This window comes from Sphaerotilus natans (assembly GCF_900156335.1).
Lineage (GTDB): Bacteria > Pseudomonadota > Gammaproteobacteria > Burkholderiales > Burkholderiaceae_C > Sphaerotilus > Sphaerotilus natans.
Genome location: NZ_FTMZ01000014.1, coordinates 1 through 111538, shown reverse-complemented (window position 1 = coordinate 111538; position 111538 = coordinate 1). Strand labels below are relative to the sequence as shown.

Genomic DNA, 111538 nt, shown 5'->3' with positions numbered 1-111538 from the left:
CACCAGCATCGGATTGGGCAGGCTCAGCGGCTCGCGGAAGGAGAACTCGAAGTCGGCGGCCGTCAGCACCGGCGCGAGCTTCTCCATGCGCGCCAGCGCCTTGACGCGGCTCTGCGCCTGCTTGGCCTTGGTCGCCTTGGCCTTGAAGCGGTCGATGAAGCGCTGCAGCTGCGCCACCTTTTCCTGCTGGCGGCTGTAGGCGGCCTGCTGCTGGAGCATGCGCTCGGCGCGCATCGACTCGAAGGTGGTGTAGTTGCCGCCGTAGCGGGTCACGCGGGCCTCGTCCAGGTGCAGCGTCACCTTCGTGACCGTGTCGAGGAACTCGCGGTCGTGGCTGATGACCAGCATCGTGCCCTCGAAGCGCAGCAGCCAGGCCTCCAGCCAGACCAGCGCGTCCAGGTCCAGGTGGTTGGTGGGTTCGTCGAGCAGCAGCAGGTCGCCCGGGCACATCAGCGCGCGCGCGAGCTGCAGCCGCATGCGCCAGCCGCCCGAGAAGCTGTTGACCGGCAGGTCCAGCTGGCTGACCCGAAAGCCCAGGCCCAGCAGCAGCGCCTGCGCGCGCGAGCGCGCGTCGAAGGCGCCGACCTCGGCCAGACGGGCGTGCGCCTCGCCGATGGCGTGGCCGTCGCCGCTGGCCTCGGCCTGGGCCAGCGCCTCGCGCGCGGCCATCAGCGGCGCGTCGCCCTCGAGCACGAAGGCGGTGGCGCCGGTCTCGGTCTCGGGCATGTTCTGCGCGACCTCGGCGATGCGCCAGCGCGGCGGCATCTCGATGTCGCCGGCGTCCGGGTGCAGCCGGTCGGTCAGCAGCGCGAACAGCGAGGACTTGCCCGCGCCGTTGCGCCCGACCAGCGAGGCCTTCTCGCCGGGCTGGAGCGTGAACGAGGTGTCGTCGAGCACGAGCTTCGTGCCACGGCGCAGCGTGATGTTCTTGAACTGGAGCATGGGAAAGTCAGGTTCAGCGCTGATCGGCGACGAGCTTCAGCGCCGAGAGCGTGTCGGCCAGGTCGATGACCGCCATCGCGTAGTAGGCCGACCAGTTGTAGCGGGTGATGGTCCAGAAGTTGCCGGTGCCGGCGACGAAGGAGGGCGGCTCGACGCCGTTGCGCAGCTCCACCAGCGCGAGCTGACCGGTGAACTGCTGTCCTGCCGGGCTGAGCGTGGCGCCGCGCGCGGCCAGGTCCGCCGCCTTGAAGCTGGGCAGGATGTCGGGCGCCAGCAGCGCCTCGCGGTCCGGACCCTCGGGCGGCGGCAGCACGTCGAAATGGGTCGGCAGATCGCGCTGCCAGCCGTGCACCGACAGGAAGTTCGCCACGCTGCCGACCACGTCGGCGACGCTGCGGTGCAGGTCGACGCGGCCGTCCTCGTCGAAGTCGACCGCGAACTTCAGCCAGGAGCTGGGCATGAACTGCGGCATGCCCAGCGCGCCGGCGTAGGAGCCGCGGATCGTCATCACGTTGATCCGGTCGCGCGCGGCCAGCACGAACAGGGCTTCGAGCTCGTCGCGGAAGAAGGCCGAGCGGTCGCTGCGCCCGCGCGGAAAATCGAAGGCCAGCGTTGAGAGCGCGTCGATCGCGCGAAAGCCGCCGGTCTGGCGGCCGTAGATCGTCTCCACGCCGATGATCGACACGATCACCGCGGCCGGCACGCCCCAGCGCGCCTCGGCCGCCGCCAGCACCGCCTCGTTGTCGCGCCAGAACTTCACGCCCTCGCGCACCCGCAGCGTGTCGAGAAAGCGCGAGCGGTAGACCTTCCAGTTCTTCGCCGCCGGGCTGGCCGCCGGCATGATCAGCCGCGCGACCTGCGGCTGGTAGCGGGCATCGGCCAGCGCGGTGGCCACCACCTCGTCGTCGAGCTGGGGGTGGCGGCTGACGAGCTGGCGCACGAAGGCAGAGACATCCTCGCGGCCCTCGTAGCCGGGCGGCGGCGAAGGCACGGTCTGGGCGGTGGCCAGGACCGGGGCGACCGCCAGGGCGGCAGCCGCGGTGGCGAGCCGCGCCGTCAGGCGGCGGCGCATCGGGTTCGGGGTTGCTGACATGGCGTGATTGTCGCCGCTGGCGCTAAGCTGCGCCGTGCACCCACCTGAGGAGACCCCGATGAACAACAGCCACGACAGCCTGTCCGATCCGATCCTGCTGAGCCAGCGCGATGCGCACGGCGTCGTCACGCTGACCTTGAACCGCCCCGAGGCCTTCAACGCGCTGTCGGAGGCGATGCTGGCGGCGCTGCAGTCCGAGCTCGACGCGCTGGCCGGCGACGAGACGCTGCGTGCGGTCGTGCTGGCCGCCTCCGGCCGGGCCTTCTGCGCCGGCCACGACCTGAAGGAGATGCGCGCCGAGCCCGCGCTGGACTACTACCGCGACCTGTTCGGCCGCTGCGGCCGGGTCATGACGACGATCCAGCGCCTGCCCGTGCCGGTGATCGCCAAGGTCCAGGGCGTGGCCACCGCCGCCGGCTGCCAGCTGGTGGCGGCCTGTGACCTGGCGGTGGCCGTCGAGCGCGCGCGCTTTGCGGTCAGCGGCGTCAACCTGGGCCTGTTCTGCGCCACGCCCGGCGTGGCGCTGTCGCGCAACGTGCCGCGCAAGCAGGCCTTCGAGATGCTGGTCACCGGCGAGTTCATCTCCGCCGAGGAGGCGCGCCAGCGCGGCCTGGTCAACCGCGTGGTGCCGGCCGAGGCGCTGGACGCCGAGGTCGCCCGGCTGGTCGACAGCATCCTGGCCAAGCCGCGCACCGCCATCGCGATGGGCAAGGCGCTGTTCTACCGCCAGCTCGAGATGGGCCAGGAGGCCGCCTACCAGAGCGCGGTGCAGACCATGGCCTGCAACATGATGGACGACAGCGCGCTCGAGGGCGTGCAGGCCTTCATCGACAAGCGCGATCCGGCCTGGAAGACCGCTGGCTGATGAGCATCGCGCCAGCGATGCAACCCCCTGCCGATGAGTGCCCGCTGGCTACACTGCCCGGATGACCTCCCCGACCCCCAAGCGCCGCCTGCCGATCGGCATCCAGACCTTCGCCAAGCTGCGTGAGGACAACTGCTACTACGTGGACAAGACGGGCTTGGCGATCGACCTGATCGAATCGGGCTCTGCGTTTTTCCTCAGCCGGCCGCGCCGCTTCGGCAAGAGCCTGCTGGTGGACACGCTCAAGGAGCTGTTCGAGGGGAATCAGGCGCTGTTCACGGGGCTGGCGGCCGAGACGCGCTGGGACTGGACGCGCCGGCATCCGGTGATCTGCATCAGCTTCTCGGACGGCGTGCTGCAGAGCCGGGCGTCGCTGGACCAGCGCATCGGCGAGATCCTGCACGAGGCGGCGCAGGATCTGGGCGTCGAGCCGGGTGCCGCGGAGTCGATCGCGGGCCGTTTCAGCGAGCTGATCCGCCGGGCGCATGAGCGGCATGGAGAACGGGCCGTGGTGCTGATCGACGAGTACGACAAGCCGATCCTGGACAACATCGACCAGCCGGAGACGGCGCGGGCGATGCGCGAGGGGCTGAAGAACCTGTATTCGGTGCTGAAAGGGGCTGATGCGCACCTGAAGTTTGTCTTCCTGACCGGCGTGTCGAAGTTCAGCAAGGTCAGCCTGTTCTCGGGCCTGAACCACCTCACCGACATCACGCTCGATCCCGAGTACAGCGCGCTGTGCGGCTACACCGACGAGGATCTGGACACCGTGTTCGCGCCCGAGCTGCCGGGGCTGGACCGCGACGAGATCCGCCGCTGGTACAACGGCTACAACTGGCTGGGCGAGTCGGTCTACAACCCGTTCGACGTGCTGCTGCTGTTCCGCAAGCGGCGCTTCAAGCCGTACTGGTTCGAGACGGGCACACCGACCTTCCTGGTGAAACTGCTGACCGAGCGGCGGCAGTTCACGCCCGATCTGGGACGGCTGGTGGCGCCGGAGACGCTGCTGTCGACCTTCGACGTGGACACGATCCCGACCGAGGCGCTGATGTTCCAGGCGGGGTACCTGACGATTGCCTCGGAGCACGCCCGGCCGGGTCGGACCGACTTCCAGTTGAAGTACCCGAACCAGGAGGTGCAGGCCAGCCTGAACGACGTGCTGCTGCAGTCGCTCTCAGGCGACCTGTCCGCCCCGGGGCCGCAGATCAGCCGGCTGTGGGATCTGCTGGAAGCCGGCGATCCGTTGCCGCTGAAGGCGCTGTTCCACGCCTTCTTCGCGTCGATCCCGAACGACTGGTACCGCAACAGCCCGATCGCGCAGTTCGAGGGCTACTGGGCGAGCATTTTCTACAGCCATTTCGCCGCGCTGGGCCTGGACATCCGCGTCGAGGACACGACGAACAAGGGCCGCATCGACATGACGGTGCTGGCGTGCGGCGCGGTGTGGATCTTCGAGTTCAAGGTCGTGGAGCTGGTGCCGGAGGGGCGCGCCATCGCGCAGATCCGCGCCAAGGGCTACGCCGAGAAATACCGCGACCGGGGCGAGCCGGTGCACCTGATCGGCGTCGAGTTCAGCCGCGCGGAGCGCAATCTGGTGGCTTTTGATGTGGAGACCTTGTCCTGACATGGCGTGAACGGCTGGATCCGGTGCCGCCGCCTCGCACTGGGTCTTGCGCTGCGGTACGCATCAAGTCCTGGGCACGGACGGCCGAAACAACCGGTCGTCCCGTCCTCAGGAGTCCACGATGGCGACCGAGACCGATCTCGTCCACTGCATCTACGCCAGCTCGGCCACGCATCCCTTCTCGTTCGACCAGCTGGTGGAGCTGCTGGCGGTGGCGCGGCGCAACAACGCCGCGCTGGGCGTGACCGGCATGCTGCTGCATGACCGGGGCAGCTTCTTCCAGGTGCTGGAGGGCGAGGCGGCCACGGTCGACGCGCTGTACATGCGCATCGCCGCCGATCCCTGCCATGCGGAGATCGTGCGCATCATTCACGAGCCGGTCGCGCGACGCAGCTTCGGCCAGTGGTCGATGGGCTTCGTGCAGGTCGACGACGAGCTGCTGCGCAGCGTCGAGGGTGCCAACGACTTCTTCCGCGGCGGCACCGCGCTGAGCGCGATCGACAGCGGCCGCGCGCGCAAGCTGCTGCAGGCCTTCGGCGCCGGCCGCTGGCGCCGGCGCGATGGCTCCGCCTGAGGCCGGTCATGGACCGCTCGGCCTTCTCCTTCGCGTTCCAGCCGATCGTGCATGCGCCGAGCGGCCGCGTCTGGTCGCACGAGGCGCTGATCCGCGGTCCGGCGGGCGAGCCGGCCGGGCAGGTGCTGTCGGGGCTGGACGAGCCGGCGCTGTACCGGCTCGATGCGAACGGCCGCGGCCGCGCGATCGACCTGGCGGTGCGGCTCGGGCTGCAGGGGCGGCTCAACCTCAATTTCCTTCCACGCAGCCTGGGTGAGGACGACGAGGTGCTCGAGGCGATGTTCCTCGCCGCGCAGCGCCACGGTCTGCCGCTGGAACGGCTGGTGCTGGAGGTGACCGAGAGCGAGGCGATCGGCGATCTGGCTGGCTTCGCGCAGCGCATGCGCCGCATCAGGGCGCTGGGCCTGCAGCTGGCGATCGACGACTTCGGCGCCGGCCACTGCGGGCTGAACCTGCTGGCGGAGTTCCAGCCCGACCTGCTCAAGCTCGACATGGCGCTGCTGCGCGGCATTGAGCGCAGCGGGCCGCGACAGGCCATCGTGCGTGCGGTGCTCGGCGCCTGCCTCGACCTGGGCATCGATGCGGTCGCCGAGGGCGTCGAGACGCTCGAGGAATACCGCTGGCTGGCTGGCGAGGGCGTGGAGCTGTTCCAGGGCTACCTGTTCGGCCGCCCCGGCTTCGAGGCGCTGCCCGCGCCCCGTCTGCTTCACATGCCGGCGTAGTTCGGGCCGCCGCCGCCTTCCGGCGTGACCCAGACGATGTTCTGCGTCGGGTCCTTGATGTCGCAGGTCTTGCAGTGCACGCAGTTCTGCGCGTTGATGACGAGCTTGTCATGGCCGTTGTCGGTCTTGACGAACTCGTACACGCCGGCCGGGCAGTAGCGCGTCTCCGGCCCGGCGTAGACAGCCAGGTTGGTCTCGACCGGCACGCGCGCGTCCTTCAGCGTCAGGTGCGCGGGCTGGTGTTCCTCATGGTTGGTGTTGGAGACGAACACCGAGCTGAGGCGGTCGAAGCTGATGACGCCGTCCGGCTTCGGATATTCGATCTTCTCGCACTGGGCGGCCGGCAGCAGGCGCGCATGGTCCGGTTCGGTGCGGTGGATCGTCCACGGCGGGGCTTCCATGCCGAACTTCGGCAGCAGCCAGTGCTCGATGCCGGTCATCAGCGAGCCGACCCACACGCCCTTCTTGAACCACTGCTTGAAGTTGCGCGAGCGGTCGAGCTCCTTGTGCAGCCAGCTGGCCTCGAAGGCCTCCGGGTAGGCGGAGAGCTCGTCGCCCTGGCGGCCGGCGGCCAGCGCGTCGAAGGCGGCCTCGGCGGCCATCATGCCGGTCTTGATCGCGGCGTGGCTGCCCTTGATGCGCGCGGCGTTCAGGTAGCCGGCGTCGCAGCCGACCAGCGCGCCGCCCGGAAACACCGTCTTGGGCAGGCTCAGCAGGCCGCCGGCGGTGATGGCGCGTGCACCGTAGCTCAGGCGCTTGCCGCCCTCGAGGTACTGGCGGATCGACGGATGCGTCTTCCAGCGCTGCATTTCCTCGAAGGGGCTCAGCCACGGGTTCTTGTAGTCCAGGCCGACGACGAAGCCCAGCGTGACCTTGTTGTCCTCCAGGTGGTAGAGGAAGCCGCCGCCGTAGGTGTCGGGCTGCATCGGCCAGCCGGCGGTGTGCACCACCAAGCCCGGCTTGTGCCTGGCCGGATCGATCTCCCACAGCTCCTTGATGCCGATGCCGTAGCTCTGCGGATCCCGGCCCTCGTCGAGCTGGAAGCGGGCGATCAGCTGCTTGCCCAGATGGCCACGCGCACCCTCGGCGAACAGCGTGTACTTGCCGTGAAGCTCCATGCCGATCTGGAAGGCGTCGCTGGGCTCGCCGTCCTTGCCCACGCCCTGGTTGCCGGTGGCGATGCCCTTGACGCTGCCGTCGTCGTTGTAGAGCACTTCCGCCGCGGCAAAGCCGGGGAAGATCTCCACGCCCAGGCCTTCGGCCTGCTCGGCCATCCAGCGCACCACGCTGCCCAGGCTGATGACATAGTTGCCGGCGTTGTGGAAGCAGTCCGGCACCAGCGCGTCAGGCGTCTTGGTCGCACCGGTCTCGCTCAGGAACAGCACCTCGTCGGCGGTGACCGGCTGGTTCAGCGGCGCGCCGCGCTCCTTCCAGTCCGGGAACAGCTCGTTCATCGCGATCGGGTCCATGACCGCGCCCGAGAGGATGTGTGCGCCCGGCTCCGAGCCCTTCTCGATGACCACCACCGAGAGTTCCTGCCCTTTGGCGTTGGCCAGCTGCTTGAGACGGATGGCGGCAGCCAGTCCGGCCGGGCCGGCGCCGACGATGACGACGTCATATTCCATCGCGTCGCGCGGGCCGTACTGGGCGAGGATCTCCTGGGGAGTCATGGGGTTGTCCTGTGTTGTTGGAGCGGCGTGAATTCTAACGGCCCGGCCACGAAAAAAGAACGATCGTTCTTTTTAGTGGCGATGCGGATGCACCACAGCGCGGCGCGGCGCGGGCGTCGCGAGATGCCCCTGTGCACGCGGCTTTTTCCGTGCACCTGGTACCGGGCGATATTTCTATTCTTCCGACATCAGGCGCAGTCAGTGCAAACCCGGAGGAGTCCGGTCGATCGGCGAGCGCCCAGGCAACAGGAATAGTGTCATGCTGGGACTGCTGGTTTCCGAACTGGTCGGGATGGTCGAGGCGCGCCATGGTGCGGTCATGGCCGATGTGCTGATGTTCGCGACCGATGTGCCGGCGCGTGATCCGGTCCAGCCGCTCGACGGCTATCCGGCCGAGCAGCTCGAGGTGCTGATCGACGCGCTGGCGAGGCGCACCGGCGAGGCGCCGCGCCCGCTGGTCCGGTCCTTTGCCTCGCGGCTGGTGCGGCGCATCCAGCATGTGCATCCGACGATCTACGAGCGTCACTCGGACCTGCTGGAGCCCTTGCTGCTGCCGGCCGAGGACCTGTCGCTGGCGCCGGTGCGGCCTGCCAGCGATCTGGCCCGCCGCGAGATCGAGATCCTGTTCGGCGATCGCCGGGAGGTGCAGCGCCTGGTCGACGGACTGCAGCAGGACATCGCCCGCTATGCGCCGCAGTGCCCGGCGGGTGCGGGGCGCCATGCTATCGTCAGCGACCCCCCGAAGCGCAAGTTTCGGCAGATTCCCACCTGACCAGGAGCATGTCATGAGCTATTCGATCGACCTGTCCGGCCGTGTCGCGCTGATCACCGGCGCGTCCAGTGGCCTGGGCGCCCAGTTCGCCCGCGTGCTGTCGCAGGCCGGTGCCGCGGTGGTGCTGGGCGGCCGCCGCTCCGACCGGCTCAAGGAGCTGCGTGCAGAGATCGAAGGTCAGGGCGGCGACGCCCATGTCGTCGAGCTCGATGTCACCGATCTCGACAGCATCAAGTCGGCGGTGGCGCATGCGGAGACCGAGGTCGGGGTGCTCGACATCCTGATCAACAACTCCGGCGTCAGCGCGACCCAGAAGATCCTCGACGTCACGCCCGACGACTTCGACTTCATCTTCGACACCAATGTGCGCGGGGCCTTCTTCGTGGCGCAGGAGGTCGGCCGGCGCATGGTGGCGCGAGCCCGCGGCGCCGCGCCCGGCACCTACACCGGCGGGCGCATCGTCAACATCGCGTCGATGGCCGGCCTGCGCGTGCTCAGCCAGATCGGGCCCTACGCGATGAGCAAGGCCGCGGTCATCCACATGACCCGCGCGATGGCGCTGGAGTGGGGCAAGTTCGGCATCAACGTCAACGCGATCTGCCCGGGCTACATCGACACCGAAATCAACCACCACCACTGGGATACCGAGGCCGGCCACAAGCTGGTCAACATGCTGCCGCGCAAGCGCTTGGGCAAGCCCGAGGACCTCGACCTGGTGCTGCTGATGCTGTGTGCCAACGAGAGCCACTTCGTCAACGGCGCCATCGTCCAGGCCGACGACGGCTTCGGTCTGTGAACCCGGAGGCGACCCGATGATCCGACGCACGCTGACCGCGCTGGAAGCCCGCATCGTCGCGGTGCTGGTCGAGAAGGAATCGACCGTGCCCGACACCTATCCGCTGTCGCTCAACGCGCTGTGCGCGGGCTGCAGCCAGAAGACCGCCCGCGATCCGGTCATGAGCGTGACCGAGCCGCAGGCCCTGGCCGCGATCGAGGAGCTCAAGGCGCTGAGCCTGGTCGTGGAGATCAGCGGCACGCGCACCGTCAAGTTCGAGCACAACCTGGGCCGCGCGCTGGGCGTGCCGGGCGCGGCGGTGGCGCTGCTGGCCACGCTGATGCTGCGCGGGCCGCAGACCGCCGCCGAGCTGCGCCTGCACAGCGAGCGGCTGCACCGCTTCGCCGACGTGTCCTCGGTCGAGGGCTTCCTCGACGAGCTGGCGGGCAAGGCCGAGCCGATGGTGCGCAAGCTGCCGCGTGCGCCGGGCGCGCGCGAGTCGCGCTGGGTGCACCTGCTGTGCGGCGAGGTGCAGATCGAGGCCGCTGGCGCCGAGCCGGGCGCGACGGCCGCCGCCGCGGCCGACGCCGGCCTGGCCGAGGAGGTCGCGGTGCTGCGCGCCGAGGTGGCCGAGCTGCGCGCGCGTCTGGACCGCCTGGCCGCCGCGCTGGGCACCGAGGTCTGACGCACGACAGCGCATGAGCGGGCTCGAGACGGCGCTGCTGGCGCTGGGGCTGGCGCAGTCCGGCCTGCTGGTCTGGCTGCTGCTGCGCCCGGCGCCGCCGGCCGCGGCGGATCCGCAGCTGGAGGCCCGTCTGGCCGAGCGGCTGCAGGAGCTGAGCGACGCGGTGATCGACGCCGGCCACGCGCACAGCGAGCGCGTCGAGCGCGAGCTGCGCACCGAGGTCCAGGCCAGCGCGCGCGGCCTGCGCCAGGAGTCGAACGCGCAGCTCGCGCAGCTGCAGCGCCTGCTGATGACCCAGTCGGGCGAGGCGCTGCGCACCCAGGACGAGCACCTGCACCGCCTGGCCGAGGCCAGCGAGCGCCGGCTGCAGGCGCTGCAGCAGACGGTGGAGCAGCAGCTCGACCAGATGCGCGCCACCGTGGACGACCGGCTGCAGTCGACGCTGGAGACGCGCCTGGGCGAGAGCTTCCGGCAGGTGGCCGAGCGGCTCGAGCAGGTCCACCGCGGCCTGGGCGAGATGCAGACGCTGGCGCAGGGCGTGGGCGACCTGCGCCGGGTGCTGGGCAACGTCAAGACGCGCGGCATTCTCGGCGAGGTGCAGCTGGCGGCGCTGCTGGAGCAGGTCTTCACACCGCAGCAGTACGCCACCAACGTCGCGACCGTGCCGGGCAGCCGCGAGCGCGTCGAGTTTGCCATCCGCCTGCCCGGGCGCGGCGCGCTGCCGGGCGAGGCGCCGGTCTGGCTGCCGATCGATGCCAAGTTCCCGCGCGAGGACTTCGAGCGGCTGCTCGACGCGCAGGACCGCGCCGACCGCGATGCGGCCGAGTCCGCCGCGCGCGCGCTGGAGGCGCGCATCCGCGACGAGGCGCGCACCATCGCCACCAAATACCTGGCGCCGCCGCACACTACCGACTTCGCGGTGCTGTTCGTGCCGACGGAAGGGCTCTACGCCGAGCTGCTGCGCCGCCCCGGCCTCTTTGAGCGGCTGCAGCGCGAGCACCATGTGACGCTGGCCGGGCCCACCACGCTGCTGGCGATGCTCGGCAGCCTGCAGATGGGATTCCGCACGCTGGCGCTGGAGCAGCGCTCGACCGAGGTCTGGAAGATCCTCGGCGGCGTCAAGACCGAGTTCGCCCGCTTCGGCGAGGTGCTCGAGAAGACGCGGCGCAAGCTGCAGGAGGCCAGCTCCAGCATCGAGTCGGCCGAGGTGCGCACCCGCGCGATGGCGCGTCAGCTGCGCTCGGTCGAGGGGCTGGAGGCGCCGCCCGAGGCGCCGGGTCTGCCCGGCGACTGACGCGCCGGGTCGATCGCGTCGCGCAGGTCGGTGGCGACCGGGCAGGGCGCGCCGGTGATCCAGGACGCCAGCACCTCGCCGGCCAGCGCCGCGCTGGCCAGCCCGCGCGAGCCCAGGCCGGCGAGCAGGTAGAGCCCCCCGTGTTCGTCATGCAGCCGTGGGCGCAGCCGCAGCGCATCCAGGCGCTGGCGCCCGGTCGCGGCGGCCGCCTGCAGCGCGGCCTCGTCCACCGGCGGCCCGGCCAGCGGCAGCCGGTCCGGCGTGACCGCGCGCCAGCCGACCCGGCCGGTCAGACCCTCCAGGTCGCCCGGATCGTGAGGCGTGAGGCTCGGCTCGATCAGCCCCAGGCGCTGTGCGCGCTGCAGATTGTGGTGGTGGTCGGCCGCGCGCACCTGCGGGTCGGGGTCGTCATGCTGGGTGGTCGCGCCGGTCAGCACCCGGCCGTCGGGCAGCGCGAGCGCGTAGCCCTGGCCGGAGAGCGGGCGCAGCGCCTCGGGCGCCACCCGCAGCCCCGGCCAGCCCGCGGGCAGCACCGTGGTCTGGCCACGCACCGACGCCAGCGACAGCCGGGCGCGCTCCGCCAGCAGCGCCGGGCTGCCCAGCGCCGCCGCGACCACCAGCACCGGCGCGGCCGCCAGCACCCGGCCGTGCGCATCCAGCGCCTGCCACAGGCCGCCGTCGCGCCGCAGCCGCTGCACCGCCAGCCCGCCGCGGAAGGTCGCGCCCTGCAGCATGTGGCGGCTCCAGTCGGCCGGCGAGAGCCAGCCGCCCGAGCCGAACTGCCAGCCGCCGGGGCCACCGTGGGGCAGGCCGCTGAAGGCGGCGGCCGCCGTGCCGTCCTGCCAGTCGATCCAGTCGGCGGGCAGACCGACGGCGGCGAGCTGCGCGCGGGCTCGATCGTCGTCCAGCCGCGGCTCCAGTCGCAGGAAGCCGTCGAGCCGGCCGGCGACCTGGCCGCTGGCCAGCGCCGGTGCGGCCAGCCGTGCGGTGCGCAGCGCGGCAGTGCGGAACCAGCGCGCGTGCAGGCTGTCGGGCGCGTTGAAGATGCCGTGCATCAGCCCGCCGGGATTGCCCGAGGTCTCGGCCGCCGGCGTGGCCTGACGGTCGATCACCTCCACCTGCCAGCCCTGGCGCAGCAGGCCGTGCGCCGCCGCCGCCCCGGCCAGACCCGCGCCGATCACCAGCGCCTGGCGCGGCCCGGCGTGCGGCGGGCGCCACGCGGCCGGGCGCGGCGGCACGAAGCGCGGCGCGTGCCGCGCCACCGTGATGTCGCGCTTGCCGCCGAAGCCGGGCGCGTGCTCGACCTCGAAGCCGATCGAGGTCAGCCCGTCGCGCACCGTGCGCGCCGCGCTCCAGGTCGCGGCGGTGGCGCCGGGCGCGACCAGGCGGGCCAGCCGGCGGAACAGCTCGGCGCTCCACAGCTCGGCATTGCGCGCGGGCGCGAAGCCGTCCAGGTAGAGCGCATCGGCCTCGGCCTGCAGCCCGGGCAGCGTCTGCAGCGCGTCGCCGAAGACCAGCAGCAGCTGCACCCGGCCCGCCTCGAAGTCGAGCGCGTGCAGGTCGGGCGTCAGCGCCGGCCACTGCGCGATCAGCTCGGCCGCCAGCGCCGCCTCCTCGCTGGCGCGGTGGACCCGCTGCAGATCCTCGCGCCGCAGCGGATGCTTCTCCAGCGAGATGAACACCAGCCGCTCGCAGCGCTGCGGATCCGCCCGCCAGGCCGCCCAGGTGGCGAGGAAGTTGTTGCCCAGGCCGAAGCCGGTCTCCAGGATCACGAAGCGCTCGCGGCCCTGCCAGCGCTCGGGCAGGCCGTTGCCGGCCAGGAAGACATGGCGCGCCTGCGCGAAGGCGCCGGCGGCGGTGTGGTAGACGTCGCCGTAGTCGGGCGCGCAGGGCGTGCCGTCGGGCCGGAGATCGACGCGGGCGGGGGAGATCGGGGCAGGGGCGTTCATCGGGGCGGCATTGTCGGGGATCGCGGTGCGGCCCGGACGGGCAGGGCACACTTGCGGCTTTTGCCTTTGGCTCCTGCATCCCGACATGACATCGAACCGCTCTCCGAACCGTTTGTTCTCCCGCTCCCTGCTGATGCTGGCCGGCGCCGGCACGCTGGCCCTGACGCTGGCCGGCTGCTCGGCCGAGCCGGCCGACACCCACCCCGATCAGCCGGTGACGAAGCGACGCGAGATCTTCAAGTCCTTCACCCGCAGCTTCGAGCCGATCGGTCAGGTCGCGCGCGACCGCAAGCCCTACCAGGCGGCCGAATTCCTGGCGCAGGCGCAGGCCCTGCAGAAGCTGGCCGATCAGCCCTGGGCGCTGTTCCCGGCCGACAGCAACTACCCGCCGACCCGGGCGCTGTCGGCGGTCTGGGACAAGCCGGCCGAGTTCGCCCAGGCCAGCGCCGACTACCGGCAGAAGGTCGATGCGCTGGTGGCCGCGGCCCAGGGCTCCGACCTGGATCGCATCAAGGCGGCGGTCAGCCAGGTCGAGGGCAGCTGCCGCAGCTGCCACGACGCGTTCCGCAAGCCGTGAGGCGGCGCTCTCTGGGACAATCTGTCCCATGAGCGACCTCCAGAACATTTCCTCCACCTCCGCCTCCGCTGCGCCGAAGATCGGCTTTGTCAGCCTGGGCTGCCCGAATGCGTCGGTATCTATACCGCGCACAGCGGAATGAAAAAGCCCGCTCGAGGCGGGCTGATTCGGGGATGGATCACTTTCATCGACCGCTAACGGCCATGGCTCCAGCCAGATCGGGTGCGGCCTCGGCCAACGTCTCGGCTGTGTTGATGGTCTCGAGCCAGCCCTGCGCCTCCCAGTAGCGCTCCAGCGCGCCGCGCAGCACAGCAGCGCATTCCCAGGCCACCTCATCACCGGCTGCGATGATCTGGCCCTGCTCGTCGACGATCGCCAGCCGGGCCGGCTTGCCGGCGACAGTCGCCTGCAGCGGTTTGGTGATCGTCGCCGAGAGACGGATTCCGCGGTCGATCATCATCGGCGCCCCCCGCGCAGCATCTCCGGCAGCCGGCCGGTCTGCATGGCCTCCGTCGAGACCTGCGCGCACAGCGTGGCGACCTCGGCCGGCGTGATGCTGGCCACTGCGGTCAGCACGTCGGCCGCGTGCAGAAGCTGCTCGCGATCGGCGTCGGTCAGCACCGGCCGGCCGTCGGGCGTTCGGGTGTTGATGAGGTGCTGCAGGTGGTCGAGGATCGGGTCGGTCTCGGCCACGCCGGTCCCGGTGATGCGCGCCATCATGGCGCCCGTGATGACCGCCTCGCACCAGTCCTGCAGCGCTGCGGCGCAGGTGTCGGGGTTGTCGAGTGCGTGCACGATCTGCTCGTACGTCATGTCCAGCTCCTCGACGATCGAGCGCTTCAGGAGCGGCGTGCCGAAGATGATCTGGTGCGGATGGCGGCCGTGCACGAGGGCCGCTGCGGCTGCTGTGGTGTGGGTGGTCTTCATGCTGCACCGCCTTCCTGCTTTTGGCACTGCTCGGCCGATCGTCCCGGGCACTGGCTGTCTGCGCAGCCGTCCGGGCCGCAGCGGCAGGGGCGCGCCGGCTCGATCTGCGGCGACTCATCAGCCAGCCGGCTCGCCCCGCGCGACTGGCACGCATCGCCGCAAGCTCCACAGCCAGCCAGGCCATTCGCTGCGAGCACTGCGGCCTCGACGGCTCGGGCAATGCGCGTCGATGTGGTGCCGTCACGTCGAGTGGCTGCCCCAGGCGACGCCTCTCGCACGATGTCGCGGATCTGCTCATCCGCCAGCGTCACAGCTGGCCGCGCCCGGGCCATTTCGAGGACATCCTCGAGATGGTCTGCGGGCCGCGGCGTGCCAGCATAGAGCTTCGTGCGGACGGGCAGCGAGCCGTAATCGCCCATGACGCACCGGCCGTTCTTGGCCTGGCTGCAGCCGCAGGCGCGGATCTCCAGCGCCGGCTCGGCCGCTGGTTCCAGCTTCGCGAGGCAGTCGCGCTTATGCAGCATGTCGACGCCAAGCTCAGCGGCCGCGAGCACGGTCACATGCCCGTTTGCCTCTTTGCGCATGACTGTCGCATGTAGGCGGCCATCAGTGATGCAAGCGCCAATGACCATCGGCTCTGCCAGCCGCGCGGCCAGCGCGTCGCGCTCGCGGATCACCCGCTCGGTCATTTCAGCGATGCTCTCGTTCGGCCCCGCCCCGCCAAGCTCTCGCGTGCGGATGATCCAACTTACTTCTTTGCGCGTGCGGTCAGAGATCGCGCGTTGCCGCTTTTGCAGGCGCTGCAGCTCTGCTGAGGCATGTGCGCATGCTGCTGATGCTGCGATGTAGTCGTCGGCGATTGCCCGGTCACCGGCCGACAACCCGGCCTCCGGGACGGAGTGACACTTGATGAAGGCCGCGCGGTCCTCTTTGAGCAGCTTGCGCGCCAGCGTCAGGCCGGCGGCGATAGGGGTGATGTCGGGCATCTCACACCCCCTTCAACGGCTGTTTCGCCTGCGCCAGCACATCGGCGGCGAAACGCAGATCGGCATTCACTTCATCGCTGGCGCAGGTGCTTGCCTGCAAATGGCCATGCCAAGCCAAGCGGTCCATCGCCTCGATCAACATGACGGTGCGGCACTCTGTCTCGTGCAGCTTGAGCTTCAGCTCCTCCACGATCCGCTCATGCTCAACACGGTCAACCAGGTCAAGCAGCACGCCGCCGAACAGGCCGACTGCTGTCTCTGCTCTGCTGCGGTCGATGTACAGCGACAGCTCTCGGTCGCGATGGATCGGGTGACGCACTGCGTGCGCGATTGATGGGATCGGCTGGTTCATGTTCATGCCTCCTTGACCTCGAATTCACTCAGCGTCTTGCCCGCCTCAAGCTCGGCGCGGATCCACTTCGGCTGCAGGCCGCGGCCCGACCAGGTCTCGCCTGTCTTTGGGTGGCGGTACCGCACACCCGGCCCGCTCTGGCGCCGCCGCGCGGCCGATTCAGCCTGCCGCTGGGCCTCCGTGAGGCTCGATGCCGCCGCTTCGCGCGCCGCGTAGTACGCATCCCAGAAGTCCCGCGCCAGCTCGTCGAGCTGCCAGGGCAGCACGTCGCGGGGATGGGGGTTCTCGACACCGCACAGCGTGAGCAGTTCCAGCGGCAGATGATCCGGTGGCAGACGGGGCTGCTCACTGCCGAGCCGTGTGCCAAGAGCGATGACCTGGTCACGCAAGTCTGGTGCTGGTGCTGGTGCTGGTACTGGTGCTGGTGCTGGTGCTGGTGCTGGTGCTGGTGCTGGTGCTGGTGCTGGTGCTGGTGCTGGTGCTGGTGCTGGTGCTGGCGGCGCGTCCTGCTGCTCTGCAGTGGCCGGCGCCTCGAACAGGTCTTGCGTGGCGGGGTCGCGATCTGCCACAGCGTCAGCATGCTGCTCGTCCTCGACCGGCACGCCCGCCGGCAGCAGCGCGATCAGGTCTTCCTGAGAGGCCACCTCGGCGCGGTAGTCCTGGCAGACATGGCGCAGGGCCTGGGCTGCACTGCCGGCCCGAACCAGCCGGGTGCCGGAGGGATGCCGCACGACGTAGACGCGGCGCTGTCCTGCAGAGCGGCTCATGCGTCGGCCCCTTCGGCAGCAGTCGCAGCCGCCTCAAGCTGTTCCAGGGCCGTCATCGCCTGCTTGTGCAGATCGGTGGCCTGCTCATCGGACACGATGGGTACCGGCACGAACAGGATGCCCGCGCTCGCCATCGCGTGAGCGGCCTCGAGGGCGGCGCGCAGCTTCACGGGGGATGCTCGCTGCGGCCGGATGGTGGAGATGGCGGGATTCACTCTGCGTCTCGCTGGTGTCTGGGGATGCTGACCGTCTCGATCAGCGTCACCGCGTTGAGGGGGATGTGCACGCGGCCACCGCGTGCGGTCGGCATGCCGGCGGTCAGGGCGTAGACGATCACCGGATCGCCCCGCCGCAGGCCCGCGGCCTTGGCCTTCGCGGCGACCCGGTCGGTCTCGGTGGGCTCCAGGTCAGGGCGGGTCGGGCTCCAGATCGCGGCCCATACGGCATGCTGCTCGCCTTGGTCCACGACCACATGCACCGAGGGCCGGCCGTCTGTCGTCTGCCGGTACACCGCATCGCCCTGCAGCCTGCCGACCACGCGCAGGCCCTGCCGCGGCACGAGAGAGATGCTTGGCGTCATCCGCGCCGGTCCGGTGGCGCGCGTCAGCAGGCGGGCCTTCGCCTGGTCAAGCAGGTGCTGGGCGATGGCGTCCATGTCACATCTCGCCGAACAGGATGCGGGCCGGGATGTTGCGCTCGCTGACCAGCTTGTCCAGTTGGTCGATCAGGTCGTTGGCTGCCGCCTCGGCGATTCGGTGGGGGCGCACCAGCTCGAACCAGAAGACGACCTTGCCCTCCTTGGCGCGGTAGCGCAGCTTGGCCTCGATCTGGTAGCGGTCGCAGCCCCAGTAGACCGGGATGCCGATGGCGAAGCGGTTGAACACCTCGAGCTGCGAGACCGTGCCGGTGTCGCTGTCGGCGACGTAGTTCAGGCGCACGCCACCGTCCTGCAGGCGCACCGCCGACTTGATCGACATCTCCTGGCGGATCTCGAAGTCAGTCGCGAGCTTCAGCATGTCGGCGCCGGTCGGCAGGCCGGGCACGCTGGCGATGTCAGGCAGCTGGTCCTCGATCCAGGCTGCGAAGTCGCCCTGGGCGCGGGCCTTGCCGTTCGCGTCCGACCAGGTCTTCCACTCGACCGAGTGCCGCGGCGTGTACTCGGCGGTGTGGCGGCGCCAGTGCGGCACTTCCCGCGAATGGTCATCGATGACCGCACGCAGGCTCAGGGCCGCTGTCATCGGGTCCAGCTTGACCCAGACCACGGTTGAGCCGAACTCGGCATGGGTCTCCAAGTAGTCCACGAAGCTCGCCAGGGTCTGGAAGGTGGCCTTGCCGCGCTTGGCGCGCGGCACCATCAGCAGCTCTTCCGTGTCGCGCGTCTGCAGATTCCAGCCATCGGGCACCGCGAATACCCGGCGCTCATCGCCGGGCTGTACGGTCGGGCCGATTTCTCGAGTGAGCGGGAAAGGCAACTGCTGGTTTCTCAGCAGTTCAGCGGCATCGATCTTGATTTCGGGGCTCATCGTGGGCTCCAGTGGGATGGTGGGTGTCGGCTCAGCCGACGGTCTTGATCGGGGTGACATCCGAGCTGACCTGGCGCAGCTCGAGCGCGGCCTGGCGCGGGTCGCTGGTGTGCAGGTCGCCGGCGTCGTCGGCGAAGAGCAGCACGTCGGCCGGCGCCGGCTTCGGCGTCTTGACGGTGTGCTCGGCGCTGATCTGCAGCGCGCCGCCGCGGCTGGCCGGCTTGACGGTGACCTTGATCGTGAGCGAGGCGGCCTTGCCGTGCTCCTGGGCTTCCTTGACCGCGTTGGTCAGGTCATCGTCGAGCCGGGAGAGGTAGGCGCCACGGTCGATGTGGGCGAGGGTGCGGGTGATGTTGCTCATGGGTTCGGGGCAGTGGGGATGTCAGGGGGTGGCGTGACGCGGCCATGGCGCGCTGGGCTCAATCCCTGCTGGGCGGTCTCGGGCTTTGGCAGTGCGCCCCAGGGCGCCGCGCCAACTCGACCACGCCGCGCGCAGCTCAATGAAGGGGGAGAAGTGCTTGCGCCGCACCGCAGCGGTCTGCAGGTTGGTCCGGGCCACGACGCTGACCTCGCCGGTGATCGCTGGCCGCAGAGCCAGCGACCACAGCAGTGCGGCCAGCAGCTCGACTAGGCAGGCCGACAGCAGCTGCACCGAGGTCTGCACCGTGCTGGCATCAGCGCCGGTCAGGCGAGAGATGGCCGCGGCCGCCGGATCAATGCGTGCCGCATCGCGGCGCGCATCGGACTGGCTGGCCTGCTGGGTGAGCTGCTCGCGCAGGGCGTCGGCGCGCCGCGCCTCGGCCAGTTCGGTTTCCAGTTCGGTCACCCGGGCTCGGGCGGCCGTGGCGCGGCCCTGCAGGGTGCTGCAGGGCTTGGCGCAGGTGATCGCCGCGGTTCGGGCCGCAGCCTCGGTGCGCTGAGCAGCCCCCAGAGCTGCGGCGACCGTCGCGGTCGGCCTGGCGGTGATCGACTGGAGCTGATCACGCAGCGCGGTGACGGTGGCCACCTCGGCGACGTGCTCGGCTCGATGCTCACCCGCCCGGTCGATCGCGCTGGCGAAGTAGCCGGCGTGGCCGTAGACCGTCACCGCCAGGCAGGCGCCCCAAAGCGCACGCCCTACGGCTGTGCGGGTCAGGGCGGGCAGGACGTGAGCGCCGGCCGTGACCGCCACGCCGATGGCGCCGAACAGCACCTGGTCAGCCGGCGTCACCGCGCGGTCGAGCGCGCTGGCCACGGACATGCCAATGCCGATGCTGCTGGTGCAGACCGCGGCGGTGAGCAGTGCAGGGTGTCGCATCGCGCGGCTCAGCAGTGGGGGGCGTACTCGACGCGGGATTCGCCGACCACGCTCGGGCACCGGGCAAAGTCCATGGCGCCGGCACGCAGCACCGGTGGGCGGTCCATCGTCATCGGCAGGTCCTCGAAGCGCGGCACTCTGCGGTAGGGGTGCGGCACGACAGGCCGGGCCGGCTCCTGCGCCGTGTCGTCGTCGGGCGGGGTGAGGCGGCGCAGTTCGGACATCCCGAAGGCCGTCAGCGTCATCTGCAGCCGCGCGGGCTTGTCGTTGGCGCCGACGCAGACCTTGGACACCATGCGGCTGGTGTCGATCACGCTGACCAGGCTGCGGTCGATCATGGTCTGCACGCGGGTGACCCAGCCGCCGCTGATGTGCGGCGAGTAGATGTTGCTCTGGATGAGCTGATCGACGGTGATGGCGCCGCGCTGGCGCACGAGCTGCAGCACCGCGTGCTGAGGGCTGTTGCGTTTGACGACGTACCGGGTGATGTGCTGGGCCATGTCAGAGGACTCCGAATGCGGTTGCGGCGAGGACGCTGAGGAACAGGAAGGCAATCACCACGTCGGCCATGGCGTAGCTCTTCACGCAGGCCCAGATTCGCGCCATGCGGCTGGGCCGCGACAGGCGGCGAGTGGGCGTGCGGCGCACGGGCTCGGCGTCGGCTTGCATGTGGCGGCCGATGTGGTCCCAGCAGCCGGGCTCTTGAACACCGGCCTCGTAGCCGGCGGCCTGGTGCAGGTGGTAGATCTCGGCGCTGCGAGCGCGCGGGGCGCTGCTGTCGCGCGAATCAGGCAGGCGGGCAGGGAAGGCCATCAGCGGATCCTCCAGCTCGCCAGGGCGATGGCGGCGCATCGCTCGGTGTCCAGCTCCAGCGCGGTGCTGCGGGTCAGGTCGCAGAAGGTCACGCGCATGCTGTCGGCGGCCAGCCACTTGCCAACCTGGGCGCCTTGGCCGTCGATCGCTGTCGAGACGATGACGCAGGGGCGGGCAGCCTTCTGAGCGCCTTCGCAGTCGGCTCGCGCGGCGTCGGCCGCTGCGGCCAGCGTGCCCGGGGGGCCGGGGCGGTGGCTGATCACCACGTCCTGGGTGATGGCCTCGGCCAGGCTGACCGGCGACAGGGTGCCGACCGGCTGGCCGACCAGCCCGGCGCGGATCTGGTTGGCGCGGGCCGGCGCCATCGGGGCCGGCTCGGCGTCATCGCCGCCACCGCCACCACAGCCGGCCAGCGTCAGCACGCAGGCCGACAGGGCGGCCACCGCCGCCACCCGCCAGAACCCACGCCAGCAGCTCACCGCCAGTTGGGCGCCTGGGCTCTGCATGGCCGCGGCCAGGTCGGCGCGGATCTCGCTGGTGTCGGGCTCGGTGTAGCCCGCCTCAGCCAGCACACCCCAGTCGGTGAGCCGCTGCTCGATGCGGTGCACCTGGAGCGCCAGCCGCTCCTCGGTGTTGCGCTGCACAGGCTGCAGCGCCGTCTTCGTCGTCGCCATCTTCGTCCCCTTGCACCGGGCTTGGTGCATGGAACGAATATTAGGCCCTGCCTAACTGTTTGACAATAGGCGGCGCCTAATTTTTACGCGAGGGCCCTCTTTGGGGGGATGCCGCAGAAGCGGGCAGGCGCGCGTACTGCAGCCAGGAGGTGCCAAGTGAAAGATGTGAACGATCTCAAGGAAGCGCTCTTGATCCTGCTGTGGCGCGCCGCAGACACCTCGACAAGGGCGCAGGTGCTCACGGATCTGCAGGGGCAATGTGCGATGGCGCACATGACAGACGACGCTGACGCGGTCGCGGCGGAATGGCTCTCTGATCTGCTCAGGAGGGGCGTGCCGATGTCAGGCGAGACATCGACACCGCGAAAAGCAACTGGCTAATTCTGGAGGCCCAATTGTTTTCTAATCTTAATGATGCATGCCTCTGGGTCAGGTGTGGCTTTACATTTTTCTTCTTCTGCTTTTGCCGTCTCCTGAATGACTTGATCTATTTGAGACCGAAGTTCTTCAGTGCTGCTTGCAGGGGATGCTTTTTTCATGGCCTCAAGAAGAGGTGATTTCTGCTTGGGCTGCTCAACTTCTGCCGGTTGAATCTGTTTGGCTTCATTGCTGTTGGCTGCAGCCTTTATTTCTTCAGTCTCTGAATGAATGTTGTAAGCCCAAATTGACCCAAGTATTAAGATGATTGCCGCAATTACATATTCCGGCTTCGTTGGTTTTTTAATCATGATTCTCCCATTGTGATTGGTCATTGACGGACGGAACGTCGCCCGATTCTTCTTTCTTCAATGCTCACAGCAACAATTTCCCCGCCAGACTTGCTGGTGATGTGGGCATAGGCAGGGTTTATTGCCGCGGCCACCCATTCGCCGTTTTGCTCTTCTCTGTACTCGCGGACATACATTCGCCCCGTCGCGTCGCGAACGAGAACAATGTCAGTTGGCATCGGCTGAATGTTCCGCTTCATTTTCGCCATGTCGCCCTGGCTCAAGATGTAGGGGGCCAGAGCCCAGTCCTGCACCTCAATCCAGAACTCGTCTGGTGTCTCGCGCAAAGTCAGGTCCTCCCAAGAGATTGGTCTAGGATCCTGTACTGTATTTATTTCCAGTGCTCCAGGTGAACCGCGCGAATCGGCGGGGAGCTGAAACGGAAAAGCCTCTAGCCCCCAGTGCTCTGGGCCGACTACATCTGAAAAATACCGCCAGAGAGCTGCCAGTTTCTCCTTGTCGATCGTCCCACGCTTGACCCAATCGATTACGGAAGGAGGCTTGACCCCCATGTGTTCCGCAAGGGCCTTCTTCGTGACGTTCTTGATCTTGCGTGCGGACTCGATCGCCGCGCCGAGGTCTTGGCCTGTGAGCATGGCCCAATCTCCACTTTTTCACATCAAGTAGGCAATTCCTATTGCCAAAGATTAGGCGGCGCCTTATCATGAGCGCATGGAACATCCGATTGATCAGCTTGGGGGGACGAGTGCCGTGGCAGGGCTCGTCGGCGTCGCCTCTGCCACCGTATCGGGCTGGCGGAGGGACGGGATACCGATCAAGAGATGCGTGACGCTTGAGCAGAAGACCGGCGTGATGCGGTGGGCGCTGCGCCCGGGCGACTGGTGGGAGATCTGGCCCGAGCTGATGGCGCGCCCTGATGCGCCGGCGATGGATGTGTGCATGCCGGCCTCTTCGGAGCCGGCAAATGAAGATGAAGGGGCGGCGCGATGACCGCCCCTCAGGCGCCGTTGATCAGCCGTGGTTCACACGATCTGCAGGTTCGCCAAGCGCTCCAGCCGCTTCTGGTACGCGGTCCAGTGCGCAGCCGAGTCTGTCGGGATGCATCCATCGTTGTACAGCCAGACCTTCGTTTCGCTCCACTCGCTGCCGGGCGCGCACAGCGCCTGCAGGGTCGCGCTGGTCAGCGGCGACTTGAAGCGGATCAGGTACGGGTCTTCGTACTTCACGTAGGCGCTTGTGTGCATCCCGACCGGCTTGTACTTCCGGTTCAAGACAGCCCATCGGCCGTCAGCCTGCCGCTCAAGGCAGTAGGGAAGAAAGACGTGTCTGAACTCGCTCATAACCAACCTCCTGAAGGTGATGTGATGGAAAGAACCGTGGTTCTCGTGGCGCCCCAGGGCGCCGGGAAAAGTCTGCTTGCTTCGGAGCTGAAAAAGAAGTTCCGATGCACGGAAGTGGTGGATTTTTCCGATGTTGATCATCTGATCCCCGGCGCCTTGCACCTGGCGCACGAGGATGTCTCCGTGGAGACGGATGCCGCAGCACTCGTGATCCGCTGCCGCGACCGTGACGCGGTCGAACTGCTGCTCAACTGAACAGGCGGTCAGCATGAGCATCACCTGCAAGCTGCCGACTCGCCTGCCGGCGAAGGTCATCGGCAACACCCCCCTGTGCAACTGCGATGGTCAGCCGCACTTCGGCCTCAACCTCGAAGTGCAGGGGGAAGTGCTGCGCCTCCTGCTCACGCAGGAAGACCTGGTGATGCTGATGACCGAAGTTCGTCGGTATGAAAGCCAAGGGGCGGCGCGATGACCGCCCCTCAGGCCTACAGCCTCAAGCTGGTCCTCGAAGACTCCGCGCAGATCCAGGCTGAGCTGAAGTCATTTGCCGATGCGGCGGAGCGTTCGCTCGAGATCCGCAATCGACTTTTCGAAGCCCTTCAGCCCGGCAGTCAGCTGCTTGGCATCGACGTCGATGACCGTGCCACAGACGCAGGTGAGCTTCGGATTCGTCTTCAGCTTTCTGATCGTCTCCGCGCGCTTGCGGCCGCATGACGGGCACGGGATGTCGATCTTGTGGTCGTCCAAGTTCATGGGTAGCTCTCCCAAAGTTTCAGGCGGTTGCTGGAACTTCCATTCTGCGACTTTGGGCAGAGCGCCCGCCCTTTCGAGGCCCGGCCAGACCCCCCGCATGCATGGGGCGTGCGAGTGGTCACATCACCTCTCTTCGGACCCGGCCGGGCCTCACCTCGACTGCTGCTGCTGGATCCGACCGCTGATGGCGGTCGCCAGTCTTGACCCGTCCGCTCGCCGGACGGGTCTCTTTTCCGTTCGGAGCGCTGCTGCCTCCCCTCGAGGGGTTCGGGGGACCGCGCATGGTCAGGGAGCTGCAGCGCTCCACCCAACAGCGCTGTGCCTGCGCTGTGTCTCGCCGCAGTCTGGAGCGACTGCGTTCATCGCCCCGGTGCGCCGCCTCCAGCGGCCCCGGGGCGGCTTTTTCCCCGGGGACCACTGACAGGCCAGCACCACCAACCCCCGGCCACGAGACGCGCCACAGAGCACGCCGGGCACGGGTCGAGACACAAACGACATGGCACACCAACACGACTACCCGGAGGCGACGCCCGAGCTCATCGAGCAGGCGCTGTCGCACATCTCGCCAGACTGCGGGCACAACGAGCGCGCCCGCCTGGCCATGGCGATCTACAGCGAGCTCGGCGAGCGCGGCAAGGACATCTGGATGGACTGGGCCGGCTCACGGTCCAAGCTTGACCTGGCCGAGGACCGCAGCACCTGGCGCAGCGCGCGTGCGGTCACCCGCGTGCGCATCGGCACGCTGTTCGGCGTCGCGAAGGACAACGGATTCCGCTTCCCCGAGGCCGGCGAGCGCGCGGCCCCGCCGGACCCGGCCAAACTGGCGGCCGATCGCGCCCGGAAGGAGGCCGAGCGCCTGCGCGCCGAGGCCGAGTACCGCGAGCGCGCGGACCGCGCAGCCCGGGATGCACGCGAGCTCTGGAGCGACGCCCAGCCGGCCACGCTCGAGGGCGCGCCGTACCTGACCCGCAAGGGCCTCGCGCACGCGCACGGGGCCCGCATGCTGCGCGATGGCACGCTGCTGGTGCCCATGCTGTCGATCGCCGATGGCGTGCTGCTCAACGTGCAGCGCATCGGCGCCGAGAAGCGATTCCTGCCGGGTGGCCGCAAGTCGGAGCTGGCCTATCTGCTCGGCCTGGCGGGGCTCGATCAGCTCAACCACGCCAGCGTGGTGCTGCTGGCCGAAGGCTTCGCGACCGCCGCCAGCGTGCACGAGGCCACCGGCCTGCCGGTGCTGGTCTGCTTCGACGCCGGCAACCTGGTCAAGATCGCTGCGGCTGTGCGCCAGCGCTGGCCGGCGCTGCCGATCGTGGTCTGTGCTGACGATGACCGCCAGACCGCCGAGCGCGCGGGCAAGAACCCGGGCCGCGAAGGCGCGATGGCCGCGGTGCGCGCCGCATGCACCGAGACCGGCCTGGCCGTCATGGTGCTGCCCACCGATCTGCCGGAGACCGGCACCGACTTCAACGACCTGCACCAGGCGGTCGGCCTCGATCACGTCGAGGCGCTGATCATGCCCGTCGTCACCGACCTGCTGGACGAGGCAGCAGAGATCGCCGCGCCGTCCCTGCCGGCGCCAGCCATTGAAGGGGGAGAAATGCCCCCTGCAGCACCTGCAGAGCCCGAATCCCCCCCCTCGTCGGCCTCCGGCGAGGACGCGAAGAAGCCGTCCCCGAAGAAACGCAAGGCCGCATCCAAGCCGGCACGCCGCGAGGGTGAGGAATGGGAGGATCAGCTCATCACTCGCAAGGGCGAGCTGGTGGACTGCCGCGAGAACATCTTCCTGATCCTCTCGCACCACCCCGACTTCTGCGGTCGCATCGCCTTCGACGAGTTCGCCTACCGCCTGACCAAGCTCGAGCCGATGCCATGGGGGCCCGATCTGGGCGAGTGGACCCAGAACGACGACTTCTCGCTGGGCCTGTGGCTTGCCAAGAACTTCGGGCTGATCATCAAGGGCGAAGGCACGCTGGCGGCGGGCGTCGCGATGGTGGGCATGGCCAACAAACGCCACCCGGTCCGCGACTGGCTGCAGTCGCTCCAGTGGGACGGGACCGAGCGGCTCGGCCACTGGCTGCACGAGTGCCTCAGCACCCGGGACGACACGTATCACACGATGGTCGGCACTTGGTTCCTGATGGGCATGGTCCAGCGGGTGCTGGTGCCCGGATGCCAGATGGACCACATGATCATCCTCGAGGGCAAGCAGGGCCGGCGCAAGTCCAGCGCGCTGCGTGTCCTGGCCGGCGAGTCCTTCGCCGACACCCCGCTCAAGATCGGCGACAAGGACGCAGTGCTCAACTTGGCTGGCGTCTGGCTCTACGAAGTCGCCGAGCTGGATAGCTTCAACAAGGCGGAGGTGACCGCCGTCAAGCAGTACGTCACCAGCCGCGTCGACCGGGTCCGTGAGCCCTACGCGCGCCGCGCCGTCGATCGACCGCGGTCCTGCGTGCTGGCAGGCACCACCAATCAGGACGAGTATTTCAAGGACCCGACCGGGGCGCGGCGCTTCTGGCCGATCCGCATCCGGCGCGACCTCGATCTGGACAAGCTCGCCGAGTGGCGGCCGCAGCTATTCGCCGAGGCCATGCACCGCCTGGCTGCCGGCGAGCGCTACTACCCGACCCGGGAAGAGGCTGAGCAGTACATCGAGCCCGAGCAGCGCGCCCGCGAGATCGAGGACCCATGGATGACCCGCGTGCACGTCTGGCTCGATGACGAAAGCGAGACGGGCGGCTACTACCACGCCAACACCAGGCAGGTGCAGCACGCCTACACCTCGCTCGAGCTGCTGACCCGCGCCCTCAACGTGCAGATCGACAAGATCGACAGCGGTCGGCAGATGGCCTCGCGCATCGGCGTGATCATGCATCGGCTCGGCTGGGCGAAGAAGCGCGACGCAGCAGGCGATCGCGGGTACCGCTACATCCGCCCCGGATACACACCCTCGGGCACGCCGATCGCGCCCCGTCCCCGCGAATCCGTCCAAGCGTCCAACCCTGGGGGTCTGGGGGTTGGACGTGTGTAAGTCGTTGATTCGTATGGGTTCCGTCCAACCGTCCAACCGTCTAACCGGTTTTCTCCTGCGCACACACGTAGGCGTGCGTGCAGGTGCGGGCGCACAGGTGCGCATGTGTGCATGTGTGGGTGTGCATTTCATGCCTAGACGCTTGGACGGTTGGACGGAAGTGAATGAAATCAATAAGTTAGATCCGTCCAACCCCAGACCCCCCAGGGTTGGACGCTTGGACGGATCGAAGAGAGGTGCTGGTGCTGCTGGATCTGAAGAGCCCGGAAAGCATCGCGGCCTGGGTGTTGACCTGGCCGGAGCGGCACCGGGTGCAGTTGCGGTGCATGTGGCGGCTGTGCCCGGACTTCCGGGAATCGATCGAAGCTGGAGCCGCACTGGCGGCCTCCAGAACCGCGCAGGAGGCCGCGCAGAGCCCTCCGAAGGGGATGGACGATGAAGATGACCGCTGAAGGCGCTGACGCGCTGCGAGGCGTGTTCTCGGGGCTGGTGGACAGCGAGTTCTTCGGAGGCATCGCCGATGCCCTGACGCAGACCGGCCGCGACGCCGAGAAGGCCGTGATCGCCGAGATGCGGACCCAGTTCGACAGGCCGACCCCGTTCGCGCTGGGCTCGCTGTTCCTGGTGCCCGCCACAGCTCAGAAGCTGGTGGCCGAGCTGGATGTGAAAGATCGGGCGGCGTACTTCATGCGCCCGCAGACCCAGGGCGGCAGCCGCAAGGCAGCCAAGGCGATCGAAGACACGCTCCAGAAGGCGGGGCTGCTGCCGGCGGGCTGGTACTGCGTCCCAGGCGCCGGCGCCACGCTGGATCGCTACGGCAACATGAGCCCCAGCCAGATCACCCAGATCCTGAGCCAGCTAAAGGTGCAGCGCGTGGGCGGCTTCGACCGTGCCATGAGCACCAATGCACGCAGCCAGATCAACGCACAGAGGCGGGCCGGCGGCCGCTTCTTCCTGCGCCGCGTGGGCGAGGGCAAAGCGCCTGGTGTGTACCAACGGGAGTTCATGGGCCGCACCGTCACGCCGGTGCTGGTGTTCGTGCGGTCGGTCCGCTATGCCCAGCGCATCAACCTGGAGCAGATCACCCAGCGCACAGTCGATCAGCGACTGACCTCCAACGTCATGCGCTCGCTGGCCAAGGTCGTGCAGCGACTCAACCGACCGGGCGCCCAGCGCTCGCTGTTCTGAGGGCGATCCCATGGCCAACGGAGACGCATGGCGCACCCCTGCCGGTGACATCGGGGTCGAGATCAACCGGCGCACTACATCGCAGGGCGACCTGGTCATCAAGGTGCTGCGCACCATGGCCTCCCCCTGGTGGCTGCAGGCCTGCGAGTACGGGTCAGGCGAGCTGACCCCTGAGCGCTCGAGGTATGAGGGCGCGCGCGGTGGCAGGGCAGGCGGCGCCGACCTGAGCGAGGCAACCCCGGCCGGCCCCGACGAAGAGCCCACGGCCTTCGATTTCCCCTGCGCCACCCCTTCGGCCCGGGTCCTTCCCACGACCTGCGCTGCGGGTAGTTCGACGCCCAGTGATTCCCTGTTCACAGCCCCTTCCAAGGGGGGTTCCGGTATCGGAGAGGTCTGAAAATGGACATCGAAGCACGCGATCCGCGGCACCTGAAGCCGCACCCGAACAACAGCCGCCTGCACCCTGCTGAGCAGCTCGCCGCCCTCGAGGCCAGCTTCCGCGAGTTCGGCTTCAACGGGCTGGTCGTGATCGACGAAGACGACGTGATCCTCGCCGGGCACGGACGCACCACGGCCGCAATCCGGGCCGATCTAGGCGAGATCCCCTGCAAGGTGGTGCGCGGCTGGTCGGACGACAAGAAGCGGGCCTTCGTCATCGCCGACAACCAGATCGCCGACGGGTCGGTCTGGGACGACGCCATGCTGCTGCACGAGCTGCAGCACCTGGCCGGCTCGACCGAGGTCGACATCACCCAGTTCGGGATCAGCCTGGATGACCTGCTGCCGCAGGCCGGCCCGCCGACGACGACCGAGACCATGCGCAGCGCCGAGCAGCGCACCACCGCGCGCGAGATGCCGGCCGACGAGGCCGCCTACCGCGAGGAGATGGCCGACAAGCGCACGCCCGGCCAGGCGCCGATCGTCCCGATGTACGCCGAGCACCACCAGGCGTTCGTGATCGTCTGCGACAACGAGATCGACGAGGCCTGGATCCGCCAGCGGCTGGGCCTCAACCGGCCTCACCAGTCCTACAGCGACGTCAAGATCCTGACGCCGAACGTCATCACGGTGCAGCAGCTGCGGAGCCTGCTGGCATGAGCGAGCCCCTGCACATCGTCATCCCCTCGGCCGGCCGCGCCGGCGCGGTGCTGACCCGCGTCGAAGGCGCGATCCTGTCGGTGCCCGAGGATGAGGCAGCCGCCTACCGCGAGGCGCACCCGGACATCGAGGTCGAGACGCACCCGCCGCTGCGCAACCTGGCCGCCAAGCGCCAGTGGCTGTACGCGCGGTTCGGCGACCTGTTCATGCTCGACGACGACATCGCCTTCGCCTCGCGGCTGTACCTGCCGGGCAACAACCGCGAGCAGCACCTCACCCCGCGCGAGTGCGCCGCGCTGATCCAGTCCACTGCCGCCGCGGCGCGGGCGGCCGGGTGCTACCTGTTCGGCTTCAACGCGACCCCGAACGCCAAGCACTACTACCCGCACAAGCCCATCGAGCTGACCACCTACATCAACGCCAGCGCCTTCGGCCTGCTGCGCTCGCCGCACCTCTACTTCACCGAGCGCACGACCGCCGCCGAGTCGCACTGGATCAACCTGCTCAACGCCTTCTTCCACCGGCGCGCCTGGGTAGACATGCGATTCCACTTCGCCCAGGCGCCCGGCAGCACCTTCACCCGCCCCGGCGGGCAGACCCAGCACCGCACCATGGACAGCGAGCGCGAGGACACCCTGTTCCTGCGCCGCATGTTCGGCCAGGCGGTGCAGATCAAGGCAGCGCGCGGTGACGCGCGGCTGCTGACCCCGTACCAACGGACCATCCGCAACCCTCTGTGATCATGCGAACCACCTCCATCATCCTGGCCGGCCTGTTCCTGGCTGCGACTGTCGGCACCGCCCACGCCCGCGCCGGCGGCGGCGTGTCCGTGGGCCGATCGTCGAGCACAGTGGCACGCTCGATGCCTGTGCCTGCCGCGCCGCGCTACGTCCCGCCGCGCTACGCCCCGCCGGCACCACCCGCGCCCCGCTACAACCCCCCGCTGCCCCGCACCGAGCCGAGCCGCTCCGGTGCCGGCTCGGCCTTCGTGGGCGGCCTGGCAGGCGCGGCTGTCGGCACCATGGTCGGCAACGCGCTGTCCGGCCCGGATGTCGTCATCGCGCCCGGCGGTGGTGCTGCTGCACCTGCTGCTGGTGGAGCTCAGGCCGCTGCCGGCACGACGGTGATCGACCGCCCGCTGATCGGCCTCGGCGGCATCCTGCTCCTGCTGCTGGCCGGCGCCGGCGGCGTCTACTGGTGGAGCCGCATGCGCAACAAGGTTGTCGCGCAGTACCTTGGCCACATCCCGCCGCGGCCCGTGCCGACGCGGCCGGATGCATACAGCCCACCGCTGGTCGACGTGGACCCCGTCGTCCTGTTCTACGCGGTGCAGCAGGCCGCCATGGATGGAGACCGTGCCGCGCTCGAGCGCCACTGCAACCATGGCATGGCGCTGCTGCTGGCCGGCTGTCCCGAGCCGGGACGCGAGGCCACCAAGACGCTCACGGGCCTGACCTGGGTGCGTGACGACGACGAGTCGATCCTCTACCGCTTCACCGACTCGGCCGAACAGCGGCAGGTCACCGAGCGGTGGATGTTCGATGAGGCCGGCCGCCTGGACGGGATCGAGGTCCTCTGATGCGCACCACCCGGGCCCGCGCCAAGCCGACGCACGTCTACCACCTCGTCGACCCGCGTGACCGGGTCGTGCGCTACGTCGGCAAGACCGGCGCGCCGAAGTCGCGCCTGAAGGAGCACATCCGCGAGAGCGAGGAGCGTCAGAACACCGCGAAGAAGCGCTGGATCCATGAGCTGCTGGCCGAGGGCCTGCAGCCGGTCATGGTCATCGTCGACAGCTACCCGAGCGAGCCGCTGGCGCGCGACCGCGAGAGCGCCGAGTGCCACCAGCACGCCGCCACCATCTACAACATCCACGACCCCGCCAAGGGCGCGGGCGACCTCAAGAAGGCCTGACATGGCAACTGCAGCACCCCCGGCCGGCACCATCGGCCACGACCAGGCCGCGCAGATCCTGCGGATGAGCCCTGCCGAGCTGACCCGGCTGGCCAGCGCGGGCATCGTCCCGCGTGTGAGCCCCGGCATCTACCACCCCGGCACGATCATCGGGACCTACATCGAGCACCTGCGCGCCGAAGTCGCACGGCTGAGCGAACAGCTCAAGCGCGCCCAGCCCGAGACCCAGGACGAGATCGCGCACTACCTCGACATCAGCGACCGGCGCCTGCGCGAACTGCTCGCCGAGTGGGGCATCAGCCACAAGACCACGCCCCTCGACCAGATCCGGGTGCGCTACATCCGCAAGCTGCGCGAAGAGGCCGCCGGCCGCGCCGATGTCAACGGGGAAGAAGGCCTGGTCGCCGCACGGATCCGTGAGACAAACGAACGCGCCGACCGTCTCGCCCTGCAGAACGCCCAGTTGCGCGGTGAGTTTGCTCCGATCGAACTGCTCGGCGATGTGCTGGCCAAGACCATCGAGATCATGGTCAGCGAGCTCGAGCAGATCGACGCCGCGCTGGTCAAGGTCGCCCCCGACCTGCCCGAGCCCGCACGCCAGGCGGTGCTCACCTGCGTCAACGCCGCACGCAACAAGATCAAGGACCGGGTCGGCTCCCTGAAGGTCGATGACATCGACCCGGCTGACGACATCGATGGCGAGGAGGGCGACGCGCCGTGACCCGCAACATCAGCCCAGAGACCCGCGCGGCCATCCAGCGCTTGCTTCGCAAGCGAGCCGAGCTGGCGGGCGCCATCGATCGGATGACGCTCAGCGCCTGGGCTGAAGAGCACTTCGAGCTCGACGCCGATTCCAGCCACAAGGTCGGCGCCTGGGTGTGCTGGTCGTTCCAGGTCGGCCTCATGGACTGGATGAGCGACGACCGAGTCGAGCGGGTCAACATCAAGAAGTCGAAACGCGTCGGCTACACCAAGATCCTGACCGCGCTCATCTGCTACTACGTCGAGCACCTGCGCCGCAAGGTGGCTCTCTGGCAGCCGACCGACGACGACCGGGACAGCTACGTGCGCACCGAGCTTGAGCCCGTGCTCGACCTGGTCGATGCCGTCAGCGCCTCCCGGCGCAAAGGCGGTGCGCTGGACACGCTGAAGCTCAAGCAGTTCATCGGCGCGGTGCTGCACCTGCTGGGAGGCAAGGCCGCGCGTGCCTACCGCCGCATCACGGTCGCGCTGGCCATCCTCGACGAGTGGTCCGCCTTCGATCAGAGCATCGAGGGGCAGGGCGACCCCGGCAGCCTGGCATTCGGCCGGCTCGAGGGGGCGCCATTCCCGAAGTTCGTCGGCGGCAGCACGCCGGGCACCCGCGGGGCCTGTCACGTCACGCTGGCGTGCGAGCAGTCGCATGTGGACATGCGCTACCACATCGTCTGCCCGCACTGTGGGGTCGAGCACCCCCTGCTGACGGGCATCGCGCCCGATGGCACGCGCACGAAGGCCGGCCTGCAGTGGCAGCCCGGCAAGCCCGAGACGGTGGTGCACATCTGCCCCCACTGCCTCGAGCCGATCACCCAGTCGCAGTACCTGGTCGGCGGCGAGCCGATGCAGGGCACATGGGTCTGCATCCGCACCGGCATCCGGTACCTCGGCGCCGGTCGCTGGACCGATGCCGCTGGCGACGAGATTCGGCCGCCGCGCATCGTCGGGGCACAGATCTGGTCGGCCTACTCGCCTCAGCGCACCTGGTCCTCGATCGCTGAAGACCACGAGCGCGCGGCCAGCGCCGCCGAGGCGGGCGACAACTCGCTGATGATCACCCTCGTCAACGAAACCTACGGCGAAGCGTGGGAAGTCATCGGCCAGCGCCGCGACGAGCATGCCCTCGAGCGCCAGGCCAACAAGCACCGGTTGAGCATCGTGCCGGTCGGGGCGCTGGTCCTGACCGCCGGCATCGACGTCCAGCAGGACCGCATCGAAATCGGGGTCTGGGGCTGGGCCCGGGGCCTCGAGTCGTGGGTCATCGATCACCACATCATCGAGGGCAACCCCTCGGTCGATGAAGACCTCTGGACCAACGCCGCGTTGTACCTGCAGCGGCGCTACCGGCAGGCCTGGCACGGGGGCACGCTGGGCATCGAGTCGATCAGCATCGACTCCGGCTATGCCACCCACGCCGTCTACAACTTCGTGCGCCAGCACGCCGGCATCCTCAACATCCGCGCGATCAAGGGCGACGACGACGTCAAGATGCCGGTCAAGGGCCCCGCCAAGGCGGTCGAGGTCAACTGGCGCGGCCAGCGCTGGCCGAACGGGGTCAAGCTCTGGCACATCGGCACGCAGGCCGCTGAAGACCTGCTGCACGGGCAGCTCGGCGTCGAGAAGCCGGGCCCGGGCTATCTGCACTACGCCGAAGGCCTGCCGACCGAGTGGTATGCCCAGCTCACCGGCAAGACCCGTGTGCCGGTGCGCAGCAACCGCGGCGTCGTCGACCGCTGGATCCGCATGCGCAAGCGCGTCGAAGTGCGCGACTGCCGTCGCTACGCCCACCACGCGGCCGAATGCATGGGCCTGAGCGGCTACACCGCCGAACACTGGCGCCAGCTCGAGGAGCGTGTACAACCGCCGCAGGACCTGTTCAGCGAGCCGATCGTGATCGCCGTCGAAGACGACGCCAGCCTGATCCCGACCGCGGCACCTGTCGTCCCAGCAGCACCCGCTGTCCCCATGCCTGCACGCCTCAACCCTGGCCGGGCCGCCGGCCGAATCCAGCCCCGCCCATTCGGCGGATGACCCTATGCCGAAGACCGCCACCGCCACTGTCCCCGACATCGATGACGACGCACAGCCCGCAGGCGCGCCGAAACCCGACCTGGTCGACAGCGTGACCGCCTACCTGTGCGCGCTGGTGCCCGAGCTCTCTCTGCGCCCAGAAGTGCTCGAGCAGCTGCAGGAGCGATTGCGCGAGGAGTTCGGCGGTGTACACGGGCGCCAATACGTGCGGAGCAAGGCCGCGCTGGATCAGGTAAAGCTGCTCGCCCAAGCGCGTGCAATGCTCAAGACCAAGTCGCCCACCACAGTGGCCCGAGAGCTGGGCATCAGTCGCTCGAAGGCCTACAGCATCCGAGCAGCAATGCGAAGCTGCGACGCCGCTGAATAGCCGGCAACCGTCCAAACCTCATCACGACTTTGGACACGCAAGCCGGCACGCTCGCCGGCATGGCGTACACCCAAACCGATCTTGACCGTCTCGAGCGGATGGTGGCCAGCGGCACGCTGTCCATCCGCGAAGGCAACACGGTCCACGAGTACCGCTCGATGGCCGAGCTGATGCAGGCGCTCGCCTACGTGCGGCGCGAGCTGGCCACGCAGGCAGCCCCTGTGCCTCGGCCGGCCGGCGGGGTCTTCACGTTCCGACGCGTCAACGCCGCGGGAGAGTGACCGTGGCCAACTGGCTTGACCAGCTGATCGGTGCGATCAGCCCCAAAGCAGCCTTCCAGCGGGAGGCCTATCGCCAGGCCAAGCGCGCATTCGAGGCAGCCAGCCCTGCCGATCCATGGCGCCCGAAGCGAGGCGGGGCCAGCGCCAACACCGACGTGGCCGCCGACGAGCATACCTTGCGCATCAAGGCCCGCTGGCTGCGAGACAACGTCGGGTTCATCGGCCGCGGCCTGGGGCAGCGGATCGACTACGCCATCGGGACCGGCGTGGTCCGCAAGTGGGGCGGCCCGCATGCCAAGAAGCTGACCGAGGCCTGGGCGCAGCATGTCAAGGAGTGCGACGCTGACGACAAGCTCAACATGGGCGGCATCGAAGCGCTGTCCGTGCACACCATGGATGTCGACGGGATGGTGCTGCTGCGCATTCGCACGCGCCGTCCCGAAGACGGGCTGATGGTGCCGCTGCAGTACCAGGTCCTGGAGGTGGACTGGATCGACACGCAGCGAACCGCGCCCTCGAACAGCGCCAACCGGGTCATCAACGGCATCGAGTACAGCCCGATCGGCAAGACGGTCGGCTACTGGCTGTTCGACGAGCACCCCGGCGATGTCGGCAGCGGGTGGCGCACGCCGGCCATGAACAGCCGGCTGGTGCCGGCGGAATCGATCATCCCGCTGTACGACGTGAGCCGGCCAGGCGCAGGGCGCGGCGTGACCCGCCTGAAGTCGGTCATCACGGCGGTGCGCGACCTGCACAACTACCGCCAAGCCGAAATGCTGCGCAAGGACACCGAGGCCCGGCTCGGCATCATCGCGTCCGGCGACCTCAGCCAGATGGCGGCCCCGCCATCCGCGGGAGGATCGAGCGCAGGCGTCGGATTCCTCGGCGACATTCCGGCCGGCGGCATCTTCCAGGCCCCGCCAGGCCTGAACCTGACCAGCGTGCAGCCCACGGCCATGCCGGGCTATGTCGACGCCATCAAGATGGAGATCAAGCTGATCGCGGCGGCCGGCGGCTGGACCTATGAGGGCTGCACCGGCGACATGACCGAGGTCAACTACTCGTCCGCGCGCATCCGCCGGCTCGATTTCCGGGCCGAGATCGAGCGACTGCAGTGGCTGACGATCGACCACATGCTCTGCGAGCGCATGGACCGGGCCTTCGTGGCGCACTGCAAGCTGGCCGGGATCATCCCGCCGTCCGCGACCTGGTCGTGCGAGCACACCTACCCGCGCTGGCCGCATGTCGATCCGGTCAAGGACGTGGCCGGCGAGGTCATGGAGATCGCCGCCGGCCTGTCGACGATCAGCGCCGGCAATCGGTCCCGCGGCAACGACCCCGAAAAGGTCGCCCAGGAATGGGCCGCCGACATGAAGCGCCTCGGCCCTGACGGGCTCAATGTCCTGGCGACGATGCTGTTCATGCTCAAAGGCAAAGAGCCGGCGGATGGCGCCGGAAAGGACTTGCCATGACCACCACGGTCAACCTGCCGGCATCGCTGGTCACGCTGCTCGGGGTCGATGCCGCCTGGCATCCCGTCCAGCCCGACACGATCAGCGTCAGCGCTGGCACCGCCACGCTCACCTTCAGCGGCCTGGCCGAAATGGTCTGGGCTCCTCTACTGCCCGTCCTGGGCGCTCAGCCGGGCGAGCCGCCCGCAGTCGACTACCTGACCGACGCCAACGGTGACGTGCTCACCAACAGCGCGAACGAACCTCTCTGGGTCTGACCATGCCTCGCATCACCGATTCGCCCTCTCTGCCCCTGCCCCTGCAGCCGACCGATCGTGTCTACGTCGAACGCGCAGGGCAAGGCCCCTACGAAATCCCGATCAGCGAGATTCAGTCGCTGATCGGGGCCGCACCTGCCGACCACACGCACTCGCCGGAATCGCTCGGCGCCGCTGACGCTGACCACACGCATTCAGCCGCCCAGATCGCAGGTCTGGGGCCTGTGGCGACGATGACGCTGGCTGAGGCTCAAGCCTCGGTGTCAGGTGGTGGGGTCTATGCGCCGACGATGCCGACGACTGAGGCCATCGCAGCAGCGGCTGCAAGAGCAGCGGCAGACGGCGGCGGGATTGTCCAACTTCCAGCGGGCCGCATCACGCTGACTGCAAGCCTCCCGGCAATATCTGGGGTCAGGTATCGTGGAGTACACCCGGTGCCATATGTGAGTGCTGCGGCGCCAGATGCATATACTGCATTTATCGGCGGGACGGTGCTGGAGGGTAATGGCACTTTTGCGGCATACGGCTGCAATATGGATGACGCAGTATCGCCGCTTGCAAGCACTGCCGCATTTAACGCAATGGCTGTTTTTGGGGCAGGCTTTGAAAACTGCGGCTTCGAGAATTTCACGTACGCCGTGAAGGGCGGCGCGAATTACAAATCGTCCTTTATCAATTCGGCCTTCAGTAACCTCTACGCACTAAATTGCACGGCTTGGGGATTTTATTTTGAAAATTTCATCGAGTGCAGTTTTGATAATTTGCAGTCCATGCGGGCCACGCTCGGCATTGCGGCGTTCATCGGGTCGGCATCTAATGCGGTACTGAGCCCTGGGAACTCGACGCTAACGCGCTTGTACGGGGAGCCTGCGAGCACCAACGGCAGCCGTGGCATCATGATCGCCGCCCGAAACGGGACGACGCTAAATGAAATCGGCGGACGCAAACTGCAGGTCAACCGCTTTGTTGGTGGCGAGCGTCAGGAACTTATTCAGGGCACGTCTATCACGATTGGTAGCCCTATCCCGGTAACTGACACGTCTTATTACCCGCTTGAAATGCCGGTGTGCGTGACCCAATCGACAAACGGATTTACTTTTTACTCCACATATTTTGTTTACTCGCGCAGCACCACCACAGGACCGGGGACCATTACCCTCAGCCGGAAGGTGCGCAGCTCTGGGGATATCATCTACCCAAATGCCAGCAATACGATGACGCTCACGACAAAAGGGTTCCCGAACCTCGAACTCGTGAGCGAGCCAAGCTCGTCAATTGCTAACTTCAACATTATCGACGTTGATCTAGAGGGTAACGCGACAACAGCCGTTGTCCTGCAGGGGGTTGCGGGCCACCTCGGTATCAATCAGGTGCCGGGCACAACGCAGGCGTACAACACAGTTTGTATGCGCAGCGCGTGCGCGTGCACGATAGACTTGATTAATCATGGTGGATATTGGGATATTGACAGCGCAGCGGGTGGACTGTCATACCTGCGCACGTCGATTGTCTCTGGTTTCCGGCAAAATTTCGGAATCAATGGTTCCTGGCGCGACGAATCTGGAAATTGGGTACAGCAATTTGCCGGAACCGCACCGCAGAACGGCGTCTCGCCGTCTGTTGGCGATTTTATCGTGCCCGCAGGCACGCGCTGGATGAAGGCCGGGAAACTCGGAATTGGCCGCCGCGTGACGAACAGTAACGCAGCCTCGCTGACACTCTCTGATGTCAACGTGGGGGAAGTTGTAAACCGGTACTCCGCAGGCACTGCTACATGGACGCTCCCCACCGCCGCCGCGGCGAATCTGGGCATGGCCTTTCGCGTGGTTAATGCATCGTCGCAAGCTTTGACGGTCGCTACCGGAGGCGGGCAGCTTGTTAACGGGAAGCCTGCGGCCACGTCAATCGCCGTGTCTGCGTACTCCTCGTGCGACATCTCCCTGACATACGATGGGGCATCGTACCTTGTCAGTCTCGGCGGCGTGGCCGGCACGGTGACGTACTAACACAGGCCCTGCCGGTAAGGCTTGACCCGCCGGCAAGCCCGCACCCGATCACAGCAGGCGCTTGACACCGTCCTCAGACCCTGCTGCAGACCGTCCAAACCTCATCACGACTTTGGACAGTCACCTCGGCACGATGCGGCCCATGACGACCGCAACCGCATCCGCCGAGCACCTGCACCAGCTGCCCATGCAGCGCCGCGAGGCCCAGATCGTGCCGGCCTCCTACAACGAGGCCGACAACACCGTCGACGTGGTCTGGACCACCGGCGCGCGTGGCCTGCGCTACGACTGGGGGGAGGGCCGCTACTACGAAGAAGAACTGGTGGTCGACGATGCCAGCGTCGACATGACCCGCTTCGACTCCGGCAGCGTCCAGGCGCTCAACAGCCACAGCACCTACGGGCTGTCGAGCATCCTCGGCATCGCCACCCGCGGGTGGCTAGCGGAAGGTGAAGGCCATGCCCGGGTCAAGCTCAGCCAGGACCCCGGCAAGGCCGGCCTGGTCGCCGACATCAAGGCCGGGATCATCCGCAACATCTCGGTCGGCTACACGGTCCAGCGGTACGAAGTCATCGAACCCGAAGACCGCACCGATGGCGGCCAGCACCCGCTGGTGCGCGCCACCCGCTGGACGCCGCACGAAATCAGCTTCGTCACCGTGCCCTTCGACACCGGCGCCACCACGCGCGCCGCCGATCCGGTCGCTCAGACCTACCCCTGCCAGATCACCACCCGGGCGAGTGCCGCCCTCAACACCAAGGAGTCCCCGATGGGAGCCAACACCTCGAGCGGCGCTGCCACGGCCGAGCCGACCGCGCCGAACAACGACGCCATCCTGGCCGCCGAGCGCCAGCGCTCGATCGAGATCATCACGCTCTGCAAGGATGCCGGCGTGCCCGAGCAGGCCGCCGACCTGATCGGCCGCAACCTGTCGGTCGCTGACGCCGGCCTGGCCATCCTGCGCGCCAAGGCCAAGACCGACAACGAGGCGGGCGGTCACGTCAACGTGCGCACCGTCTCGGACGAGACCCAGACCCGCCTGCGCGGCATCGAAGAGGTCGTGGCCTCGCGGCTCGATTCGGCCGCGAAGCTGACCGACAACGGCAAGCGCTTCCGCGGCATGAGCCTGATGGAGATGGGCCGCGAGCACCTCGAGGCGCACGGTGTCAGCACCCGCGGCATGGACCGCCACACCCTGGCCGGCCACATCCTGCAGATGCGTTCGGCCCCCGGCTACATGGGCTCGAGCGACTTCGCGACGCTGCTGTCCAACGTCGCCAACAAGCGCCTGCGTCAGTCCTATGACGCCGTCTCCACCACCTACCGCCGCTGGGCCGCCAAGGCGCCGAACGCCCCCGACTTCAAGGCCATCAACATCGTGCAGCTCGACGGTCAGATCGACCTGCAGCCGCTCAACGAGGCCGGCGAGTTCAAGTACAGCGCGTTCACCGACTCCGGCACCAGCTACAAGCTCGGCACCGCCGGCCGCATCGTCGCGCTGACCCGCCACGCCATCATCAACGATGACCTGCGCGCCTTCGGCACGATCCTGAAGAAGTTCGGCAACGCCGCCGGGCGGTTCGAAAACATGACCGTGTACTCGCTGCTGACCGGCAACAAGGTCATGGGCGACAACAAGGCGCTGTTCCACGCCGACCACGCCAACAACACCACCGGCGGCGGCAGCGCGCTGTCGCTGGATGCCCTGCGGGCGTCCCGTCTGCAGATGCGCATGCAGAAGGAGGCCGGCGCCAGCGACCCGCTCAACCTCGCCCCGGCCTACCTGATCGCCCCGGCGGCGCTGGAGACCCAGGCCTACATCCTGACCAACGCCAACTACGTGCCGGCCAAGCAGACCGACATCAACGAGTTCGCCGGCAACGGTCGCTCGGCGGTCGAGCCGATCATCGAACCGCTGCTCGACGCCTCGTCGACCACCGCCTGGTACCTCGCCACCGACTCTGGCGTGTACGACACCATCGAGTACTGCTACCTCGACGGTGCCGAAGGCCCGCAGATCGACCAGCAGGTCGGCTTCGATGTCGACGGCCTGCAGATGCGCTGCCGCCTGGACTTCGCCGCCGGTGCCGTCGACTGGCGCGGCCTGACCCGCGCGACCGGCGCCTGATCCCCACAGCCCCAAGCTGAAGGACATCCTCCCATGAAGAACTTCATCCAACTCGGCGCCACGCTCTCGCTGCTGGCGCCCTATGCGCTCGCCTCGGGCAATGGCCTGCTGGTCGGCAGCATCTTCGCTGTCGCCGCCAACGATGCGCTCTCGGGCGAATCTGTCGAGGCCAAGCGCGACGGGGTGTTCAGCCTGCCGTGCCTGTCGACGGACACCGTCGCCGCGGGCGCCAAGCTGTACTGGGACAACACCAACCGCCGGCTGACCACCACCGCCACCAACAACACGCTGGTCGGTGCCGCCGTCGCCGCCAAGGCTGCCGGCGTGAGCACCGTGACGGTCCTGCTCGACGGCGCGATCCGCTGACCCGCATGACCTACTCGCTCGACGATCTGCCCGCTGCTGGCGTCCGCGCGATGCTCAGCGAGGCGATCGACCACCACCTGAGCAACTGCGCCGGCCTGCTGGCCGGCCAGCCGTTCCGGGGCATCTTCCGGCGCAGCTGGAGTGAGCAGAGCGAGTGGGACACCCGCGTCGGCGCCACCCGATGCACGCTGTCGGTCGACGCCGCCCTGGTGCCCACCGCCTGGGCCGGGCAGTCCGCGGCCCCTCAGCCGTGGCACGCCCACAGCCAGACCCTGTACCTGGCCAACAGCACCGGCCAGGTCCTCACCGACAGCTCAGACCAGCCGATCGAGCCCGTGCCCGCCGTCTCCCGGCAGACCGGCGCACCGGTCGAGATCACGCTGGGCGAGGGCGCCGGCAGCTACCGCATCACCGAGGCCATCCCGGCTGACGGTGGCCGCGTCCACCTCGTGCTGGAGATCGCGGCATGAGCGTCTTCACCAGCCTGCTGTCGGTGCTGGGCGGGGTCGTGCGCCAGGCTGCACCCGCATCCGCCGTCGTCTACCTCGGCCGCGCCGCGGCGCTGCCCGAGACCTCCGTGGCCATCAACCTGGAGCTGGGCGACAGCCGGCTCCACAAGAGCTACCTCGGCGACATCGTCACCTGGATCACCGACCTGGACATCGAGATCGCCGCCCAGGCTCTGCCCCGCGTCGACGAGAGCGCGGATCACGCGGCCGATGCCGTGCTCGAGCTGCTCTGGCCTGCACTGCAGTGGGCCCAGATCCGCGCCGCGCTGGCCCCGCTGGGCGTCACAGGCTACTGCAACGCCCAGGGCGATTCGGTCGATGTCGCCCAGGCCCTGCGCCGCACGACCGCCAGCGGCACCGCGCCGACCGGCCGCATCTCGCTGCAGATCAGCCTGATGCATCACACGGTCGCCAACACCCTGACCCCTTATTCGGACCCACCCGCATGACTCTGCCTCGCAGCATCCCCCCGATCGAGCCGGGCCTGCCTGCCACGCCACCTGTGGCGGGTAGCTGGACCCTGCAGCCCGATCTGCACCTCTACCCGGCCGACGCACAGACCGCCGCAGCCGCTGGCCTGGACTGGCCCGATCAACAACCCGCCGAGCTGACCGACCCCGCCAGCCCGGCAGCCTCAGGAGCCTGACATGGCATCTGGCAAGCAGGTCGTCGTGCTGGTCAAGCAGCAGACCGCACGCAACACCCCCGCCACCCTCAGCGCGTCCACCGATGCGCTGCTCATCCTGCAGGATGATTTCGACGTCGGCTATGAGCGCGAGCGCACCCGCGTCACGCAGCTCGACGGCAAGCTCAACGCGCCCGAAGTGCTGCCGGGCGCGGCCAACTTCATGCAGAGCCTGAGCGTGGGCGTGATCGGCTCGGGCACCGCCGGGGCGGCGCCGCGGTTCGCGGCGCTGCTGAAGGGCGGCGGCTTCGCCGAAACCCTGGTGGCGGCCGGCAGCGGCATCACCGCCCGCGCCGAATACAACCTGGCGCCGAACCCCGGCAGCCAGATCGGCCTGAGCATGGCCGTCTACAGCGGCGACCAGCTCCACCCCGGCGCAGACGTGTTCGGCACGATCGACATCGCGCTGGCCACCAACTCGCTGGGCAAGCTCACCTTCAAGGCCAAGGGCCGGCTCAACGGAGACGTGTCGGCGGCGGCGGTGCCCAACGGCACGTTCGTGCGCCGGCTGCCCCTGCCGGGCTCGCCCACCAACACCAGCAAGGTGCGCATCGGCGCGGTCGGTGGCGTCACCTACGCCAACGCCGCCCTCAGCGGCGGCACCGAGTTCCTGATGTCGAGCTACAGCTTCTCGAGCGGCGCCAAGGTCGACTACCAGGCGTGGTGCGGTGGCGATGACACCGACATCAGCGACGCCGAGCCCACGATCAAAATCCAGTGCGCCATGTCGGCCAGCGAGTACGTGGCGATGTGCGGCCGTGACAAGGCCGGCACCGGCTTCAGCATGGGCTTCATGCACGCCCTCGACACCGCCGGCGCCCCTGCTGCGGGCTCGAGCTGGGGCATGCACGCCCCCGTCGCCAAGATCACCAGCATCAAGAAGACCGCCGAGGTCAACGGGCAGATCGTCGCCGACATCGAAGCCTCGCTGCAGCCCAGCGCCCCCGGACTCACCGACGCCGTGCGGCTGTGGTTCCTGTAATCGTCGCCTTCTGGAGACTCGTCATGCACTTCATCATGCGTCCGCTGCCGCGGTTCCCGTTCACCGCGCAGCTCCAGCAGGGCGACCAGACCGTCGAGATCGCGCTCGTCGGCCAGGCCATGACCCCGCGCCAGTACAAGGCGCACATCAAGGCCTGCGAGCTGGCCGGCGGTGACTTCGACTCGACCCGCTTCCTGTCCGTCCTGATCCCCGAGGGCGCCGGCATCGTGGACGAGGCCGGCGATCCGGTCGCGTGGAACGAGGACACCATCGACGTGCTGCTGTGGCAAGACGCGCAGGCCTTCCAGGTCCTGCTCGATGCCTACCGGGCCGGCGCCAGCGAGGCCGCCCGAAAAAACTGACGGAGATCGCTCGGGCACTGGCCTCACCGCCCGAGCAGATCGACGACAGCACCGAGCACCTGGGCGGTGGCCTGGTCATCGAAGACGACCCTCGGCTCGTCCCGATCCCAGAGCCCGACATCGAGGTCTGGGAGTCGCATTGGACCGCCTTCATCCTCTTCCGCGCCCTCTACGGGCAGTGGCGGATGGGGCCCGGCGGGCCAGTCGCGCTCGACTACCTCGCCATCGAGCCTGTCGCCCGTCTGCTGCGCATCAAGCCGGCCGATGCCGCCGCCGCCTTCGAGGCCCTGCAGGTCATGGAAGGCGCGGCCCTGACCACCATCCACGAGCGAGCGCAGCGTGAGCTGCAGTCCCTGAGATGACCACCGACATCAAGATCCGCCTGACGCTGGACCGCAGCGGCTACTCGCAGTCCGTCAACCAGGCCAGCGCCGAAGCTGCCAGCATGGGCCGGGGCATCAGCGGCGCCGCCAACTCGGCCACGCGCTCGCTCGATGGCCTGCGCTCCGGCGTCCGCTCCGTCGCCGTCTCGCTCGGCGACATCGCCAAGGGCGCGGTGGTCTTCAACAGCGCCGCCGCCGGCGCGCAGCGCCTGGCCGAGGCCATGGCCGCGATCCCGAGCAAGGGCATCGGCTTCATCGCCGAGACCGAGGTGGCCCAGCTCGGCATGGCCGGCATCCTGCAGAGCATGGTCGAGATCGAGGGCCAGTCGATCAGCTTCGCGCAGGCGCAAGACCTGGCCGCCGGATCGGTCGCGCGCCTCCAGCGGGCCGCGGCCGAAACCGCCGCCAGCAGCGAAGACCTCATCAGCACCTTCCGCGCGCTGCTCGGACCAGCCACGGCTGCAGGCATGTCCCTGCAGCAGATCGAGCAGTTCACGATCACCGGCGCCAACGCCATCAAGTCGATGGGCATGACCACCGGCCAGATGGTGCAGGAGCTGCGCGATCTCACGCAGGGCGGCATCACCGCGGCCGGCAGCACGCTGGCCACCGCGCTGGGACTCAAGGATGCCGACATCGCCAAGGCCAAGGCCAGCAGCGAGGGGCTCTTCAAGTTCCTCATGGACCGCATGAGCGGCTTCGCCTCCACCTCGCAGGTCTACAGCCAGACCCTGAAGGGCGGTTGGGAAGCCCTGCAGGAGCAGATCACCCAGGCCAGCGCCTCGGCCATGGCGCCGGCGGCCGAAGAGGCGAAGCGCGCCATCAGCTCGATCAGCGAAGCGCTGCAGGGCGACGGGCTCAAGCAGGGCCTGTCGGGCATCGGTGAGGGGCTGGCCACCTCCATCCGCACGATGAGCGAGGGCGTGGCCATCGCACGCGAGTACAGCGGCGCCATCGGTCTGGTGGCCGGCGCCTATGCGGCGCTCAAGATCGGCCAGCTTGCGGGAGAGATCCAGCAGACCACGCAAGCCAAGCTCGGCGCGTCTGCCGCCTCACGCCTGGCCGCAGCCCAGGCCGCCCTCGAGGCGGTCGCCAACGACCAGGTCACCCAGTCGAGCCGCCAGCAGCTCGCCGCGCTGCTGGCCGAGCAGCGCGCCAAGGTCGCCGCGCTCGCGCAGGAGCAGGCCCTCACCGCGGCCCGGCTGCGAGCCGCCGAAGCCATGGCCGCGCAGCTGGTCGGGCAGGCGCGGCTCAACGCCCTCGAGCAGCAGGTGCTGCCACTGCGCCAGCAGCACGCCCAGCAGACCGCCGCGCTCGAGCAGGCGCAGCAGCGCCTGACCGCTGCGACCAATGCGTCGAGCATCGCGGCGCGTGGGATGGGCGTGGTGATGGGAGCTCTGGGCGGGCCGGTGGGCATCGCCATTACCGCGATCACGATGCTCATCGGCAAGATGATGTCGGCTCGCGCCGAAGCCGACAAGATTTCCAAAGTCCAGCTCAGCACCGACCGGATGAAGGCTGACCTGGCTGCAGGCAAGCAGGTCAGCTCGACCGACGCCAGTCGACTTGCTGCAGCACAAGCCGAGGCTGAAGAAAAGCGCGATGGGCTCCTCGCCAAGGTCCGCGAGGGCAAGTACAGCATGGGGGACCGGAGCGGCAGCGGCTTTTGGGGCATGGGCAAGTCCCAGGTCCAGCAAGACCGCGATGACCTCGCCGAAGCCGAAAAGGTCGTCGCTGAATACACCGCGCTGAACAAGCAGGTCCAAGATGCCCAGGCCAAGGCCGCAGGGGCCACGCCGAACATCAACCTGCGCGCCGGGGCCTCATCGAAGGGGCTCGACGAACTGCTGGGCGATGCCAAGACCGCCGAAAGCGTCAAGAAGGCCGGCGCCGAGAAGCTCCAGCAGCTCGAGATGCAGGCCACGCGGGAGCGTGAGCTGATGCTCAAGCGCGGGGCCACGGCAAAAGAACTGGCCGCTTTCGACGCCCTCACCGCTGCAGGAAAGTCCGCCATCCAGCGCGACACCACGCTGGGCCTGCAGGAGCTGGCCAACAAGGAGCGCAAGGCCGCCCTGGGCCCCGGCGCCACCGGCGAAAACCCGGAAGCCGCCGCCGCGCGGCTGGAAAAGGCTGTGGCCGACAAGCGGCTGGCCGAGCTGAAAGCCGCCAGTGATCTGCGCCTCGCGCAGAACGAAACCGAGCAGGCCCGACTGGAAGCGCAGCACCAGGCCGGCCTGATCGGCGTCGAGGAATTCGAGGCCCGCAAGACCGAGATCGCGCGCGAACGCCTGCAGGAGCGCATCGCCCTGATCGACGCCGAGATCGAGGCCGAAGCGAAGCGCGCGCCGAAGGACAAGGCCGAGCAGGTCGCGCGCGACACCAAGATCGTGCAGCTGCGCTCTGACCGTGCCGGTGCTCAGGCCGATGTCGACCGGCTGGGCATCACCAGCCAGGCCAGCGCAGGGGCGCGACAGCTCGAGCGCGACCGCGAGACCGCCGCTCGCACCGTCGAGCTGTGGCAGACCACCCAGCAGCGCATCGACCAGCTCAAGCAGGCCAACGCCAGCGCCACCACCGCGCTGATCACCGACCCGGTCGCCAAGGCCCGCGCCGATGCCGCCGCGCAGGTCGCCGAGATCCAGAAGCTCAGCTCGGAGCAGACCCGGGCCCTGCAGTTGCAGGTCGAGCTGGTCGCCGATGACGGGCAGCGCGAGATGCTCCAGCAGCAGATCCGCACGCTGGCCGAAGAGACCGGCCGCTCGGTCGAACTGGTCAACCGGGGCCTGACCGAGCGCCTCAAGCCGGGCTGGCAGACCATGGTCGAGGGCTGGGGCGACACCCAGCGCATGATGCGCGAGCACAGCGACCAGACCATGCAGTCCCTGCTCAAGGGCGGCGAAGACGCCTTCGTCGGCCTGCTGCAGACCGGCAAGCTCAACGTGCGCAGCCTGATCGATTCGATAGCCGCCGACTTCGCCCGCGTGCAGTTCCGCCAGATGGTGGCGGGGCAGGGCTCCTCGCTGCTGGGCAGCGTCGGGGGCCTGATCGGTGGGCTGCTCGGCGGTGTCGGCAGCATGGGCAACGCCGGCGCTGGCAACTACTCGGCCGCAGGCCTGGCCGCCGCCTTCGCCAGTGCCAAGGGCAACGTCATCTCGGCCGAGACCGCACACGCCTTCGCCCTCGGCGCGCCCTTCGCCAACAAGATCGTCACCGCACCGACGCATTTCCGCTTCGGAGCCGGCGGCGAAAAGCTGGGCCTGATGGGCGAGGCGGGCCCCGAAGCCATCATGCCCATGCCGGACGGACGCGGCGTGCAGGCCATCAGCCCGGACGGGCGCTATCTGCAGACCCTGGGCCTGGGCCGCGATGGCAACGGGCGGCTGTCGGTCGTGATCCCGCCCGGCTCCAAGTTCGCGACCGGCGGCGCGTTCGGTGCCAGCGCGCTCACCGGCGGCGCGGCAGGCCACCGCGGCGACACCACCATCACCGGCGGGCCGATCAGCCTCACCGTCTCCAACGATGCCCAGCTGCTCCAGCACATCAACAAGATGATGGCCGCGCAGCAGCGCGACCTGATCCGGCGCCTCGAGCAGGCCGGGGTGAAGATCTGATGGCCATCGTCTCGTTCCGCACCTCGGGCCTGTGGGCCGATGCCGGCTCGGGCATGCAACTGGTCGTGCCCGGCATCGTCACCACCAGCAGCATCACCGGCACGATGCAGTCCCGCCTGACCGGCCTGCCGTACCACGAGCTGACCCTGATCACGCCGCGCCGGCTCAGCGGCATCACCGCCGGCCGCTGGAAGGCGCTGATCGATCAACTGCGCGGCCAGGTCAACCACCTCGAGGCCTATGACCCGGCGCATCTGGTGCCCAACGGCACGGCTCGCGGCGCCGGCAGTAGTGGCGCGGCCGCGGCATCGGCCACTGCCGTCTATGTGTCCGGCCTGACGGGCACGCTGCTGCGTGGCGATCGGCTGCAGATCGGCACCGGTCTGGGCTCGCACTACCTGCACGTCACCGCCGACGTCACCCTGCCCGGGACGGTCAGCTTCGAGCCGCCTCTGCGCACCGCCATCGCCAGCGGGCAGACGGTGCAGCTCGATCGCCCCAGCGCCATGTTCAAGCTCGTCGGCCAGCCGCCCCTGTGGCCGGCGGCCCCTGGCCAGCAGGTCGACCAGGTCACGCTGAAATTCCGGGAGCAGTGGCAGTGATCACCCTCGATACGCCCACCCAGACCCTGCATGACTCGGGCATCGTTGCCGAGTGCGGGCTGTTCCAGCTCGATTTTTCCGCCGCAGCCGGTGGCACGCAGCGCATCGCGCTGTGGCCCGTCGACATCGTGTCCGGGGGCTACACCTGGCGTGGCGTGGGCGATGCCATCAAGCCGCCGGCCGCTAAAGCCAGCGCTGACGCCGGCGGCCGGGTGACCCTCGAGCTCAGCGCCGCCAACCTGGCGCTGCTGGCCCTGTGCATGGGCCCGAGCCACACCTGGCGAGGCCGGCGGGTCACGCTCTACAGCCAATTCCTCGACGCCAATTACGCGCTGGTCGGATCGCCGCGCCGCTACTGGTGCGGGACGATGACTCGCATCGGCACCCGCGTGGAAACCGGCGATCAGCAGCAGATGCAGGCGGTCGTCGAAGTCGAGCTCACCTCGCTCGGCACCAGCCGCGCTCGCACGGCTGAGGGCCTGCGCTGGACGCCGCAGCAGCACCGCAGCCGCTACCCCGCCGATGCCGGCCTGGATGGGCTGCCGTCCATGCTCACCAACACCAACTGGCTCTCCAAGGCCTACGTCGATTCCCAGCCATGAGCCTGCTGACCGAATTCATCGCCCAGCAGCAGCCGCGCGCCGTCGACTGGAGCGAATCGCACTGCTGCACCATCCCGGCCCGCTGGGTCGCGGTCGCCGAAGGGGTCGCGCCGCCGATGCCGGCCGTCGACAGCCAGCTCGAGGCGCTGTCCACCATCCTGCGCCGGGGCGGTCTGGTCGAGGCCGTCAGCCAGATCATCAGCCGTCGCCCGGTGGCCACCGAGCACGCGCGTCCCGGCGACCTCGTCGCCTTTGCGCCGGGCGTGGTTGGAGCCGGCGGTATCGGCGTCATCGGCATCGTGCTGGAGGGCCTTGAGCCCCTGCTGGCGATCGCATTCGCCGGACCGCAGGCCACGCTGCACCCTGTGTCTGCAGCGGCAGTGGCCTGGGAGATCGCGCGATGACCCGCCGCCTGCGCCGTGTCGCCGCTGCACTGGCCGCGGCCGGCCTGCTCTGGAGCACGCCCGCACATGCCGATCCGATCACCGCCATCGCGCTGGTGGCGCAGGGCATCGCGGTGGCGGGTGGCGCGACAGTGCTCGGCGTGGCCATCAGCGTCTCGGTGGCCACCTATGTCGCCATCGGCGCCTCGCTGGTCGGCGGCATCATGGCCCGGCGCAAGGCAGCCCGGGCGGCCGCAGCCGCTCAGCGCGCTGCCTCGAGGGAGTCCCTGCAAGAGCGCACGCTGGTCCTGCAGTCCAGCGAGCCGTCCCCGCAGATCATCTACGGCCGCTGTGCGGTCGGCGGGGCCGTGCTCGATCGGCTCTCGTCGGCCAAGACCTACGTGGCCGACGATGGGACCACCAAGACCCGGCCGGACGCGCTGCAGCACATCATCGTCGGCCTGGCCTGTCACGAGATCACCAACGTCCACCGGGTTTTCATGCTCGGCGAATGGCTCGAATTCGGCGCCGACAAGTGGACGACCAACACCAATTTCCGCAAGGCCGATTCGGCGCACGTCACCAAGTCGCTGGCCTTCAGCGGGGCAGGGCAGGCCACGATTCCCGACGTGCCGGCAGGCAGCACGGTCTCGCTGGTCAGCATCACCCGTGAGCTGTGGCCGCGGCCCGAGAACAGCGAGCCCACCCAGAGCCACACCGGCGCCACGATCAGCGGATCGACCATCTCCGGCGGCCCGACCTCGGGCACCTGGCAGGTCACCTACAGCCTGGGCAACACCAGCCCGCGCGTCCGTCTCGAGTGGTTCGCAGGCACCACCACCCAGACCGCCAGCACCTACCTCAAAGCGGCCAACAGCCGATGGACCGATGCACACCGGCTGCAGGGCATCGCCTATGCCATCCTGACGCTCGATCTGGACGACAGCCGATTCCAACAGGGCCTGCCGTCCGATCTCACCTTCGACGTGTCGGGCAAGCCGCTACTCGATCCGCGCACCGGCACCACCGCCTACAGCGACAACACCGCGCTGGCGGTCTACGACTGGCTCCGGCAGCCCTGGGGCTACAACCTCACCACCGACGACATCAACACCAGCTCGGTCATCACGGCTGCAAACGCCTGTGACGCCCTCTACTACGGGACCGAAAAGTTCTCGCGCGTCGCCGGCGCCTTCAAGGCCAGCGATGACCGATCAGCCGTGCTGGCGGACCTGACCGAAAACATGGGCGGCTTCGTGGCGCAGGGCCCGGTCTGGTCCGTGCACGCAGGCGCCTGGTCAGCGCCGGTGATGACGATCACCGATGACGACGCGGCCGCGCCGGTGCAGGTGCCCCGCAGCGCCACCGATCACGACGAGGCCTTCAACTCGGCGCGCGCGACCATCATCCCGTTCGGCTCCACCCAGACCGAAGACGTCGACCCCTACATCAACAGCACCTTCGTCACCGCCGATGGCGGCAACGAGTGGCAGTCCTTCACGCTGCCCTTCTGCCCGTCAAAGAACCAGGCGCGCAGCCTGCTCCGCCAGTTCGTGGAGCAGGCCCGGGCCGGGATGATCGTGCAGTACACCGGCAAGATGCGCCTCTGGCGGCTGGAGGTCGGCGACCGCGTCACGCTGACCGACAGCATCCACCAGATCAGCGACAAGACCTTCCGGGTGCTGGACTGGTCGTGGGCGCCGGGGCAGCCCGTCACGCTGAGCCTGCAGGAGGACATCGCAGCGACATATGACCAGGCCGACGCGATGGACCCCGACCCCGCGCCGAACACCTCCCTGCCGCCCCCCGGCACGGTGAGCCTGCCGGCGGGTGTCACCACCACCAGCGGCAACAGCACGCTGATGCAGATGAGCGACGGGACCATCGTGCCGCGTGTGCTCGTGACCTGGACCCGGCCGACAGGCATCTACATGACCAGTCCGGGCGCTCGCACCGAAATCGAGTGGCGGCAGGTCAGCGACACCGCCTGGACCGCGCTGCGGGTGCTCGGCGACGCCGACCGCACCTGGATCGACGGTGTCCGCGACCAGGCCCCGATCCTGGTCCGTATACGGCACGTCAACAGCTTCGGAGCCGAAAGCGCCTGGATCATCCGGGCCCACGTCGTCGCCGGCAAGTCGGCGGTGCCCACCGCGCCCACGGGCTTCGCGGTCACCGAAGGCGCCAGCGGCGAGCGCATCTACTCGGTCACGCACGTCCAAGACCTGGACCACGCCGGCTACATCGTGCGCGCCAGCGGCGTGCTCACGGCGACTTGGGACCAGATGGCCCAGGTCGCGGCATGGACCGGCGCGACCACGCAGCACCGCTCGGGCTCGCCCGGCGACGGGCAGTGGCGCTTCGCGGTCCGGGCGGTCGACACCAGCGGCAATCTGTCGGTGCCGATCTACGTGACCGCGACGCTGACGCAGCAGGCCATTGGCTGGTCTGAGCTGTCGGGTGTCCCCGGCAACCTGGCGGGGCTGACCGGCGCCGAGCAGATCCGCAACGATCAGCTCGCCAGCTCGGCCAACATGCTGTTCGACTCGGATTTCGTCGCGGGGTTTTCCGAGTGGGTCTTGGCAGCGCCCGCACTGCCGCCGTCCGGGTACGGAGTGAATCTCAACCCGACATGGACCCTTAATCTTGGAGTTGGCGGGTCGGCAAATACCATCTACATGGAGCATTTGTCCCGATCGAATGGGCTATACGCCGAAGTTCTCGGCCCCCCTGTGCTCGTCAGGCCGGGTGATGTCATGTGTGCGTCAGCATACACGGGGGCACATCGGTGCAAAGTGGCCGTGTTTTTGTTTTATTACAACCAGTCCGGGATTGTTGGGAATTCCTATAACTCGCCGACTGTCGAGAATGATGAAGAGGCAAACGGCAATGGCAATTATGGGCTGCAGTCCTGGAAGCGATGCTTCTCGATTTCATCCGTCCCGCAGGGTGCGACATTCGCGCGCCTAGTCCTGCGCAAGTACGACACAAAAGAGGGACAGGCAAGCTCCTATCTTTTCGCCTGCCGGGCTCAGGTCGAGGAGGTCGGCGCCAACGCCACCGGCCCCGGCCCGTGGACACCCGGCCCTGCTGCGGTGCGATTCGGCGACAACGTCTACGGGCAGGCGCAGACCAGCGACATCGCCGAGGATGCCGCCACATCCGTGCTGGTGTCGCGCTATGCCGGTGCGATGACGCTGGTCGGGCCTGACACCGGCACCGTCATCCGCCAGCTCTACTACACCGCTGACGCGCCGTGCAAGCTCCAGATTCGACTGTCGTACACGTACGAGAAAAACGTGGCCACGGTGCCGAACGGTTCGGACCCGGCCAGCCCCGGTTCCGTCATGTCGTTCAACTTGACGTATTCGAGTGGCGGTATTACTGGCTGGCCTGATACCGCGTTTTACATCGAGCATTTAGGGCTGGATGGTGTCGTGTCATATACGCACACGGTCAACATTCCGTCCGCCGGTGAATTCAGAATATTCTGCTACTGCACCGCTATCACAGGTATCACCATCTACCTGTATGACCCGGTGCTGAATGTCGAGGTAATCAAACGATGAAAACATGGAGTTTCTACAGCGAGGACGGTAGCGTCCTGCCCGACCGATATTGCGGCCCGCCTGCGCTGCTGATGCTCAACACACCAGCCGGCTGCATCGCCATCGAAGGGGACCTCGACCCGCAGCGTCATCGCGTGCAGCTCGTCGACGACGGCATGGGCGGCGAGGCGGTGCCGGTGATCGTCGACCGCCTGCCGCCCCGACCGGATCGCGAGGTCGCCGGTGCTGAATGGGACTGGGATGACGACGCGGCCGACTGGGTGCTGGTGCCCACGCTGGACGGCCTGCGGGCCAGCCGCTGGGCGGCACTGCGCGAGCGGCGTAACGCCCTCGAGGTCGCGCCGCTGCTGGTCGACGGGATGCTGTTCGACTGCGACGAGCGCGCAGTGGCCCGCATCGGCTTGGCGCTCAAGCAAGCCGAGCTGACGCCCGGCTGGGTCAAGGTCTGGACCCTGGCCGACAACACCACTGCCGAGATCACCGCCCCGGTGCTGATGCGCGTGCTGCTGGCCCTGGCCACGCGCGGCGAGCAGCTGCACGCCACCGGCCGCGCCCTGCGCCAGCGCATCACCGAGGCCACCACGGCTGCACAGATCGAGGCCGTGACTTGGCCGGAGGAGACCACCGATGCCGACGCCTGATACCCGATGGGGCGAGGAGATCGAGGACCGGCTCGATCGCGGGTCCGAGCGCATGAAGCGAATCGAAGCCGAGCTCGCCCGGCAAACCGAACAGCTCACGCAACTGCAGACCAGCCTGGCCAAGAACACCGAAGTCACCCAAGAGATTCGCGACCTGTTCGATGCCGCGCGCGGCGCGTTCCGGGCCCTGAACGGGATCGGGATCGCTTTCGGCTGGATCGGCCGGATTGCCGCCGCCGGCGTGGCGATCTGGGGCGCGGTCTACGCCATCACTCATGGAGGCCGCCCGCCGGGCGGCCATTGATTCACCAACCACACGACGAGGAACAAACATGAACCCGATCCTGAACCGACTGAAAGAGCCCAGCACCTGGGCAGGCATTGCCGTCATCGCCACGGGCCTGGCCGAGATCGCACCGGCGGCGCCGTCGATGATGCTGCGCGGCGTGTCTGCGCTGGCCGGTGGCCTGGCCATGCTGCTGCGCGAGCGCGGAGGCGCGCAATGATGCCGGCCGCCGCGCTGACATTCGAGGAGGCCTTCGAGCGCCTGATGGGGCACGAAGGCGGCTACGTCAATGACCCGCGCGACCCCGGCGGCGAGACAAAGTGGGGCATCAGCAAGCGCAGCTACCCGAGCGTCGACATCAAGTCGCTGACCCGGCAGGGCGCCGCCGAGATCTACCGGCGCGACTTCTGGGGGCCGCTCGGGGCGGCGCCGGGCTCGGTCAAGTTCCAGGCGTTCGACTTCGCGGTCAACAGCGGCATCTCGACGGCCATCCGCAAGCTGCAGGCCGCCATCGGCGTGGCGGACGATGGGCACTGGGGGCCGGTGTCTGCTGCCCGGCTGGCGACGATGTCCGAGACCGATGTGCTGATGCGCTACGCGGCCCAGCGCCTGCGCTACGTCGCCGCGCTGTCGACCTTCGCGACCTACGGGCGGGGCTGGGTCAATCGCGTGGCGGCGAACCTCGATTACGCGGCGGAGGATGCCGCGTGATGGGCGTCCTCCGCCGACTCTTCGGCTCCGGCGTCGGCGCCGGCCAGGTCGAGGCCGCAGTGCTGCCGGGCTCCGGGGATGTCGCGCTGCGCTACCCCGGCGAGGGCGTGCCGCGCATCATCAGCGCCGCCACGGCCTGCGCGATCGCCGATGCGATCAACCTGCGCCGGCGGATCGTGGCTGACGAGCAGGCCCAGGCCAGCGGCGAATGATCAGCCGCTACGACCTGACCACCGCTGTCGAGATCGCTGCCCGCCACATCGCACCCGACGATGTCGACGCCTGCGCCGAGCGCCTGCGCATCGCCGCGGTGCCAGCGCTGCTGCAGTGGTGCCCGGCGCTCGAAAATCCGTGGCGGGTGGCGGCGGTGCTGTGCTGGTGCGACATGGTCGGCGCCGGCCGGCTGGAGCGATCCGGCCTGCGCCTCGCAGTGCATGCCAAGAACTGGAGCGGCGCCGCGCTAGAGATCCGGCGCCGGGTGCTCACACGGGGGCGGATTGACCCCGATCGATTCGAGGCGAGGGCGGTACTGGCCGAGATGATGCTGCGCGGCGGGCCGGCCGAGAAAGACGAAGCCCCGGGCAAGGCCGGGGCATGATGTCCGGTGCGCCGGCCTCAGAGGGCCGGCAGGTCATCAGGCGAAGAAGTCGCTGATGTCGCGACCGATGTGCTCGGCGAGATCGGCGTAGGTCGCGAACGACTTGTTGCCGATGAGCACCACGCCGTCGCCGTATGCATCCTGCTGTGCCAGATTGCCTGTCGCCTCTTCTGCATCGCGGATCAGTCGCGGGGTGTCAATTCGGTGTGCGGTAGCGTCGTCGCTGAACTGCGCAACGATGTCGTCGTAGTCGGTGTAGCCGGCATCGCGGGCGTACTGGTCGAGTGCGCCGACTTGGGTCTCGGCGCGGTACTCGCCCATGTTGGTGCCGTTAGCGAAGACGATGAAAGTGGTCATGGTGAGCTCCTTGAGGGTGGTTGCCTGGACTGCTCTCTGCTGTCCATGGGCTATATTGTGATCGCATTGCGATCATTGCGCAAGGGGGGCGCATGATCTTTTTGCGATCTACAATTGCGCTATGCAAACACCGACACCAGACATGATCCGAGCCGCTCGCGCGGCTGCAGGCGACACGCAGGCGCAGGCGATTCAGCGGCTGCACCGAGACCGCCGTATGACATGGGATGACTGGGAGTCCGGGCGGCGGGTGATGGAGCCGGCCCTCTGGGAGCTGTATTTGCTCAAGACCGGCCAGCATCCAACGCATCGCCTGGTCGCGGGCGAATGATCTGCCAGCGGTCATCCGGCCGGTGAGGTAGGCGGTCGCTGCCGGGTGATCTGGACCCGACGATCACCGGTCCGCCGGTCGATCGTGAGGCTGCGGGTCACGCCCGACCGAGTGCGCAGCAGGATGTCGATCGCTCCGGTGTCCGGCTCCACCAGGCCGTGGTGGTAGACCGTGATCCCGGCGAAGGTGGTCGCAATCATCTCGCGTGCGCGCACCCTGGCATCGAAGTCGTGCCGTTCGACCGCTGCTTCCGCCAGCGCAGCCCATTCGGCAGCCTGGTCGTGGGTCAGTGTGCCGGCGGCGCTTGCGGCCAGTGCGCGCTCGAGGCGCTCGGACTCCGCTTGATCGCGCTGCTGCTCGGCCTCGAGGGCGCGGATCTGGCGCAGCACCGCCAGTGGCGCGGCGCCATCGTCCTGAGCCAGCGCTGCTGTCAGGCGGTCGATCTGGCGCTGCCGGTCAGCGCTGCTTGCTCGCAGCTTGGCGAGCTGCGCACGGTCGGCGCCGCTGGTGTCCGTCCCGCGCAGCAGGTCATCGAGCTGGATCTGGTCTGAGCAGTAGCGCATGATTGCGCGCTCGACCGGCGCGACCGAGCATGAGCCGGGGCGAGGGCACTGCACCTGCATGGTCTTGCCTGAGCACAGCAGGCGCCGATACCCGTCGGCCAGCAGCTCGCCCGGCTTGCGGCGCTTGTACATGTGCTGGCCGGCGAGGGCGCTGCCGCAGTACCCGCACCGGGCGATGCCTGAGCCGGTCAGCATGTGCGGCAGCTCGCCGCGCACGCGCCGGCTCACGCCGCTGCGCTCTTCCGCGAGCAGCTGCAGCTCATCCCACTCGACTCGCGTCATCAGCGCGGGGTAGTAGCCGGACAGGACGTGTGCCTGGCCGTCGAGCACCAGCTCTCGATCACCGTACAGCGCCCTCGAGCGGATGATGCGGTAGATGTGCGACGGAGGCATCACGCCACCGGTGGGCGACAGGCCCTCCTCGAGCAGTCGCCGGACGATGTGCGTCGACCCCAGGCCGAGCCGGTACAGCTCGATCATGCGGCGCACCGCCGCAGCACGGACTGGGTCGACTGCCCAGCATCCCGCCTGAGCATCCCACGACAGATAGGCCGGATCGTGGCCTGCGCGGATTGGCCCCCGGTAGGTGCCGGCCTGCCACCCCTCCACCTGGCGGATCAGCGCGGCGCTCACCCGGCGCGACTTGGTCGCGCTCTCTTCGTGGGCTCGGATCATGATCAGCAGCGAGTAGACGAGGTCCATCGGCTGCGTGCGCAGGCTCTCGCGCGTGTAGGTCTTGCCATCGCTGGCTGTGACGACGGTGATGCCTGCGGTGATGATCTGGCTCAGCTGGGCCTGCGCCAGCACCGGCTCGGCGCGGCTCAGGCGGTCCAGGCCTTCGACGATCAGCACGGACCCGGGCACAATGCGGCCCTCAGCAATCGCCCGCAAGAACACCCCCAGCGCGCCCGTCTTGACGTGCTGCTGGTGGTAGGCCGACAGGCCCTCATCGCGCATCGACAGCTTGTCGTCGAGCTGCATGCCGTGCTCTGCCGCCCACCGCGCGGCGTATTGCATCTGCCGCGCGGCGCTGTCGCCGATCGACTGCCGGGCGTCCGAAAACCGAAGATACGAATAGACCGATGTCAACTGCTGCCCCCACTGTCGCGAAGGTGCCGAGTATAGGTATGGTTTCGCTAGGGTGCCCGAAGGCCCTGACCGACTCCGAGCTGATCCTGACCCAGCTCTCGGCCGAGGGCTACGCCACCAGCAAGACCTTCCAGGGCGCCGATCTGGTGATCGTCAACACCTGCGGCTTCATCGACGATGCGGTCAAGGAGAGCCTGGACACCATCGGCGAGGCGCTGGCCGAGAACGGCAAGGTCATCGTCACCGGCTGCCTGGGCTCGCGCACCGCCGACGGCGGCGAGAACTTGGTGCGCCAGGTCCACCCCAAGGTGCTGGCGGTGACCGGCCCGCACGCCACCCAGGAGGTGATGGACGCGGTGCACCAGCATGTGCCCAAGCCGCACGACCCCTTCGTCGACCTGGTGCCGGCCGCCGGCATCAAGCTCACCCCGAAGCACTACGCCTACCTGAAGATCAGCGAGGGCTGCAACCACCGCTGCAGCTTCTGCATCATCCCGTCGATGCGCGGCGACCTGGTCTCGCGCCCGGTCGGCGACGTGCTGAGCGAGGCCCGCGCGCTGTTCGAGGGCGGCGTGAAGGAGCTGCTCGTCATCAGCCAGGACACCTCGGCCTATGGCGTGGACGTCAAATACCGCACCGGCTTCTGGGACGGCACGCCGGTCAAGACCCGCATGTTCGACCTGGTGGCCCGGCTGGGCGAGATCGCCAAGTCCTACGGCGCCTGGGTGCGGCTGCACTATGTCTACCCGTATCCGCATGTCGACGAGATCATCCCGATGATGGCCGAGGGCCTGGTGCTGCCCTACCTCGACGTGCCGTTCCAGCATGCGCACCCGGACGTGCTCAAGCGCATGAAGCGCCCGGCCAGCGGCGAGCGCAACCTCGAGCGCCTGCAGAAGTGGCGCGAGCTCTGCCCGGACCTGGTGGTGCGCTCGACCTTCATCGCCGGCTTCCCCGGCGAGACCGAGGCCGAGTTCGAGTACCTGCTCGACTTCCTGAAGGAGGCGAAGATCGACCGCGCCGGCTGCTTCGCCTACTCGCCGGTGGAGGGCGCCGCGGCCAACGCGCTGCCCGGCGCGCTGCCCGACGCGGTGCGCGAGGAGCGCCGCGCGCGCTTCATGGCGGTGGCCGAGCAGGTCTCGATCGAGAAGCTGAAGTCGCGCGTGGGCGCGACGATGCAGGTGCTGGTCGACAGCGCGCCGGCGCTGGGCCGCAAGGGCGGCGTGGCGCGCACCTACGCCGACGCGCCCGAGATCGACGGCACCGTGAAGATCCTGCCGCCGTCGAAGGCCTCGCGCACGATGAAGGTGGGCGAGTTCGCGCGGGTGCGCATCAACGGCGTGCTCGGCCACGACCTGATCGGCGAGCTGCTGTGAGCGCCCCCCGCCGCCCGAGCGGCCCGATGCAGCCGCAGACCGCGCAGGTCCACCATCCGTACACCGCGCCGGCGGGCTTCGACGCCCAGCTGCCGGCGGTGCACAAGGCCTCGTCGGTGTTCTTCCCCTCGGTCGAGGCGCTGCGCCGCACCGAGTGGATCGACGGCAGCGGCTACACCTACGGCCTGCACGGCACGCCCACCACGCTGACGCTGCAGGCGCGCCTGGCCACGCTGGAGGGCGCGAACCACGTCCTGCTGGCCCCCAGCGGGCTGGCGGCGATCACCCTGGTCGACATCGCGCTGCTGGCCTCGGGCGACGAGCTGCTGCTGCCCGACAACGTCTACGGCCCGAGCCGCAGCTTCGCCACGCACGAGCTCCAGGCCTGGGGCATCGCGCACCGGGTCTACGACCCGATGGACCCGGCCTCGCTGGAGGCGGCGCTGACGCCCGCCACCAAGCTGGTCTGGCTGGAGGCGCCGGGCTCGGTCACGCTGGAGTTCCCGGACCTGCGCGGCCTGGTGCGGCGGGTGCGCGAGCGCGCGCCGCAGGCGCTTGTCGCGCTGGACAACACCTGGGGCGCGGGCCTGGCCTTCGACGCCTTCGACCTGGGCGAGGGTCTGGCGGTGGACCTGACGGTGCACGCGCTGACCAAGTACCCCTCGGGCGGCGCCGACGTGCTGATGGGCTCGGTCGCCTGCCGCGACGAGGCGCTGCACCGGCGGCTGGCGCTGGCGCATGCGCGCCTGGGTCTGGGCGTGGGGATGAACGATGTCGAGGCGGTGCTGCGCGGGCTGCCGTCGCTGCGGCTGCGCTACGAGGCGCAGGACGCCGCGGCGCGGCGCATCGCGCAGTGGGCGCTGGGCCGGCCGGAGTTCGTGCGCGTGCTCAGCCCGACGCTGCCGGGCTCGCCCGGCCACGCGCACTGGGCGGCGCTGTGCCGCTCGGCCGCCGGGCTGCTGACACTGGAAGTCGATCCGCGCTTCGACCGGGCGGCGGTCGAGGCCTTTGTCGACGGCCTGCGCTTCTTCCGCATCGCCTGGTCCTGGGGCGGCCCGGTGAGCCTGGCCGTGCCCTACGAGGCCCGCGCGATGCGCAGCCTGGCCACGCCCTACCGGGGCATGCTGGTGCGGCTGTGCATCGGGCTGGAGGCGGTGGACGACCTGATCGCCGACCTGGCGGCTGCGGCCGACGCGGCGCTGAAGGGCCGGACATGACGCTTCTTTCGTGGAACGCCGTGGGCTGGGGCCGCGCGCTGCAGCTGGCGGCGATCGGGCTGACGATGACGGCAGGCACGGTATCGGGCCGTGCACCGCAGCCGGCCGCTGCCGATCTGTCGGCGGGCGAGCCGGTCTTCACCCATGTGGTCACCCGCGAGGAGACCCTGATCGCGCTGAGCCGGCGCCTGCTGGCCGATCCGCGCCAGTGGCCGCAGCTGCAGCGGCACAACCGGATCGTGGATCCGCGCCGCATTCCGGTCGGCACGGTGCTGAAGATTCCGCTGCGCCTGCTGGCCACCGAGCCGGCATCGGCGCGGGTGCTGTCGGCGGCCGGCGCGGTGACCGGCCCGCAGGGCGCGGCGGTGGCGGCGGGTCAGGCCCTGCCCCAGGGCGCCCGCCTGCTCGCCGGTGACGACGGCCAGGCCACGCTGCAGCTGGTCGATGGCACGGTGCTGCGGCTGCGCGCCGGCAGTGCCGTCCAGATCGAGACCTCGCGGCGTCTGCCCCGCTCGGGCGACGCGTTGTCGGGCGTCAAGGTCGAGGATGGTCAGGTGGAGGTTCAGGCCCAGAAGCGCCCCGGCGCCGGCGCGCCCGGCTTCCAGATCAGCACGCCGCAGGGCCTGCTGGGCGTGCGCGGCACCGAGTTCCGGGTGAGCGTGGACACCCAGGCGCAGGCCACCCGCAACGAGGTGCTCGAAGGCCAGGTGATGACCGAAGGCCGAGATGGTCGCGCGGGCCGCAGCGTGGCGGCGGGCTTCGGCGTCGTGGTCGACCGCAGCGGCGCGGTGACGCTGCCGGTGCGGCTGCTGGCAGCACCCGATGTGTCCGCCTGGCCGGTGCTGCACGACCAGCTGCTGGTGCGCTTCGCGGTGGCGGCGCAGTCGGCAGCCGTGGCTTTTCGGGGGCAGGTGGCGGCGGCTTCGGATCCGCAGTTCGATCGGGTGCTGGCGGATGTGCGCACCGAGGGCGCCGAGCTGCGCTTCGCGGGGCTGCCCGATGGGCACTATCGGGTCCGCGTTCGCGCCGAGGGGCCGCAGGGCCTGCAGGGTCTGGACGCGCGCCACGCCTTCACGCTGAAGGCCCGGCCCGAGCCGCCACTGCCGATTCTGCCTGGCGCGAAGGCTGTCCTGTCGGGGCAGCGATTGCAGCTGGCCTGGGCCACGGTCGAGGAGGCACGCAGCTACCGGCTGCAGCTCGCCCGCAGCGAGGACTTCAGCGCCCCCCTGCAGGACCGACGTGGTCTGACGGAGCCGACGCTGACGCTCGACGGGCTCGATCCCGGCGCGTACTTCTGGCGGGTCGCCAGCGAGCGCAGCGCCACCGACCAGGGGCCTTTTGGTGCGGCGCATCGTGTCGAGCTGCGGCCCCTGCCGGCCCCGCCACCGCCGCCGCGCATCGACGAGGATGGCGTGCGGCTGGCCTGGGAAGGGCAGCCCGGGCAGAGCTTCGACATCGAGTTCGCGCGTGATCCCGCCTTTGCGGTGCTGGCGCTGGCGCGGCGGGTCGAGCAGCCAGTGCTGAGCGTGAAGATGCCCGGCACCGGGCGCTACTACCTGCGGCTGCGCGCACGCGATGCCGATGGCTTCGTCGGCCCCTACACCGCGCCGCAGGCCTTCACCGTTCCGAACTGCCTGCGCGATGGCCAGCAGCGCTGCGTCGGCGGTGCGGACGGGGGCTTGGTGCTGATCGCGCCATGAGCGTTGCGGCCGGGCGGTCGCGCTGGCCGGCCGGCACCGGGGTCGCGGCGGCGCTGGCCGCGCTGGCCTTTGCGCTGGCGCTGGGCGGCTGGACCTGGCGCGCCGACCGGCTGGTCTACGACATCGGTCTGTCCTTCTGGCGCCGTCCGGTGCCCGAGGCCATCGTCATCGTCGCGATCGACGATGCCAGCGTGGCGGCCATCGGGCGCTGGCCCTGGCCGCGTGCGGTGCACAGCACGCTGCTGGCCCATCTGACCGCCGCCCGGCCCCGGGCGATCGGCCTGGACGTGACCTTCAGCGAGCCCGATGCCGACCCGGCGCAGGATGCGCTGCTGGCGCGCCAGCTCGCGGCGGCCGCACCGGTGGTGATGTCGGTGGACTGGGTGATCGCCGGCCCCGGCCAGCCCCCGCAGCTGCTGGCGCCGGTCACCGGTCTGCCGCCCGGCGTGAGCCTGGGCACGGCCGAGGCCTCGGTCGATGCCGACGGGGTGATGCGTCATGCCTTCCTGGGCGCCGGGCCGGCCGCGGCCCCGCTGCCGCACATGGCGCTGGCGCTGCTGCGCGCCGGTGGCGAGACGCCGGCACCGGGGCTGCCGGTGGCCGTGCAGGACGAGCAGGTTCCTGTGGCCGGTCGGGCGCCCTGGCTCCGCCAGGAGCGCTTTCTGGTGCGCTATGCCGGCCCGCCCGGTCACATCGAGCGGGTCTCCTATCTGGATGTGCTGCGCGGCGCGGTGCCGCCCGAGCGTCTGGCCGGCCGCTATGTGCTGGTCGGCATGACCGCCACCGGCCTGGGCGATACCGTGGCCACGCCGGTCAACCGCCAGCACCATGCGATGCCGGGTGTCGAGGTGCTCGCGCACACGCTGCACACGCTGCGCAGCGGTGACACGGTGCGACCGCTCTCGCCGCTGGAGGGGGCGACGCTGTCGGCGGCGCTGGTGCTGGTGCTGCTGGCGGGCATCGAGCGGCTCGGCGCCGGCCGGGGGGCGCTGGTGCTGGCGGTGGGCTCGGTGCCGCTGCTGGTCGGCTTCAGCGTGGCGGCGCTCGGGGTCGGGTGGTGGTGGAGTCCGGTGCCTTGGGGGCTGGCGGCGGTGCTGGCCTATCCGCTGTGGAGCTGGCGGCGGCTGCAGCAGGCGGTGGATGCGCTGGATGCCGAGATCGGTCTTCTCGGGCCGGAGGCCGGTCTGAGTCCGGGCGAGCCGGTGCCGCTGCCCTCGCGCCGGCGCGATGCGCTGGCGCTGCGGCTCGAGGCGCTGCATGCCGCCACCGACACGGTGCGCAGCGCGCGGCGCTTCCTGTCGGATGCGCTGGCCGGCCTGCCCACCGCGATGGCGGTGACCGACGAGCGCGGCCGGGTGCTGCTGGCCAATGCGCTGGCGGCGCAGCTCTTCGAGCTGGACCGGGCCGAAGACATGCCCGGCCTGGAGCTGCCGGGTCTGCTGGTGGAGTTCATGCCGGTGCCAGGCGCGCCGGTGGCCGACCTGGAGGCGATCTTCCAGCCCCGCCCGACCGCGCCGGCGGCCTGCGTGGTCGAAGCCCGGGCCGAGCGCCTGGGCGATTTCCTGCTGCATTTTGCGCCGGTGCTGCTGCTCGGCCAGCAGCGCTGGGTGGTGACCTTCTCGGATGTGAGCGCCATTCGCCAGGCGCAGCGCCGCCGTGACCGCGCGCTGGCCTTTGTCTCGCACGATCTGCGCTCGCCGGCCAATGCGCTGATGCTGATGGTCGACCTGTACCGGCGCGGGCGCATGGACATGACGCAGGAGGCCTTTCTCGACGAGGTGCAGCGCCTGGGCGCACGCACCCAGCAGCTGGCCGACGACTTCGTCCGGGTCGCGCATGTCGAGACCCGGACGCTGCAGTGCCAGCCGGTGGCGCTGGCTGCGCTGCTCGACGAGGTGGTGGCGGACTTTCGGCCTCAGGCCCTGGCCGCGCAGGTGCGGCTGGGCTGGCAGACCGAGCCGACGGCCGGCCCGTCTGCGCCACCGGCTTCGGTCTGGCCGATGGACCGGGCGCTGGTGCAGCGTGCGGTGGGCAATCTGGTCTCCAACGCGATCAAGCACAGCCCGGCCGGCGGCGAGGTGATGATCCGGGTGCGTGTCGCGGTCGACACCGACATCGAGGTGGCCGACGCGCTGTTGCTGACGGTGTGCGACCAGGGGCCGGGCCTGTCGGCGGCGCAGCGCGAGCGGCTGAACCAGGGCGACGAAGGCCTGCCAGCGGGCGACGCCGGCGGGGTCGGCCTGGGGCTGCAGTTCGTGCAGATCGTGGCGCGGCGCCACGGCGGGCGGCTGCGTGCGCTGCCCGGCCGTGCGGAGGCGACCGGCCGCTTCGAGCTGGCCCTGGGCCGGGTGGGTGCAGGCTGAGCGCGGATAATCCCGCCCCGTGACTTCCCCGACCGTTCCCCCGACCGCCCCGACGCCGGCCCGCCCGCCGCGTTCTTCCCGTCCGCCCCGTGCCACGCGCCCGCCGGTGCCGCCCAACCCGGTGCCGCCGATCAGCTATCCCGAGGGCCTGCCGGTCAGCGCGCGCCGCGACGAGATCGCTCGCGCGCTGACCGAGCACCAGGTCATCATCGTCTGCGGCGAGACCGGCTCCGGCAAGACCACGCAGCTGCCCAAGATCGCGCTGGAGCTGGGCCGCGGCCTGGGCGCGGGGGGCGCCGGCCTGATCGGCCACACGCAGCCGCGCCGCATCGCCGCCTCCTCGGTCGCCAAGCGCATCGCCGACGAGCTGAAGTCGCCGCTGGGCGAGGTGGTCGGCTACAAGGTGCGCTTCCAGGACCGGCTGCAGGCCGGCGCCTCGGTCAAGCTGATGACCGACGGTATCCTGCTGGCCGAGACGCAGACCGACCCGCTGCTGCGCGCCTACGACACGCTGATCATCGACGAGGCGCACGAGCGCAGCCTCAACATCGATTTCCTGCTCGGCTACCTGCGCCAGATCCTGCCGCGCCGGCCCGACCTGAAGATCGTCGTCACCTCGGCCACCATCGACGCCGAGCGCTTTGCGCAGCACTTCGCCTCCGTCAAGGGGCCGGCGCCGGTGATCCTGGTCAGCGGCCGCACCTTCCCCGTCGAGCAGCGCTGGAAGCCCTTCGAGGAATCGAAGGAGTTCGACCTGAACGACGCCATCGCCGATGCGGTCGACGAGCTCTGGCGCGGCACCGCGTCGGGCGACATCCTGGTCTTTCTGCCGGGCGAGCGCGAGATCCGCGAGGCCGCCGACCATCTGCGCAAGCACCTCAGCCACCAGCCGCTGCACCGCAACGCCGACATCCTGCCCCTCTTCGCGCGGCTGTCTCAGGCCGAGCAGGACCGCGTCTTCGAGACCGGCGGGGCCAAGCGCATCGTGCTGGCCACCAACGTGGCCGAGACCTCGCTCACGGTGCCGGGCATCCGCTATGTGATCGATGCCGGCACCGCGCGCGTCAAGCGCTACAGCTACCGCACCAAGGTCGAGCAGCTCCAGATCGAGCCCATCAGCCAGGCGGCGGCCAACCAGCGCGCCGGCCGCTGCGGCCGCGTGGCCAACGGCATCTGCATCCGGCTCTACGACGAGAAGGACTTCCAGGGCCGCCCGCGCTTCACCGACCCGGAGATCCTGCGCAGCTCGCTGGCCGGCGTCATCCTGCGGATGAAGTCGCTGGGCCTGGGGCTGGTGGAGGACTTTCCCTTCATCGAGCCGCCGCCGCGCAAGGCGATTGCCGACGGCTATGCGCTGCTGGGCGAGCTCGGCGCGGTCGACGAGGCCAACGAGCTCACGCCGATCGGCCGCGAGCTGGCCAAGCTGCCGCTGGACCCGCGCGTCGGGCGCATGATCCTGGAGGCCCGCAGCCGCGAGGCGCTGCAGGAGGTGTTGATCATCGCCAGCGCGCTGAGCGTGCAGGACGTGCGCGACCGCCCGCTGGAGGCCCAGCAGGCCGCCGACGGGAAGCACAAGAAGTTCGACGACGAGCGCTCCGAGTTCATGGGCTACCTGAAGCTCTGGAAGTGGATCGAGGAAGGTCGCGGCAACCACGGCCACGCCGATGCGGCCAAGGCCGGGCAGAAGATCGACAGCCACAAGCTCAGCAACCGCCAGCAGGAGCAGCGCCTGCGCGAGAGCTTCGTCAACCCGCGCCGGGTGCGCGAATGGCGCGACATCCACAGCCAGCTCCACACCGTGGTGGCCGAGCACGGCTGGCGCCTGAACGGACTGCCGGCCACCTACGAGCAGGTGCACCAGTCGATGCTGGCGGGCCTCCTGGGCAACCTCGGCTGCAAGGCCGACGATGACGAGTGGTATCTGGGCGCGCGCGGCATCAAGTTCTGGCGCCATCCGGGCGCGCACCTGTCGAAGAAGCCCGGGCGCTGGCTGATCGCCGCCGAGCTGGTGGACACCACGCGCCTGTTCGGGCGCGGGCTGGCGGCGATCGAGCCGCAGTGGATCGAGCCGATCGCCGGCCATCTGCTGAAAAAGCAGCTGCTCGAACCGCACTGGGAGAAGAAGGCCGCCGAGGTGGTGGCCTTCGAGCGCGCCACGCTCTACGGCATCGTCATCTACAACCAGCGCCGGGTGAACTTCGGCAACGTCGATGCGGTGGCCGCGCGCGAGATCTTCATCCGCGAGGCGCTGGTGGGGGGCGAGTGGGAGACGCGGCTGCCTTTCCTGGCGCACAACCAGAAGATGATCCGCCAGGTCGAGGAGCTGGAGCACAAGTCGCGCCGCCAGGACGTGCTGGTCGATGAGCACCTGATCTTCGCCTACTACGACGCGCAGCTGCCCCGTGAGGTGGTCAGCGGCGCGAGCTTCGAGCGCTGGTACCGCCAGGAGCAGAAAAGCAACCCGAAGCTGCTGCACCTGACGCGCGACGAGCTGATGCGCCACGAGGCCGCCGGCATCACCACCGCGGCCTTCCCGAAGACGATCCGCCTTGGGGGCATCGACTGCACCGCGACCTATCTGCACGCGCCGGGCGACGCCAAGGACGGTGTCACCGTCACCGTGCCGATCTACGCGCTCAACCAGGTCAGCGAGGAGCGCTGCGACTGGCTGGTGCCGGGCCTGCTGGAGGCCAAGGTGCTGGCGCTGGTCAAGAGCCTGCACCAGCGCCCGCGCTCGCGGCTGATGCCGCTGGCCGAGTTCGTCGCCGAGTTCGTCGAGCTCAACCCGTTCGCGCAGGGGCCGCTGCTGGAGACGCTGCTCAAGGCGGTGCGCGAGCGCACCCAGCTCGCGGTGCAGCGCAACGACTTCAAGCTCGACATGGTGGCGCCGCACCTGTTCATGAACTTCCGCGTCGTCGACGAGCACGGCCGTCAGCTCGGCACCGGGCGCAACCTGGCGGCGCTGAAGGCCGAGCTGGGCGGGCAGGCGCGCTCGGCCTTCCAGGCGCTGGCGGCGCTGAAGGTGGCCAGCGCGCCGGCCGCGCCCGTCGTGCCGGTGCCGGCGTCCGCCGCGGCGGGCGGCCCGGTGCGCCGGGGCGCGAGCGCCAGCCCGACGCCGCCGGCCGCGCCCGAGCCGCTCGCGCCGCAGGCCTACACCGCCTGGACCTTCGGCGAGCTGCCCGAGCTGATGGAGATCCGCAAGGCCGGCCAGACGCTGATCGGTTTTCCCGCGCTGATCGACCGCGGCACGCAGGTCGAGATCGAGGTCTTCGACGAGCCGGCGGCCGCGGCCCTCAAGCACCGCGCCGGCCTGCGCCGGCTGCTGGCGCTGAACCTCAAGGAGCCGCTGAAGTACCTGGAGAAGAACATCCCCGACCTGCAGAAGATGGCGGTGGCCTTCATGCCGCTGGGCACGCAGGAGGAGCTGCGCGCGCAGATCATCGACGTGGCGCTGGACCGCGCCTTCCTGGCCGAGCCGCTGCCGCATGACGCCGCCTCCTTCCAGGCACGCATCGACGAGGGCCGCACCCGGCTGAACCTGATCGCGCAGGAGATCGCCCGCCAGGCCGGGGCGGTGCTGCTGGAGTTCGCCGCCGCGCAGCGCAAGCTCAAGGACGCCCGCGCGCCCAAGGACGTCGCCGACGACCTCGCCGCGCAGCTGCAGCGCCTGATGGGCAAGCGTTTCATCGCCACCACGCCCTGGGCGCAGCTGCAGCACCTGCCGCGCTACCTCAAGGGCGTGCAGCTGCGGCTCGACAAGCTGCGGGGCGATCCGGCGCGCGACGCGCAGCGCCTGGCCGAGCTGCGCCCGCTCGAGCAGCGCTGGAGCCGGCGCGTGGCCGAGCTCAAGGGCGCGCCCGACGCCCGCCTCGACGAGTACCGCTGGCTGCTGGAGGAGCTGCGCATCAGCTTCTTCGCGCAGGAGCTGAAGACGCCGCAGCCGGTCAGCACCAAGCGGCTCGACAAGGTCTGGGCGCAGATGTCGATGTGAGGTCTGTCGATGTGAGGCCACAACCTTGGTCGTGACATTCGTCACGATTGTCCGCCAGAATCGGAACGCCACCGAACCGGTGGCGTCATCCCTTCTGGAAGGACATGGACCATGGGTCTCATCGGCACGATCGTGATCGGTTTTCTGGTGGGCTGGCTGGCCCGCGCCATCCTGCCCGGCACGCAGGCGCTGGGCTTCATCCTGACCACGCTGCTGGGCATCGGCGGCTCGCTGGCGGCCGGCTATGTCGGCCAGGCGCTGAACTGGTACAGCGTCGGCCAGCCGGCCGGCTTCATCGCCTCGGTGGTCGGTGCGGTGGTGCTGCTGTTCGTGGTCGGCAAGCTGCGCGGCGGCTCGGCCTCGGCCTGAGACTCCGGCCGCTCAATCGCTGTCCTGGCGGCGGGGGTCGGCCTTCAGGAAGACCTCGGGGTGCGGCGCGAAGTCGGCGTGCAGCGGCAGCAGCGCGCCGCCCAGCGCCCGCGCGTCCGAGCCGATGCTGCCGGCATGCAGGCGAGGGCGGCGCACGCCCTCCCAGCAGTGCGCATCGAGGGCGTCGCCGCTCTGGGCGATCAACCGGGCCAGCAGGCGGCGGTCGATCACGCCGTCGATGACGATGTCGTCGACGTCGAGCACGCAGCTGGCGCCGACGATGGTCATCGCCAGCGCTCGCGAGGCATTGCCCAGCCAGGCCTGGGTGTGCGGATGCCAGGGTGGCTCGAGCGCGCGCTCGTCCAGCGCGGCTGAGGGATCGATCCGGGCTGTCTCGTACAGGCGCTGCAGGTTCAGCAGCGAGGCCGCGCCCAGCAGCTGCGTGCTGGGCGCGCCGCTGCCGGGCACCGCCAGCGGCATCGAGCCGATCGCGCCGGCATTGCCATGGGCGCCGGGATGCAGCCGGCTGTCGAGCACCAGGCCGCCGCCGCTGAAGGTGTCGACGAAGATGTAGAGAAAGCTGCGCAGGCGACGGCCCTCGCCGCCGACCAGCTCGGCCAGGCTGGCGGCCACCGTGTCCTTGGCGGCATGCACCGGCAGGCCGGTCGCCGTGGCCAGATGACCGGCCAGATCCAGCGTCTCCCAGGCCCGCGCCTGGGCCTCGGGCATGCCGAACAGCCCGGTCCAGCCGCCGATCGACAGCGGTGCGGCCACGCCGACGCCGCACAGCCGCTCCGGCCGGCCCAGCGGCAGCATGCGTGCGCTCAGCGCCTCGCGGCAGCGCCGGATCATCGCCAGCAGCGCCGCGGGCAGATGATCGGGATCGGGCCAGGCATAGGGCAGGCCCTCGCGGTGATGGACCCGGCCGAGAAAGTCGACCAGCAGCACGTCCGCATGCTGGCGGCCGACCTTGACGCCGATCGCCCAGGCGCCCTCCGGATCGAGCGCGATCGGCACCGAGGGCTGGCCGATGCGCCCGCGCAGCGGCTCGCGCTTGAGCAGCAGGCCCTCGTCGAGCAGCGCGTTGACGATCATCGAGATCGTCTGCGTGCTCAGGCCGGTCACCCGCGCCAGCTCGGCCTTGGGCAGCTCGCCGTGCAGCCGGATGGCCTGCAGCACCACCCGCTCGTTGAACTGGCGCATGCCGTTCTGGTTCGAGCCGCGCGGCGGACGGCGGTGGGAAGATGACGGGTCGGAGGAGGGCTGATCCGGGTTCACCATGGCGGAAGGCCCGCACGAAGGCGGGCCGGTCTCGAGGAATGAGGCGGGTGCGGTCGGGCCTCAGACGTCGAGCGCTTCTCCGATCACGCCCTTCTTGAACAGGAAGTTGCCGTAGGGCTGCAGGTCGGAGGTCAGCACGATCGCGAAGGCCTCGCGGACGCGATCATAGAACGCGAAGCGCTCCACCGCCTCGCATTGCTCGGAGCGGGCATGGCCGTCCTGCTCGAGCATCGCCACCACGTCGCGCTGCAGCCGGCTGCGGTAGCCGTCGGGCATCGCGCAGACCTGCATGTAGGCCACCGGCTGCTCGACCGCCGCATCCAGGTTCATCAGCGACAGCACCGCGCGCGAGGCGCGCAGCACGTCGGCGCCGGGCAGATGGATGACCGGCTTGCTGCGGCCCTCGGTGGCCAGCCGGGCGGCGGTGAAGTTGGCGTCGGCGATGACGATCGCGTCGCCGTGCCCCATCTCGGCCAGCACCTTCAGCAGGTCCGGCGTCAGCAGCGGATCGATTCCCTTGAGCATGGCGAAGGATCTCCGGGGTTCTTCAGTGCGCCAGGCACTCGGCCGGGATCTGCTCCGGCGGCATCGCGCCGGTCATCACCGCGACCGTGTCGCTCATGCTGATCTTCTTCGGATCGAGCACCGCGGCGCGCCGGCCCAGGCGGGCGACATGGATGCGGTCGGCGATCTCGAAGACATGCGGCATGTTGTGCGAGATCAGGATCACCGGCAGGCCCTTGTCGCGCACCCGGCGGATCAGCTCCAGCACCATGTTGCCTTCCTTGACGCCGAGCGCGGCGGTCGGCTCGTCGAGGATGACCACCTGCTTGGCGAAGGCGGCGGCGCGTGCCACCGCCACGCACTGGCGCTGGCCGCCCGAGAGCGTCTCCACCGCCTGCGTCATCGAGCGGATGCCCACCTTCAGGTCGTTCATCCGGGCGATGCTCTGTTCGAGCATCTTCTTCTTGTCGAGCATGCGCAGCACGTTGCCGGCAAAGCCTTCGCGGCGCAGCTCGCGGCCCAGGAAGAGGTTCTCGGCGATGGTCATCGCCGGGGCCACCGCCAGATCCTGGTAGCAGCACTCGATGCCGGCCTGGCGGGCCTCGATCGGGGTGCGGAAGCGCACCGGGCGGCCGTCGAGCAGGATCTCGCCCTCATCCGGGATGGTGGCGCCCGACAGCGCCTTGATCAGGCTGGACTTGCCGGCGCCGTTGTCGCCGATGACCGCCAGGATCTCGCCGGCGCGCAGCTCGAAGTCGGCGCCGTCGAGCGCGGTGACCTGGCCGTAGCGCTTCACCAGGCCGCGGGCCTGCATGACGATCTTGGGCTGGGCCGCCGGGGCCTTGTGTTGATTCGGGGTGGCGCTCATGTCAGCGGGCTCCCTTGCGAGACAGTTGGTCGACGGTGACGGCGATGATGACGAGGATGCCGGTGATCAGCACCTGGTAGACGGAGGACACGCCCATCAGCGTCAGGCCGTTGCGCAGCACGCCGACGACGATGGCGCCGGCCAGCGTGCCCAGGATCACGCCCCGGCCGCCGAACAGGCTGGTGCCGCCCAGCACGACCGCGGTGATCGCGTCCAGGTTCTCGGTCTGGCCGGCGTTGGGATCGCCCACGCCGGTGCGGGCCACCGCCAGCAGCGAGGCCACGCCGTAGAAGGCGCCGGCCAGCACATACACGCCCAGCAGCACGCGGTCGGTCGGAATGCCCACCAGGCGGGTGGCTTCGGGGTTGTTGCCCACGGCGTAGACATGGCGGCCCGAGGGCGTGTCGCGCAGCCAGAACCAGACGCCCAGGTAGAGCAGCACCATCAGCACGGTGCCATAGGCGATCGGCGTGTCGCCGATGCGGAAGGTGTTGCCCAGCCACAGCATGGCGTCAGGCACGCTGGTGACGGTCTGAGCGCCCGAGTAGAGCTGGGTGATCGCGAAGGCGATGTTGAAGGTGCCCAGCGTCACGATGAAGGGCGGCAGCTTGATGCGGGTCACCAGCAGGCCGTTGACCAGACCGAAGCCGGCGGTGACGGCGATGCCCAGCAGGATGGCCAGCGGCGCGGGAATGCCGAAGTCCTCGGCGACCTTGGTCATGACGATCGAGCCCAGCGCCATGACCATGCCGCACGACAGGTCGATGCCGGCGGTCAGGATGATCAGCGTCTGGCCGATGGCGATCACGCCCACGACCATGACCTGCTGCAGGATCAGCGCGAAGTTGGCGCCGCTGAAGAAGTTGTCGGTGGTGAGCCCGAAGATGGTGCAGGCGATCGCCAGGGCGATGAAGGGCCCGAGCTGGCTGACCGGCGGCAGCTTGTCTTTCAAGGTAGTCACGCGGGAATCCTTGCGCAAGAGGAGGGGAGAGGGCAAAAAAGCCGGGCGACGGGCGGCACGGGGCCGAGCGCCGGCCGCGGACGGCAGGAGCCGAAAGGCCCTCTTGCGAGGGCCATGGAGGAGAACCGGAAGGGGCGCCGCGGTGCCGCGCCGGGCACCGCGCGAGGCCTGGGTGCCGGCGCGGATCAGCGCCGGCGGCCATCAGCTCACTTCTTGCCCCAGCACAGGTCGATGCCGACCTTGGTGTCCTTGCTGTCGACGCCGGCCACCGGCTTGGCGGCGATCAGGGTCACGCCGGTGTCGACATAGCCGCTGACCTTCTTGCCGGTCTTGGCGTATTCGACGCCGGCGGCCACGCCCATGGCGGCCATTTTCAGCGGGTACTGCTGCGAGGTCGCGGCGATCTTGCCGCCAGCCACGTCCTTGACGCCGTCGCAGCCACCGTCGACCGACACGATCACCACATCCTTTTCCTTGCCGGCGGCCTTCAGCGCGTTGTACGCACCCGCGGCGGCCGGCTCGTTGATCGTGTAGACCAGGTTGATGTTCGGATTCTTCTGGAGGCAGTTCTCCATGCCGGTCTGGCCCTTGGCGCGGTCGCCGAAGGAGTCGGCCATGCAGACCACTTCAGCCGGCTTGGCCAGCTCGTTGTTCTTCGCGTCCAGCGACTGCAGGCCATAGCCCTGCAGGAAGCCGTTGTGGCGCTGCGCACCCACCGGGTGGCCGGGGAACAGGTCCAGCGTCGCGATCACCGGGGCCTTGCCACCCAGCGCGGCCTTGGCGTACTGGCCGATCAGCACGCCGGCCTTGTAGTTGTCGGTGGCGAACAGCGCATCGGTGGCGTCGACCGGATCGGTCGGGCTGTCCAGCGCGATGACCATCACGCCCTTGTCGCGGGCCTTCTTGATGGCCGGAATGATGGCCTTCGAGTCGCTCGGGGTGATCAGGATGGTCTTGGCACCGGCGGCGATCATGTTCTCCATCGCGGTGACCTGGCCGGCGTTGTCGCCGTCGGCCTTGCCCGCGCCGCTCAGCAGCTTGGCGCCGAGCTTCTTCGCCTCGGCCTGGGCGCCTTCCTTCATCTTGACGAAGAAGGGGGTGGTCTCGGTCTTGGTGATCAGGCCGATGACCGGCTCGGCCGCCATCGACGACGAGGCCATGCAGGCCAGAGCGGCGGCGATGCCCAGGGTGGAAAGACGCTTCATGGTGTTGTCTCCGTTGCGCTAGGAACGGCCCGCGGTGCAGGCCCGGTGGTGAGGTGAGGTGTGGGATGAATTCTTGTCCTTGGGACTAATTAAATCAACCAGCTTGATTTAGTGGTTTCCCTAGTGTTGCGGGTCATGCGAAGTGAGACGATCGGCTCCCTTGACGGGCGACGCTGGTCGTGCCCATCCCGAAACAGGACAACAAACCGGATCCGATCCCATGAGCCCGAGCCTGCCCATCGTCATCTGTGGCGAATCCCTGCTGGATGTGTTCCAGAACGGCGCGACCCCCAACGGCCTGCACCTGGATGCGGTCGTGGGCGGCTCGCCGCTGAACGTCGCCGCTGGCGTGCAGCGCATGGGCGGCCGTGCGGTCTTTTTCGGCGCAGTCTCGCGCGATTTCCTGGGCGACCGCATCCTCGCCAGCATCGAGCAGGAAGGCCTCTCGACCGAGGCGCTGGTGCGCTGCGACGCGCCGACGACGCTGAGCCTGGTCGGCGTGGACGCTGCCGGCGTACCGAGCTACCGCTTCTACGGCCACGGCGGCGCCGACCGCCAGCTGCTGCCCGAGCACCTGGCGGCGCTGCCGGCCCAGGTCGCGGCGATCCACTTCGGCTCCTACGGCTGCGTGGTCGAGCCGATCGGCTCGACGCTGCGCACGCTGGTCGAGGCGCGCCACCGCGACACGGTGATCTCCTTCGATCCGAATGTGCGCCTGAACGTCGAGCCCGCGCTGGCGGTCTGGCGCGATCACATCGAGTGGATGGCCTCGCGCACCCATCTGCTCAAGCTCAGCGACGAGGATTTCGAGCGGCTCTATCCGGGCGAGGACATCGAGGTGCTGGCCGCGCGCTGGCTGGGCGCCGGCGTGGCGCTGGTGATGATGACGCGCGGCGGCGAGGGTGCCTTCGCCTGGACGAAGGCCGGCCGCGTGCAGGTCGCCGCACCGAAGGTCACGGTGCAGGACACCGTCGGCGCCGGCGACACCTTCCAGGCCGCGACGCTGATCGCGCTGGCCGAGATCGGGCGACTGTCGCCCGAGGCGCTGGCCGACATCTCGCTCGACGAGATGAGCCGGGTGGCCGATTTTGCGGCCCGGGCGGCGGCGATCACCTGCACCCGGCGCGGCCCCGATCTGCCGCGCCGCGCCGAGCTGCGTGACCAGGTCTGAGAATTTGCTATAGTCGCGGTCTTCGTCGGGGTGTAGCGCAGTCTGGTAGCGCATCTGCTTTGGGAGCAGAGGGTCGTGAGTTCGAATCCCACCACCCCGACCACGGTTCATGAACAACGCCCCGCACTGCGGGGCGTTGTCGTTTGCGGCCTTGGTTCTTGATTTTGACCGGGTTCAGGCCGGCGTGCGGAACGAGGCCACCGCCTGCAGCAGGCCGCCGGCCTGCTCGCGCATGTCCTGCGCGGCCGCGGCGCTTTCCTCGACCAGCGCTGCATTCTGCTGGGTGCTGCGGTCCATCTGGGTGATCGCCTGACCGACCTGCTCGATGGCGGCGTTCTGGTCCTGGCTGGCATCGCTGATGTCGGCGACGATGCTGCTGACCCGCTCGATCGAGCGCACGATGTCCTCCATCGTCGCGCCGGCGCGGCCCACCAGCGCCGAGCCCTGCTCGACCCGGCCGACGCTGGTCGAGATCAGGTTCTTGATCTCGCGTGCGGCCTCGGCCGAGCGCTGCGCGAGGTTGCGCACCTCGCTGGCCACCACCGCAAAGCCGCGGCCCTGCTCGCCGGCGCGCGCGGCCTCCACGGCGGCGTTCAGCGCCAGGATGTTGGTCTGGAAGGCGATCGAGTCGATCACGCCGATGATGTCGCCGATCTTGCGCGAGGACTCGCTGATGCCGTCCATCGTCTGCACCACGTCGCGCATCAGCGTGCCGCCGCCTGTGGCGATCTGCACCGCATCCTGGGCCAGCCGGGTGGCTTCCTGGGCATGGCCTGTGTTGGCTCGCACGGTGTTGCTCAGCTCGTCCATCGTCGCGGCGGTCTGCTGCAGCGCGCTGGCCTGATCCTCAGTGCGCCGGCTCAGGTCGTTGTTGCCCTCGGCGATCTGGTTGCTGGCCTGGGCCACCGTCTCGGCGCTGCCGCGCACGCCGCTCACGATCTGCGTCAGCGAGGACTGCATTTCCTGCAGCGCACGCAGCAGCGGCGAGAACTCGTCATGCTCGCGGTCGGTCACCGCGGTGGCCAGATCGCCGTCGCGCACGCGCACGGCGATCTGCGTGCTTTCCTCGATGCGTCGGCCCATCGTTCGGCCGAGCTGCACCGTGTTCCAGATCATGCCCAATGCCAGCAGCGTCAGGACACCCAGCAGCACGCTCAGAGTCTGGTTGACCGCCTGGTTGATCTGATCGATCTCCTTCTTCAGCGCCGCATCCTGGTAGCCGACGTTGTCCCGCAGGGCGGCCAGCAGCGCATTGCGCGCGGGAATCGTGCGGTCGACCAGATAGGCGAACGCCTCGTCCCTGCGCCCTTGCCGCACCAGCTCCAGATTGCTTTCGCCATGAACCCAGAATGTCTTCATCAGATCCGGAATGACCGAGAAGCGCTGGCGTCCCTGCTCGCTGAAGAGCTTGCTCTCGTAGCTGGCCGCTGACTGCTCGATCAGCTGGCGTCGCTTCAGGATGTCGTCGATCGCCGCCTGACGCTCATCGGCATTGCGCGCCAGCATGCCGTGGCGCAATTGCAGCGACGACTGGGTGACATAGAGCTCGATCTGTGCAATCTCGCGCAGCTGGGCGGTACGCACCGATTCGGTCCGCCGGGCAGTGTCGTTGGCCTCGCCGAGTTTCCAGTACGAGAAGCCTGCAGTACCTGCCATCAGCGCCAGCATCAGCGCGGAGGAGATGTATTGGCGGCGTGTCACGCCGGGTGCGGGCCAGAGAGCCATGTCTTGTGTTCCTGCCGGGATCGACACTGGTTGGACATGGCTTCCGGTATCGGCAGATTCATGCTGATCTGAACCCCGGTGGTATCATGCAGGGCTCTGCCTGTAGCTCAACTGGATAGAGCAGCTGCCTTCTAAGCAGCAGGTCGGGGGTTCGAGTCCCTCCGGGCAGGCCACACCGGCCGATCAGGACCCCTCACGACGCCAAGCCCCTCAGGAAATCAACGTCCTGGGGGCTTTTGCGTTGGGGGTGATGGTGTTGTCGGAGTGACTGAGGCGCCAGCCTCACCGCACCAGCGGTCTGACCGTGCTGAAGCCTCCATCGACCGCGATCACCTGGCCAGTCAGCCGCGAGGCCTCGTCGCTCAGCAGCCATGCGACGGTGGCGGCCACCGTGTCGGCGCCCTGCACGCCGCCGAGCGGGTACTGGCGTGCGGCGGCCTCGCGCATCGCTTCGACCTTGAGCATCGGCGCGGTCATCGGCGTCTCGGTCATGCCGGGCGCGACCACGTTGATGCGCAGGCCGGCCGGCGCGTAGGTGGCCGCCGCGCTGCGCGCCAGCGCCTCGACGCCGCCCTTGGCCGCGGCGATCGCCTCATGGTTGGCCACGCCGATGCGCGCCACCACCGAGCTGCACAGCACCGCCGCGCCCGGCTGGCCGGCCGCACGCAGCGCCTCGATCCAGGCCCCCAGCATGAAGACCGCGCTGTCGAGGTTGACCCGGCGCAGCTCTGCCCACTGCTCGGCGCGGGTGCGGTGCAGCGGCGCGATCAGCGTGCTGCCGACGCAGTGCGCCAGCCGCTGCGGCGCCTGGCCGAAGGCCTCCTGGCAGGCGGCCACCGCGAGCTGCGCGCCCTCGGGCGTGGTGGTGTCGGCGGCGATGCGCAGATCGGCCTCGACCGGCTGCAGCGCGCCGGCATCGCGCCCGACCGCGGCCACGCGCAGGCCGTCGGCCTTCAGCCGGCGGCACAGCTCACGGCCGATGCCACCGCGCGCGCCGGTCACCAGCACGACGGGAGGGAGGGACGACGGGGGAGGCAGCGAGGTCGACATCAGGGTCTCCGGAAGCAACAAGGGAAAAGACAGGATCTGCCGGCGAGAGCTCACGCCCGACCCGGGTCCACCATTGGGAAAAGGAATCGCAGGGCCGCTCGATGCGCGGGAACAGCCGGGGCGCCGGGCGCAGATCGGTCGCCAGCGCCTCAAGCACAGGGCGCAGATGCGGGTCGTCCTGGGCATGGACCCGGCGCGCGTCGCGCAGCAGCGCTCGCCACGGCGCCAGCGGTGCCAGCGCAGCGTGCGGCGTGAGCTGGCGCAGCCGGGTCGTCACGAAGTTCCAGCGCGCGGCGCTCCACGGCCGCGCCCGGTGCGTCTCGGCCACCAGCAGGCCGATCACCACCGTGCCGGTCGGCAGGTCGGCTGGCGGATCGCCCAGCGCCCACGGGTGCGCCAGCCAGACCTCGCGGCCGCGCACCTGCTCGTGCAGCTCGGCGCTAATGCCGTGGAAGCCGTCCTTGGGGGGCTCGGCGTGCAGTGCGGGCTCGGGGCAGCTGTCGGCGTCCGGCCAGGGTCGGGTGCGCACCGGCGTCGGGCTGCGGGCGATGTGCTCCAGGTGGCCGTAGTCGGTGTCGAGCACGCTGCCTGGGCTGTGCCACTCGGGCGGCGCGTGGCGGGCGACGTTCTCCGCGTTGAACAGATAGGGCTTGCGGCTGCCGGTGGCCGCCACCCACTGCCAGCTCAGGTGATTGCTGGCCAGATCGCCGTCGAGCAGGCGCGGCCAGAGCCAGTCGGCCCCGGCGCGCCAGTGCACCTTGCGCAGATGCACCAGGTAGCTGGCCAGCCACAGCCGCGCATGGTTGTGCAGATGGCCGCTGTCGTGCAGCGTGCGCACCGCCTGGTCGATCACCGGCACGCCGGTGCGCGCCTGGCGCACATCGTCGGGCACCGCATCGGCATAGGCCGCGCCCGGCAGCATGCCCTCGTGCAGAGAGCGCAGGATGGCGTCGCCGCGGTGGTGCCAGACATGGCGGAAATACTCGCGCCAGCCCAGCTCCATCACCAGCCGGTGCTGCAGGCCGATCGGCGTGCGGCGCCCGGCCGCAGCGTGCGCGGCGATCGCGCCGGCCAGCACCTCGCCGGGCGAGACGATGCCGTGCGTGATCCACGGCGACAGGCCGGTCACCGCGCCGTCGAGCGCATTGCGGGTGCGGGCATAGGCCTCGGCATCGATCGCGGCGATGCGGCGCAGTGCGGTGGCGCGGCTGGGGTCGGGGCTCATGCCGGCTGCTCCTGGCGATGGCTGCCGGCCGGGGCGGGCTGCGCACGCGCCGGGCGCGGCGGCTCGCTGCCGATGCGCTCGGCCAGATCCAGGCCGGAGAGCGCCGCCAGCTCGACGGTGCCGCCGCCCAGGAAGTCGCCGCAGACGCCCAGGCCCAGCTCGGCATCCCACCAGCAGCTCGGGCCGGCACGCAGCAGCGGGCATGGGCGGCTGTACAGCCAGCGATGCGCCATCGCGACCTGCACCGGCAGATCGCCACCCGGATTGACCTCGGCGCGCAGCGCATCGAGCAGCCGCGTGACGATCTGCTCCGGGCGGTCGTCCCGGTGCGCCTGCGACCACTCCGGCCGGGCCTGCACCACCCAGCGGGCCCGCCCCGGGCGAAGTTGGCGCCCCGGCTTGTGGTCATCGCGCAGCAGCAGCGCGATCGGGCCGTGCGCCGGGCGCAGCAGCGAGGCCGGCCAGGCGGGCGGCTCGTCCGTCTCGGCCATCAGCGTCCAGCAGGGTTCCATCTCGACCTGTCGGGCCGCCTCGGCCCAGTCGGGTCGATGGGCTTCGAGCAGCACCGCGGCCTGCTGCGGCGGCATCGCCAGCACCACCGCGTCATGGCTGCGCGGCAGCACCGGCTGATCGCCCAGCTGCAGGCGCCAGCGCCGCGGCGCGCTCTCCGGTGCCATCGTGTGCTGCGGCTGCGCATGCAGCGCGCTCACCGCCTGGCCGAGCTGCAGCGGCAGCGTGCCGACCAGCCGGCGCACCATCTCGTTCATGCCCGGCACGGCCACCCAGCGCACCGGATCCGCGCCGTCCGGGCGCTGCGCCCGCCACGGCGCCAGCCAGCCCGCCTGCACGCCCTGCCAGATCCAGGGCTGCAGGGCCAGCGAATGACTCTCGAAGCCGGTGGCGCCGTGGTCGAAATGCAGCGCCTGCGCGCCTTCGCCATGGCGCCGGGTGGCCATGCGTCCGCCGGGGCCGCGCGCCTTGTCGAACAGCTCGACCTGCGCGCCGGCCTGCGCCAGGGCCTGCGCGCACAGCGCGCCGGACACGCCCGCGCCGATGACCGCAATCCGCGGCGTCCCGATGGAGGTGAGACAAGAAGAGGGCATCGAAGGGCTCCGGAGGTTTCTGGACCGATCTGCGTGGCATCTGCACTGCATGATCCGTCGATGGGGCGTATCATGAACCGAGTTTGAAGCGATGCAAAATCAGTTCAAATGAATTCCTGGATCCATGCGCCCAAGTCATCCACGTCAAAGCGAGGACGCAACGGAGACGTATCAGAGACGCACCAGAGACATCGACTGTTCAAGAGGTAAGAGGTGAGCTCATGACGACATTCCTTTCCCCTGTCGAGCCCGTGTCCCGGAGCGATGACGCGGTGCCGCGTTTCCGCACCGCGGCCGTGGCCCGCATGACCGGCATCGCGGTGGCGACGCTGCGGGTGTGGGAGCGGCGCTACCGCATCGTCGCGCCGCCGCAGTCGGTGTCGGGGCACCGGCTGTATTCCTCGGCCGATGTGCGCCGGCTGGGCATGATCCGGTCGCTGGTCGAGCAGGGCCATGCGATCGGCACGCTGGCGCCGCTGGCCGAGCCGGCGCTGCAGCAACTGCTGGTGAACGGGCAGACGGCGCCTGCCTCGGCCGAGCCGGCGGCCTCGCGCCTGTCGGCCCGGCCGCGCGGCGAGCCGGCGCCGCGTGCGCGCTCGCTGGTGGTGTGCGGCGGCGGGCGCACCCTGCCGGCGGTGCTGGCGGCGCAGCTCGGCGCCTTGCCGGGCGAGCACCGGCTGCTGGACTGGGCGGCGCAGTCGGCGCTGCCGCTGTCCCGAGGCGATCACGACCTGCTGGCGCTGGAGATCGACACGCTGCACCCGGACGGGGTCGAGCGCCTGCTGGCCCTGCAGCGCGAGCAGGTCGCGCGCGAGGTGGTGGTGGTCTACGGCTTCGGCTCGGACCGGCTGGTGCAGCGCCTGCGCGAGGCCGGCGTGTCGGTCTGGCGCGGCCCGCTCGGGCGCGCCGAGATGGCGCGGCTGCTGCGCGCCACGCTGCTCGATCTGGCCGGCGCCGAGACCCGCTGGCCGCAGGCGCCTGCCGACCCGCAGGCGGCCGAGCAGCCGGCGCTGTCGCCCGAGGCGCTGGCGCGTGCCGCCCGCCTGACCAGTCGGGTGCTGTGCGAATGCCCGCGCCATCTGGCCGAGCTGATCCAGCTGCTGGGCGACTTCGAGGACTACAGCGCCCGCTGCGCGGTCGACACCCCGGCCGACCGGCGCCTGCATGACGAGCTGGGCCGCACCGCCGCGCTGGCACGTCAGCGCTTCGAGCAGGCGCTGCGCCGCATCGCCGCCGAGGAGGGCTGGCAGCTCGATGCCGATCTGGTGCTGGAGTGAAGTCGCGAGTGAAGTCGCGAGGGCGGCCGGACGATGACCGCCTGATGAAGACGGGATGAAGACCCTGTCCGGGCACGGGTTCGCCCGGGGACCGGTGCGGTGGTCACCCGTTAGGCTGTGCATACCTTCCACTTCCGTGATGGATATCGCAATGACAGCAGGTCGCTTCGAGCTTCACCCGTCCGGCACCGGCAGCTTCCGCTTCGTGCTGAAGGCCGGCAATCACCAGGTCATCCTGACCAGCCAGAGCTACGCCAGCCACGCCGCGGCGCTTGGCGGCATCGAGTCGGTGCGCACCAATGCGGCCGTGCCCGAGCGCTTCGACCGGCGCGAGTCCAAGGCCGGCGAGCCGTATTTCGTGCTGAAGGCGGGCAACGGCCAGATCATTGGCCAGAGCGAGATGTACTCGTCGGCGGCCGGCATGGAGAACGGCATCCTGTCGGTTGCGCGCAACGCGCCCGAGGCCGAGCTGAAGGATCTGAGCGCGAGCTGAGCCCGGCGCTGGCCGCGAGCGTGCATCCGCAGGCACAATCGCGGCCTTCCCGTCATCGGGGAGTAGCTGACCGGATCCTGTCCGGTGCCTGGCGTCAACATGCTTGTCCCTCACGGACATGGCGCAGGCAGCCCCTCCGGGCCTGGCAAGACCGATGACCATGCAGCCTCCGGACGGGCCGGTGGTGCTGCATGGTCATCGCTGATCCTGCACCACCGGCCCCGGAGAAAAATCGCATGGCCCTCGCCCTCGAACCCTTCCTCGTCTCGACCGGCATCGTCGCCCTGGGCGAGATCGGCGACAAGACGCAGCTGCTGGCGCTGCTGCTGGCGGCGCGCTTCCGCCGCCCGGTGCCGATCATTCTCGGCATCCTGGCCGCGACCCTGCTCAACCATGCGCTGGCCGGCCTGGTCGGCGACACGGTGGCGCGGCTGCTGGGGCCGGATGTGCTGCGCTGGGTCATCGGCCTGTCCTTCCTGGCGATGGCCGGCTGGATGCTGGTGCCCGACGAGATCGACGAGGCCGAGGCCGAGGCGGGTCGCTTCGGTGTCTTCGGCACCACGGTGATTGCCTTCTTCCTGGCCGAGATGGGCGACAAGACCCAGATCGCCACGGTCGCGCTGGCGGCGCGCTACACCGAGCTGGTCCAGGTGGTCTGCGGCACCACGCTGGGCATGATGCTGGCCAACGTGCCGGCGGTGCTGATCGGCGAGAAGGCCGCGACCCGGCTGCCGATGCGGCTGGTGCACGGCATTTCCGCGGCCATCTTCGCGGTGCTGGGCGTGATGACGCTGTTCAATGTCGGCCGGATGCTCTGACGGCTCATCCGGGCCGTGATCAGCCGTAGCGCAGCGCGGTGGTCTTGCCACCGAACACGCGGTACACGAACACCGTGTAGCCGGCGATGGTGGGCAGCACCAGCACCGCCCCCACCGCGATGAACTTCAGGGATTCGGTGGCGCTGGCCACCTCCCACATCGTGTAGCGGTCGAGCACCACATACGGGTACAGGCTGAAGGCCAGCCCGAAGGCGCCCAGCACCAGCACGCTGAGCGCCAGCAGCAGCGGCGCCCAGCACAGCTTGCCTTTCGGGCCGGCCACGCGGTGCGAGTTCAGCAGGGCCCGCAGCGCCACCAGCGCCAGGGCGGTGGCCAGCGGGATCGGCAGCAGGGCCAGCAGGTTGGGCAGGCTGAACCAGCGCTCGCGCACGGTGTCGCTCACCAGCGGGGTGGCCACCGACACCAGCGCCAGGGCCAGCACCAGTCCTGGCCAGGCCGCCTTGGCCCAGACCACGGCGCGCTGCTGCAGCTCGCCCTCGGTGCGCAGGATCAGCCAGCAGGCGCCCAGCAGCACATAGGCCGCGGGCAGGGCGAGCATCACCCAGGCCGAGAAGGCGTAGGCCGGCGGCGTCTCGGCCAGGCCGGTCACGAAGCGCCCCAGCATCCAGCCTTGGGCCAGCGAGGTGATCAGCGAGCCGGCAAAGAAGGCGAAGTTCCACAGCGGCTTGTGCTGGGCCTGGGCCTTCACGCGGAAGTCGAAGGCCACGCCGCGCAGGATCAGGCCCATCAGCATGACCGCCACCGGCAGGTAGAGGGCGCCGAGGATGACGCCGTGCGCCTTGGGGAAGGCGATCAGCAGCAGGCCCACGCCCATCACCAGCCAGGTCTCGTTGGCATCCCAGAACGGGCCGATGGAGGCCACCATGTGGTCCTTGTGGGCGTCGGTGCCGGCCAGGGGCAGCAGCATGCCCACGCCCAGGTCATAGCCGTCCAGGGCCACATAGGCCAGCATGGCCACGCCCATCAGCAGCCAGAACAGCAGGGGAAGGAAGGTGTCGATTGTCATGGGCGTCATGGGCGTCATCGGTGTCATGGCAGGTTCGTTGTCATTGACCTTGCAGGGCGGCCTGACCGGGCAGGGCGGCGGGCGCCTCCGAGGTGTCGAGCGGCTTGGTCGCCATGTAGCGCAGCACCCGCACATAGGCCACCAGCAGGCCGCCGTAGACGATCGCGTAGCCCAGCAGCGTCCAGCCCACATGGGCGGCCGGCGTGGTGGTGACCACGTCGGCCGTGCGAATCAGGCCCTGCACCACGTAGGGCTGGCGGCCGATCTCCGTCACGTACCAGCCGGCCACCGTGGCCACCCAGCCGGAAAAGGTCATCGTGCTCAGCAGGGGCCACAGCCAGGGCTGGCGGATCTGGCCCGCCTGCCAGCCGGCGCGCCGCAGCAGCCACGCGGCGCTCCACGAGGTCAGCAGCATCAGCACGCCCACGCCCACCATGACGCGAAAGCCGAAGAACACCGGCTTGACCGGCGGGTGGGCGCCCTTGAACTCGTCGAGCCCCTTGATCTCGCCATCGGGCGAATGGGTCAGGATCAGGCTGGCCAGCTTCGGGATGCCGATGGCCCAGTCGTGGCGACCTTCGGCCTCGTTGGGCCAGGCCAGCAGCAGCAGGGGCGCGCCCCGCTCGGTCTCGAACACGCCTTCCATCGCGGCGATCTTGGCCGGCTGGTGCTTCAGGGTGTTGAGGCCGTGCAGGTCGCCGGCCAGGATCTGCAGCGGAATCAGCACCGCGGCCAGGGTCACGCCCAGGCGCAGCACCTTCGGCGTGCCGGCATGGGCGTGCCCGCGCCACAGCTGCCAGGCGGCCAGTCCGGCCATCAGGAAGGCCACCGTCAGTCCCGACGCCAGCAGCATGTGGGCCAGGCGGTACGGAAAGCTCGGGTTGAAGATGATGGCCCACCAGTCGGCGGCGTGCAGCACGCCGTCGATCTCGACATGGCCCTGCGGCGTCTGCATCCACGAGTTCAGGCTCAGGATCCAGAACGCGCTCATGGTGGTGCCGAAGGCCACCAGGAAGTTCGCCACCAGGTGGGTGCGTTCGCTCACGCGGCCATGCCCGAACAGCATCACGCCCAGGAAGGTGGCCTCCAGGAAGAAGGCGGTCAGCACCTCGTAGCCCAGCAGCGGGCCGGCGATGTTGCCCGCCCGCTCCATGAAGCCGGGCCAGTTGGTGCCGAACTGGAAGCTCATGGTCACGCCGCTGACCACGCCGAGCGCGAAGGTGAGCGCGAAGACCTTGGTCCACCAGCGCCACACACCCAGCCAGGCGCGGTCGCCCGTGCGCAGCCAGCGCCAGCGCATGAACAGCAGCACCCAGCCCAGCGCGATGCTGAGGGTGGGGAAAAGAATGTGGAAGGTGATGTTCAGCGCGAACTGCAGGCGCGACAGCAGCAGGGTGTCGACGGTGTCCATGGCTCAGTCTGTCTTTGTGGTGAATCAAGTCTATGCTGAATTTTCAGTAATTACTGAAAACACGGAAAGCAAGAGGGGCATGGGTCCGGAAATCCGATTGCCTGGCAAGCGGTCGTGACGGATTGCCGGACCCGGTACGCGTCGGTCAGCCTCGCTTCTCGTCGGCAGGCTGGGGCGATGGCCGCAACGTCACGGGCTGGCACGAGTCATGCTCTGTTCTGGTGCAATGAACGATGCGACGACTCCCGACCTCTCCCGCTCCGGCCGCCTGACGGCCCGGGTGCGCGTGGGTGCGGCCTTGCTGCTGGCGCTGGCGCCGATGCTGGCGCTGGCCCAGCCGCGTCCGGCGCCGGAGCAGTCGCTGCCGGAGTCGGAAACCCTGCGCCGCATCGTCGAGACCGGCACGATCAGCCTCGGGCACCGCGAGTCCTCGGTGCCGTTCTCGTACTACGACGGCCGCAAGCGGGTGGTCGGCTACTCGCACGAGCTGATGCTGCGGGTGGTCGACAGCCTGAAGGCCGAGCTGAAGCTGCCGGCGCTGACGCTGCGCCTGGTGCCGCTGACCACCCAGAACCGCATTCCGCTGGTGCGCAACGGCACGGTCGACCTGGAGTGCGCCTCCACCACCCACACCGCGGACCGGGCCCGTCAGGTCGCCTTCTCGACCACCTTCTTCATCGCTGGCACCCGGCTGCTGGTGCGGCGCGGCTCGCCGATCCGCGACTTTTCCGATCTGGCCGGACGCTCCGCCGTGGTGACGGCCGGCACCACGTCCGAGCGCCTGCTGCGCACGCATGTCGAGCGTCGGCGGCTGCAGGTGCGCATCGTGACGGTCCGTGACCACGAGGAGGCCTTCCTGGCGCTGGAGTCCGGCCGTGCCGAGGCCTTCATGATGGATGACGCGCTGCTGTATGGCGCGCGGGCCCGCGCGGTGCGCCCGAGCGACTGGGAGGTCGTGGGAACCCCGATGTCCCAGGAGGCCTACGCCTGCATGATGCGCCGGGGCGACCCCCAGTTCAAGGCGGTGGTCGACCGCGCGCTGGTGCGCCTGATGCAGTCCGGCGAGGCGATGCGCATCTACCAGCGCTGGTTCCAGGAGCCGATACCCCCGTGGGGCCTCAACCTGAACTGGCCGCCTTCGCCGGCGATGCAGCAGCTGCAGCGTCGTCCGAACGACCAGCCTCTGGGCTGAGCCCCCTGCAGCCCTTGTAGCCCTTGTTCAATCCACCCATTCCACCCCTCCCACAAGGAAGAGCCATGAAGAAATCCTTCGTTCTCGTCGCGGCGCTGCTGGCCGCCGGTGTCGTGCAGGCCTCGGGCACCCTCGACAAGATCAAGTCGAGCGGCACGATCACGCTGGGCGTGCGCGAGTCCTCCGGTGCGCTCGGCTTCACGCTGGGTGATGGCAAGTACGTCGGCTTCCACACCGAGATGGCCGAGCGCATCTCCGCCGACCTGCGCAAGAAGCTGGGCCTGTCGTCGCTGACGGTCAAGTTCCAGCCGGTGACCTCGCAGAACCGCATCCCGCTGGTGGAGAACGGCACGGTCGACCTCGAGTGCGGCTCCACCACCAACAACGCCGCCCGCCAGAAGCAGGTGTCGTTCGCGGTGACGACCTATGTCGAGGAAGTGCGCATCGCCGTGAAGGCCAGCTCGGGCATCACCTCGATCTCGCAGCTCAACGGCAAGAAGGTCGCCACCACCACCGGCACGACCTCGGTGCAGCTGCTGCGCAAGCACGAGCGTGCCAACGGCGTGAATTTCGAGGAAGTCTTCGGCAAGGACCACGCCGACAGCTTCCTGCTGCTGGACTCGGGCCGCGCCGACGCCTTCGTGATGGACGGCCAGATCCTGGCGGGCAACATCGCCAAGGCCAAGAACCCGAAGGACTTCCGCATCGTCGGCGAGGTGCTCAACGTCGAGCCGATCGCCTGCATGCTGCGCAAGGACGACCCCGCCTTCAAGACCGCGGTCGACGACAGCATCAAGGGCATGATCAAGAGCGGCGACCTGGCCAAGCTCTATGACAAGTGGTTCATGCAGCCGATCCCGCCGGCCAATGCGCCGGTGGGCCTGCCGCTGTCGGAGGCCACCAAGGCGGCCTGGGCCAACCCCAACGACAAGCCGGCCGAAGAGTACGCGAAGAAGTGAGATGAAGGGGCCGGATGACCCGCAGGGTCATCCACAGCGGACGGGCCGCGACATGCGGCCCGTCTGTCTTGAACGACGAGGAGAGAGAACTTGGCTGACTGGGACTGGCAGGTCTTCTGCAGGGACACGATCGATGGCGAGGCGCGCCCGAGCTGCTTCGGCGAGGGCGGTGACATCACCTATCTCGACTGGATGCTCTCGGCCTGGGGCTGGACGGCCTCGGTCTCGCTGCTGGCGCTGGCGGTGGCGATGCTGTTCGGCTGCCTGATGGGCATCCTGCGCACCACGCCCAACCGCGGGCTGGTGCTGCTGGGCGACGCGTGGACGGAGCTGTTCCGCAACATCCCGGTGCTGGTGCAGGTCTTTCTCTGGTATTTCGTCGCACCTGAGCTGGTGCCGGCGCTCAAGCAGATCCCGAGCTTCCTGCTGGTGGTGCTGGGCCTGGGCTTCTTCACCTCGGCGCGCATCTCCGAGCAGGTCAAGGCCGGCATCCAGAGCCTGCCGCGCGGCCAGCGCATGGCCGGCCAGGCGCTGGGCCTGACGCTGCCGCAGACCTATCGCCATGTGCTGCTGCCGACGGCGCTGCGCATCGTCATCCCGCCGCTGACCAGCGAGAGCATGGGCATCGTCAAGAACTCGTCGGTGGCCTTCTCGGTCTCGGTGGCGGAGCTGACGATGTTCGCCCGCCAGGCGCAGGAGGAGACCTCGCGCGGCATCGAGATCTATCTGGCGGTGACGGCGCTCTACTTCATCACCTCGATCCTGGTCTACCAGGCGGCCCGGCTGATCGAGCAGCGCCTGCGCATTCCCGGCACGATCGGCGCCGGCAAGTGAGCGGCAGCAAAGGCTTTCCATGCAACTCGACTTTTCCTTCCTGAGCGGCGAGGTCATCGCCAGCTACGTCACCAAGGGCTTCCTGTTCTCGCTGCAGCTCACGCTGGTGGCGATGGTCGGCGGCATCGTGCTGGGCACGCTGCTGGCGCTGATGCGCCTGTCCGGCAAGCCCTGGCTGGCCGGGCCGGCCGCGGCCTATGTCAACACCATGCGCTCGATCCCGCTGGTGATGGTGATCCTGTGGTTCTTCCTGCTGATCCCGCTGATGATCGGCCGGCCGATGGGCGCGGAGGTCTCGGCGCTGATCACCTTCACGCTGTTCGAGGCGGCCTACTACTCGGAGATCATGCGCGCGGGCATCCAGTCGGTGCCGCGCGGCCAGGTCTTTGCCGGCTATGCGATGGGCATGAGCTACCGCCAGACCATGCAGCTGGTCGTGCTGCCGCAGGCCTTCCGCAACATGATTCCGGTGCTGCTGACCCAGACCATCATCCTGTTTCAGGACACCTCGCTGGTCTACGCCATCGGCGCCTATGACATGCTCAAGGGCTTCGAGATCGCCGGCAAGAACTTCAACCGCCCGGTCGAGACCTACATCGTCGCGGCCCTGATCTATTTCGTCATCTGCTTCTCGCTGTCGATGCTGGTCAAGCACCTGCAGAAGAAGATCGCCATCATTCGCTGAGCGAGGATTTCCATCGTGATCGACATCAAGAACGTCTCCAAGTGGTACGGCAGCTTCCAGGTGCTGACCGATTGCACCACCTCGATCCAGAAGGGCGAGGTCGTCGTCGTCTGCGGACCTTCGGGTTCGGGCAAGTCGACGCTGATCAAGACGGTCAATGCGCTCGAGCCCTTCCAGAAGGGTGACATCGTCGTCGATGGCATCTCGATCGCCGACCCGAAGACTGACCTGCCCAAGCTGCGCTCGCGCGTGGGCATGGTGTTCCAGCACTTCGAGCTGTTCCCGCACCTGTCGGTGACCGAGAACCTGACGCTGGCGCAGATCAAGGTGCTGGGCCGCTCGAAGGACGATGCGGTCAAGCGCGGCCTGAAGATGCTCGACCGCGTCGGGCTGATGGCGCACAAGGACAAGTTCCCGGGCCAGCTCTCGGGCGGCCAGCAGCAGCGCGTGGCGATCGCGCGCGCGCTGTCGATGGACCCGATCGTGATGCTGTTCGACGAACCGACCTCGGCGCTCGACCCCGAGATGGTCGGCGAGGTCCTCGACGTGATGGTGCAGCTGGCCAACGAGGGCATGACCATGATGTGCGTGACCCACGAGATGGGCTTCGCGCGCAAGGTCAGCCACCGGGTGATCTTCATGGACAAGGGCCAGATCATCGAGGACTGCCGCAAGGACGAGTTCTTCGGCAATCCGGACGCACGCTCGCCGCGCGCCAAGGAATTCCTGTCGAAGATTCTCGGCCACTGAGTCGGCCACTGAGACCCGATCCGGGCTTGATCACGAGCTCCGCGCCATCCCGGCTGTTCGGGCCGCGCCGTCCGCTGTGGCCGGCGGTTCGCCAGCTCGCCGGCGTGCTGCTGGCGCTGCTGACGGTGCTGGCGGCCGGCTGGAGCGGCTTCGTGCTGAGCGAGCGCCACGGCCTGGCGCTGCTGCGCGACGACGCCGACCACCGCCTCGACCTGTTCGCCTCGGCCGCGCAGGGCGCGATCCGTCGGCTCGAGCACATTCCGGCCACCATCCAGCTCAACCGCGAGGTGCAGGCGCTGCTGCTCGAGCCGCACCATGCGCTGCGGGTCAGCGCGGCCAACAGCTATCTGCGCCGGCTCAACGCGCACCTGGGCAGCCTGGCGGTGTTCGTGCTCGACGAGCGCGGCATCGTCGTGGCCACCAGCAGCGACCAGACCGGCGACGACAGCCAGCTCGGCGAGGATCTCTCCTTCCGGCCCTATTTCCAGGAAGCGCTGTCGGGCCAGGTCGGGCGGCATTTCGCCATCGGTGCGCGCACCCACCAGCCGGGCTATTTCGTCTCGCATCCGATCCGCGACGGCGCGCGGGTGGTGGGCGTGGCCACCATCAAGATCAGCCTCGAGCCGATCGAGCAGATGTGGGAAATGCTCGGCGCACCGGCGCTGCTGGCCGACACCAACCGGGTGGTCATCCTGTCGTCGCGGCCGGAGTGGCGCTACACCACGCTGAGCGATCCGACGCTGGAGCAGCGCGTCGAGATGCAGATCACCCGGCTCTACGACGAGCAGCCGCTGCCGCGCTTCCCGGTGCCGCTGCGGCTGGTCGATGGCGCGGGCGGTGAAGGCGTCGAGGGCGGCGAGGGCGATGTGGACAGCGAGGAGGTCGACGGCGTGCTGCCGCCCGGCCTGCTGCCCGCCGAGGACGGCCAGCGCCCGGCCCGCACCAGCGCGCTGGTGCTCGGGCGCGCGCTCGACGGCATGGACTGGCGGCTGATGATCTTCCCGGACCTGCGGGTGGTGCGCAACCAGGCGGTGCTGCACAGCATGCTGTCGGCGGTGGCGGTCGGCTTCGTGCTGCTGCTGACGCTGTTCCTGAACCAGCGCCGGCGCAGCATGCGCGAGAAGCTCGAGGCCAAGCAGCTGCTCGAGCGCGCCAATGCCGAGCTCGAGCACAAGGTCGCCCGCCGCACCCGGGCGCTGACCGACACCAATGCCCGGCTGCGCCGCGAGATCGCCGAGCGCGAGCAGGCCGAGCGCACGCTGCGCGAGGCCCACGACGAGCTGGTTCACGCCGGCAAGATGGCCGCACTGGGCCAGCTCGCCACCGGCATCACGCACGAGCTGGCGCAGCCGCTGGGGGCGATCCGCACGCTGGCGGGCAATGCGGTCGAGTTCCAGCGCCGCGGCGACCAGAAGGCGGTGTCGGGCAACCTGGGCATCATCACCCGGCTGGCCGACCAGATGGGCCAGATCATCCAGCCACTCAAGGGCTTCGCGCGCAAGTCGGCGGCGGTGCCGGCGGCCACCGATGTGGCCCATGCGGTGGCCAATGCGCTTTTCCTCTACGACCAGCGCCTGCGCCGCGAGGGCGTGGAGGTGCGCAATCTGTGCGTGCCCGGCGAGGTCGTCGCCTGGTGCGATCCGAACCGGCTCGAGCAGGTGCTGATCAACCTGATCGGCAATGCCGCCGACGCGATGAAGGACAGCCCGGTGCGCCGCCTGCTGATCTCGGCCGGACCGGATGCCGCGGCCCGCGACGGCGAGCCGCCGCTGCGCCTGGATGTGGTCGACAGCGGTCCCGGCGTGCCGGAGTCGGTGCGCGCTCGGCTGTTCGAGCCCTTCTTCACGACCAAGGAGGCGGGCGTCGGCCTGGGGCTGGGCCTGGCGATCTCGCGCGACATCGTGCGCGAGTTCCACGGCGAGCTCGAGGCGAGCAACTGCCCGGAAGGTGGTGCATGCTTCACGCTGCGGCTGCCGCTGCCCCCGGGCGAGGCGACGGCCGATCCCGACACGGTCTCGCCTCCCATTTCCTGATCCCATGACCCGCGAACTCTCCGTTCTTGTCGTCGAGGACGACTTCCACATGCAGCTCGGCTGCGTCCAGGCGCTGCAGCTCGCCGGCCTGTCGGTCGAGGCGGTCGATTCGGCCGAGCAGGCGATGGGCCTGATCACGCCGGGCTTTGCCGGCGTGATCGTCACCGACATGCGCCTGCCCGGCGCCGACGGCCTGTCGCTGGTGCGCCACTGCCACGGGCTGGATGCGGACCTGCCGGTCATCATGATCACCGGCCACGGCGACGTGACGCTGGCGGTCGAGGCCATGCGCAGCGGCGCCTACGACTTCATCCCCAAGCCCTTCTCGCCGGAGCTGCTGGTCGAGGTGGTGCGTCGCGCCATCGAGAAGCGCAGCCTGACGCTGGAGGTGGCCACGCTGCGCGCAGCGCTGGCCGGCCGCGACGGGCTGGAGGGCAAGCTGGTCGGGCGCTCTCCGCAGATCCAGCGGGTGCGCCGGCTGATCTCGGAGGTCGCCGGCTCGCCGGTCGACATCCTGATCCACGGCGAGACCGGCACCGGCAAGGAGGTGGTGGCGCGCGCGCTGCACGACTTCTCCGGCCGCCGTGCCGGGCCCTATGTGGCGCTGAACTGCGGCGGCGTGCCCGACAGCCTGCTCGACAGCGAGCTCTTCGGCCACGAGCAGGGCGCCTTCACCGGCGCGCAGAAGCGCCGCATCGGCAAGATCGAGCACGCCGACCGCGGCACGCTCTTTCTCGACGAGCTCGAATCGATGCCGCTGCCGATGCAGATCAAGCTGCTGCGGGTGCTGCAGGAGCGCGAGATCGAGCGTCTGGGCTCCAACCAGCCGCTGCGGGTGGACGTGCGGGTGGTGGCGGCGACCAAGGACGACCTGATCGCGCGCGCGCAAGCTGGCAGCTTCCGCTCCGACCTGTACTACCGCCTGAACGTCGTCACCATCGAGCTGCCGCCGCTGCGCGAGCGCCGCGAGGACATCCCGGTGCTGCTCGACCATTTCATGGTGCTGGCGGCCAGCCGCTTCAACCGCCCGCCGCCGAACGTCAGCACCGAGCAGATGCACCGGCTGATGGCGCACCACTGGCCCGGCAATGTGCGCGAGCTGCGCAATGCGGCCGACTGCCTGGTGCTGGGCGTGCGCAAGGACGAGCTGCTCGGTCCGCCGCCGGTCGAGGCGTCCGAGGCGGGCGAGGGCACGGGTGCGGGCGAGGAGGGCCTGTCCCTGGCGGATTCGGTCGACAGCTACGAGCGCAGCCTGATCGCCGCCGAGCTGCGCCGCCAGCAGGGCAACATCGCCCGCACCGCCAAGGCGCTGCGCGTGCCCAAGACCACGCTCAACGACAAGATCCGCAAGCATCGGCTCCAGGCCGGGGAGTGAGCCCCTCCACGAACAGGTCGATCGCCGCGAAGGCGTCCCGCGTCTCGTCGGGGCCGGTGGGCACCGAGGTCGCTCGCGACAGCAGCCCGTCGATCAGCGCGATCATCGCCACCGAGGCGGCGCGGCTGTCGAGCCGTTTCTCGAAGCTGCCCTCGGCCTGGCCGCGACGCACGATCGCCTCGGCCTGAGTGCGAAACGCCTCCATCGCCTCCAGGTGGCGCTCGAAGGCGGCGCGCATCTCCTCGCTGTACTCGGTGCGGTGGATCGCGATGGTGAACACGCGCCGGGTGCGCTCGTCCTCCCGCATGCGCTCGAGCGGCTGGCGAGCGAACTCGCGCAGCGCCTGCGCCGCGTCCGCATGCGCGTCGAGCGCGCAGGCCTCCTCGCAGGGCAGGCAGACCCGCTCCATCATCGCGTTGAACAGGTCGGCCTTGTCCTGGAAGTGCCAGTAGATGGCGCCGCGGGTCACGCCGGCGGCCTCGGCGATGCGCTGCAGCGAGGTGCGCGTCACGCCCTCGCGCAGGAACACCTCCTCGGCGGTGTCGAGCAGCCGCTCGCGGGTCTCGGCGGCCTCTTCCTTTGTCTTCCTTGCCACGGTCCAGTCTCCTTGCAGGGGCGCGATGGTACGTCCCGCGAACATACATTCATGATTGTATGTATGATGGCGCCATCCTGATCGTTCTCAAGACCCAAATTGCCTGGACAGCCTGCGATGAACGCTTTCCCCGAGATGAATTCCCGCCCGCGCCGCTCGGTCGGTGGTGCGCGCATGGCCGCGACGCTGAGCGTGGCGGTGCTGGCGGCCGTGCTGACGGCCTGTGGCGGTGGCAGCGGCGACAAGCCGGCCGCCGCGGGTGGCGGTGCCGCCCCGCCGCCGCCGGCCGTCGGCGTGCTGACGGTCAAGGCCGAGCCGGTGGCGATCGACACCGAGCTGTCGGGCCGGCTGGAGGCCTGGCGCACCGCGCAGGTGCGCGCGCGGGTGGCCGGCGTGGTCGGCAAGCGCCTGTTCACCGAGGGCAGCGAGGTCAAGGCGGGCCAGGCGCTGTTCCAGCTCGATGACGCGCCCTACCGCGCGGCGCTCGACAGCGCGCTGGCCGCGCAGACCAAGGCCGAGGCCAATCTGGCCCAGGCCCAGGCCAATCTGGCGCGCAACGAGTCGCTGGCTGCAGCCAAGGCGATCAGCCAGACCGAATGGATCGGCTACCAGACCGCGCTGAAGCAGGCCCAGGCCGATGTCGCCACCGCCAAGGCGGCGGTTACCACCGCACGGCTCAATGTCGACTATGCCCAGGTCCGGGCGCCGATCTCCGGCACCATCGGCCGCGCGCTGGTCACCGAGGGCGCGCTGGTCGGGCAGGGCGAGGTCACGCAGCTGGCGCTGATCCAGCAGACCGACCCGATGTATGTCAACTTCACCCAGTCCGCCGCCGAGGTGCTGCGGCTGCGCCGCGCGGTCGAGTCCGGCCAGCTCGGCCAGGGTGGCGGGCGTGGCGCCGAGGTGCGCCTGGTGCTCGACGACGGCAGCGAGCATCCGCAGCCCGGGCGGCTGCTGTTCTCCGATCTGTCGGTCGATGCCACCTCCGGCCAGGTGACGCTGCGTGCCGAGGTGCCCAACCCGAAGGGCACGCTGCTGCCTGGCCTGTTCGTGCGGGTGCGCACCGCGCAGGCCGAGGCACCGCGCGCGATGCTGCTGCCGCAGCAGGCGGTGACGCGCGGCAGCGCCGGCGACACCGTGCTGGTGGTCGGCGAGGGCAATCTGCCCGCACCGCGCCCGGTGAAGATCGGCGGCAGCCGGGGCGCCAGCTGGGTGGTGCTCGACGGCCTGAAGGAGGGCGAGCGCGTCATCGTCGACGGCTTCCAGAAGATGCGTCCGAAGTCGCCGGTCACGCCGGTGCCCTGGACGCCGGTGGCCGGCGCAGCCGCCGTGGCTGCAGCTCCCGCTTCGGCGGCCAGCCGCTGATCGCCCAGGAGAGACGACACGATGTCTTCCCGATTCTTCATCGACCGGCCGATCTTCGCCTGGGTGATCGCGCTGTTCATCCTGGTGCTGGGCGCAGCCGCCGTCACCAAGCTGCCGGTGGCGCAGTACCCGACGGTCGCGCCGCCTTCCATCATCATTTCCACCGCCTATCCTGGCGCCTCGGCGCAGGTGCTCGAGGACAGCGTGCTGGCGGTCATCGAGCAGGAGCTCAACGGCGCGCCCGGCCTGATCTACATGGAGTCGAGCGCCGACGCCAGCGGCGCGGGCTCGATCACCGTGACCTTCGAGCCGGGCACCGACGTCTCGATCGCGCAGATCGAGGTGCAGAACCGTCTGAGCCGCGCCACGCCGCGCCTGCCCTCGGCGGTGACGCAGCAGGGCGTGCGCGTGGACAAGGCGCGCTCGAACTTCCTGCTGTTCGTCATGCTCAGCTCGAAGAATCCGGCCTATGACCCTGTGGCGCTGGGCGACTATGCCGCACGCAACATCCAGCCCGAGCTGCTGCGGGTGCCCGGCGTCGGCCAGGCCCAGCTCTTCGGCACCGAGCGCGCGATGCGCGTCTGGATCGATCCGGCCAAGCTGGTCGGCTACGGCCTGGGCACGGCCGAGGTGGTCAATGCGATCCGCACCCAGAACGTGCAGGTCTCGGCCGGCACGGTGGGCGGCACGCCCAATCCGGCTGCGCAGAGCTTCTACGCCACCGTCAGCGTCTCGGGCCAGTTCACCTCGGTGGAGGAGTTCGGCCGCATCCTGCTGCGCGCCAACGCCGACGGCTCGAGCGTGCGGCTGAAGGATGTCGCGCGCATCGAGCTCGGCGGCCAGGCCTATGCGACCACCTCGCGCCTGAACGGCGTGACCGCCACCGGCATCGGCATCCAGCTCGCGCCCAGCGGCAACGCGCTGGCCACGGCCAAGGCGGTGCGCGCACGCATGGCCGAGCTGCAGAAGTTCATGCCCGAGGGCGTGAGCTACGAGGTGCCCTACGACAGCTCGAAGTTCGTCTCGATCTCGATCGAGCAGGTGATCCACACGCTGCTCGAGGCCATCGCGCTGGTCTTCCTGGTCATGTTCCTGTTCCTGCAGAACTGGCGCTACACCATCATTCCGACCATCGTGGTGCCGGTGGCGCTGATGGGCACCTTCGGCGTGATGCTGGCCGCCGGCTTCTCGATCAACGTGCTGACGCTGTTCGGCATGGTGCTGGCGATCGGCATCCTGGTCGACGACGCCATCGTCGTGGTCGAGAACGTCGAGCGCATCATGGCCGAGGAGGGGCTGAGCCCGGCCGAGGCCACCCGCAAGGCGATGGGCCAGATCACCGGCGCCATCATCGGCATCACCGTGGTGCTGGTGGCGGTGTTCGTGCCGATGGCCTTCTTCAGCGGCTCGGTGGGCAACATCTACCGGCAGTTCTCGCTGTCGATGGTGGCCTCGATGCTGTTCTCGGCGCTGATGGCGCTGACGCCGGCGCTGTGCGCCACGCTGCTCAAGCCGATCGAGGGCGGCCACCACGATAAGAAGGGCTTCTTCGGCGCCTTCAACCGGGTGTTCAGCCGCACCACGCACGGCTACGAAGGCCTGGTGGCGCGCATCATCCGCAAGGCCGGGCGCTGGATGGTCATCTATGTCGCGGTGCTGGCGGCGGTGGGCTGGCTCTACACCCGGCTGCCGACCTCCTTCCTGCCCAACGAGGACCAGGGCTACCTGATCGTCAACGTCCAGCTGCCGCCGGGCGCCACCGTCAGCCGCACCGAGGCGGTGCTGCAGCAGGTCGAGGGCTTCTTCCTGAAGCAGCCCGAGGTGGACCGCGTGGTCGGCGTGACGGGCTTCAGCTTCTCGGGCTCGGGCCAGAACGCCGCGCTCGCCTTCGTGCCGCTGAAGGACTGGAGCGAGCGCCAGGGCCCCGAGCACAGCGCGCAGGCGCTGGCCGGCCGGGCCTTCGGCGCGATGATGCAGATCCGCGACGCCTTTGTCTTCCCGCTGTCGCCGCCGCCCATCCCCGAGCTGGGCAACGCCACCGGCTTCAGCTTCCGGCTGCAGGACCGCGCCGGTCAGGGCCATGACGCGCTCCTGGCCGCGCGCAACCAGCTGCTGGGCATGGCTGCGCAGAGCCCGGTGCTGGCCGGCGTGCGCCCGGACGGCCTGGAGGATGCGCCGCAGGTCAAGCTCGACATCGACCGCGAGAAGGCTGCCGCCCTGGGCGTGAGCTACGACAGCATCGCCTCGGTGCTGGCCACCGCCTTCGGCTCGACCTACGTCAACGACTTCCCCAACGCCGGCCGCCTGCAGCGGGTGATCGTGCAGGCCGACGCGCCGGCGCGCATGGCGCCGGAGGACCTGCTCAAGCTCAACGTGACCAACACGAAGGGCCAGCAGGTGCCGTTCTCTGCCTTCGCCAGCACCCGCTGGGTGACCGGCCCGGTGCAGACGGTGCGCTACAACGGCTATCCGGCGATGAAGATTTCCGGCGACGTGGCCCCGGGCCGCTCGACCGGCGAGGGCATGGCCGAGATGGAGCGCCTGGCCGCGCAGCTGCCCCCGGGCTTCGGCTTCGAGTGGACCGGCCAGTCCCGCGAGGAAAAGCTCTCGGGCTCGCAGGCGACCATCCTGCTGGCGTTCTCGATGCTGGCGGTGTTCCTGTGCCTGGCCGCGCTCTACGAGAGCTGGTCGATCCCGGTGGCGGTGCTGCTGGTGGTGCCTCTGGGCATCCTGGGCTCGCTGGCCGGGGTGTGGATGCGCGACATGCCCAACGACGTCTACTTCAAGGTCGGCCTGATCACCATCATCGGCCTGTCGGCGAAGAACGCCATCCTGATCATCGAATTCGCCAAGGACCTGATGGCCGAGGGCAAGGGCCTGCTGGAGGCGACGCTCACCGCCTGCCACCTGCGCTTCCGCCCGATCATCATGACCTCGTTCGCCTTCATCCTGGGCGTGCTGCCGCTGGCGATCTCGACCGGCGCCGGCTCGGCCAGCCAGCGCGCGATCGGCACCGGCGTGATGGGTGGCATGATCACGGCGACCGTGCTGGCGGTGTTCCTGGTGCCGGTGTTCTTCGTCGTCATCCGCCGCCTGTTCCCGGGCGGCCATGAGGTGCCGCATGCGCCGGGGCAGTTCAGCACGGTCGCCGATGCCGAACTGGCCGCTCTGCTGAAGGACGAGAAGAAGTGACCGTCGACATGATCTCCAACCTGATCTCCACGAACCCGCGCTCGCTCCCGCGCTCGCTTTCCCTGGGCTCGACGCTGGTGGCGGCCCTGGTGCTGGCGGGCTGCACCAGCCTGGCGCCGCGCCACGAGCGCCCGGCCGCGCCGGTGCCGGCCGAGCTGCCGCTGCCGGCCTCGCTGGCCGCCTCGGCCCCGGCCAGCGCCGCCTCCACCGCCTGGCCGGACTTCCTGCGGTCTGCGCCGCTGCAGCAGCTGGTGAAGCTCTCGCTGGAGCGCAACCGCGATCTGCGCCTGGCGGTGCTGAACGTGCAGCGTGCGCAGGCGCAGCTGGGCGTGACCCGCGCCGACCGCCTGCCCACCGTCGGTGTCGGCCTGACCCAGTCGGCCACGCCCAGCGGTGGCAGCACGGTGCGCAGCTACACCGCCGGCCTGCAGGTCAGCGGCTGGGAGGTCGACCTGTTCGGTCGCCTGGCCAATCTGGGCGAGGCCGCGCAGGCCCAGGTGCTGGCCAGCGAGGCCGGCCGGCGCAGCGCCGAGCTGGCGCTGGTGGCCGGCGTGGCCTCGAGCTGGCTGACGCTGGCGGCCGACACCGATCTGCTGGCCAGCACCAGCCGGCTGGTCGAGAGCCGCGAGGCCTCGATGAAGCTGGCGCAGCTGCGCTTCGACAAGGGCGCGGCCTCGTCCCTGGAGCTGCAGTCGGCGCGCACGCTGCTGGAGCAGGCCCGCGCGGCCCGCGCGCAGCTGCAGCGTCAGCGCGACCAGGACCTGAACGCGCTGACCCTCCTGGCTGGCGGCCCGGTGCCGGCCGAGCTGCTGCCGACCGCCTCGACCTCGGCGATGGCGGGCGACACGCTCGCGCCGGTGCCAGTGGGGTTGTCCTCGCAGGTGCTGCTGCAGCGCCCGGACGTGATCGAGGCCGAGCAGCAGCTGGTGGCCGCCAACGCCAACATCGGCGTGGCCCGCGCGGCCTTCTTCCCGCGCCTGACGCTGACCGCCAGCGCCGGTCAGGCCTCGACCTCGCTGTCGGACCTGTTCAACGCCGGCCAGTTCGCCTGGACGATGAGCTCGCAGCTGCTGGCGACCGTCTTCGACGCCGGCCGCAACAAGGCCAACCTCGAGGGCGCGAAGATCGCCCGCGACATCGCGGTCACCCAGTACGAGAAGGCGGTGCAGTCCGCCTTCCGCGACACCGCCGATGCGCTGGCCGGTCTGGACACCTGGCGCGACCAGCTCGCCGCGCAGCAGACCCAGCTCGACGCGATCCGCGAGACCGCCCGCCTGACCGATCTGCGTTATCAGAACGGCGCGGCCAGCGAACTCGAACGCCTCGACGCTCAGCGCAGCCTGCTGTCGGCCGAGCAGGCCCTGGTGCAGGTGCGCCTGGGCGAGCAGCTCAACCGGGTGGCGCTGTGGAAGGTGCTGGGCGGGTGAGTCGAGCGGGCGCATGGCCCGGTCTGAATTCGTTCAGAGGTGCAGCACTGCTGCCACGCCCAGGCCCGCACCGATCGCCGCCACGCCGTACAGGCCCACCTCCAGCCAGCGCCGGCGCGTCAGCAGCGCGATGGCCGCCAGCGCGATGGAGACCTGCAGCGCGGTGGTGGCCTGGGCCCAGCGGTGGTGCAGATGCATCTCGGCGTCGGAGCGCTGGTCCCAGTCGCGGGCCTCGGCCTCCAGCGCGTCGGCCTTGGCCTTGATCTGCGCCTTCTCCTCCTTGTAGCGATCGATCTCCTGGCGGTAGCGGTCGCGCTGGTCTTCGGCAACGATGACGATGGCCAGCTCGGAGAGATTCTGCTTGCTGCTCTTGGCCTGGTAGTAGTTCCATTGGTTGGACGCCTCGGTCTTCCTGATCGCGGCGTTGTTCTTGTACAGGCTGGCGTTGGCCTGGGTGGCGCCCCCCATGTAGCCGAACAGCGCGCCCACGGTGGCCAGCACCGCAGTGGTCACCGCGATGCGACTGGCGAAAGGGTCCTTGTCGGCGTGGTGGGCCGCGTGCTCGAGCTCGTGGTCATGCGGACCGTGGACATGGAAGCCGTGACCGGACATCGGGAAATGCTCCTTGCTCGCCCCAAGTGGGCGACTGAAATGAAAGATCAGGCCGATGGTCGGCCGGGCGCGATTGTGCCGCAGTCGCCCTGGTCGGCGCAGGGGCTTGATGCGGCTCAAGCGCATCGAGGCCGTGCGTGACGTCCGCCCCTTGAAATGCCTTCGGCGCCTCCCCAAGTGCAGCTCAACCGGAGGAAACATCCCCATGCGACTCGACAAGCTCACCACGCTGCTGCAACAGGCCCTGGCCGACGCGCAGAGCCTGGCCAACACGGCCGACCACCCCTACATCGAACCCCCGCACCTCGTCCAGGCGCTGCTGAACCAGGACGACGGCCCGCGCTCGCTGCTGCAGCGCGCCGGCGTCAGCCTGCGTGCGCTGGAAGAGGCCACCGACGCGGCGCTCTCGCGCATCAGCAAGGTCGAAGGCGCGCAGCTCCAGCCCGGACGTGAGCTGATCGCGCTGCTGCAGGCGGCCGAGAAGGAAGCCTCCAAGCGCGGCGACCAGTACCTGGCCAGCGAGATCGTGCTGCTGGCTCTGAGTGACGCCAAGACCGACTACGGCAACGCGGTGCGCGCCTGCGGCCTGACGCGCCGGGCGCTGGAAGGCGCGGTCGACGCGGTGCGCGGTGGCCAGAACGTCGACTCGGCCGAGGCCGAGGGCCAGCGCGAGGCGCTGAAGAAATACACGCTCGATCTGACCGAGCGCGCCCGTCTGGGCAAGCTCGACCCGGTGATCGGACGCGACGACGAGATCCGCCGCGCCATCCAGGTGCTGCAGCGCCGCTCGAAGAACAACCCGGTGCTGATCGGCGAGCCCGGCGTGGGCAAGACCGCGATCGTCGAGGGCCTGGCGCAGCGCATCGTCAACGGCGAGGTGCCCGAGTCGCTCAAGGACAAGCGCGTGCTGGTGCTGGACATGGCGGGCCTCCTGGCCGGCGCCAAGTTCCGCGGCGAGTTCGAGGAGCGCCTGAAGTCGGTGTTGAAGGAAGTCAGCCAGGACGAGGGCCGCATCATCCTGTTCATCGACGAGCTGCACACCATGGTCGGTGCCGGCAAGGGCGAGGGCGCGCTGGACGCGGGCAACATGCTGAAGCCCGCGCTGGCGCGCGGCGAGCTGCACTGCATCGGCGCGACCACGCTGGACGAATACCGCAAGTACGTCGAGAAGGACGCCGCGCTGGAGCGCCGCTTCCAGAAGGTGCTGGTCGACGAGCCCAGCGTCGAGGCGACCATCGCCATCCTGCGCGGCCTGCAGGAGAAGTACGAGGTGCACCACGGCGTGGAGATCACCGACCCGGCGATCGTCGCCGCGGCCGAGCTCTCGCACCGCTACATCACCGACCGCTTCCTGCCCGACAAGGCCATCGACCTGATCGACGAGGCGGCGGCCAAGATCAAGATCGAGATCGACTCCAAGCCCGAGGTGATGGACAAGCTCGACCGCCGGCTGATCCAGCTGAAGATCGAGCGCGAGGCGGTGCGCCGCGAGAAGGACGAGGCCTCGATCAAGCGCCTGGGCCTGCTGGAGGAGGAGATCGAGCGCCTGGGCCGCGAGTACGCCGACCTGGAAGAGATCTGGAAGGCCGAGAAGGCGCAGGCCCAGGGCTCGGCCCAGGTCAAGGAGGAGATCGACCGCATCCGCGTGCAGATCGAGGACCTGAAGCGCAAGGGCAACTTCGACAAGGTGGCCGAGCTGCAGTACGGCAAGCTGCCAGACCTGGAAAAGCGCCTGAAGGAGGCGCAGGCCAAGGAGGCCGGCAAGGCCGCCGGCGGCAAGCCGCAGCTGCTGCGCACCCTGGTCGGCGCCGAGGAGATCGCCGAGGTGGTGAGCCGCGCCACCGGCATTCCGGTGTCCAAGCTGATGCAGGGCGAGCGCGACAAGCTGCTGAAGATGGAGGGCAAGCTCCACGAGCGCGTGGTCGGCCAGGACGAGGCGATCGTGGCGGTGTCGGACGCGATCCGGCGCAGCCGCGCGGGCCTGTCCGACCCGAACCGGCCGCTGGGCAGCTTCCTGTTCCTGGGCCCGACCGGCGTGGGCAAGACCGAACTATGCAAGGCGCTGGCGGGCTTCCTGTTCGATTCGGAAGAGCACATGATCCGCATCGACATGAGCGAGTTCATGGAGAAGCACACCGTCAGCCGCCTGATCGGCGCGCCCCCGGGCTATGTGGGCTACGACGAGGGCGGCTATCTGACCGAGGCGGTGCGGCGCAAGCCCTACAGCGTGGTGCTGCTCGACGAGGTCGAGAAGGCGCACCCGGACGTCTTCAACGTGCTGCTGCAGGTGCTCGACGACGGCCGCCTGACCGACGGCCAGGGCCGCACGGTGGACTTCAAGAACACCGTGATCGTCATGACCAGCAACCTGGGCTCGCACCTGATCATGGCGATGGCCGGCCAGCCGCCCGAGGACATCAAGGACGCGGTCTGGGGCGAGGTCAAGCAGCACTTCCGCCCGGAGTTCCTCAACCGCATCGACGAGACGGTGGTCTTCCACGCGCTCGACCAGACGCACATCGCGTCGATCGCCAAGATCCAGCTCAAGGGCCTGGAGGCGCGGCTGGCGAAGATGGAGATGCAGCTGGAGGTGTCGCCCGCGGCGCTGGCCGAGCTGGCCAAGGTCGGCTTCGATCCGGTCTTCGGCGCGCGGCCGCTGAAGCGCGCCATCCAGCAGCGCATCGAGAACCCGGTGGCCAAGCTCATCCTGGAGGGCAAGTTCGGGCCGAAGGACGTGATTCCGATCGAGGTGGCGGCGGACGGCGGCTTCAGCTTCGGGCGGACGGTGCACTGAGGGTGCTCCCCTGAGCACTGCGGGGCACGCTAGCACGCTTTTCCACTCTGCGTGCCTTCGCGGAGGGCCTTTGCGGGCGCATGCAGGCAAGCTCGTGCGGCCTTGACGAGCTCGAACCACAGCACGCTCAGCAGACCCAGGCTGCATGCCAAGGCCAGATCCTGCACGGACAGCGGGGAGAACCGCATGACATGGGCCATCAGAGGCTGCTGAAGGGCACACAGCAGCAGCACGAAGGCCAGGATCACGATGATCCAGAGGTTCCGATTCGGGATGCGCAGCGTGACGGGCAGGGGATCGACGGCGGAGCGGCTCGACAGGATGAGCGCCAGATTGGCGCTCACCAGGATGGCGAAGGCAAAGGCCCGCGCCTCGGACTCCGGGCGCAGCGGCAAAATCCACGCAAAGCCCGCCATGACCACCGCGAGCACGCCCAGCCCCTGCCATGCCGCCTGCCACAGCATGCCGCGCGCGAGGAGCGGGGCGGACACATCGCGCGGCGGCCGGCGCATGACGGACGGATCCGCCGGCTCGTTCTCGAACGCGACCGAGCAGGCCGGATTGATGACCAGCTCGAGCAGCGCGATGTGCATCGGCTGCAGCAGCACCGGCCAGCCGACCAGCACCGGCAGCAGCGCCATGCCGGCGATCGGCACATGCACCGCCAGGGTGTAGGCCATCGCCCGACCGAGGTTGTCGAAGATGCGCCGGCCCGCGCGGATCGCCCGCACGATGGCGGCGAAGTCGTCATCGACCAGCACCAGCGCGGCGGCCTGCCGCGCCACATCGGTGCCCCTCCTGCCCATGGCCACGCCGACATGCGCGGCCCGCAGCGCTGGCGCATCATTCACGCCGTCCCCGGTCATCGCGACGATCTCCCCGCGCGCCTGCAGCGCCTGCACGATGCGCAGCTTCTGTTCGGGCGCGATGCGCGAGCACACGCGCACCGTGGCCATCCGCTGGCGCAGGGCCTCGTCGTCCAGGGCCGCGAGTTCATGTCCCGACAGCAGAGCGTCCGGGCAGCCGGCGGGCAGCTCCAGCCCGGCAGCCTGCGCGACCGCCCGTGCGGTGACGGGATGGTCGCCGGTGATCATGATCACGCGGATGCCGGCGGCCCGACACTCGGCCACCGCGCCCGGCACCTCCGCGCGGACCGGATCGGACAGGCCCAGCAACCCCAGAAAGTCGAAGTCGAGATCATGCGCGCAGGCCGGCCAGCGTCGGCCTGAGAAGGAGCCACGGGCGACCGCCAGCACGCGCAGTCCGCGCGCGGCCATCTCGTCGACGAGCGCCTCGACCTGGCGTCTGCGCTGTGCATCGAGGTGGCACAGATCGATCACCGCTTCAGGCGCCCCCTTGGTGACCACCCTCTGCTTCTCCTGCCCAGGCACGGTCCAGGCCTGCGACAGGGCGCGCAGCGCCGGGCTGAGCGCGTAGACCTGCACCAGGCGCCAGCCCGGATGCGCCAGGTCCGGGCCGGACAGGACACACCGCCCCAGCCGGTGGATCGCCTGCTCCATCGGATCGAAAGGTTCCGCCACGCTGGCCAGCAGGGCACTTTCCAGCAGCGGCAGGAAGGGCGCGGGCAGGCGCATCTGGCCGACCAGCGCGGGCAGGTCGATCCGCTCCTGCAGCTGCGGGCCGGCGACCAGATGCGCCACCGTCATGCGGTTTTCCGTCAGCGTGCCCGTCTTGTCGCTGCACAGCACCGTGATCGAACCGAGCGTCTCGATGGCTGGGATGCTCCGCGTCAGCACGCCTTCCTTCGACAACCGGTGAGCGCCAAGGGCGGGGAAGACGGTCCGCACCACCGCGTATTCCTCGGGCAGCATGGCCATGGCCAGCGCAACGCCGGCCAGCAAGGCCTGGAGCCAGTCTCCGCGCAGCAGGCCGTGCAGCAGCACCATGACCGCGCTGAGCCCCAGGGCCATCCAGGCCAGCGTGCGCACCACCCGTGCCTGCGGCACGGTCAGGGCGTGCAGCGCCTCGATGGCCCGTGTCGTGCGGCCCTGCTGGTACAAGGTCATGCCGAGGGTGACCAGCACGAACACCAGCAGAGTCAGGCCGTCGCGCCGGTCGCCGAAGCCGAGGTAGAGCAGCCCGGCCGCGAGGACCAGCAGGAACATCGGCTCGCGCAGGATCTCCGCCAGCGTCGACCACCAGGCGCGGTGCGTCGTGTCCGGCAGCGTGTTGGGCCCCTGCGCCGCCAGGGCCTGCGCGGCCTGCTCGGACGACAGGCCTGAATCGGATTGAATCCCTGGAACCATCGCATGCCTCCTTGTCCGGTACGGATACCCCGGCTCGTTCCGGACGATCAGGCCGTCCGGCGGACCGGTCTGTGCGCTGGCAGACAGTGGATCGGCGTGCGCGCGGGCAGACTGGCGGGGTACCGCGCCTGTCGCGGCCCGCCGCTCCTGTCCGCCCCAGGCCCTGACCTTCATGTCGAACCAGTTGCTGGCCGCCTTGCCTCAGCCCGATCGCGACCGGATGCTCGGGGTCTGCGACGAGTTCGTGCTGCGGCCGTCCGAGGTGCTGTGCGAAGCCGGAGATCCTGCCGGCCATGTATATTTCCCGAGCAGCGGCTTCATCTCGCTGATCACGCGCACCGGGGGCCCGCGCGGGCTGGAGGTGGGCATGGTGGGCCGTGAGGGCCTGCTTGGCGGGCAGTGGGCGCTGGGCGTGGGCGCATCGCCCTGGCAGGCGCTGATCCAGGGTCAAGGCCTGGCGTACCGTGCGCCGGCCGCGGTCTTCCGCCGGGAACTGCAGCGCAGCGGTGTGCTGCGCCGGCAGGTGCTGCGCCATGTCTACGTGCTGCTGGCGCAGCAGGCGTTGACCGCCGCCTGCATTCACGAACATCTGCTCGGGCCGCGCCTGGCGCGCTGGCTGCTGATGAGCCACGACCGGGCGAGTGATGACCAGCTGCAGTTCACTCACGCCTTCCTGGCCAGCATGCTCGGTCTGCGTCGCGTCGGGGTGACCCTGGCGATCGGCGAACTGCAGCGCGATGGCCTGATCCACTGCCACCGCGGGACGATCACTGTCCTGGACCGTGCGCGCCTGGAGGCCAAGGCCTGCGCGTGTTATGCCGGGCAGCGCCGGATCCTTGCCGATGTGATGGGGGAAGGCCTGGATGACCGGGGTACTCACTGCCAGCCGAACCGCCGGATGTAGATCCTCTTCACCAGTGTGGCGAGCATGCCGTAGCCCAGCAGGATCAGCCCCAGCCAGCCGAAGTAGGCCGCGGGCAGCGCCTGCAGCCTGAAATGCGAGGCCAGCGGGCCCATCGGCAGCCACACGCCCGCCACCACGATGGCAGCGGTCATGGCCAGCAGCGTTGCCGACGCCCGGCTCTGGACGAAGGGAATCCTGGGCGTGCGCAGCAGGTGCACCACCAGCGTCTGCGTGAGCAGACCTGCGACGAACCAGCCGCTCTGGAACAGGCTCTGTCGCGTCGGATCGTCTGCTCCGAACACCCACCACATCAGCGCGAAGGTGGCCAGGTCGAACACCGAGCTGACCGGCCCGAAGCACAGCATGAAGCGACCGATGCCAGACGGATTCCAGGCCAGTGGGCGCTCCAGCAGGTCGTCGTCGACCCGGTCGAAGGGCAGAGCGGTCTGGCTGATGTCATACATCAGGTTCTGTACCAGCAGCTGAAGCGGCAGCATGGGCAGGAAGGGCAGGAAGGCGCTGGCCAGCAGCACGCTCAGGACGTTGCCGAAGCTGGAGCTGGTGGTCATGCGGATGTACTTGAGCATGTTGCAGAAGGTGGTGCGGCCCTCGATCACGCCGTCGTCGAGCACCAGCAGGCTCTTCTCCAGCAGGATGATGTCCGCGGCTTCGCGCGCGATGTCCACTGCCGAATCGACCGAGATGCCGATGTCGGCTGCCCGCAGTGCCGGCGCGTCGTTGATGCCGTCGCCGAGGAAGCCCACCACATGGCCGCCGGCCCGCAGCGCACGCACGATGCGCTGCTTGTGCATCGGATCGAGCTTGGCGAAGAGATGGTGCCGAGCGGCTTCGGCCTGCAGCTCGGCATCGCTCATCGCCTCGATGTCCGTGCCGAGCAGGATCGACCCGGGCGGCAGCCCGACCTGCCGGCACACGCCCTCGGTCACCAGCGCGTTGTCGCCGGTCAGCACCTTGACCTGGATGCCGTGCCCGGCCAGCCTGCGCAGCGCCGGAGCGGCCGAGTCCCTGGGCGGGTCGAGGAATCCGATGTAGCCGACCAGCGTCAGGCCTGCTTCGTCGGCCACCGTGCAGTCGAGCCGGGACGGCGGCAGCGTCCTGACCGCCACCGCCACCACCCGCAGCCCCTCGCGGTTGAGCGCGCCTGTGCATGCCAGCGTACGCGCGAGCAGCTCTGCGTCCAGCCGCCGCTCGCCACCGCCGTCATGCACGCTCATGCGGACCCGGTCGCAGACGGTCAGCACCTCCTCGACCGCCCCCTTGCAGATCAGCTCATGGCGGTCTGGCAGGCCATCGCCGGGCTGCGCGACCAGCACCGACATGCGTCGCCGCTGGAAGTCGAAAGGAATCTCGTCGATCTTGCGGGCAAGCTCGGCCCCCTGCTGATCGCCTCCACCCAGGTCGACATGCTCGAGCACCGCGCGATCGAGCAGGTTCTTCAGCCCGGTCTGGAAACGGCTGTTGAGCGCGGCCAGGCCAAGCACCGCCTCCGAAGGTGTGCCGAAAGCGTCTGTGTGGCGTGACAGCGCAATCCGATCCTGCGTGAGGGTGCCGGTCTTGTCGGTGCACAGGACATCCATGGCGCCGAAGTTCTGGATCGCGTCGAGCCGCTTGACCACCACCTTGCGGCGGGCCAGCCGGACTGCCCCCCGCGCCAGCGTGGAGGTGACGATCATCGGCAGCATCTCCGGCGTCAGCCCCACGGCCACCGACAGCGAGAACAGGAAGGCCTCCAGCCAGTCGTGGCGTGTCAGGCCGCTGATCAGGAACACGAGGGGCGCCATCGTCATCGCGAAGCGGATCAGCATCCAGCTCACGCTGTTCACCCCGGCCAGGAAGGTGCCTGGCTGCACCTCGGTGTCCAGCGTGCTCGCGGCCAGCGCTCCGAACCAGCTGCGCTCTCCGGTGCACACCACCACGGCCGTTGCCGTGCCCGAGACCACATTGGTTCCCATGAAGACGAGATTGCGCTGCGCCAGCGCGGGCGTGCCGGCCGGGCCGGGCGCCACGAATTTCTCGACGGGCAGAGCCTCGCCAGTCAGCGCTGACTCGGACAAGAACAGATCGCGGGCATCGAGCAGACGCGCGTCGGCCGGAACCATGTCGCCGGCTGCCAGTGCGATCCGGTCACCAGCGACCAGATCGCGCTGAGCAATCTCCTGCCACCGTGTCACCGGCTCGCGCATCACGGTCGCGGTGGTGCTCACCAGGGCCTGCAAGGCCCCTGCCGACCGGTGCGAGCGCTCTTCCTGGACGAACCGGACGAGCGTGCTCAGTGCCACCATGGTGCCGATCACGAGGGTCGCTTCAAGATCCATGCCCAGCCATGACAGGAGCGCCAGCACTGTCAGCAGCAGGTTGAAAGGATTGAGATAGCCGTGCCACAGTCGCATCCAGATCGGCACAGGGGCCTCGTGACCGATGTCGTTGGGGCCATCGCGGTCCTGCCGAGCCCGGACCTGCGCAGCATCTAGCCCCTGGGGGCCGGACTCCAGAACGGCCAGCACCTCGTCCGGCCGGTGGCAGGCGGCCCAGGCCAGATCGGCCGTGACGATTCCAGGCCGGTCGCCGGGTTGGCTGCCGCCAGTCCGGGACACCAGGACGTCGAGCAGTGGCTTGCGGCGGAAGTGCATGCGGCCCCGGCGTCCGAGTCGCTGCGTCAGGCCCGGGCGGGCCTTGGAAGCAGGGTGCCTGCGGATCGTCAAGTCTGGCCGCTGGAATGCGGACCGGTCTCTCTTTCGGTCTGCGGATGGAGCCAGGGCTCCATCACGAGATCGAGGCAGCTGCTCATGCCCCGCGAGCAGGACGCCTGGAAGGTCATCCAGTTCTCGACGGTCCGCTGTGTCCAGTCCAGGTAGTCGTCGAGCGACATCAGGCCGGCACCTGGTACCTCATCGTATTGAGCCATGTGGTCCCGCAGCATCTCGACCATCTGGACGGACTGGGCTGTCAGCGTGAACAGTGCCGTGCCGGCATCGGCCAGCTCGATGGCAGGATCGTGGGTCTCGGCATGGGAAAAGGACATCGGGTTCTCCTGCAGGGGCACTGACGGGCGACGCGAACGCCGAGAGGCAGGCGTTCCGCCATGTGTCGCGGCGTGACCCCGCTCTAGCATGTCGAGACTCCCCAGAGAACCTCGACGGTCTCGTTTCTCGCGGTAATGAACAGTTCCAGGATCGACTGCAGGCTGTCCGTGTCGGTGGTGTCCAGCTCAGGCCGCAGCGGCCGCGCCACGCTTTGCTCCATGACGCGGATGGCGGCAGGAAGCTCTTCGTGATCCAACAGTCCGGGTCGCCCGGGCACCTGGCCGACCATGCGCATCAGGCGGTCACCCTCCAGCGCGCCAAGCAGCAGGTTTCCCGAGGCACGGGACTTGAAGATGTAGCTCATGCGAACCCTTCTGGTCTCGGGGCCTGCACCAGCGCAGTCCCTTCATGCTGTAGACCCTACGAAGGCTTCTCGCTCGCGTCTGTGCGTCGGCGCACTCAAGTGCCGGCCGGAAACTGTCTGGCATGAGCCACATCGTTCCGATCGCAGATCATTCGGCCATGTAAAGAATACCCGCTTCGACCTCGTCTCGAGGCGCCGGGACGAGGCCAGGGGCTTCGCGTTTTTGAACATGGAACACCCCGCCGGAAAGGAATTTTTTGATCTTGGCCTCAGATGAGTGCATATGGCGCGCAATGCGTGGTTTTCATGGCTGACCGGGTTTTCTTGAAGTTCAGCCGCAATGGTCGTCATCCTGCATTCGTCTGTTCGCTGGCGAACATGTCCTGAAGGTTTTTTTGTTTATAGTGAAAAACCATTGGTAATAATTTGTTCCGCTCCGGGCGACACAAGGGGAAGGGATGTCTCATGACAAGACAGCCATCACGGCGAATCAGTTGCTGGCCGCCTTGCCCGAGGCTGAGCTGGCCCGCTGGCAAGACCAGCTTGAATGGGTCGATCTTCCGCTGGGTGCTGTCCTGCACGAGTCGGGACGGCGCCCGCGTCATGCCTACTTCCCGACGACAGCCATCGTCTCGCTGCTGTACGTGATGGAGAACGGTGCCTCGGCGGAGATCGCCGTGGTGGGCCATGAGGGCCTGGTGGGCGTGCCGTTGTTCATGGGCGGTGAGTCCACGCTCAGCCGGGCAGTGGTGCAGAGCGCGGGGCAGGGATTTCGGCTCTCGTCGCGTGTGCTCAAGGAGGAGTTCGAGCGCTCCGGCCCGGTCATGCACCTGCTGCTGCGCTACACCCAGGCCCTGATCACGCAGATGGCGCAGACGGCAGTCTGCAATCGTCACCACTCGCTCGACCAGCAGCTGTGCCGCTGGCTGCTGCTGAGCCTGGATCGCCTGAGCGGCAGCGACCTGATGATGACCCAGGAGCTGATCGCCAACATGCTCGGCGTGCGCCGCGAAGGTGTGACCGAGGCTGCCCTCAGCCTGCAGCGGGCCGGCCTGATCCGCTACGCCAGAGGGCGTATCCATGTGCTGGATCGTGGTGGACTGGAGCGCCGGACCTGCGAGTGCTATGCGGTCGTGCGTGCCGAGTATGAGCGGCTGCTGCCTGATCGGGTCGCCACCTGAGTCCTGCCCGAGTGTTGGATGGCGCACATACGCCTGCCGCCAGGGGGCCTACCATCGGAATTCTTTCCGGGTGCCGGAATTGCAACTCATCCAACTGGTGGATCGATCATGAGCAGTTTTCTGAATCGCATCTTTGGCCCGCAATCGCCAGATCCACTGCCGATTTTCCCTCCTCTTTCTCGGGGCGGCATGAAGACGGACGTCGTCCGCAGTCCGGATGAACACCGCGACGATTTCATGCCGACAACACCGATGCTGCCGGAGGACTGCAGCTCATCCGATGTGATCCAGAACAACTTTTTCCTGGCCAGCGACAAGCTGCGGATGCTTGACAGGCTGCTGGCGACGCAGTGCGTCTTCATGCTTCGGTATCGAAGAAACCATGGCTCGGCCATCGTTCTGGGTTTTCCGTGGATCGCGGAGAACTTTCTCCTCAATTCGAACCAGGCCCTGAGGAACTGTGACCGGCTCGCCAGCCGGATCGTTCAGCTTGGCGGGCTGCCAGATTATTCTCCGCAGTACATGGACCGGCGCAGTCATGTCCGCTATGAAGACTTGAGCAACATGAACATCATCATCGGAGCCAATCTGACGGCCGAACGTGCCGCCATGCGGTTCTATCGTCAGATGGCCTTGCTTGTGGGTCATCGTGACGAGACGACACGGAAAGTCATCGATGACATGTTGCGTGATGCAGAAAAGCATGTGACTGCATTGACGGCATGGATGAAGAAATGAACTGACGGGGGTTGGCAGAGGCGGGTCTCTCGCGACCCGCCCGATTCAGCCCAGACGCTCAGCCCAGACGCTGCTCAGTCGGCGAGCAGCTGTTTCAGGAGAAACGGCAGAAGTCCGCCCGGGCGCAGGTAGGCGAGTTCGGCCGGGGTGTCGATGCGCAGGAGCAGCTGGCACTCGATTGTGGTGCGGTCCGCGCGATGCACGCGCAGCAACACCTGCTGGCGCAGCACCAGTGGCTGCTGCAGGCTGATCAGATCGAAGCGTTCATGGCCCTGCAATCCCAGCTCCTCGGCGCTGTCGCCTGGGCTGAACTGGAGCGGCAGCACGCCCATCGCGACCAGATCGGTCCGATGGTCAGGATCGAAGCTGACTGCCACGACAGCGCTCACGCCCAGCGCCCTCAAGGTCTTTGCCGCTCCGTGCTGGCCGGCCGAAGCTCCTGCCCCGTAGTTCGTGCCTGCGAAGATGATCAGGGCTGAGCCCTGGTCGCGGCAGGCCTGTGCGGCGGCCCGCATGCTGCTCGTGTCTCCTGCCGGGATGAGCAGCGCCCGGGCATCTTCGATGGGCAGAAGTCCGGGCCGGTTCGGGTCGGTGTCGTCCACGAACGGGGAGCGCACGATCCGCGTCGAGCCCTCGCTCCAAATCCAGGTCGGCCCGGCGGACATGCCGACATCCTGTCGTGGCGCAGGCAGGTCCGCCCGGGGCTGCGGCATCGACCCGGGACAGTGGAGGCGATGCTGTCTGCGGCTCAGCCAGGTCGTGCCTGGCTTGACTTCGGCCAGATCGAACTCCAGCACCTGGCTGTAGTCGATGTCGCCCGGGCGGGGGGTTCCCCAGAGCTGCTGGGACTGGAAATAGCGCCGGAAGGTCTCGACCTCGTCCGCACAGCATCCCGAGAGCGCATGCCAGGGCGATTGCATGAAGCCCGATCCCCTACTTCGGGCTGATGCCGAGCACGGTCTCCAGATACTTCGGGCTCCAGGCGGCCTTCTGGCGCTTGATGTTGAGACTGGTCTTCCTGGATTTTTCCTGCTTGAGCAGGTTCAGGCTCATGCGTCTGAGGATGGCGAAGTTCTCGGCCCCGTCGCCCACGCGGATGCGACAGTCGTCTTCGGAGAAGGTCATGTCCAGCACCCAATGGCACTGGTTCTCGATGCCCCAGTGCGTGCGCACCGCGGCCTCGAACCGCTCGGGGCTGAGCTGCGTGCTGCTGATGTAGTAGCGCCACTCGGTG

The 111538-nt window shown here is 69.1% G+C and carries 113 protein-coding genes, 2 tRNA genes and 1 riboswitch (1 of these 116 cut by a window edge); of the genes, 73 read left to right on the top strand and 42 right to left on the bottom strand.

The features are described 5' to 3' along the window. Both BW996_RS13460 and mltB read right to left on the bottom strand, forming a co-directional pair. A protein-coding gene (locus tag BW996_RS13460; RefSeq protein WP_037478314.1) for an ABC-F family ATP-binding cassette domain-containing protein crosses the window boundary here: on the bottom strand, positions 1-942 show its start. Its footprint begins 1014 nt before the window's first position; 942 of the gene's 1956 nt are visible here — the first part of the coding sequence; its start codon is at positions 940-942; its stop codon lies beyond the left edge, outside the window. 13 nt (positions 943-955) lie between these two features. Beyond that, positions 956-2035, bottom strand: coding sequence for a lytic murein transglycosylase B (gene mltB, locus BW996_RS13455; RefSeq protein WP_139330881.1), 1080 nt, complete (start codon positions 2033-2035; stop codon positions 956-958). A 58-nt stretch (positions 2036-2093) separates the two neighbouring features. Here mltB and BW996_RS13450 point away from each other — a divergent pair, with 58 nt between their 5' ends. The 4 genes from BW996_RS13450 to BW996_RS13435 all read left to right on the top strand — a co-directional run bounded on the left by BW996_RS13450 (position 2094) and on the right by BW996_RS13435 (position 5820). Then, entirely contained in the window at positions 2094-2900 is an 807-nt protein-coding gene (locus tag BW996_RS13450) for an enoyl-CoA hydratase (RefSeq protein ID WP_037478316.1), read from the top strand. A 61-nt stretch (positions 2901-2961) separates the two neighbouring features. Then, positions 2962-4524: a PD-(D/E)XK nuclease domain-containing ATP-binding protein gene (locus BW996_RS13445; RefSeq protein ID WP_076458949.1), complete on the top strand. Its 1563-nt coding sequence runs from the start codon at positions 2962-2964 to the stop codon at positions 4522-4524. A 121-nt stretch (positions 4525-4645) separates the two neighbouring features. Then, positions 4646-5098, top strand: a complete 453-nt coding sequence (locus BW996_RS13440; protein ID WP_037483769.1) for a BLUF domain-containing protein — start codon at positions 4646-4648, stop codon at positions 5096-5098. Positions 5099-5106: 8 nt separating this feature from the next. Next, the gene (locus tag BW996_RS13435) at positions 5107-5820 is read left to right on the top strand and encodes an EAL domain-containing protein (protein WP_037483771.1); all 714 of its coding nucleotides are present in this window, start codon (positions 5107-5109) and stop codon (positions 5818-5820) included. On the opposite strand, the gene BW996_RS13430 is transcribed toward BW996_RS13435, so the two are convergent. After that, positions 5805-7490 (bottom strand): electron transfer flavoprotein-ubiquinone oxidoreductase, encoded by a 1686-nt coding sequence (locus tag BW996_RS13430; RefSeq protein ID WP_037483773.1) that lies wholly within the window; start codon positions 7488-7490, stop codon positions 5805-5807. The genes BW996_RS13435 and BW996_RS13430 overlap by 16 nt on opposite strands. A gap of 259 nt (positions 7491-7749) precedes the next feature. Here BW996_RS13430 and BW996_RS13425 point away from each other — a divergent pair, with 259 nt between their 5' ends. The 4 genes from BW996_RS13425 to BW996_RS13410 are packed head-to-tail and all read left to right on the top strand — an operon-like array spanning position 7750 to position 11016. Beyond that, a complete protein-coding gene (locus BW996_RS13425; protein ID WP_037483775.1) occupies positions 7750-8262 on the top strand; it encodes a hypothetical protein in 513 nt (170 codons plus the stop codon). Between the two features lie 13 nt (positions 8263-8275). Next, a complete protein-coding gene (locus BW996_RS13420) occupies positions 8276-9058 on the top strand; it encodes an SDR family oxidoreductase (RefSeq protein ID WP_037483777.1) in 783 nt (260 codons plus the stop codon). A gap of 16 nt (positions 9059-9074) precedes the next feature. Further along, a complete protein-coding gene (locus BW996_RS13415; RefSeq protein ID WP_037483779.1) occupies positions 9075-9722 on the top strand; it encodes a YceH family protein in 648 nt (215 codons plus the stop codon). 13 nt (positions 9723-9735) lie between these two features. After that, positions 9736-11016 carry a DNA recombination protein RmuC gene (locus BW996_RS13410; protein WP_051632101.1) on the top strand — a complete coding sequence of 427 codons (1281 nt, stop codon included), beginning with the start codon at positions 9736-9738 and terminating at the stop codon, positions 11014-11016. Here BW996_RS13410 and mnmC read toward each other — a convergent pair. Beyond that, the gene (mnmC, locus tag BW996_RS13405) at positions 10953-12965 is read right to left on the bottom strand and encodes a bifunctional tRNA (5-methylaminomethyl-2-thiouridine)(34)-methyltransferase MnmC2/FAD-dependent 5-carboxymethylaminomethyl-2-thiouridine(34) oxidoreductase MnmC1 (RefSeq protein WP_051632102.1); all 2013 of its coding nucleotides are present in this window, start codon (positions 12963-12965) and stop codon (positions 10953-10955) included. The genes BW996_RS13410 and mnmC overlap by 64 nt on opposite strands. A gap of 112 nt (positions 12966-13077) precedes the next feature. Between mnmC and BW996_RS13400 the strand changes: the two genes are divergently transcribed. Continuing rightward, entirely contained in the window at positions 13078-13542 is a 465-nt protein-coding gene (locus tag BW996_RS13400) for a c-type cytochrome (protein WP_051632103.1), read from the top strand. Positions 13543-13726: 184 nt separating this feature from the next. On the opposite strand, the gene BW996_RS13395 is transcribed toward BW996_RS13400, so the two are convergent. The 13 genes from BW996_RS13395 to BW996_RS13335 are packed head-to-tail and all read right to left on the bottom strand — an operon-like array spanning position 13727 to position 20881. Next, positions 13727-14002 (bottom strand): hypothetical protein, encoded by a 276-nt coding sequence (locus BW996_RS13395; protein ID WP_051632104.1) that lies wholly within the window; start codon positions 14000-14002, stop codon positions 13727-13729. Beyond that, the gene (locus tag BW996_RS13390; RefSeq protein ID WP_037483782.1) at positions 13999-14469 is read right to left on the bottom strand and encodes a hypothetical protein; all 471 of its coding nucleotides are present in this window, start codon (positions 14467-14469) and stop codon (positions 13999-14001) included. The genes BW996_RS13395 and BW996_RS13390 overlap by 4 nt, the downstream gene beginning before the upstream one ends. Further along, the gene (locus BW996_RS13385; RefSeq protein ID WP_037483784.1) at positions 14466-15455 is read right to left on the bottom strand and encodes a hypothetical protein; all 990 of its coding nucleotides are present in this window, start codon (positions 15453-15455) and stop codon (positions 14466-14468) included. Before BW996_RS13385 ends, BW996_RS13390 begins: the two co-directional genes overlap by 4 nt. Before the next feature lies 1 nt (position 15456). Next, a complete protein-coding gene (locus tag BW996_RS13380) occupies positions 15457-15807 on the bottom strand; it encodes a hypothetical protein (RefSeq protein ID WP_037483787.1) in 351 nt (116 codons plus the stop codon). Between the two features lie 2 nt (positions 15808-15809). After that, positions 15810-16574: an H-NS histone family protein gene (locus BW996_RS22500; RefSeq protein WP_083701057.1), complete on the bottom strand. Its 765-nt coding sequence runs from the start codon at positions 16572-16574 to the stop codon at positions 15810-15812. After that, positions 16571-16744 carry a DUF1382 family protein gene (locus tag BW996_RS13370; protein WP_162177941.1) on the bottom strand — a complete coding sequence of 58 codons (174 nt, stop codon included), beginning with the start codon at positions 16742-16744 and terminating at the stop codon, positions 16571-16573. The genes BW996_RS22500 and BW996_RS13370 overlap by 4 nt, the downstream gene beginning before the upstream one ends. Positions 16745-16785: 41 nt before the next feature. Further along, complete coding sequence (locus tag BW996_RS13365) at positions 16786-17229, bottom strand: hypothetical protein (RefSeq protein WP_037477796.1); 444 nt, start codon at positions 17227-17229, stop codon at positions 16786-16788. Between the two features lies 1 nt (position 17230). Further along, positions 17231-18097 carry a DUF2303 family protein gene (locus tag BW996_RS13360; protein ID WP_076458948.1) on the bottom strand — a complete coding sequence of 289 codons (867 nt, stop codon included), beginning with the start codon at positions 18095-18097 and terminating at the stop codon, positions 17231-17233. A 31-nt stretch (positions 18098-18128) separates the two neighbouring features. Continuing rightward, the gene (locus BW996_RS13355) at positions 18129-18458 is read right to left on the bottom strand and encodes a YfdP family phage-associated protein (protein ID WP_037477799.1); all 330 of its coding nucleotides are present in this window, start codon (positions 18456-18458) and stop codon (positions 18129-18131) included. Positions 18459-18479: 21 nt separating this feature from the next. Further along, the gene (locus BW996_RS13350; protein ID WP_037477801.1) at positions 18480-19394 is read right to left on the bottom strand and encodes a hypothetical protein; all 915 of its coding nucleotides are present in this window, start codon (positions 19392-19394) and stop codon (positions 18480-18482) included. An 8-nt stretch (positions 19395-19402) separates the two neighbouring features. Beyond that, entirely contained in the window at positions 19403-19894 is a 492-nt protein-coding gene (locus BW996_RS13345; protein ID WP_037477803.1) for a hypothetical protein, read from the bottom strand. A gap of 1 nt (position 19895) precedes the next feature. Further along, positions 19896-20207: a hypothetical protein gene (locus tag BW996_RS13340; RefSeq protein ID WP_139330880.1), complete on the bottom strand. Its 312-nt coding sequence runs from the start codon at positions 20205-20207 to the stop codon at positions 19896-19898. Then, entirely contained in the window at positions 20207-20881 is a 675-nt protein-coding gene (locus BW996_RS13335; protein ID WP_076458947.1) for a hypothetical protein, read from the bottom strand. The genes BW996_RS13340 and BW996_RS13335 overlap by 1 nt, the downstream gene beginning before the upstream one ends. Before the next feature lie 156 nt (positions 20882-21037). Between BW996_RS13335 and BW996_RS13330 the strand changes: the two genes are divergently transcribed. After that, positions 21038-21262 carry a hypothetical protein gene (locus tag BW996_RS13330; RefSeq protein WP_037477809.1) on the top strand — a complete coding sequence of 75 codons (225 nt, stop codon included), beginning with the start codon at positions 21038-21040 and terminating at the stop codon, positions 21260-21262. On the opposite strand, the gene BW996_RS21360 is transcribed toward BW996_RS13330, so the two are convergent. After that, positions 21259-21633 carry a hypothetical protein gene (locus BW996_RS21360; protein WP_139330879.1) on the bottom strand — a complete coding sequence of 125 codons (375 nt, stop codon included), beginning with the start codon at positions 21631-21633 and terminating at the stop codon, positions 21259-21261. The two genes, BW996_RS13330 and BW996_RS21360, sit on opposite strands and share 4 nt — an antisense overlap. Further along, complete coding sequence (locus tag BW996_RS22495; protein ID WP_139330878.1) at positions 21630-22244, bottom strand: S24 family peptidase; 615 nt, start codon at positions 22242-22244, stop codon at positions 21630-21632. Before BW996_RS22495 ends, BW996_RS21360 begins: the two co-directional genes overlap by 4 nt. 76 nt (positions 22245-22320) lie before the next feature. On the opposite strand from BW996_RS22495, the gene BW996_RS13325 reads away from it, so the two are divergent. Further along, positions 22321-22599 (top strand): transcriptional regulator, encoded by a 279-nt coding sequence (locus BW996_RS13325; protein WP_051631474.1) that lies wholly within the window; start codon positions 22321-22323, stop codon positions 22597-22599. Between the two features lie 32 nt (positions 22600-22631). Here BW996_RS13325 and BW996_RS13320 read toward each other — a convergent pair whose 3' ends face one another. After that, positions 22632-23219 carry a hypothetical protein gene (locus BW996_RS13320; protein WP_076458946.1) on the bottom strand — a complete coding sequence of 196 codons (588 nt, stop codon included), beginning with the start codon at positions 23217-23219 and terminating at the stop codon, positions 22632-22634. Here BW996_RS13320 and BW996_RS13315 point away from each other — a divergent pair. Continuing rightward, a complete protein-coding gene (locus BW996_RS13315) occupies positions 23218-23421 on the top strand; it encodes a hypothetical protein (RefSeq protein ID WP_037477813.1) in 204 nt (67 codons plus the stop codon). The two genes, BW996_RS13320 and BW996_RS13315, sit on opposite strands and share 2 nt — an antisense overlap. A 68-nt stretch (positions 23422-23489) precedes the next feature. Here the strand turns inward: BW996_RS13315 and BW996_RS13310 are convergent, their stop codons facing one another. After that, positions 23490-23702 (bottom strand): hypothetical protein, encoded by a 213-nt coding sequence (locus tag BW996_RS13310; protein WP_037477815.1) that lies wholly within the window; start codon positions 23700-23702, stop codon positions 23490-23492. Between the two features lie 496 nt (positions 23703-24198). Here BW996_RS13310 and BW996_RS13305 point away from each other — a divergent pair, with 496 nt between their 5' ends. The 34 genes from BW996_RS13305 (at position 24199) to BW996_RS13155 (ending at position 54518) form a co-directional block, all read left to right on the top strand. After that, the gene (locus BW996_RS13305) at positions 24199-26730 is read left to right on the top strand and encodes a VapE domain-containing protein (protein ID WP_037477817.1); all 2532 of its coding nucleotides are present in this window, start codon (positions 24199-24201) and stop codon (positions 26728-26730) included. Positions 26731-26966: 236 nt separating this feature from the next. Beyond that, positions 26967-27182, top strand: coding sequence for a hypothetical protein (locus BW996_RS13300; protein WP_037477819.1), 216 nt, complete (start codon positions 26967-26969; stop codon positions 27180-27182). Then, positions 27166-27918, top strand: coding sequence for a hypothetical protein (locus BW996_RS13295; protein ID WP_051631475.1), 753 nt, complete (start codon positions 27166-27168; stop codon positions 27916-27918). The genes BW996_RS13300 and BW996_RS13295 overlap by 17 nt, the downstream gene beginning before the upstream one ends. A 10-nt stretch (positions 27919-27928) precedes the next feature. Continuing rightward, complete coding sequence (locus BW996_RS13290; RefSeq protein ID WP_037477820.1) at positions 27929-28315, top strand: hypothetical protein; 387 nt, start codon at positions 27929-27931, stop codon at positions 28313-28315. 2 nt (positions 28316-28317) lie between these two features. Next, complete coding sequence (locus tag BW996_RS13285) at positions 28318-29016, top strand: ParB/Srx family N-terminal domain-containing protein (RefSeq protein ID WP_051631476.1); 699 nt, start codon at positions 28318-28320, stop codon at positions 29014-29016. Further along, positions 29013-29756, top strand: coding sequence for a GREB1-related protein (locus BW996_RS13280; RefSeq protein ID WP_037477822.1), 744 nt, complete (start codon positions 29013-29015; stop codon positions 29754-29756). Before BW996_RS13285 ends, BW996_RS13280 begins: the two co-directional genes overlap by 4 nt. Before the next feature lie 2 nt (positions 29757-29758). After that, positions 29759-30595 carry a hypothetical protein gene (locus tag BW996_RS13275; protein WP_037477824.1) on the top strand — a complete coding sequence of 279 codons (837 nt, stop codon included), beginning with the start codon at positions 29759-29761 and terminating at the stop codon, positions 30593-30595. Beyond that, positions 30595-30930 (top strand): GIY-YIG nuclease family protein, encoded by a 336-nt coding sequence (locus BW996_RS13270; protein ID WP_037477826.1) that lies wholly within the window; start codon positions 30595-30597, stop codon positions 30928-30930. The genes BW996_RS13275 and BW996_RS13270 overlap by 1 nt, the downstream gene beginning before the upstream one ends. A gap of 1 nt (position 30931) precedes the next feature. Further along, the gene (locus BW996_RS13265) at positions 30932-31651 is read left to right on the top strand and encodes a hypothetical protein (protein ID WP_051631477.1); all 720 of its coding nucleotides are present in this window, start codon (positions 30932-30934) and stop codon (positions 31649-31651) included. Beyond that, complete coding sequence (locus tag BW996_RS13260; RefSeq protein ID WP_051631478.1) at positions 31648-33717, top strand: phage terminase large subunit family protein; 2070 nt, start codon at positions 31648-31650, stop codon at positions 33715-33717. The genes BW996_RS13265 and BW996_RS13260 overlap by 4 nt, the downstream gene beginning before the upstream one ends. 4 nt (positions 33718-33721) lie before the next feature. Beyond that, complete coding sequence (locus BW996_RS13255; protein WP_037477829.1) at positions 33722-34084, top strand: hypothetical protein; 363 nt, start codon at positions 33722-33724, stop codon at positions 34082-34084. Between the two features lie 59 nt (positions 34085-34143). Continuing rightward, entirely contained in the window at positions 34144-34365 is a 222-nt protein-coding gene (locus tag BW996_RS13250) for a phage head-tail joining protein (RefSeq protein ID WP_139330877.1), read from the top strand. 2 nt (positions 34366-34367) lie between these two features. Then, complete coding sequence (locus tag BW996_RS13245) at positions 34368-35837, top strand: phage portal protein (protein ID WP_051631479.1); 1470 nt, start codon at positions 34368-34370, stop codon at positions 35835-35837. Beyond that, on the top strand, positions 35834-36094 hold the full coding sequence (locus BW996_RS13240; protein ID WP_037477833.1) for a hypothetical protein: 261 nt from the start codon (positions 35834-35836) through the stop codon (positions 36092-36094). Before BW996_RS13245 ends, BW996_RS13240 begins: the two co-directional genes overlap by 4 nt. A gap of 2 nt (positions 36095-36096) precedes the next feature. Then, a complete protein-coding gene (locus BW996_RS21350; protein WP_139330876.1) occupies positions 36097-38100 on the top strand; it encodes a hypothetical protein in 2004 nt (667 codons plus the stop codon). 142 nt (positions 38101-38242) lie between these two features. Then, on the top strand, positions 38243-40228 hold the full coding sequence (locus BW996_RS13235; RefSeq protein WP_037477835.1) for a prohead protease/major capsid protein fusion protein: 1986 nt from the start codon (positions 38243-38245) through the stop codon (positions 40226-40228). A gap of 33 nt (positions 40229-40261) precedes the next feature. Beyond that, positions 40262-40594 carry a DUF2190 family protein gene (locus BW996_RS13230; protein ID WP_037477838.1) on the top strand — a complete coding sequence of 111 codons (333 nt, stop codon included), beginning with the start codon at positions 40262-40264 and terminating at the stop codon, positions 40592-40594. A 5-nt stretch (positions 40595-40599) separates the two neighbouring features. Beyond that, on the top strand, positions 40600-41064 hold the full coding sequence (locus BW996_RS13225) for a hypothetical protein (protein WP_037477840.1): 465 nt from the start codon (positions 40600-40602) through the stop codon (positions 41062-41064). Further along, complete coding sequence (locus BW996_RS13220; protein ID WP_037477842.1) at positions 41061-41552, top strand: hypothetical protein; 492 nt, start codon at positions 41061-41063, stop codon at positions 41550-41552. The genes BW996_RS13225 and BW996_RS13220 overlap by 4 nt, the downstream gene beginning before the upstream one ends. Beyond that, complete coding sequence (locus BW996_RS21345) at positions 41549-41749, top strand: hypothetical protein (protein ID WP_037477844.1); 201 nt, start codon at positions 41549-41551, stop codon at positions 41747-41749. Before BW996_RS13220 ends, BW996_RS21345 begins: the two co-directional genes overlap by 4 nt. A 1-nt stretch (position 41750) precedes the next feature. Then, positions 41751-42770, top strand: coding sequence for a hypothetical protein (locus BW996_RS13215; RefSeq protein ID WP_037477846.1), 1020 nt, complete (start codon positions 41751-41753; stop codon positions 42768-42770). Between the two features lie 23 nt (positions 42771-42793). Next, positions 42794-43132: a hypothetical protein gene (locus BW996_RS13210; protein WP_037477848.1), complete on the top strand. Its 339-nt coding sequence runs from the start codon at positions 42794-42796 to the stop codon at positions 43130-43132. 104 nt (positions 43133-43236) lie between these two features. Next, entirely contained in the window at positions 43237-43494 is a 258-nt protein-coding gene (locus BW996_RS22215) for a DUF1799 domain-containing protein (RefSeq protein ID WP_037477870.1), read from the top strand. After that, the gene (locus BW996_RS13200) at positions 43491-47126 is read left to right on the top strand and encodes a phage tail tape measure C-terminal domain-containing protein (RefSeq protein ID WP_037477850.1); all 3636 of its coding nucleotides are present in this window, start codon (positions 43491-43493) and stop codon (positions 47124-47126) included. Before BW996_RS22215 ends, BW996_RS13200 begins: the two co-directional genes overlap by 4 nt. Further along, positions 47126-47728, top strand: coding sequence for a hypothetical protein (locus BW996_RS13195; RefSeq protein ID WP_037477852.1), 603 nt, complete (start codon positions 47126-47128; stop codon positions 47726-47728). The genes BW996_RS13200 and BW996_RS13195 overlap by 1 nt, the downstream gene beginning before the upstream one ends. Then, positions 47725-48330 (top strand): hypothetical protein, encoded by a 606-nt coding sequence (locus tag BW996_RS13190; protein ID WP_076458945.1) that lies wholly within the window; start codon positions 47725-47727, stop codon positions 48328-48330. The genes BW996_RS13195 and BW996_RS13190 overlap by 4 nt, the downstream gene beginning before the upstream one ends. Continuing rightward, positions 48327-48734: a DUF6950 family protein gene (locus tag BW996_RS13185; RefSeq protein WP_037485643.1), complete on the top strand. Its 408-nt coding sequence runs from the start codon at positions 48327-48329 to the stop codon at positions 48732-48734. The genes BW996_RS13190 and BW996_RS13185 overlap by 4 nt, the downstream gene beginning before the upstream one ends. Then, positions 48731-52282, top strand: coding sequence for a phage tail protein (locus BW996_RS13180; RefSeq protein ID WP_037485642.1), 3552 nt, complete (start codon positions 48731-48733; stop codon positions 52280-52282). The genes BW996_RS13185 and BW996_RS13180 overlap by 4 nt, the downstream gene beginning before the upstream one ends. Beyond that, positions 52279-52923 carry a DUF4376 domain-containing protein gene (locus BW996_RS13175; protein WP_081838298.1) on the top strand — a complete coding sequence of 215 codons (645 nt, stop codon included), beginning with the start codon at positions 52279-52281 and terminating at the stop codon, positions 52921-52923. Before BW996_RS13180 ends, BW996_RS13175 begins: the two co-directional genes overlap by 4 nt. Next, positions 52910-53227, top strand: a complete 318-nt coding sequence (locus BW996_RS13170) for a hypothetical protein (RefSeq protein ID WP_051632285.1) — start codon at positions 52910-52912, stop codon at positions 53225-53227. The genes BW996_RS13175 and BW996_RS13170 overlap by 14 nt, the downstream gene beginning before the upstream one ends. A 28-nt stretch (positions 53228-53255) precedes the next feature. Next, positions 53256-53429, top strand: coding sequence for a hypothetical protein (locus BW996_RS21725; protein WP_156027893.1), 174 nt, complete (start codon positions 53256-53258; stop codon positions 53427-53429). Continuing rightward, entirely contained in the window at positions 53426-53920 is a 495-nt protein-coding gene (locus BW996_RS13165) for a glycoside hydrolase family 108 protein (RefSeq protein WP_051632284.1), read from the top strand. Before BW996_RS21725 ends, BW996_RS13165 begins: the two co-directional genes overlap by 4 nt. Then, a complete protein-coding gene (locus BW996_RS13160) occupies positions 53920-54132 on the top strand; it encodes a hypothetical protein (RefSeq protein WP_037485640.1) in 213 nt (70 codons plus the stop codon). Before BW996_RS13165 ends, BW996_RS13160 begins: the two co-directional genes overlap by 1 nt. Next, positions 54129-54518 (top strand): hypothetical protein, encoded by a 390-nt coding sequence (locus tag BW996_RS13155; RefSeq protein WP_051632283.1) that lies wholly within the window; start codon positions 54129-54131, stop codon positions 54516-54518. Before BW996_RS13160 ends, BW996_RS13155 begins: the two co-directional genes overlap by 4 nt. Before the next feature lie 36 nt (positions 54519-54554). Here BW996_RS13155 and BW996_RS13150 read toward each other — a convergent pair whose 3' ends face one another. Further along, on the bottom strand, positions 54555-54875 hold the full coding sequence (locus tag BW996_RS13150; RefSeq protein ID WP_037485638.1) for a hypothetical protein: 321 nt from the start codon (positions 54873-54875) through the stop codon (positions 54555-54557). Between the two features lie 142 nt (positions 54876-55017). On the opposite strand from BW996_RS13150, the gene BW996_RS13145 reads away from it, so the two are divergent. Further along, positions 55018-55206 (top strand): XRE family transcriptional regulator, encoded by a 189-nt coding sequence (locus tag BW996_RS13145; RefSeq protein ID WP_241462055.1) that lies wholly within the window; start codon positions 55018-55020, stop codon positions 55204-55206. Between the two features lie 11 nt (positions 55207-55217). Here BW996_RS13145 and BW996_RS13140 read toward each other — a convergent pair whose 3' ends face one another. Further along, positions 55218-56858, bottom strand: coding sequence for a recombinase family protein (locus BW996_RS13140; RefSeq protein ID WP_051632282.1), 1641 nt, complete (start codon positions 56856-56858; stop codon positions 55218-55220). On the opposite strand from BW996_RS13140, the gene rimO reads away from it, so the two are divergent. The 6 genes from rimO (at position 56852) to BW996_RS13110 (ending at position 67874) form a co-directional block, all read left to right on the top strand. After that, positions 56852-58234, top strand: coding sequence for a 30S ribosomal protein S12 methylthiotransferase RimO (gene rimO / locus BW996_RS13135; protein WP_037485633.1), 1383 nt, complete (start codon positions 56852-56854; stop codon positions 58232-58234). The two genes, BW996_RS13140 and rimO, sit on opposite strands and share 7 nt — an antisense overlap. 26 nt (positions 58235-58260) lie before the next feature. Then, on the top strand, positions 58261-59451 hold the full coding sequence (locus BW996_RS13130; protein ID WP_037485631.1) for a PLP-dependent transferase: 1191 nt from the start codon (positions 58261-58263) through the stop codon (positions 59449-59451). After that, entirely contained in the window at positions 59448-61151 is a 1704-nt protein-coding gene (locus BW996_RS13125; RefSeq protein WP_083701056.1) for a FecR family protein, read from the top strand. The genes BW996_RS13130 and BW996_RS13125 overlap by 4 nt, the downstream gene beginning before the upstream one ends. Next, the gene (locus BW996_RS13120; protein WP_037485626.1) at positions 61148-63514 is read left to right on the top strand and encodes a CHASE2 domain-containing protein; all 2367 of its coding nucleotides are present in this window, start codon (positions 61148-61150) and stop codon (positions 63512-63514) included. The genes BW996_RS13125 and BW996_RS13120 overlap by 4 nt, the downstream gene beginning before the upstream one ends. Positions 63515-63620: 106 nt before the next feature. Beyond that, positions 63621-67505 (top strand): ATP-dependent RNA helicase HrpA, encoded by a 3885-nt coding sequence (hrpA, locus tag BW996_RS13115; protein WP_076458943.1) that lies wholly within the window; start codon positions 63621-63623, stop codon positions 67503-67505. A gap of 111 nt (positions 67506-67616) precedes the next feature. Then, positions 67617-67874 carry a GlsB/YeaQ/YmgE family stress response membrane protein gene (locus tag BW996_RS13110; protein ID WP_037483506.1) on the top strand — a complete coding sequence of 86 codons (258 nt, stop codon included), beginning with the start codon at positions 67617-67619 and terminating at the stop codon, positions 67872-67874. Between the two features lie 12 nt (positions 67875-67886). Here BW996_RS13110 and BW996_RS13105 read toward each other — a convergent pair whose 3' ends face one another. The 5 genes from BW996_RS13105 to BW996_RS13085 form a co-directional block, all read right to left on the bottom strand. Then, on the bottom strand, positions 67887-69155 hold the full coding sequence (locus tag BW996_RS13105; RefSeq protein WP_037483509.1) for an ROK family transcriptional regulator: 1269 nt from the start codon (positions 69153-69155) through the stop codon (positions 67887-67889). A gap of 60 nt (positions 69156-69215) precedes the next feature. Next, positions 69216-69680 carry an RbsD/FucU family protein gene (locus BW996_RS13100; RefSeq protein ID WP_037483511.1) on the bottom strand — a complete coding sequence of 155 codons (465 nt, stop codon included), beginning with the start codon at positions 69678-69680 and terminating at the stop codon, positions 69216-69218. A gap of 22 nt (positions 69681-69702) precedes the next feature. Further along, complete coding sequence (locus BW996_RS13095; protein ID WP_051632079.1) at positions 69703-70527, bottom strand: ATP-binding cassette domain-containing protein; 825 nt, start codon at positions 70525-70527, stop codon at positions 69703-69705. A gap of 1 nt (position 70528) precedes the next feature. Next, positions 70529-71488, bottom strand: coding sequence for an ABC transporter permease (locus BW996_RS13090; RefSeq protein ID WP_037483513.1), 960 nt, complete (start codon positions 71486-71488; stop codon positions 70529-70531). Between the two features lie 206 nt (positions 71489-71694). Beyond that, a complete protein-coding gene (locus BW996_RS13085; RefSeq protein WP_037483516.1) occupies positions 71695-72693 on the bottom strand; it encodes a sugar ABC transporter substrate-binding protein in 999 nt (332 codons plus the stop codon). A 220-nt stretch (positions 72694-72913) separates the two neighbouring features. On the opposite strand from BW996_RS13085, the gene BW996_RS13080 reads away from it, so the two are divergent. Both BW996_RS13080 and BW996_RS13075 read left to right on the top strand, forming a co-directional pair. Continuing rightward, positions 72914-73864 carry a carbohydrate kinase family protein gene (locus BW996_RS13080; protein ID WP_037483519.1) on the top strand — a complete coding sequence of 317 codons (951 nt, stop codon included), beginning with the start codon at positions 72914-72916 and terminating at the stop codon, positions 73862-73864. A gap of 26 nt (positions 73865-73890) precedes the next feature. Then, a tRNA-Pro gene (locus tag BW996_RS13075) sits at positions 73891-73967 on the top strand. 71 nt (positions 73968-74038) lie between these two features. Here BW996_RS13075 and BW996_RS22490 read toward each other — a convergent pair. Next, positions 74039-75589, bottom strand: a complete 1551-nt coding sequence (locus tag BW996_RS22490; RefSeq protein WP_037483523.1) for a methyl-accepting chemotaxis protein — start codon at positions 75587-75589, stop codon at positions 74039-74041. A gap of 96 nt (positions 75590-75685) precedes the next feature. Here BW996_RS22490 and BW996_RS13065 point away from each other — a divergent pair. After that, positions 75686-75762: transfer RNA gene (locus tag BW996_RS13065), tRNA-Arg, on the top strand. Between the two features lie 109 nt (positions 75763-75871). On the opposite strand, the gene BW996_RS13060 is transcribed toward BW996_RS13065, so the two are convergent. The 3 genes from BW996_RS13060 to BW996_RS13050 are packed head-to-tail and all read right to left on the bottom strand — an operon-like array spanning position 75872 to position 78967. Then, positions 75872-76639: an SDR family NAD(P)-dependent oxidoreductase gene (locus BW996_RS13060; RefSeq protein ID WP_051632080.1), complete on the bottom strand. Its 768-nt coding sequence runs from the start codon at positions 76637-76639 to the stop codon at positions 75872-75874. Further along, entirely contained in the window at positions 76560-77864 is a 1305-nt protein-coding gene (locus BW996_RS13055; protein ID WP_076458942.1) for an FAD-binding domain-containing protein, read from the bottom strand. The genes BW996_RS13060 and BW996_RS13055 overlap by 80 nt, the downstream gene beginning before the upstream one ends. After that, positions 77861-78967 carry an NAD(P)/FAD-dependent oxidoreductase gene (locus tag BW996_RS13050; protein ID WP_076458941.1) on the bottom strand — a complete coding sequence of 369 codons (1107 nt, stop codon included), beginning with the start codon at positions 78965-78967 and terminating at the stop codon, positions 77861-77863. Before BW996_RS13050 ends, BW996_RS13055 begins: the two co-directional genes overlap by 4 nt. A 251-nt stretch (positions 78968-79218) precedes the next feature. On the opposite strand from BW996_RS13050, the gene BW996_RS13045 reads away from it, so the two are divergent. From BW996_RS13045 to BW996_RS13035, 3 genes are all read left to right on the top strand, one after another. Beyond that, positions 79219-80244 carry a MerR family transcriptional regulator gene (locus tag BW996_RS13045; RefSeq protein ID WP_162177992.1) on the top strand — a complete coding sequence of 342 codons (1026 nt, stop codon included), beginning with the start codon at positions 79219-79221 and terminating at the stop codon, positions 80242-80244. 151 nt (positions 80245-80395) lie between these two features. Continuing rightward, positions 80396-80737, top strand: a complete 342-nt coding sequence (locus tag BW996_RS13040; RefSeq protein WP_037483528.1) for a YegP family protein — start codon at positions 80396-80398, stop codon at positions 80735-80737. Between the two features lie 45 nt (positions 80738-80782). Continuing rightward, positions 80783-80953: riboswitch (yybP-ykoY riboswitch) on the top strand. A 20-nt stretch (positions 80954-80973) separates the two neighbouring features. Next, complete coding sequence (locus BW996_RS13035) at positions 80974-81555, top strand: TMEM165/GDT1 family protein (protein ID WP_037483531.1); 582 nt, start codon at positions 80974-80976, stop codon at positions 81553-81555. 19 nt (positions 81556-81574) lie between these two features. On the opposite strand, the gene BW996_RS13030 is transcribed toward BW996_RS13035, so the two are convergent. Next, a complete protein-coding gene (locus BW996_RS13030) occupies positions 81575-82591 on the bottom strand; it encodes a cytochrome d ubiquinol oxidase subunit II (protein WP_375131830.1) in 1017 nt (338 codons plus the stop codon). 31 nt (positions 82592-82622) lie between these two features. Beyond that, a complete protein-coding gene (locus tag BW996_RS13025; RefSeq protein WP_037483534.1) occupies positions 82623-83993 on the bottom strand; it encodes a cytochrome ubiquinol oxidase subunit I in 1371 nt (456 codons plus the stop codon). 298 nt (positions 83994-84291) lie between these two features. On the opposite strand from BW996_RS13025, the gene BW996_RS13020 reads away from it, so the two are divergent. The 7 genes from BW996_RS13020 (at position 84292) to BW996_RS12990 (ending at position 91821) form a co-directional block, all read left to right on the top strand. Next, the gene (locus BW996_RS13020) at positions 84292-85185 is read left to right on the top strand and encodes a transporter substrate-binding domain-containing protein (protein ID WP_375131845.1); all 894 of its coding nucleotides are present in this window, start codon (positions 84292-84294) and stop codon (positions 85183-85185) included. A 65-nt stretch (positions 85186-85250) separates the two neighbouring features. Further along, positions 85251-86144 (top strand): amino acid ABC transporter substrate-binding protein, encoded by an 894-nt coding sequence (locus BW996_RS13015; RefSeq protein ID WP_037483537.1) that lies wholly within the window; start codon positions 85251-85253, stop codon positions 86142-86144. 90 nt (positions 86145-86234) lie between these two features. Further along, on the top strand, positions 86235-86978 hold the full coding sequence (locus tag BW996_RS13010; RefSeq protein WP_037483539.1) for an amino acid ABC transporter permease: 744 nt from the start codon (positions 86235-86237) through the stop codon (positions 86976-86978). A 19-nt stretch (positions 86979-86997) separates the two neighbouring features. After that, on the top strand, positions 86998-87663 hold the full coding sequence (locus tag BW996_RS13005) for an amino acid ABC transporter permease (protein WP_037483542.1): 666 nt from the start codon (positions 86998-87000) through the stop codon (positions 87661-87663). A gap of 15 nt (positions 87664-87678) precedes the next feature. Continuing rightward, entirely contained in the window at positions 87679-88413 is a 735-nt protein-coding gene (locus BW996_RS13000; RefSeq protein ID WP_037483544.1) for an amino acid ABC transporter ATP-binding protein, read from the top strand. Positions 88414-88439: 26 nt separating this feature from the next. Then, on the top strand, positions 88440-90446 hold the full coding sequence (locus BW996_RS12995; RefSeq protein WP_241462014.1) for a sensor histidine kinase: 2007 nt from the start codon (positions 88440-88442) through the stop codon (positions 90444-90446). Between the two features lie 4 nt (positions 90447-90450). After that, a complete protein-coding gene (locus BW996_RS12990; protein ID WP_037483547.1) occupies positions 90451-91821 on the top strand; it encodes a sigma-54-dependent transcriptional regulator in 1371 nt (456 codons plus the stop codon). Here the strand turns inward: BW996_RS12990 and BW996_RS22485 are convergent. Continuing rightward, complete coding sequence (locus BW996_RS22485) at positions 91778-92416, bottom strand: TetR family transcriptional regulator (RefSeq protein WP_051632083.1); 639 nt, start codon at positions 92414-92416, stop codon at positions 91778-91780. The two genes, BW996_RS12990 and BW996_RS22485, sit on opposite strands and share 44 nt — an antisense overlap. 135 nt (positions 92417-92551) lie before the next feature. Here BW996_RS22485 and BW996_RS12980 point away from each other — a divergent pair, with 135 nt between their 5' ends. From BW996_RS12980 to BW996_RS12970, 3 genes are read left to right on the top strand one after another with little or no spacing between them, the layout of a single operon-like run. Beyond that, positions 92552-93781: an efflux RND transporter periplasmic adaptor subunit gene (locus tag BW996_RS12980; protein ID WP_081838203.1), complete on the top strand. Its 1230-nt coding sequence runs from the start codon at positions 92552-92554 to the stop codon at positions 93779-93781. A gap of 21 nt (positions 93782-93802) precedes the next feature. Beyond that, positions 93803-96973 carry an efflux RND transporter permease subunit gene (locus tag BW996_RS12975; protein WP_037483552.1) on the top strand — a complete coding sequence of 1057 codons (3171 nt, stop codon included), beginning with the start codon at positions 93803-93805 and terminating at the stop codon, positions 96971-96973. Continuing rightward, on the top strand, positions 96970-98400 hold the full coding sequence (locus tag BW996_RS12970) for an efflux transporter outer membrane subunit (RefSeq protein ID WP_241462015.1): 1431 nt from the start codon (positions 96970-96972) through the stop codon (positions 98398-98400). Before BW996_RS12975 ends, BW996_RS12970 begins: the two co-directional genes overlap by 4 nt. A gap of 33 nt (positions 98401-98433) precedes the next feature. On the opposite strand, the gene BW996_RS12965 is transcribed toward BW996_RS12970, so the two are convergent. Beyond that, positions 98434-99012, bottom strand: coding sequence for a DUF4337 domain-containing protein (locus tag BW996_RS12965; RefSeq protein ID WP_037483553.1), 579 nt, complete (start codon positions 99010-99012; stop codon positions 98434-98436). A 205-nt stretch (positions 99013-99217) separates the two neighbouring features. Between BW996_RS12965 and clpB the strand changes: the two genes are divergently transcribed. Then, entirely contained in the window at positions 99218-101806 is a 2589-nt protein-coding gene (gene clpB / locus BW996_RS12960; RefSeq protein WP_037483554.1) for an ATP-dependent chaperone ClpB, read from the top strand. A 29-nt stretch (positions 101807-101835) separates the two neighbouring features. Here the strand turns inward: clpB and BW996_RS12955 are convergent, their stop codons facing one another. Then, positions 101836-104247: a cation-translocating P-type ATPase gene (locus BW996_RS12955; RefSeq protein WP_245801916.1), complete on the bottom strand. Its 2412-nt coding sequence runs from the start codon at positions 104245-104247 to the stop codon at positions 101836-101838. Between BW996_RS12955 and BW996_RS12950 the strand changes: the two genes are divergently transcribed. Continuing rightward, entirely contained in the window at positions 104246-104977 is a 732-nt protein-coding gene (locus tag BW996_RS12950) for a Crp/Fnr family transcriptional regulator (protein WP_051632085.1), read from the top strand. The two genes, BW996_RS12955 and BW996_RS12950, sit on opposite strands and share 2 nt — an antisense overlap. On the opposite strand, the gene mgtA is transcribed toward BW996_RS12950, so the two are convergent. From mgtA to BW996_RS12935, 3 genes are all read right to left on the bottom strand, one after another. Next, complete coding sequence (gene mgtA / locus BW996_RS12945; protein ID WP_051632086.1) at positions 104950-107628, bottom strand: magnesium-translocating P-type ATPase; 2679 nt, start codon at positions 107626-107628, stop codon at positions 104950-104952. The genes BW996_RS12950 and mgtA overlap by 28 nt on opposite strands. Positions 107629-107696: 68 nt before the next feature. Further along, complete coding sequence (locus tag BW996_RS12940; RefSeq protein WP_037483555.1) at positions 107697-108020, bottom strand: hypothetical protein; 324 nt, start codon at positions 108018-108020, stop codon at positions 107697-107699. A gap of 83 nt (positions 108021-108103) precedes the next feature. Further along, a complete protein-coding gene (locus BW996_RS12935) occupies positions 108104-108385 on the bottom strand; it encodes a DUF1840 family protein (protein ID WP_037483556.1) in 282 nt (93 codons plus the stop codon). Between the two features lie 458 nt (positions 108386-108843). Here BW996_RS12935 and BW996_RS12930 point away from each other — a divergent pair, with 458 nt between their 5' ends. Together BW996_RS12930 and BW996_RS12925 are read left to right on the top strand one after the other, a co-directional pair. Further along, on the top strand, positions 108844-109566 hold the full coding sequence (locus BW996_RS12930; RefSeq protein ID WP_037483557.1) for a Crp/Fnr family transcriptional regulator: 723 nt from the start codon (positions 108844-108846) through the stop codon (positions 109564-109566). Between the two features lie 108 nt (positions 109567-109674). After that, positions 109675-110304, top strand: coding sequence for a ferritin-like domain-containing protein (locus BW996_RS12925; protein ID WP_162177993.1), 630 nt, complete (start codon positions 109675-109677; stop codon positions 110302-110304). A 74-nt stretch (positions 110305-110378) separates the two neighbouring features. Here the strand turns inward: BW996_RS12925 and BW996_RS12920 are convergent, their stop codons facing one another. Continuing rightward, positions 110379-111224: a hypothetical protein gene (locus tag BW996_RS12920; protein ID WP_037483559.1), complete on the bottom strand. Its 846-nt coding sequence runs from the start codon at positions 111222-111224 to the stop codon at positions 110379-110381. Positions 111225-111237: 13 nt separating this feature from the next. Then, a partial coding sequence (locus BW996_RS12915) for an ISAs1 family transposase (protein ID WP_139330875.1) occupies positions 111238-111538 on the bottom strand: 301 nt, incomplete at its 5' end.

Coding starts and splice junctions, on each gene's coding strand:
- mltB (WP_139330881.1), bottom strand. CDS start 2,035: ATGTCAGCAACCCCGAACCCGATGCGCCGCCGCCTGACGGCGCGGCTC.
- BW996_RS13450 (WP_037478316.1), top strand. CDS start 2,094: ATGAACAACAGCCACGACAGCCTGTCCGATCCGATCCTGCTGAGCCAG.
- BW996_RS13445 (WP_076458949.1), top strand. CDS start 2,962: ATGACCTCCCCGACCCCCAAGCGCCGCCTGCCGATCGGCATCCAGACC.
- BW996_RS13440 (WP_037483769.1), top strand. CDS start 4,646: ATGGCGACCGAGACCGATCTCGTCCACTGCATCTACGCCAGCTCGGCC.
- BW996_RS13435 (WP_037483771.1), top strand. CDS start 5,107: ATGGACCGCTCGGCCTTCTCCTTCGCGTTCCAGCCGATCGTGCATGCG.
- BW996_RS13430 (WP_037483773.1), bottom strand. CDS start 7,490: ATGACTCCCCAGGAGATCCTCGCCCAGTACGGCCCGCGCGACGCGATG.
- BW996_RS13425 (WP_037483775.1), top strand. CDS start 7,750: ATGCTGGGACTGCTGGTTTCCGAACTGGTCGGGATGGTCGAGGCGCGC.
- BW996_RS13420 (WP_037483777.1), top strand. CDS start 8,276: ATGAGCTATTCGATCGACCTGTCCGGCCGTGTCGCGCTGATCACCGGC.
- BW996_RS13415 (WP_037483779.1), top strand. CDS start 9,075: ATGATCCGACGCACGCTGACCGCGCTGGAAGCCCGCATCGTCGCGGTG.
- BW996_RS13410 (WP_051632101.1), top strand. CDS start 9,736: ATGAGCGGGCTCGAGACGGCGCTGCTGGCGCTGGGGCTGGCGCAGTCC.
- mnmC (WP_051632102.1), bottom strand. CDS start 12,965: ATGAACGCCCCTGCCCCGATCTCCCCCGCCCGCGTCGATCTCCGGCCC.
- BW996_RS13395 (WP_051632104.1), bottom strand. CDS start 14,002: ATGATGATCGACCGCGGAATCCGTCTCTCGGCGACGATCACCAAACCG.
- BW996_RS13390 (WP_037483782.1), bottom strand. CDS start 14,469: ATGAAGACCACCCACACCACAGCAGCCGCAGCGGCCCTCGTGCACGGC.
- BW996_RS13385 (WP_037483784.1), bottom strand. CDS start 15,455: ATGCCCGACATCACCCCTATCGCCGCCGGCCTGACGCTGGCGCGCAAG.
- BW996_RS13380 (WP_037483787.1), bottom strand. CDS start 15,807: ATGAACCAGCCGATCCCATCAATCGCGCACGCAGTGCGTCACCCGATC.
- BW996_RS22500 (WP_083701057.1), bottom strand. CDS start 16,574: ATGAGCCGCTCTGCAGGACAGCGCCGCGTCTACGTCGTGCGGCATCCC.
- BW996_RS13365 (WP_037477796.1), bottom strand. CDS start 17,229: ATGGACGCCATCGCCCAGCACCTGCTTGACCAGGCGAAGGCCCGCCTG.
- BW996_RS13360 (WP_076458948.1), bottom strand. CDS start 18,097: ATGAGCCCCGAAATCAAGATCGATGCCGCTGAACTGCTGAGAAACCAG.
- BW996_RS13355 (WP_037477799.1), bottom strand. CDS start 18,458: ATGAGCAACATCACCCGCACCCTCGCCCACATCGACCGTGGCGCCTAC.
- BW996_RS13350 (WP_037477801.1), bottom strand. CDS start 19,394: ATGCGACACCCTGCACTGCTCACCGCCGCGGTCTGCACCAGCAGCATC.
- BW996_RS13345 (WP_037477803.1), bottom strand. CDS start 19,894: ATGGCCCAGCACATCACCCGGTACGTCGTCAAACGCAACAGCCCTCAG.
- BW996_RS13340 (WP_139330880.1), bottom strand. CDS start 20,207: ATGGCCTTCCCTGCCCGCCTGCCTGATTCGCGCGACAGCAGCGCCCCG.
- BW996_RS13335 (WP_076458947.1), bottom strand. CDS start 20,881: ATGGCGACGACGAAGACGGCGCTGCAGCCTGTGCAGCGCAACACCGAG.
- BW996_RS21360 (WP_139330879.1), bottom strand. CDS start 21,633: ATGACCAATCACAATGGGAGAATCATGATTAAAAAACCAACGAAGCCG.
- BW996_RS22495 (WP_139330878.1), bottom strand. CDS start 22,244: ATGCTCACAGGCCAAGACCTCGGCGCGGCGATCGAGTCCGCACGCAAG.
- BW996_RS13325 (WP_051631474.1), top strand. CDS start 22,321: ATGGAACATCCGATTGATCAGCTTGGGGGGACGAGTGCCGTGGCAGGG.
- BW996_RS13315 (WP_037477813.1), top strand. CDS start 23,218: ATGAGCATCACCTGCAAGCTGCCGACTCGCCTGCCGGCGAAGGTCATC.
- BW996_RS13320 (WP_076458946.1), bottom strand. CDS start 23,219: ATGCTGACCGCCTGTTCAGTTGAGCAGCAGTTCGACCGCGTCACGGTC.
- BW996_RS13310 (WP_037477815.1), bottom strand. CDS start 23,702: ATGAACTTGGACGACCACAAGATCGACATCCCGTGCCCGTCATGCGGC.
- BW996_RS13305 (WP_037477817.1), top strand. CDS start 24,199: ATGGCACACCAACACGACTACCCGGAGGCGACGCCCGAGCTCATCGAG.
- BW996_RS13295 (WP_051631475.1), top strand. CDS start 27,166: ATGAAGATGACCGCTGAAGGCGCTGACGCGCTGCGAGGCGTGTTCTCG.
- BW996_RS13290 (WP_037477820.1), top strand. CDS start 27,929: ATGGCCAACGGAGACGCATGGCGCACCCCTGCCGGTGACATCGGGGTC.
- BW996_RS13285 (WP_051631476.1), top strand. CDS start 28,318: ATGGACATCGAAGCACGCGATCCGCGGCACCTGAAGCCGCACCCGAAC.
- BW996_RS13280 (WP_037477822.1), top strand. CDS start 29,013: ATGAGCGAGCCCCTGCACATCGTCATCCCCTCGGCCGGCCGCGCCGGC.
- BW996_RS13275 (WP_037477824.1), top strand. CDS start 29,759: ATGCGAACCACCTCCATCATCCTGGCCGGCCTGTTCCTGGCTGCGACT.
- BW996_RS13270 (WP_037477826.1), top strand. CDS start 30,595: ATGCGCACCACCCGGGCCCGCGCCAAGCCGACGCACGTCTACCACCTC.
- BW996_RS13265 (WP_051631477.1), top strand. CDS start 30,932: ATGGCAACTGCAGCACCCCCGGCCGGCACCATCGGCCACGACCAGGCC.
- BW996_RS13255 (WP_037477829.1), top strand. CDS start 33,722: ATGCCGAAGACCGCCACCGCCACTGTCCCCGACATCGATGACGACGCA.
- BW996_RS13250 (WP_139330877.1), top strand. CDS start 34,144: ATGGCGTACACCCAAACCGATCTTGACCGTCTCGAGCGGATGGTGGCC.
- BW996_RS13240 (WP_037477833.1), top strand. CDS start 35,834: ATGACCACCACGGTCAACCTGCCGGCATCGCTGGTCACGCTGCTCGGG.
- BW996_RS21350 (WP_139330876.1), top strand. CDS start 36,097: ATGCCTCGCATCACCGATTCGCCCTCTCTGCCCCTGCCCCTGCAGCCG.
- BW996_RS13235 (WP_037477835.1), top strand. CDS start 38,243: ATGACGACCGCAACCGCATCCGCCGAGCACCTGCACCAGCTGCCCATG.
- BW996_RS13230 (WP_037477838.1), top strand. CDS start 40,262: ATGAAGAACTTCATCCAACTCGGCGCCACGCTCTCGCTGCTGGCGCCC.
- BW996_RS13225 (WP_037477840.1), top strand. CDS start 40,600: ATGACCTACTCGCTCGACGATCTGCCCGCTGCTGGCGTCCGCGCGATG.
- BW996_RS13220 (WP_037477842.1), top strand. CDS start 41,061: ATGAGCGTCTTCACCAGCCTGCTGTCGGTGCTGGGCGGGGTCGTGCGC.
- BW996_RS21345 (WP_037477844.1), top strand. CDS start 41,549: ATGACTCTGCCTCGCAGCATCCCCCCGATCGAGCCGGGCCTGCCTGCC.
- BW996_RS13215 (WP_037477846.1), top strand. CDS start 41,751: ATGGCATCTGGCAAGCAGGTCGTCGTGCTGGTCAAGCAGCAGACCGCA.
- BW996_RS13210 (WP_037477848.1), top strand. CDS start 42,794: ATGCACTTCATCATGCGTCCGCTGCCGCGGTTCCCGTTCACCGCGCAG.
- BW996_RS13200 (WP_037477850.1), top strand. CDS start 43,491: ATGACCACCGACATCAAGATCCGCCTGACGCTGGACCGCAGCGGCTAC.
- BW996_RS13195 (WP_037477852.1), top strand. CDS start 47,126: ATGGCCATCGTCTCGTTCCGCACCTCGGGCCTGTGGGCCGATGCCGGC.
- BW996_RS13185 (WP_037485643.1), top strand. CDS start 48,327: ATGAGCCTGCTGACCGAATTCATCGCCCAGCAGCAGCCGCGCGCCGTC.
- BW996_RS13180 (WP_037485642.1), top strand. CDS start 48,731: ATGACCCGCCGCCTGCGCCGTGTCGCCGCTGCACTGGCCGCGGCCGGC.
- BW996_RS13175 (WP_081838298.1), top strand. CDS start 52,279: ATGAAAACATGGAGTTTCTACAGCGAGGACGGTAGCGTCCTGCCCGAC.
- BW996_RS13170 (WP_051632285.1), top strand. CDS start 52,910: ATGCCGACGCCTGATACCCGATGGGGCGAGGAGATCGAGGACCGGCTC.
- BW996_RS21725 (WP_156027893.1), top strand. CDS start 53,256: ATGAACCCGATCCTGAACCGACTGAAAGAGCCCAGCACCTGGGCAGGC.
- BW996_RS13165 (WP_051632284.1), top strand. CDS start 53,426: ATGATGCCGGCCGCCGCGCTGACATTCGAGGAGGCCTTCGAGCGCCTG.
- BW996_RS13160 (WP_037485640.1), top strand. CDS start 53,920: ATGGGCGTCCTCCGCCGACTCTTCGGCTCCGGCGTCGGCGCCGGCCAG.
- BW996_RS13155 (WP_051632283.1), top strand. CDS start 54,129: ATGATCAGCCGCTACGACCTGACCACCGCTGTCGAGATCGCTGCCCGC.
- BW996_RS13150 (WP_037485638.1), bottom strand. CDS start 54,875: ATGACCACTTTCATCGTCTTCGCTAACGGCACCAACATGGGCGAGTAC.
- BW996_RS13145 (WP_241462055.1), top strand. CDS start 55,018: ATGATCCGAGCCGCTCGCGCGGCTGCAGGCGACACGCAGGCGCAGGCG.
- rimO (WP_037485633.1), top strand. CDS start 56,852: ATGTCAACTGCTGCCCCCACTGTCGCGAAGGTGCCGAGTATAGGTATG.
- BW996_RS13130 (WP_037485631.1), top strand. CDS start 58,261: ATGCAGCCGCAGACCGCGCAGGTCCACCATCCGTACACCGCGCCGGCG.
- BW996_RS13125 (WP_083701056.1), top strand. CDS start 59,448: ATGACGCTTCTTTCGTGGAACGCCGTGGGCTGGGGCCGCGCGCTGCAG.
- BW996_RS13120 (WP_037485626.1), top strand. CDS start 61,148: ATGAGCGTTGCGGCCGGGCGGTCGCGCTGGCCGGCCGGCACCGGGGTC.
- BW996_RS13110 (WP_037483506.1), top strand. CDS start 67,617: ATGGGTCTCATCGGCACGATCGTGATCGGTTTTCTGGTGGGCTGGCTG.
- BW996_RS13105 (WP_037483509.1), bottom strand. CDS start 69,155: ATGGTGAACCCGGATCAGCCCTCCTCCGACCCGTCATCTTCCCACCGC.
- BW996_RS13100 (WP_037483511.1), bottom strand. CDS start 69,680: ATGCTCAAGGGAATCGATCCGCTGCTGACGCCGGACCTGCTGAAGGTG.
- BW996_RS13095 (WP_051632079.1), bottom strand. CDS start 70,527: ATGAGCGCCACCCCGAATCAACACAAGGCCCCGGCGGCCCAGCCCAAG.
- BW996_RS13085 (WP_037483516.1), bottom strand. CDS start 72,693: ATGAAGCGTCTTTCCACCCTGGGCATCGCCGCCGCTCTGGCCTGCATG.
- BW996_RS13080 (WP_037483519.1), top strand. CDS start 72,914: ATGAGCCCGAGCCTGCCCATCGTCATCTGTGGCGAATCCCTGCTGGAT.
- BW996_RS22490 (WP_037483523.1), bottom strand. CDS start 75,589: ATGGCTCTCTGGCCCGCACCCGGCGTGACACGCCGCCAATACATCTCC.
- BW996_RS13060 (WP_051632080.1), bottom strand. CDS start 76,639: ATGTCGACCTCGCTGCCTCCCCCGTCGTCCCTCCCTCCCGTCGTGCTG.
- BW996_RS13055 (WP_076458942.1), bottom strand. CDS start 77,864: ATGAGCCCCGACCCCAGCCGCGCCACCGCACTGCGCCGCATCGCCGCG.
- BW996_RS13050 (WP_076458941.1), bottom strand. CDS start 78,967: ATGCCCTCTTCTTGTCTCACCTCCATCGGGACGCCGCGGATTGCGGTC.
- BW996_RS13040 (WP_037483528.1), top strand. CDS start 80,396: ATGACAGCAGGTCGCTTCGAGCTTCACCCGTCCGGCACCGGCAGCTTC.
- BW996_RS13035 (WP_037483531.1), top strand. CDS start 80,974: ATGGCCCTCGCCCTCGAACCCTTCCTCGTCTCGACCGGCATCGTCGCC.
- BW996_RS13030 (WP_375131830.1), bottom strand. CDS start 82,591: ATGACGCCCATGACAATCGACACCTTCCTTCCCCTGCTGTTCTGGCTG.
- BW996_RS13025 (WP_037483534.1), bottom strand. CDS start 83,993: ATGGACACCGTCGACACCCTGCTGCTGTCGCGCCTGCAGTTCGCGCTG.
- BW996_RS13015 (WP_037483537.1), top strand. CDS start 85,251: ATGAAGAAATCCTTCGTTCTCGTCGCGGCGCTGCTGGCCGCCGGTGTC.
- BW996_RS13005 (WP_037483542.1), top strand. CDS start 86,998: ATGCAACTCGACTTTTCCTTCCTGAGCGGCGAGGTCATCGCCAGCTAC.
- BW996_RS12990 (WP_037483547.1), top strand. CDS start 90,451: ATGACCCGCGAACTCTCCGTTCTTGTCGTCGAGGACGACTTCCACATG.
- BW996_RS12980 (WP_081838203.1), top strand. CDS start 92,552: ATGAATTCCCGCCCGCGCCGCTCGGTCGGTGGTGCGCGCATGGCCGCG.
- BW996_RS12975 (WP_037483552.1), top strand. CDS start 93,803: ATGTCTTCCCGATTCTTCATCGACCGGCCGATCTTCGCCTGGGTGATC.
- BW996_RS12965 (WP_037483553.1), bottom strand. CDS start 99,012: ATGTCCGGTCACGGCTTCCATGTCCACGGTCCGCATGACCACGAGCTC.
- clpB (WP_037483554.1), top strand. CDS start 99,218: ATGCGACTCGACAAGCTCACCACGCTGCTGCAACAGGCCCTGGCCGAC.
- BW996_RS12950 (WP_051632085.1), top strand. CDS start 104,246: ATGTCGAACCAGTTGCTGGCCGCCTTGCCTCAGCCCGATCGCGACCGG.
- BW996_RS12955 (WP_245801916.1), bottom strand. CDS start 104,247: ATGAAGGTCAGGGCCTGGGGCGGACAGGAGCGGCGGGCCGCGACAGGC.
- mgtA (WP_051632086.1), bottom strand. CDS start 107,628: ATGCACTTCCGCCGCAAGCCACTGCTCGACGTCCTGGTGTCCCGGACT.
- BW996_RS12940 (WP_037483555.1), bottom strand. CDS start 108,020: ATGTCCTTTTCCCATGCCGAGACCCACGATCCTGCCATCGAGCTGGCC.
- BW996_RS12935 (WP_037483556.1), bottom strand. CDS start 108,385: ATGAGCTACATCTTCAAGTCCCGTGCCTCGGGAAACCTGCTGCTTGGC.
- BW996_RS12930 (WP_037483557.1), top strand. CDS start 108,844: ATGTCTCATGACAAGACAGCCATCACGGCGAATCAGTTGCTGGCCGCC.
- BW996_RS12925 (WP_162177993.1), top strand. CDS start 109,675: ATGAGCAGTTTTCTGAATCGCATCTTTGGCCCGCAATCGCCAGATCCA.
- BW996_RS12920 (WP_037483559.1), bottom strand. CDS start 111,224: ATGCAATCGCCCTGGCATGCGCTCTCGGGATGCTGTGCGGACGAGGTC.